The sequence below is a fragment of the Pseudomonas sp. KH_046_2 genome, assembly GCF_057838985.1.
Genome location: NZ_CM174480.1, coordinates 2412501 through 2524352 on the forward strand (window position 1 = coordinate 2412501; position 111852 = coordinate 2524352).

Annotated in this window: 106 protein-coding genes, 2 rRNA genes and 1 pseudogene (2 of these 109 running past the window's edge); 52 read left to right on the top strand and 57 right to left on the bottom strand. The window is 60.6% G+C overall.

Translation table 11 applies throughout. The annotated features are described in order from the left end of the window. Nucleotides 1-2484: ribosomal RNA gene (locus AC3IX1_RS10950) — 23S ribosomal RNA — on the top strand; it begins 408 nt to the left of the window's first position. A 144-nt stretch (nucleotides 2485-2628) separates the two neighbouring features. Next, nucleotides 2629-2744: ribosomal RNA gene (rrf, locus tag AC3IX1_RS10955) — 5S ribosomal RNA — on the top strand. Between the two features lie 64 nt (nucleotides 2745-2808). Here rrf and AC3IX1_RS10960 read toward each other — a convergent pair. The 5 genes from AC3IX1_RS10960 to AC3IX1_RS10980 form a co-directional block, all read right to left on the bottom strand. Further along, a complete protein-coding gene (locus AC3IX1_RS10960; protein WP_489388716.1) occupies nucleotides 2809-3561 on the bottom strand; it encodes a bestrophin-like domain in 753 nt (250 codons plus the stop codon). Between the two features lie 52 nt (nucleotides 3562-3613). After that, the gene (locus AC3IX1_RS10965) at nucleotides 3614-4042 is read right to left on the bottom strand and encodes a hypothetical protein (RefSeq protein WP_489388174.1); all 429 of its coding nucleotides are present in this window, start codon (nucleotides 4040-4042) and stop codon (nucleotides 3614-3616) included. 138 nt (nucleotides 4043-4180) lie between these two features. Beyond that, nucleotides 4181-4594 carry a VOC family protein gene (locus AC3IX1_RS10970; protein WP_489388175.1) on the bottom strand — a complete coding sequence of 138 codons (414 nt, stop codon included), beginning with the start codon at nucleotides 4592-4594 and terminating at the stop codon, nucleotides 4181-4183. 89 nt (nucleotides 4595-4683) lie between these two features. Next, nucleotides 4684-5343 (bottom strand): TetR/AcrR family transcriptional regulator, encoded by a 660-nt coding sequence (locus AC3IX1_RS10975; protein ID WP_489388176.1) that lies wholly within the window; start codon nucleotides 5341-5343, stop codon nucleotides 4684-4686. Then, nucleotides 5330-6181 (bottom strand): 3-hydroxybutyryl-CoA dehydrogenase, encoded by an 852-nt coding sequence (locus AC3IX1_RS10980; RefSeq protein WP_489388177.1) that lies wholly within the window; start codon nucleotides 6179-6181, stop codon nucleotides 5330-5332. Before AC3IX1_RS10980 ends, AC3IX1_RS10975 begins: the two co-directional genes overlap by 14 nt. Nucleotides 6182-6344: 163 nt before the next feature. Here AC3IX1_RS10980 and AC3IX1_RS10985 point away from each other — a divergent pair, with 163 nt between their 5' ends. Further along, complete coding sequence (locus AC3IX1_RS10985) at nucleotides 6345-7397, top strand: AraC family transcriptional regulator (protein WP_489388178.1); 1053 nt, start codon at nucleotides 6345-6347, stop codon at nucleotides 7395-7397. 74 nt (nucleotides 7398-7471) lie between these two features. On the opposite strand, the gene AC3IX1_RS10990 is transcribed toward AC3IX1_RS10985, so the two are convergent. Then, nucleotides 7472-8194, bottom strand: a complete 723-nt coding sequence (locus tag AC3IX1_RS10990) for a pirin family protein (protein WP_489388179.1) — start codon at nucleotides 8192-8194, stop codon at nucleotides 7472-7474. A gap of 344 nt (nucleotides 8195-8538) precedes the next feature. On the opposite strand from AC3IX1_RS10990, the gene AC3IX1_RS10995 reads away from it, so the two are divergent. Together AC3IX1_RS10995 and AC3IX1_RS11000 are read left to right on the top strand one after the other, a co-directional pair. Further along, nucleotides 8539-9489 carry a GlxA family transcriptional regulator gene (locus AC3IX1_RS10995; protein ID WP_489388180.1) on the top strand — a complete coding sequence of 317 codons (951 nt, stop codon included), beginning with the start codon at nucleotides 8539-8541 and terminating at the stop codon, nucleotides 9487-9489. A 151-nt stretch (nucleotides 9490-9640) separates the two neighbouring features. Beyond that, on the top strand, nucleotides 9641-11125 hold the full coding sequence (locus AC3IX1_RS11000; RefSeq protein WP_489388181.1) for an ATP-binding protein: 1485 nt from the start codon (nucleotides 9641-9643) through the stop codon (nucleotides 11123-11125). On the opposite strand, the gene AC3IX1_RS11005 is transcribed toward AC3IX1_RS11000, so the two are convergent. After that, on the bottom strand, nucleotides 11090-13894 hold the full coding sequence (locus AC3IX1_RS11005) for an ATP-binding protein (protein ID WP_489388182.1): 2805 nt from the start codon (nucleotides 13892-13894) through the stop codon (nucleotides 11090-11092). The genes AC3IX1_RS11000 and AC3IX1_RS11005 overlap by 36 nt on opposite strands. 282 nt (nucleotides 13895-14176) lie before the next feature. On the opposite strand from AC3IX1_RS11005, the gene AC3IX1_RS11010 reads away from it, so the two are divergent. Both AC3IX1_RS11010 and AC3IX1_RS11015 read left to right on the top strand, forming a co-directional pair. Beyond that, on the top strand, nucleotides 14177-14749 hold the full coding sequence (locus tag AC3IX1_RS11010) for a flavodoxin family protein (protein ID WP_489388183.1): 573 nt from the start codon (nucleotides 14177-14179) through the stop codon (nucleotides 14747-14749). A 36-nt stretch (nucleotides 14750-14785) separates the two neighbouring features. Then, nucleotides 14786-15610 (top strand): alpha/beta fold hydrolase, encoded by an 825-nt coding sequence (locus AC3IX1_RS11015; RefSeq protein ID WP_489388184.1) that lies wholly within the window; start codon nucleotides 14786-14788, stop codon nucleotides 15608-15610. A 9-nt stretch (nucleotides 15611-15619) separates the two neighbouring features. Here the strand turns inward: AC3IX1_RS11015 and AC3IX1_RS11020 are convergent, their stop codons facing one another. Then, nucleotides 15620-16057: a helix-turn-helix domain-containing protein gene (locus AC3IX1_RS11020; RefSeq protein ID WP_489388185.1), complete on the bottom strand. Its 438-nt coding sequence runs from the start codon at nucleotides 16055-16057 to the stop codon at nucleotides 15620-15622. A gap of 158 nt (nucleotides 16058-16215) precedes the next feature. Between AC3IX1_RS11020 and AC3IX1_RS11025 the strand changes: the two genes are divergently transcribed. Further along, nucleotides 16216-17133: a LysR family transcriptional regulator gene (locus tag AC3IX1_RS11025; RefSeq protein ID WP_489388186.1), complete on the top strand. Its 918-nt coding sequence runs from the start codon at nucleotides 16216-16218 to the stop codon at nucleotides 17131-17133. A 111-nt stretch (nucleotides 17134-17244) separates the two neighbouring features. Here AC3IX1_RS11025 and AC3IX1_RS11030 read toward each other — a convergent pair whose 3' ends face one another. After that, complete coding sequence (locus tag AC3IX1_RS11030) at nucleotides 17245-18549, bottom strand: IS4 family transposase (RefSeq protein WP_489385590.1); 1305 nt, start codon at nucleotides 18547-18549, stop codon at nucleotides 17245-17247. 1029 nt (nucleotides 18550-19578) lie between these two features. On the opposite strand from AC3IX1_RS11030, the gene AC3IX1_RS11035 reads away from it, so the two are divergent. From AC3IX1_RS11035 to ycaC, 5 genes are all read left to right on the top strand, one after another. Beyond that, nucleotides 19579-19845 (top strand): DUF6124 family protein, encoded by a 267-nt coding sequence (locus AC3IX1_RS11035; RefSeq protein WP_489388187.1) that lies wholly within the window; start codon nucleotides 19579-19581, stop codon nucleotides 19843-19845. Between the two features lie 196 nt (nucleotides 19846-20041). After that, nucleotides 20042-20458 (top strand): DoxX family protein, encoded by a 417-nt coding sequence (locus AC3IX1_RS11040; protein WP_489388188.1) that lies wholly within the window; start codon nucleotides 20042-20044, stop codon nucleotides 20456-20458. Continuing rightward, a complete protein-coding gene (locus AC3IX1_RS11045) occupies nucleotides 20451-21059 on the top strand; it encodes an antibiotic biosynthesis monooxygenase (protein ID WP_489388189.1) in 609 nt (202 codons plus the stop codon). Before AC3IX1_RS11040 ends, AC3IX1_RS11045 begins: the two co-directional genes overlap by 8 nt. Continuing rightward, on the top strand, nucleotides 21059-22897 hold the full coding sequence (locus tag AC3IX1_RS11050; protein WP_489388190.1) for an amidohydrolase: 1839 nt from the start codon (nucleotides 21059-21061) through the stop codon (nucleotides 22895-22897). Before AC3IX1_RS11045 ends, AC3IX1_RS11050 begins: the two co-directional genes overlap by 1 nt. Nucleotides 22898-22966: 69 nt before the next feature. Beyond that, the gene (gene ycaC / locus AC3IX1_RS11055; protein ID WP_095942850.1) at nucleotides 22967-23593 is read left to right on the top strand and encodes an isochorismate family cysteine hydrolase YcaC; all 627 of its coding nucleotides are present in this window, start codon (nucleotides 22967-22969) and stop codon (nucleotides 23591-23593) included. A gap of 117 nt (nucleotides 23594-23710) precedes the next feature. On the opposite strand, the gene AC3IX1_RS11060 is transcribed toward ycaC, so the two are convergent. Then, entirely contained in the window at nucleotides 23711-25138 is a 1428-nt protein-coding gene (locus AC3IX1_RS11060; protein ID WP_489388191.1) for a mechanosensitive ion channel domain-containing protein, read from the bottom strand. Nucleotides 25139-25283: 145 nt separating this feature from the next. Between AC3IX1_RS11060 and AC3IX1_RS11065 the strand changes: the two genes are divergently transcribed. Beyond that, nucleotides 25284-26180 carry a LysR family transcriptional regulator gene (locus AC3IX1_RS11065; protein WP_223440920.1) on the top strand — a complete coding sequence of 299 codons (897 nt, stop codon included), beginning with the start codon at nucleotides 25284-25286 and terminating at the stop codon, nucleotides 26178-26180. 81 nt (nucleotides 26181-26261) lie between these two features. On the opposite strand, the gene AC3IX1_RS11070 is transcribed toward AC3IX1_RS11065, so the two are convergent. The 3 genes from AC3IX1_RS11070 to gspG form a co-directional block, all read right to left on the bottom strand. Beyond that, nucleotides 26262-26876 (bottom strand): hypothetical protein, encoded by a 615-nt coding sequence (locus AC3IX1_RS11070; protein WP_489388192.1) that lies wholly within the window; start codon nucleotides 26874-26876, stop codon nucleotides 26262-26264. Nucleotides 26877-27048: 172 nt separating this feature from the next. Continuing rightward, nucleotides 27049-28236 (bottom strand): type II secretion system F family protein, encoded by a 1188-nt coding sequence (locus tag AC3IX1_RS11075; protein ID WP_489388193.1) that lies wholly within the window; start codon nucleotides 28234-28236, stop codon nucleotides 27049-27051. 14 nt (nucleotides 28237-28250) lie between these two features. Next, nucleotides 28251-28685 (bottom strand): type II secretion system major pseudopilin GspG, encoded by a 435-nt coding sequence (gene gspG, locus AC3IX1_RS11080; protein ID WP_489388194.1) that lies wholly within the window; start codon nucleotides 28683-28685, stop codon nucleotides 28251-28253. Nucleotides 28686-28881: 196 nt separating this feature from the next. On the opposite strand from gspG, the gene AC3IX1_RS11085 reads away from it, so the two are divergent. The 14 genes and pseudogenes from AC3IX1_RS11085 (at nucleotide 28882) to AC3IX1_RS11150 (ending at nucleotide 40399) form a co-directional block, all read left to right on the top strand. After that, nucleotides 28882-29490, top strand: coding sequence for a lytic transglycosylase domain-containing protein (locus tag AC3IX1_RS11085; RefSeq protein ID WP_489388195.1), 609 nt, complete (start codon nucleotides 28882-28884; stop codon nucleotides 29488-29490). Between the two features lie 200 nt (nucleotides 29491-29690). Beyond that, a complete protein-coding gene (locus AC3IX1_RS11090; protein WP_489388196.1) occupies nucleotides 29691-30347 on the top strand; it encodes an SCO family protein in 657 nt (218 codons plus the stop codon). Between the two features lie 8 nt (nucleotides 30348-30355). Next, a pseudogene (locus AC3IX1_RS11095) lies at nucleotides 30356-30574 on the top strand (hypothetical protein); the annotation flags it as partial. A gap of 8 nt (nucleotides 30575-30582) precedes the next feature. Continuing rightward, nucleotides 30583-32130, top strand: a complete 1548-nt coding sequence (locus AC3IX1_RS11100; RefSeq protein ID WP_489388197.1) for a cytochrome c/ABC transporter substrate-binding protein — start codon at nucleotides 30583-30585, stop codon at nucleotides 32128-32130. Between the two features lie 369 nt (nucleotides 32131-32499). Further along, the gene (locus AC3IX1_RS11105) at nucleotides 32500-33033 is read left to right on the top strand and encodes a response regulator (RefSeq protein WP_489388198.1); all 534 of its coding nucleotides are present in this window, start codon (nucleotides 32500-32502) and stop codon (nucleotides 33031-33033) included. 83 nt (nucleotides 33034-33116) lie between these two features. Next, nucleotides 33117-34823: a GspE/PulE family protein gene (locus tag AC3IX1_RS11110; RefSeq protein ID WP_489388199.1), complete on the top strand. Its 1707-nt coding sequence runs from the start codon at nucleotides 33117-33119 to the stop codon at nucleotides 34821-34823. Further along, a complete protein-coding gene (locus AC3IX1_RS11115; protein ID WP_489388200.1) occupies nucleotides 34804-35607 on the top strand; it encodes a hypothetical protein in 804 nt (267 codons plus the stop codon). Before AC3IX1_RS11110 ends, AC3IX1_RS11115 begins: the two co-directional genes overlap by 20 nt. A gap of 1 nt (nucleotide 35608) precedes the next feature. Then, nucleotides 35609-36154, top strand: coding sequence for a PilN domain-containing protein (locus AC3IX1_RS11120; RefSeq protein WP_489388201.1), 546 nt, complete (start codon nucleotides 35609-35611; stop codon nucleotides 36152-36154). Continuing rightward, nucleotides 36141-36689, top strand: a complete 549-nt coding sequence (locus AC3IX1_RS11125; RefSeq protein ID WP_223448902.1) for a type II secretion system protein M — start codon at nucleotides 36141-36143, stop codon at nucleotides 36687-36689. Before AC3IX1_RS11120 ends, AC3IX1_RS11125 begins: the two co-directional genes overlap by 14 nt. Next, nucleotides 36689-37207 carry a hypothetical protein gene (locus AC3IX1_RS11130; RefSeq protein ID WP_489388202.1) on the top strand — a complete coding sequence of 173 codons (519 nt, stop codon included), beginning with the start codon at nucleotides 36689-36691 and terminating at the stop codon, nucleotides 37205-37207. The genes AC3IX1_RS11125 and AC3IX1_RS11130 overlap by 1 nt, the downstream gene beginning before the upstream one ends. Next, nucleotides 37204-39030 carry a secretin N-terminal domain-containing protein gene (locus AC3IX1_RS11135; protein WP_489388203.1) on the top strand — a complete coding sequence of 609 codons (1827 nt, stop codon included), beginning with the start codon at nucleotides 37204-37206 and terminating at the stop codon, nucleotides 39028-39030. The genes AC3IX1_RS11130 and AC3IX1_RS11135 overlap by 4 nt, the downstream gene beginning before the upstream one ends. A 2-nt stretch (nucleotides 39031-39032) precedes the next feature. Beyond that, nucleotides 39033-39506, top strand: coding sequence for a type II secretion system protein (locus tag AC3IX1_RS11140; RefSeq protein ID WP_489388204.1), 474 nt, complete (start codon nucleotides 39033-39035; stop codon nucleotides 39504-39506). A 4-nt stretch (nucleotides 39507-39510) separates the two neighbouring features. Continuing rightward, nucleotides 39511-39885, top strand: a complete 375-nt coding sequence (locus tag AC3IX1_RS11145; protein ID WP_489388205.1) for a type II secretion system protein — start codon at nucleotides 39511-39513, stop codon at nucleotides 39883-39885. After that, nucleotides 39860-40399, top strand: a complete 540-nt coding sequence (locus AC3IX1_RS11150) for a type II secretion system protein (RefSeq protein WP_489388206.1) — start codon at nucleotides 39860-39862, stop codon at nucleotides 40397-40399. The genes AC3IX1_RS11145 and AC3IX1_RS11150 overlap by 26 nt, the downstream gene beginning before the upstream one ends. A 408-nt stretch (nucleotides 40400-40807) precedes the next feature. Here AC3IX1_RS11150 and AC3IX1_RS11155 read toward each other — a convergent pair whose 3' ends face one another. Beyond that, nucleotides 40808-42118 carry an ATP-binding protein gene (locus tag AC3IX1_RS11155; RefSeq protein WP_489388207.1) on the bottom strand — a complete coding sequence of 437 codons (1311 nt, stop codon included), beginning with the start codon at nucleotides 42116-42118 and terminating at the stop codon, nucleotides 40808-40810. Beyond that, nucleotides 42115-42855: a response regulator gene (locus AC3IX1_RS11160; RefSeq protein ID WP_095946382.1), complete on the bottom strand. Its 741-nt coding sequence runs from the start codon at nucleotides 42853-42855 to the stop codon at nucleotides 42115-42117. Before AC3IX1_RS11160 ends, AC3IX1_RS11155 begins: the two co-directional genes overlap by 4 nt. A gap of 306 nt (nucleotides 42856-43161) precedes the next feature. On the opposite strand from AC3IX1_RS11160, the gene AC3IX1_RS11165 reads away from it, so the two are divergent. The 3 genes from AC3IX1_RS11165 to AC3IX1_RS11175 all read left to right on the top strand — a co-directional run bounded on the left by AC3IX1_RS11165 (nucleotide 43162) and on the right by AC3IX1_RS11175 (nucleotide 45051). Then, on the top strand, nucleotides 43162-43425 hold the full coding sequence (locus tag AC3IX1_RS11165) for a DUF2790 domain-containing protein (RefSeq protein WP_489388208.1): 264 nt from the start codon (nucleotides 43162-43164) through the stop codon (nucleotides 43423-43425). A 49-nt stretch (nucleotides 43426-43474) separates the two neighbouring features. Further along, a complete protein-coding gene (locus tag AC3IX1_RS11170) occupies nucleotides 43475-43687 on the top strand; it encodes a hypothetical protein (protein ID WP_489388209.1) in 213 nt (70 codons plus the stop codon). A gap of 146 nt (nucleotides 43688-43833) precedes the next feature. Then, the gene (locus AC3IX1_RS11175; protein ID WP_489388210.1) at nucleotides 43834-45051 is read left to right on the top strand and encodes a cytochrome c biogenesis protein DipZ; all 1218 of its coding nucleotides are present in this window, start codon (nucleotides 43834-43836) and stop codon (nucleotides 45049-45051) included. 9 nt (nucleotides 45052-45060) lie between these two features. Here AC3IX1_RS11175 and AC3IX1_RS11180 read toward each other — a convergent pair whose 3' ends face one another. Continuing rightward, a complete protein-coding gene (locus tag AC3IX1_RS11180; RefSeq protein WP_489388211.1) occupies nucleotides 45061-46053 on the bottom strand; it encodes an AraC family transcriptional regulator in 993 nt (330 codons plus the stop codon). 177 nt (nucleotides 46054-46230) lie between these two features. On the opposite strand from AC3IX1_RS11180, the gene AC3IX1_RS11185 reads away from it, so the two are divergent. Together AC3IX1_RS11185 and AC3IX1_RS11190 are read left to right on the top strand one after the other, a co-directional pair. Continuing rightward, nucleotides 46231-46500 carry a DUF4242 domain-containing protein gene (locus AC3IX1_RS11185; RefSeq protein ID WP_046040306.1) on the top strand — a complete coding sequence of 90 codons (270 nt, stop codon included), beginning with the start codon at nucleotides 46231-46233 and terminating at the stop codon, nucleotides 46498-46500. Nucleotides 46501-46544: 44 nt separating this feature from the next. Then, complete coding sequence (locus tag AC3IX1_RS11190; RefSeq protein ID WP_489388212.1) at nucleotides 46545-47357, top strand: class I SAM-dependent methyltransferase; 813 nt, start codon at nucleotides 46545-46547, stop codon at nucleotides 47355-47357. A 130-nt stretch (nucleotides 47358-47487) separates the two neighbouring features. Here the strand turns inward: AC3IX1_RS11190 and AC3IX1_RS11195 are convergent, their stop codons facing one another. Together AC3IX1_RS11195 and pcsA are read right to left on the bottom strand one after the other, a co-directional pair. Continuing rightward, entirely contained in the window at nucleotides 47488-47874 is a 387-nt protein-coding gene (locus tag AC3IX1_RS11195; protein WP_489388213.1) for a DUF488 domain-containing protein, read from the bottom strand. A 2-nt stretch (nucleotides 47875-47876) separates the two neighbouring features. Continuing rightward, the gene (gene pcsA, locus AC3IX1_RS11200; protein WP_489388214.1) at nucleotides 47877-48599 is read right to left on the bottom strand and encodes a phosphatidylcholine synthase; all 723 of its coding nucleotides are present in this window, start codon (nucleotides 48597-48599) and stop codon (nucleotides 47877-47879) included. Nucleotides 48600-48855: 256 nt separating this feature from the next. Between pcsA and AC3IX1_RS11205 the strand changes: the two genes are divergently transcribed. Next, nucleotides 48856-49587, top strand: coding sequence for a tellurite resistance TerB family protein (locus AC3IX1_RS11205; RefSeq protein WP_489388215.1), 732 nt, complete (start codon nucleotides 48856-48858; stop codon nucleotides 49585-49587). Nucleotides 49588-49691: 104 nt separating this feature from the next. Here the strand turns inward: AC3IX1_RS11205 and AC3IX1_RS11210 are convergent, their stop codons facing one another. The 8 genes from AC3IX1_RS11210 to potE all read right to left on the bottom strand — a co-directional run bounded on the left by AC3IX1_RS11210 (nucleotide 49692) and on the right by potE (nucleotide 58870). Next, the gene (locus AC3IX1_RS11210; protein WP_489388216.1) at nucleotides 49692-50366 is read right to left on the bottom strand and encodes a DUF3313 domain-containing protein; all 675 of its coding nucleotides are present in this window, start codon (nucleotides 50364-50366) and stop codon (nucleotides 49692-49694) included. A gap of 50 nt (nucleotides 50367-50416) precedes the next feature. After that, entirely contained in the window at nucleotides 50417-51685 is a 1269-nt protein-coding gene (locus AC3IX1_RS11215; RefSeq protein WP_489388217.1) for an OmpP1/FadL family transporter, read from the bottom strand. 68 nt (nucleotides 51686-51753) lie between these two features. Next, a complete protein-coding gene (locus AC3IX1_RS11220) occupies nucleotides 51754-53367 on the bottom strand; it encodes an arylsulfatase (RefSeq protein ID WP_489388218.1) in 1614 nt (537 codons plus the stop codon). A 219-nt stretch (nucleotides 53368-53586) separates the two neighbouring features. Further along, the gene (locus AC3IX1_RS11225) at nucleotides 53587-53865 is read right to left on the bottom strand and encodes a DUF3303 domain-containing protein (RefSeq protein ID WP_057398488.1); all 279 of its coding nucleotides are present in this window, start codon (nucleotides 53863-53865) and stop codon (nucleotides 53587-53589) included. A 205-nt stretch (nucleotides 53866-54070) separates the two neighbouring features. Then, on the bottom strand, nucleotides 54071-54610 hold the full coding sequence (locus AC3IX1_RS11230) for a phosphohydrolase (protein WP_489388219.1): 540 nt from the start codon (nucleotides 54608-54610) through the stop codon (nucleotides 54071-54073). Continuing rightward, nucleotides 54610-55011 (bottom strand): hypothetical protein, encoded by a 402-nt coding sequence (locus AC3IX1_RS11235; protein ID WP_489388220.1) that lies wholly within the window; start codon nucleotides 55009-55011, stop codon nucleotides 54610-54612. The genes AC3IX1_RS11230 and AC3IX1_RS11235 overlap by 1 nt, the downstream gene beginning before the upstream one ends. 171 nt (nucleotides 55012-55182) lie before the next feature. Further along, entirely contained in the window at nucleotides 55183-57468 is a 2286-nt protein-coding gene (locus tag AC3IX1_RS11240) for an Orn/Lys/Arg family decarboxylase (protein WP_489388221.1), read from the bottom strand. 16 nt (nucleotides 57469-57484) lie between these two features. Continuing rightward, nucleotides 57485-58870, bottom strand: coding sequence for a putrescine-ornithine antiporter (potE, locus tag AC3IX1_RS11245; RefSeq protein ID WP_489388222.1), 1386 nt, complete (start codon nucleotides 58868-58870; stop codon nucleotides 57485-57487). Nucleotides 58871-59054: 184 nt separating this feature from the next. Between potE and AC3IX1_RS11250 the strand changes: the two genes are divergently transcribed. Both AC3IX1_RS11250 and AC3IX1_RS11255 read left to right on the top strand, forming a co-directional pair. Then, on the top strand, nucleotides 59055-59384 hold the full coding sequence (locus AC3IX1_RS11250) for a hypothetical protein (protein WP_489388223.1): 330 nt from the start codon (nucleotides 59055-59057) through the stop codon (nucleotides 59382-59384). 123 nt (nucleotides 59385-59507) lie between these two features. Beyond that, a complete protein-coding gene (locus AC3IX1_RS11255) occupies nucleotides 59508-59924 on the top strand; it encodes an organic hydroperoxide resistance protein (RefSeq protein ID WP_046040328.1) in 417 nt (138 codons plus the stop codon). 95 nt (nucleotides 59925-60019) lie between these two features. Here the strand turns inward: AC3IX1_RS11255 and AC3IX1_RS11260 are convergent, their stop codons facing one another. From AC3IX1_RS11260 to AC3IX1_RS11295, 8 genes are all read right to left on the bottom strand, one after another. Then, entirely contained in the window at nucleotides 60020-60529 is a 510-nt protein-coding gene (locus AC3IX1_RS11260; protein WP_489388224.1) for a copper chaperone PCu(A)C, read from the bottom strand. Between the two features lies 1 nt (nucleotide 60530). Then, a complete protein-coding gene (locus AC3IX1_RS11265) occupies nucleotides 60531-61136 on the bottom strand; it encodes an SCO family protein (RefSeq protein WP_056723114.1) in 606 nt (201 codons plus the stop codon). A 275-nt stretch (nucleotides 61137-61411) separates the two neighbouring features. Then, a complete protein-coding gene (locus AC3IX1_RS11270; protein WP_489388225.1) occupies nucleotides 61412-62299 on the bottom strand; it encodes a ChaN family lipoprotein in 888 nt (295 codons plus the stop codon). Between the two features lie 52 nt (nucleotides 62300-62351). Further along, nucleotides 62352-63119: a heme ABC transporter ATP-binding protein gene (locus AC3IX1_RS11275; protein WP_489388226.1), complete on the bottom strand. Its 768-nt coding sequence runs from the start codon at nucleotides 63117-63119 to the stop codon at nucleotides 62352-62354. Then, complete coding sequence (locus AC3IX1_RS11280) at nucleotides 63119-64102, bottom strand: FecCD family ABC transporter permease (protein ID WP_489388717.1); 984 nt, start codon at nucleotides 64100-64102, stop codon at nucleotides 63119-63121. The genes AC3IX1_RS11275 and AC3IX1_RS11280 overlap by 1 nt, the downstream gene beginning before the upstream one ends. 50 nt (nucleotides 64103-64152) lie before the next feature. Further along, complete coding sequence (locus AC3IX1_RS11285) at nucleotides 64153-65037, bottom strand: heme/hemin ABC transporter substrate-binding protein (protein WP_489388227.1); 885 nt, start codon at nucleotides 65035-65037, stop codon at nucleotides 64153-64155. Between the two features lie 12 nt (nucleotides 65038-65049). Continuing rightward, nucleotides 65050-66120, bottom strand: a complete 1071-nt coding sequence (locus AC3IX1_RS11290) for a hemin-degrading factor (protein ID WP_489388228.1) — start codon at nucleotides 66118-66120, stop codon at nucleotides 65050-65052. 17 nt (nucleotides 66121-66137) lie between these two features. After that, the gene (locus tag AC3IX1_RS11295; RefSeq protein ID WP_489388229.1) at nucleotides 66138-66905 is read right to left on the bottom strand and encodes an energy transducer TonB; all 768 of its coding nucleotides are present in this window, start codon (nucleotides 66903-66905) and stop codon (nucleotides 66138-66140) included. A gap of 244 nt (nucleotides 66906-67149) precedes the next feature. Between AC3IX1_RS11295 and AC3IX1_RS11300 the strand changes: the two genes are divergently transcribed. Further along, nucleotides 67150-69378 carry a TonB-dependent hemoglobin/transferrin/lactoferrin family receptor gene (locus AC3IX1_RS11300; protein ID WP_489388230.1) on the top strand — a complete coding sequence of 743 codons (2229 nt, stop codon included), beginning with the start codon at nucleotides 67150-67152 and terminating at the stop codon, nucleotides 69376-69378. Nucleotides 69379-69563: 185 nt separating this feature from the next. Then, a complete protein-coding gene (gene metE, locus AC3IX1_RS11305) occupies nucleotides 69564-71855 on the top strand; it encodes a 5-methyltetrahydropteroyltriglutamate--homocysteine S-methyltransferase (RefSeq protein WP_489388231.1) in 2292 nt (763 codons plus the stop codon). Between the two features lie 146 nt (nucleotides 71856-72001). Here metE and AC3IX1_RS11310 read toward each other — a convergent pair whose 3' ends face one another. From AC3IX1_RS11310 to AC3IX1_RS11335, 6 genes are all read right to left on the bottom strand, one after another. After that, nucleotides 72002-72673: a class I SAM-dependent methyltransferase gene (locus AC3IX1_RS11310; protein WP_489388232.1), complete on the bottom strand. Its 672-nt coding sequence runs from the start codon at nucleotides 72671-72673 to the stop codon at nucleotides 72002-72004. A gap of 111 nt (nucleotides 72674-72784) precedes the next feature. Continuing rightward, a complete protein-coding gene (locus AC3IX1_RS11315) occupies nucleotides 72785-73003 on the bottom strand; it encodes a DUF4287 domain-containing protein (RefSeq protein ID WP_489388233.1) in 219 nt (72 codons plus the stop codon). A gap of 113 nt (nucleotides 73004-73116) precedes the next feature. After that, nucleotides 73117-75519 carry a DUF3772 domain-containing protein gene (locus AC3IX1_RS11320; protein WP_489388234.1) on the bottom strand — a complete coding sequence of 801 codons (2403 nt, stop codon included), beginning with the start codon at nucleotides 75517-75519 and terminating at the stop codon, nucleotides 73117-73119. A 108-nt stretch (nucleotides 75520-75627) separates the two neighbouring features. Further along, entirely contained in the window at nucleotides 75628-77058 is a 1431-nt protein-coding gene (locus AC3IX1_RS11325; protein WP_489388235.1) for a heavy metal sensor histidine kinase, read from the bottom strand. A gap of 8 nt (nucleotides 77059-77066) precedes the next feature. Further along, the gene (locus AC3IX1_RS11330) at nucleotides 77067-77738 is read right to left on the bottom strand and encodes a heavy metal response regulator transcription factor (RefSeq protein ID WP_150758709.1); all 672 of its coding nucleotides are present in this window, start codon (nucleotides 77736-77738) and stop codon (nucleotides 77067-77069) included. Between the two features lie 84 nt (nucleotides 77739-77822). Next, on the bottom strand, nucleotides 77823-78080 hold the full coding sequence (locus tag AC3IX1_RS11335; protein WP_489388236.1) for a DUF2790 domain-containing protein: 258 nt from the start codon (nucleotides 78078-78080) through the stop codon (nucleotides 77823-77825). A 371-nt stretch (nucleotides 78081-78451) separates the two neighbouring features. Here AC3IX1_RS11335 and AC3IX1_RS11340 point away from each other — a divergent pair, with 371 nt between their 5' ends. From AC3IX1_RS11340 to AC3IX1_RS11350, 3 genes are read left to right on the top strand one after another with little or no spacing between them, the layout of a single operon-like run. Continuing rightward, nucleotides 78452-79417, top strand: a complete 966-nt coding sequence (locus AC3IX1_RS11340) for a Bug family tripartite tricarboxylate transporter substrate binding protein (RefSeq protein WP_489388237.1) — start codon at nucleotides 78452-78454, stop codon at nucleotides 79415-79417. A 1-nt stretch (nucleotide 79418) separates the two neighbouring features. Beyond that, a complete protein-coding gene (locus AC3IX1_RS11345; protein ID WP_489388238.1) occupies nucleotides 79419-79904 on the top strand; it encodes a tripartite tricarboxylate transporter TctB family protein in 486 nt (161 codons plus the stop codon). Nucleotides 79905-79919: 15 nt separating this feature from the next. Beyond that, the gene (locus AC3IX1_RS11350) at nucleotides 79920-81428 is read left to right on the top strand and encodes a tripartite tricarboxylate transporter permease (protein ID WP_489388239.1); all 1509 of its coding nucleotides are present in this window, start codon (nucleotides 79920-79922) and stop codon (nucleotides 81426-81428) included. A gap of 14 nt (nucleotides 81429-81442) precedes the next feature. Here the strand turns inward: AC3IX1_RS11350 and AC3IX1_RS11355 are convergent, their stop codons facing one another. Beyond that, complete coding sequence (locus AC3IX1_RS11355) at nucleotides 81443-82330, bottom strand: LysR substrate-binding domain-containing protein (RefSeq protein WP_489388240.1); 888 nt, start codon at nucleotides 82328-82330, stop codon at nucleotides 81443-81445. Between the two features lie 155 nt (nucleotides 82331-82485). On the opposite strand from AC3IX1_RS11355, the gene AC3IX1_RS11360 reads away from it, so the two are divergent. Together AC3IX1_RS11360 and AC3IX1_RS11365 are read left to right on the top strand one after the other, a co-directional pair. Further along, the gene (locus AC3IX1_RS11360) at nucleotides 82486-83787 is read left to right on the top strand and encodes an NAD(P)/FAD-dependent oxidoreductase (RefSeq protein WP_489388241.1); all 1302 of its coding nucleotides are present in this window, start codon (nucleotides 82486-82488) and stop codon (nucleotides 83785-83787) included. Nucleotides 83788-83841: 54 nt separating this feature from the next. After that, on the top strand, nucleotides 83842-84930 hold the full coding sequence (locus tag AC3IX1_RS11365; protein ID WP_489388242.1) for a polyamine ABC transporter substrate-binding protein: 1089 nt from the start codon (nucleotides 83842-83844) through the stop codon (nucleotides 84928-84930). 149 nt (nucleotides 84931-85079) lie between these two features. Here AC3IX1_RS11365 and AC3IX1_RS11370 read toward each other — a convergent pair whose 3' ends face one another. Both AC3IX1_RS11370 and ilvD read right to left on the bottom strand, forming a co-directional pair. Next, nucleotides 85080-85511 carry a nuclear transport factor 2 family protein gene (locus AC3IX1_RS11370; protein ID WP_489388243.1) on the bottom strand — a complete coding sequence of 144 codons (432 nt, stop codon included), beginning with the start codon at nucleotides 85509-85511 and terminating at the stop codon, nucleotides 85080-85082. Between the two features lie 602 nt (nucleotides 85512-86113). After that, the gene (ilvD, locus tag AC3IX1_RS11375) at nucleotides 86114-87796 is read right to left on the bottom strand and encodes a dihydroxy-acid dehydratase (RefSeq protein ID WP_489388244.1); all 1683 of its coding nucleotides are present in this window, start codon (nucleotides 87794-87796) and stop codon (nucleotides 86114-86116) included. Nucleotides 87797-88187: 391 nt separating this feature from the next. On the opposite strand from ilvD, the gene mqo reads away from it, so the two are divergent. Continuing rightward, nucleotides 88188-89831, top strand: a complete 1644-nt coding sequence (gene mqo, locus AC3IX1_RS11380; RefSeq protein WP_489388245.1) for a malate dehydrogenase (quinone) — start codon at nucleotides 88188-88190, stop codon at nucleotides 89829-89831. A 161-nt stretch (nucleotides 89832-89992) separates the two neighbouring features. Here the strand turns inward: mqo and AC3IX1_RS11385 are convergent, their stop codons facing one another. The 5 genes from AC3IX1_RS11385 to AC3IX1_RS11405 form a co-directional block, all read right to left on the bottom strand. Next, nucleotides 89993-90367, bottom strand: a complete 375-nt coding sequence (locus AC3IX1_RS11385) for a hypothetical protein (protein ID WP_489388246.1) — start codon at nucleotides 90365-90367, stop codon at nucleotides 89993-89995. Continuing rightward, nucleotides 90364-90774, bottom strand: coding sequence for a hypothetical protein (locus tag AC3IX1_RS11390; protein ID WP_489388247.1), 411 nt, complete (start codon nucleotides 90772-90774; stop codon nucleotides 90364-90366). Before AC3IX1_RS11390 ends, AC3IX1_RS11385 begins: the two co-directional genes overlap by 4 nt. Nucleotides 90775-90853: 79 nt before the next feature. Beyond that, nucleotides 90854-91243, bottom strand: coding sequence for a hypothetical protein (locus tag AC3IX1_RS11395; RefSeq protein ID WP_489388248.1), 390 nt, complete (start codon nucleotides 91241-91243; stop codon nucleotides 90854-90856). Then, on the bottom strand, nucleotides 91240-92217 hold the full coding sequence (locus AC3IX1_RS11400) for a hypothetical protein (RefSeq protein WP_489388249.1): 978 nt from the start codon (nucleotides 92215-92217) through the stop codon (nucleotides 91240-91242). The genes AC3IX1_RS11395 and AC3IX1_RS11400 overlap by 4 nt, the downstream gene beginning before the upstream one ends. Before the next feature lie 7 nt (nucleotides 92218-92224). After that, complete coding sequence (locus AC3IX1_RS11405) at nucleotides 92225-92713, bottom strand: Hcp family type VI secretion system effector (RefSeq protein ID WP_489388250.1); 489 nt, start codon at nucleotides 92711-92713, stop codon at nucleotides 92225-92227. A gap of 353 nt (nucleotides 92714-93066) precedes the next feature. Here AC3IX1_RS11405 and sorA point away from each other — a divergent pair, with 353 nt between their 5' ends. Next, the gene (gene sorA / locus AC3IX1_RS11410) at nucleotides 93067-94308 is read left to right on the top strand and encodes a SorA family sulfite dehydrogenase catalytic subunit (protein WP_489388251.1); all 1242 of its coding nucleotides are present in this window, start codon (nucleotides 93067-93069) and stop codon (nucleotides 94306-94308) included. A gap of 10 nt (nucleotides 94309-94318) precedes the next feature. Next, nucleotides 94319-94972: a SorB family sulfite dehydrogenase c-type cytochrome subunit gene (gene sorB, locus AC3IX1_RS11415; protein ID WP_489388252.1), complete on the top strand. Its 654-nt coding sequence runs from the start codon at nucleotides 94319-94321 to the stop codon at nucleotides 94970-94972. A gap of 74 nt (nucleotides 94973-95046) precedes the next feature. On the opposite strand, the gene AC3IX1_RS11420 is transcribed toward sorB, so the two are convergent. Together AC3IX1_RS11420 and AC3IX1_RS11425 are read right to left on the bottom strand one after the other, a co-directional pair. Continuing rightward, entirely contained in the window at nucleotides 95047-95844 is a 798-nt protein-coding gene (locus tag AC3IX1_RS11420; RefSeq protein WP_489388253.1) for a glycosyltransferase family 2 protein, read from the bottom strand. 96 nt (nucleotides 95845-95940) lie between these two features. Continuing rightward, on the bottom strand, nucleotides 95941-96567 hold the full coding sequence (locus AC3IX1_RS11425; protein WP_489388254.1) for a dihydrofolate reductase family protein: 627 nt from the start codon (nucleotides 96565-96567) through the stop codon (nucleotides 95941-95943). Between the two features lie 268 nt (nucleotides 96568-96835). On the opposite strand from AC3IX1_RS11425, the gene AC3IX1_RS11430 reads away from it, so the two are divergent. The 5 genes from AC3IX1_RS11430 to AC3IX1_RS11450 all read left to right on the top strand — a co-directional run bounded on the left by AC3IX1_RS11430 (nucleotide 96836) and on the right by AC3IX1_RS11450 (nucleotide 101617). Further along, nucleotides 96836-97408, top strand: a complete 573-nt coding sequence (locus AC3IX1_RS11430; RefSeq protein WP_489388718.1) for a hypothetical protein — start codon at nucleotides 96836-96838, stop codon at nucleotides 97406-97408. 306 nt (nucleotides 97409-97714) lie between these two features. After that, on the top strand, nucleotides 97715-98185 hold the full coding sequence (locus tag AC3IX1_RS11435) for a hypothetical protein (RefSeq protein ID WP_489388255.1): 471 nt from the start codon (nucleotides 97715-97717) through the stop codon (nucleotides 98183-98185). 130 nt (nucleotides 98186-98315) lie between these two features. Beyond that, nucleotides 98316-99158 (top strand): DUF6502 family protein, encoded by an 843-nt coding sequence (locus tag AC3IX1_RS11440; RefSeq protein WP_489388256.1) that lies wholly within the window; start codon nucleotides 98316-98318, stop codon nucleotides 99156-99158. Further along, a complete protein-coding gene (locus tag AC3IX1_RS11445) occupies nucleotides 99155-100765 on the top strand; it encodes a DUF5666 domain-containing protein (protein WP_489388257.1) in 1611 nt (536 codons plus the stop codon). The genes AC3IX1_RS11440 and AC3IX1_RS11445 overlap by 4 nt, the downstream gene beginning before the upstream one ends. 102 nt (nucleotides 100766-100867) lie before the next feature. Further along, on the top strand, nucleotides 100868-101617 hold the full coding sequence (locus AC3IX1_RS11450; protein ID WP_489388258.1) for a hypothetical protein: 750 nt from the start codon (nucleotides 100868-100870) through the stop codon (nucleotides 101615-101617). A 55-nt stretch (nucleotides 101618-101672) separates the two neighbouring features. Here the strand turns inward: AC3IX1_RS11450 and AC3IX1_RS11455 are convergent, their stop codons facing one another. The 3 genes from AC3IX1_RS11455 to AC3IX1_RS11465 form a co-directional block, all read right to left on the bottom strand. Then, nucleotides 101673-102476 carry a 2OG-Fe(II) oxygenase gene (locus AC3IX1_RS11455; protein WP_489388259.1) on the bottom strand — a complete coding sequence of 268 codons (804 nt, stop codon included), beginning with the start codon at nucleotides 102474-102476 and terminating at the stop codon, nucleotides 101673-101675. 83 nt (nucleotides 102477-102559) lie between these two features. After that, nucleotides 102560-103369 carry a glycosyltransferase gene (locus tag AC3IX1_RS11460; RefSeq protein ID WP_489388260.1) on the bottom strand — a complete coding sequence of 270 codons (810 nt, stop codon included), beginning with the start codon at nucleotides 103367-103369 and terminating at the stop codon, nucleotides 102560-102562. A 331-nt stretch (nucleotides 103370-103700) separates the two neighbouring features. Then, entirely contained in the window at nucleotides 103701-104186 is a 486-nt protein-coding gene (locus tag AC3IX1_RS11465; protein ID WP_489388261.1) for an adenosine-specific kinase, read from the bottom strand. Nucleotides 104187-104546: 360 nt separating this feature from the next. On the opposite strand from AC3IX1_RS11465, the gene AC3IX1_RS11470 reads away from it, so the two are divergent. After that, a complete protein-coding gene (locus tag AC3IX1_RS11470; RefSeq protein ID WP_489388805.1) occupies nucleotides 104547-105548 on the top strand; it encodes a hypothetical protein in 1002 nt (333 codons plus the stop codon). Between the two features lie 299 nt (nucleotides 105549-105847). On the opposite strand, the gene AC3IX1_RS11475 is transcribed toward AC3IX1_RS11470, so the two are convergent. The 4 genes in view from AC3IX1_RS11475 to AC3IX1_RS11490 are tightly spaced (each overlapping or abutting the next) and all read right to left on the bottom strand, a layout consistent with a single transcriptional unit that may run on beyond the window. After that, nucleotides 105848-106198 carry a copper-binding protein gene (locus tag AC3IX1_RS11475; RefSeq protein WP_489388262.1) on the bottom strand — a complete coding sequence of 117 codons (351 nt, stop codon included), beginning with the start codon at nucleotides 106196-106198 and terminating at the stop codon, nucleotides 105848-105850. Next, nucleotides 106195-109353, bottom strand: a complete 3159-nt coding sequence (locus tag AC3IX1_RS11480) for an efflux RND transporter permease subunit (RefSeq protein WP_489388263.1) — start codon at nucleotides 109351-109353, stop codon at nucleotides 106195-106197. The genes AC3IX1_RS11475 and AC3IX1_RS11480 overlap by 4 nt, the downstream gene beginning before the upstream one ends. Continuing rightward, nucleotides 109350-110834 carry an efflux RND transporter periplasmic adaptor subunit gene (locus tag AC3IX1_RS11485; protein WP_489388264.1) on the bottom strand — a complete coding sequence of 495 codons (1485 nt, stop codon included), beginning with the start codon at nucleotides 110832-110834 and terminating at the stop codon, nucleotides 109350-109352. The genes AC3IX1_RS11480 and AC3IX1_RS11485 overlap by 4 nt, the downstream gene beginning before the upstream one ends. Continuing rightward, on the bottom strand, nucleotides 110831-111852 hold the 3' portion of the coding sequence (locus AC3IX1_RS11490) for a TolC family protein (protein ID WP_489388265.1). It continues 235 nt past the right edge of the window; 1022 of the gene's 1257 nt are visible here — the last part of the coding sequence; its start codon lies beyond the right edge, outside the window — the gene reads right to left on this strand; its stop codon occupies nucleotides 110831-110833. Before AC3IX1_RS11490 ends, AC3IX1_RS11485 begins: the two co-directional genes overlap by 4 nt.

Genomic DNA, 111852 nt, shown 5'->3' on the forward strand with positions numbered 1-111852 from the left:
CTCCAAGGCTAAATACTACTGACTGACCGATAGTGAACTAGTACCGTGAGGGAAAGGCGAAAAGAACCCCGGAGAGGGGAGTGAAATAGATCCTGAAACCGTATGCGTACAAGCAGTGGGAGCCCACTTTGTTGGGTGACTGCGTACCTTTTGTATAATGGGTCAGCGACTTATTTTCAGTGGCGAGCTTAACCGAATAGGGGAGGCGTAGCGAAAGCGAGTCTTAATAGGGCGTCTAGTCGCTGGGAATAGACCCGAAACCGGGCGATCTATCCATGGGCAGGTTGAAGGTTGGGTAACACTAACTGGAGGACCGAACCGACTACCGTTGAAAAGTTAGCGGATGACCTGTGGATCGGAGTGAAAGGCTAATCAAGCTCGGAGATAGCTGGTTCTCCTCGAAAGCTATTTAGGTAGCGCCTCATGTATCACTGTAGGGGGTAGAGCACTGTTTCGGCTAGGGGGTCATCCCGACTTACCAAACCGATGCAAACTCCGAATACCTACAAGTGCCGAGCATGGGAGACACACGGCGGGTGCTAACGTCCGTCGTGAAAAGGGAAACAACCCAGACCGTCAGCTAAGGTCCCAAAGTTATGGTTAAGTGGGAAACGATGTGGGAAGGCTTAGACAGCTAGGAGGTTGGCTTAGAAGCAGCCACCCTTTAAAGAAAGCGTAATAGCTCACTAGTCGAGTCGGCCTGCGCGGAAGATGTAACGGGGCTCAAACCATACACCGAAGCTACGGGTATCACTTAGGTGATGCGGTAGAGGAGCGTTCTGTAAGCCTGTGAAGGTGAGTTGAGAAGCTTGCTGGAGGTATCAGAAGTGCGAATGCTGACATGAGTAACGACAATGGGTGTGAAAAACACCCACGCCGAAAGACCAAGGTTTCCTGCGCAACGTTAATCGACGCAGGGTTAGTCGGTCCCTAAGGCGAGGCTGAAAAGCGTAGTCGATGGAAAACAGGTTAATATTCCTGTACTTCTGGTTATTGCGATGGAGGGACGGAGAAGGCTAGGCCAGCTTGGCGTTGGTTGTCCAAGTTTAAGGTGGTAGGCTGGAATCTTAGGTAAATCCGGGATTTCAAGGCCGAGAGCTGATGACGAGTGTTCTTTTAGAACACGAAGTGGTTGATGCCATGCTTCCAAGAAAAGCTTCTAAGCTTCAGGTAACCAGGAACCGTACCCCAAACCGACACAGGTGGTTGGGTAGAGAATACCAAGGCGCTTGAGAGAACTCGGGTGAAGGAACTAGGCAAAATGGCACCGTAACTTCGGGAGAAGGTGCGCCGGTGAGGGTGAAGCACTTGCTGCGTAAGCCCACGCCGGTCGAAGATACCAGGCCGCTGCGACTGTTTATTAAAAACACAGCACTCTGCAAACACGAAAGTGGACGTATAGGGTGTGACGCCTGCCCGGTGCCGGAAGGTTAATTGATGGGGTTAGCTAACGCGAAGCTCTTGATCGAAGCCCCGGTAAACGGCGGCCGTAACTATAACGGTCCTAAGGTAGCGAAATTCCTTGTCGGGTAAGTTCCGACCTGCACGAATGGCGTAACGATGGCGGCGCTGTCTCCACCCGAGACTCAGTGAAATTGAAATCGCTGTGAAGATGCAGTGTATCCGCGGCTAGACGGAAAGACCCCGTGAACCTTTACTATAGCTTTGCACTGGACTTTGAATTTGCTTGTGTAGGATAGGTGGGAGGCTTTGAAGCGTGGACGCCAGTTCGCGTGGAGCCAACCTTGAAATACCACCCTGGCAACTTTGAGGTTCTAACTCAGGTCCGTTATCCGGATCGAGGACAGTGTATGGTGGGTAGTTTGACTGGGGCGGTCTCCTCCTAAAGAGTAACGGAGGAGTACGAAGGTGCGCTCAGACCGGTCGGAAATCGGTCGTAGAGTATAAAGGCAAAAGCGCGCTTGACTGCGAGACAGACACGTCGAGCAGGTACGAAAGTAGGTCTTAGTGATCCGGTGGTTCTGTATGGAAGGGCCATCGCTCAACGGATAAAAGGTACTCCGGGGATAACAGGCTGATACCGCCCAAGAGTTCATATCGACGGCGGTGTTTGGCACCTCGATGTCGGCTCATCACATCCTGGGGCTGAAGCCGGTCCCAAGGGTATGGCTGTTCGCCATTTAAAGTGGTACGCGAGCTGGGTTTAGAACGTCGTGAGACAGTTCGGTCCCTATCTGCCGTGGACGTTTGAGATTTGAGAGGGGCTGCTCCTAGTACGAGAGGACCGGAGTGGACGAACCTCTGGTGTTCCGGTTGTCACGCCAGTGGCATTGCCGGGTAGCTATGTTCGGAAAAGATAACCGCTGAAAGCATCTAAGCGGGAAACTTGCCTCAAGATGAGATCTCACTGGGACCTTGAGTCCCCTGAAGGGCCGTCGAAGACTACGACGTTGATAGGTTGGGTGTGTAAGCGCTGTGAGGCGTTGAGCTAACCAATACTAATTGCCCGTGAGGCTTGACCATATAACACCCAAGCAATTTGCGTCGAAAGGCCAGATTGCGGTGTGTGAAGACGCAATGAACCGAAAGTTCGAAAAACACACAAATCTATTACATACCCAATTTGCTGAAGCGAGGCCATCTGGTCACGACTCAGTACCCGAATTTCTTGACGACCATAGAGCGTTGGAACCACCTGATCCCATCCCGAACTCAGCAGTGAAACGATGCATCGCCGATGGTAGTGTGGGGTTTCCCCATGTGAGAGTAGGTCATCGTCAAGATTAAATTCCGAAACCCCAATTGCGAAAGCAGTTGGGGTTTTGTTTTTGTCCGCAGGAAATGAAATTACTGCCCCAACCGCTTCAGCGTGTGCTCCAACGGCTCCAGCGACACACAGATAAAACCATCAAGCGGTCGATTGAGCTCTTCCACCAGCAGGATTGTCGCTGCCGTCGACAGGGCGCACATCAACAACACGACGACAATGGTGCCGTTGCGTGCTGCGAAGAGGCCGAACGAGCCGAAAATGATCGCCAGCCACGACACCAGGATCACCAGCATCACCGGCGGGATCGATTGATTGGCTTGCAGCAGGGTCAGCCAGCGGGTGGCAAAAACCGTGTCCATGTCTTGCAATGCCGCGGCCTTGAATGAGCGCTGATCATCGTTGCCCGGCGACAGTGATTCGACCTGGCGTTGCAGACCTTCAGAACGGTGGATGACTTCGGGGCTATCGAGTGTTGCGATCTGACGGTGATCGCGAGAGGCGAGTACTTTCGTGACTTCGGCGTAGTTGTGCTTGAGCTCGGTGCGGATGCCCTGGGTGTCGGTGCCGTAACGGGCCAGCAAGCGATCGAATTGAACCACTTTCGCCGCCGCACCCTCCAGTTCGGCATTGGCCGTATCGAATGTGCCTTTGGCAGAGGAAACGAGCAGGCCGAGGACCAGCGCCGACATCGTTGCAATGAGGCCGGTGGCCAGCTTCACCACCGCCACGGAGTCGTCGCTCAGATGATGGCTCGGTAATCGCTCTCTCACGTATGAGCCCAGTAGTGCACTGCCGAACAGGCAGGCGAAGACGAAGAGGGCGATCACCACATCGTTCAAATTCAACCTCCGTTGTCGATGTCTTCGGAATGTTGGGGGGAGGCTATCGGTACTTGATCACGATGCCTTTGAGCTTGCGCCCCTCGATGGTCCTCACGTCGCGAGCCCACAGCGGCCCGCTGGCATAGGCACCTACCGCCTGAATGTGGTCATACACGACCACCACCGCATCGCCGCCGAGCTTGGCGGATTCCTCCCGCAGCTTCTGTTCGACTTCGGTAATCGGCGGGGCAGGGTCGACGCTGGCGTCGATCAGCACCTCACCCAGACGCACATGCGGACGCACAGGCTCGGAGCGCAGCACGACAACCTCGTCCGGCGATGTCGGAGCCGGATGTTCTACGCCGACATAGGCGGTGGTCTGTGCATCGACAGTGGCGCAGCCATTGAGGGTCAGCAGACTGGTGATCAGTCCACCTGTCAGTAGCAAGCATTTGATACGGGTGGACCAGGACAAGTCATGAGCCGGCATAGTGGTTTTCCTCCTCAGGTCCGCTGCTATCCATATGGCTAGTTGACGGTAGCAGACAGGCCGGGAGTTGCCAGAACGCCCAACCTTTTCAGGTTGGGCTTTTTTGTGCCTTCAATACTGTCGATCGACTAAGGACTTTCACTGATCCTTTTCGCAGTTGACCATCCACGACACGCCAAAACGGTCGACCAGCATGCCGAAGCGTGCTGCCCAGAATGTCCTCTCCAATGGCATCTGCACATTGCCACCCTCTGCCAGTGCCTTGAAGACCCGTTCGGCCTCGGCAATGCTGTCGACGTTGAGTGAAATCGAACAGGCACTCATTTTATCCACGGGGCGATCCGGTGTGGTGTCCGACCCCATGATTGCCTGATCACCCACGATCAGACGGGTATGGATGATCAGGTTGTGCAGATCCGTGGGGACATGCTCGGCGGCCGGCGTTTCGCCGAAGGTCATCATGGCTTCGATCTGGCCTTGCAGGCACTTCTCATAGAAGGTGAAGGCAGCTTTGCAGTCGCCGTTGAAGATAACGTAGGGATTGATTTTCATGGTCGGCTCCAGGGGCTCGAGTACATACAACGGTTTGGACGCCGGTTTTTTCGGCGAATTCCGATTGTGTCGAGCCAACAAGCAAAGCGCTAAATCTTTGTCGAAGCTTGTGTTTCTTTAGATGTTTTTTCGATAAGACGCGCGAGGCTTATCGCCTCCGGCACACGCCGTGGCGCCAGCACACGTTCGATGGCGCCGCTGACCATGCTTTCCAGCAGCTCATCACGTTCCTGTTCGTCCAGTGCATGGGGCGTCAGCCAGCTGGGAGCGCTGTTGAGCAGGGCACCGATGGCATGCCCGGCGGCCAGCAGGCCTTGCTCGCTGAAACGCGACTTCGCGCCCAGCATTTTCAGCAGCGTGCGTTCGTATTGCTCGCGCAATTGCCGGACCCGCGCCTGTTGCTCCTCGTTCAGGCAACCGCTGTCGCGCTCCACCAGGCGGAAATGCCAGGGCATCTCCCGATGCAGATTCAGATGAGCGCGGATCAGGCTGTTGAGTTTGTCGCGCTTGCCCGGGGCTTTTTGCTGGATACGTCCCAGGGTGGCCAGCAATTCCTCGTAGAACTCCTCGATCAGGTCGAGCAGCAGATGCTGTTTGCTCGGGTAATGGTGATACAGCGAGCCTGGGGACAGCCCCAGGCACGTCGCGAGCTCACGCATGCCGACCTGGCCGAACCCCTTGCAGGCAAACAGCTCCAGGACCTTGTCCCGGTACTCGGCAAAGCGCGAGCAACGCTCAGGCATAGGCATGGAAGCCGCGCCCCGTTTTGCGTCCCAGGTAACCGGCGGCGACCATTTCCTTGAGCAGCGGTGCCGGGCGATATTTGCTGTCGTTGAAGCCGTCATAGAAGGCTTCGAGGATCGACAACAGGGTGTCCAGGCCAATCAGGTCCGCCAGGGCCAACGGGCCGATAGGCTGATTGCAGCCCAGGCGCATGCCGGCGTCGATGTCTTCGGCGCTGGCCAGGCCTTCCTGGAACACCAGGATCGCTTCGTTGATCATCGGCACCAGGATCCGGTTGACCACAAAGCCCGGACGGTTACCCGCAGTGATCGCGGTTTTGCCGAGGGTGGTCGCCATGTCCAGCGCCAGTTGGTGGGTCGCGTCACTGGTTTGCAGGCCGCGGATGACTTCGATCAGGCCCATCACCGGCACCGGATTGAAGAAGTGCAGACCGATGAAGCGCTCAGGCTGGCTGACACTGGCGGCGAGTTGGGTGATCGACAGTGACGAGGTATTGGAGGCAATGACGCATCCGCTGCCGACCTGCGCGGCGATCTGTTGCAGCACACGCAGTTTCAGGTCGAGATTTTCAGTGGCCGCTTCGATGACCAGTTGCGCGTCACCCAGGACGCTGTAATCGGTGCTGGTGCGGATATTGTCGAGGGTCGCCTGTTTCTGCTCCACCGTCAGGGTTTGCTTGGCGATCTGCCGGTCCAGGTTCTTGCCGACCGTTGCGACGGCTTTTTGCAAAGCGCTTTCGGAAATGTCGAGCAAGGTCACGTTGAAACCGGCCATGGCACAGACTTGTGCGATGCCGTTGCCCATGGTGCCCGCACCGATTACCCCGATGTTTTGCAGATTCATCTTCCCATCCTTCGATCAAACCCTGCGATACCTTGGCCGCGACGGCGGCCGAAGGCGTACTATTGCCGCGAGTCTAGAGCCGGCAGGGCGGTTGTCCTATGCCAAAACTGTTCAACGGCACTGATGTTTTTTGCCATTCGGGTGATGAGAGAGAAGCGAACCAATGCGGGAAAAGGACTCGGTTGCCGCCTATTTCGTGCAGGCAATGATCCATGGGCTGAGGGATGATCCGCAGCGCGTGACGGCCGTGCTCGAACAGGCGGGCATTGATCCGGCGGTCATGCACCAACCCACGGCGCGGGTGCCGGCCAACGCGTTTGCGGCGTTGTGGCTGATCCAGATCCGCGAGCTCGACGATGAATTCTTCGGACTCGACTCCCATGGCATGCCGCCGGGCAGTTTCGCCCTGATTTGCCGTGCCCTGATTCAGGAGCCCGATCTGCACAAGGCCATGCGTCAGTGCCTGGCCAACTTCGGTTTGTTCTTGCGCGACTTTCGCGGCACGCTGGCGGTGCGTGGCAAGCGTGCGGTCATCAGCCTGGAAACCCGTTCGACGGACAACGATGCCAGCCGGTTTGGTGAAGAAACCTTCCTGGTACTGATGATCAGTCTGCTGTGCTGGCTGGCCGGGCGGCGCATTCCCATTGACCGCGCGGACTTCCGCCATTCGCGCCTGTCGCTGGGTGACGACCGCCTGCTTTGGGGCCCCAACCTGACCTTTGGTGCCGAGCGCACCGAAATCGAATTTGCCAGCCACTACTTGCGCCTGCCCGTGGCCCAGGACCTGGCGTCGTTGAAAGTGTTTCTGCGTACCGCGCCGCAATGGCTGGTGATCCGCTTCCGTAACCAGCACGGTTTGGCATCCCAGGTTCACCAGCGCTTGCGCGGCAGTCATTACAGTGAGTGGCCGACCTTGCAGGCCTTTGCCCTGGAACAGCACCTGAGCCCCAGCACCTTCCGCCGCAAACTGGAGCGTGAAGGCTGTTCCTATCAGGAGATCAAGGACGAAGTACGCCGTGGCGTGGCCTTTGAGCAATTGCGTCAGAGCGATGCGAGCATCAGCGATATCGCCGAGCAACTGGGGTTCCAGGAACCCAGCGCCTTCCATCGGGCGTTCAAGAAGTGGACCGGGGAAAGCCCCGGGCGCTATAGGGCCCGTTATCAGGGGGAGCAGGGCGCAGAGGTTGCCAACCTTGAGGAATCCTGCGAGCCCTGAGCCATCGGCAGGCAGCGTCCGGCGCTCAGCATTGGTTGAGGCACGAGCCACTCATGATGTCGAGAGATTGACGTTTATGGCATTTCCGGCAGTTCCTGAGGGCGCAGGTCGAAGACCAATACTTCAGCATCCACGCCATTGCTCAAGGTCAGCACCTGTTCATCACGAACCCGAACACCGTCGCCTTCCTGCAACAACACACCGTTGAGTTCAACGCTGCCCCGGGCCACGTGCACATAGGCGTAGCGGTTGGCGGCGAGCTCCAGGGTGGCGCTTTCCTTGCCGTCGATCAGGCCGGCATACACCCGTGCATCCTGACGCACCTTGAGTGAACCCTTGACGCCGTCCGGCGAGATGATCAGTTGCAGGCGCCCGCGTTTCTTCTGGGGGCTGAAATGCTCTTGCTGATAACGCGGTTTGGCACCGCTGACGTCGGGCACGATCCAGATCTGCAGAAAGTGCACCGGCCGGCTGTTTGAGTGGTTGAACTCACTGTGGGCCACGCCGCTGCCTGCGCTCATCAGTTGCACGTCACCGGGGCGGATCACCGAACCGGTGCCCAGGGTGTCCTTGTGTTCCAGGGCACCTTCAAGCACATAGGAGAAAATCTCCATGTCGCGGTGCGGGTGCTGGCCGAAGCCTTTGCCGGCGGCGACGCGGTCGTCGTTGATCACCAACAGGTCAGAAAAACCCTGCTCTTTCGGGTTGCGATAGTTGGCGAAGGAAAAGGTATGGAACGACTTCAACCAGCCGTGATTGGCCAGGCCACGATCCGAGGCTTTGCGAAGAGTCAGCATGATGAAATCTCCTGTGGGGACGTGAATTCGTCCGAGTGAGGAGAAGGTTAATGGTTACTGGTTGGTGCAATAAGTAGATGGAAATTGAAATACTGTCTCGATCAAGTTGACAGTTTCTGAAAGTGAATCAGCTATTTTTTCCGACGTCTGGCTTGTGTTTGGCCATAATGCACTGCATTCCCTGATGCCGGGCGCAGACCCTGTGGGAGCGAGCCTGCTCGCGAAGGCGTAGTGTCAGTCGCTATCAACGTTGGCTGATACACCGCTTTCGCGAGCAGGCTCGCTCCCACAAGGGCCCGGTGTTTGGCGGACCGACCTATCTTGATCCCAGTGAATTCCAATCCATGAAAACCGTGGCAATGGTGCTGTTTCCCGACTTTCTCCTGCTCGACATGGCTGGGCCCATGGAAGTGTTTTCCATCGCCAATCGATATCTGAAACCCGACGATCACTACGTGCTGTCGACCATCGGCACCGAGCACGGCGCACTGCGCGCGTCCAATGGCGTGAGCGTGCACGCCGACCGGCACATCGATCAGGCCTGCGAGGGTTTTGACTTGTTGCTGGTGCCCGGTGGCCCCGGTGCCTACAACGAAAGGCATCCGCCATTGCTCGACTGGCTCCGGCACAACGTCAGCCGGTCCGCCGTTTATGGCTCGATCTGCACCGGGGCGTTCGTGTTGGGCCATGCCGGTTTGCTCGACGGCTATCGCGTCACCACCCACTGGCATTACACCGAGCGGCTGATCAAGGGCTTTGCGAAGGCGACCGTCGAGACCGATCAGATCTTTGTCCAGGACCGCAACCTGATCACGTCCGGTGGCGTCACGGCCGGGATCGACCTGGCCTTGTCGGTGGTGGCCCAGGACCACGGCAAGAAAGTCGCTCAGGACGTGGCCAAGGTGTTGCTGGTGGTCATGAAACGCCAGGGCGGGCAGGCGCAGTTCAGCCCGTTGATGGCAGCGGTGGCCCCTCACGAAACGCCGATTACCCGGGTGCAGAACCATGTGCTTGAACATCTCGATGAAACCTACAGCATCGAGCGCATGGCCGGTCTGGCCACCATGAGCCCGCGCCATTTCGCCAGGGTGTTCGCCCGGGAAGTGAGCATGACGCCGATGGAATTTCTGCAAAACGCGCGCATCGATTGCGCCAGGAACCTGCTGGAAACCACCGAGTTGCCGCTCAAGACCGTTGCGTTCAAAAGCGGCTTCGGCAGCGTGCGGCACATGCGTTTTCTGTTCAGTGAAAAGCTTGGCCTGACCCCGACCCAATACCGCGAGCAGTTCAGCTAGCGCGCGTGTCCGTCATGCGCACCGCAATGGCCGTGACGCTCCCCCCGTGGCAGTTGTTCCGTCACCGAGGCCTGTCAAGATACTGCTGAACTCATTGCAAGGACGGTGCGGAGCCTGGGCTGGAAGCCAGGCTTGCAGCGAGTGACAGCCCATGAACAGCCTCAGGGACATAAACAGCGAAGCGGTGCTGCAATTCGGGCCCTACGCTTTCCACCTCAGTCAGCGACTGGTGCTGGAGGGTGATCGACCGCTGCGCCTGGGCGGCCGCGCCCTTGATGTGTTGCAGGTGCTGGTCGAGCACGCAGGTTCGGTGGTCAGCAAGGAAGAGTTGATTGCGCAGGTCTGGCCGCGCTCCGTGGTCGAAGAGATCAACCTGCGCGTACACATTGCCGCCCTGCGCCGCGCTTTGGGTGACGGCCAGAACGGCCAGTGCTACATCGTCAACATTCCCCAGCGCGGCTACAGTTTTGTCGCCCCGGTACAGCATTCGCCGCAGCCCGTAGCGTTCCCGAGCGAGACCTTGAAAAAGCCCCTGCACAACTTGCCGGCGCGGCTCACGCCGATCACCGGGCGCGATGCGATTGTCGGCAGCCTGGTGCGGCAGTTGCCGGTACGGCGATTCATGACCCTGGTCGGCCCGTGCGGGATCGGCAAGACCACCGTGGCGTTGCGCGTGGCCGAACTGTTGTTGCAGCACTATCGGCACGGCGTGTGGCTGGTGGACCTGGCGGCGATCGATGACCCGGCGCAAGTGACCGATCACCTCACACGAACCCTTGGGCTGGAGGTCGGCACCACGCTGGAGGCGCTGGCGCAACGGCATGCCTTGTTGGTTCTGGACAACTGCGAACACCTGCTCGAACGCTGCCAGACGTTGATCGAAACGCTGCTGGCTTCGCTGCCCCGCCTGTCGATCCTCGCCACCAGCCGCGAGCCCCTCAAGGCGTCGGGCGAAACCGTATTGCGTCTGCCACCGCTGGCGGTGCCGCCCGTAGCAGCGCTGCGCAGTGTCGCCGAGGTCATGGGCTATTCGGCGGTGCAGTTGTTCGTCAGCCGTGCCCGAACTCGTCAGCAAGGGTTCACCTTGCGCGAGCAAGACCTCAAGACCGTACGGGAAATCTGCCGGCGCCTCGACGGCCTGCCGCTGGCGATTGAATTGGCGGCGGCGCAAATCGATGCGCTGGCGCTGGTGGGGTTGCAAGCGCAACTCGATAACTGTTTTCAGTTGCTGTCCCAAGGCCGCCGCACGGCCGTGCCCCGGCACCAGACGCTCAAGGCTGCGCTGGACTGGAGCTACGAACGGTTGAGTCCGCTGGAACAATCCGTGTTGCAGCAGCTGGCGGTGTTCAAGATGGCCTTTACCCAGGACGCAGCGATCGGCGTGATCAGCTGCGACGCGTTGCCGGTCGCCGAGCTGATCGAGGTGCTGGACAACCTCACACTCAAGTCACTGCTGTCCCAGGAGCAGGGCGGCGGTGTGACCCGCTACCGCTTCCTCAACACCACCCGCACCTATGCCCTGGGAAAACTCGAACTCAGTGGTGATTTGCGCGCCCTCGAAATTCGCTATGCCGGTTACGTCAGTCAGACGCACCGGCCTTCAGGCGGGCAGGTGGCATTGCAACTCGTCGAGTAGCCGGCGAACGGTCATCAAGTCTGGCGTGGCGAAACCTTCTGTGTAGCGCAGGTAGATCGGGGCCAGCAATTGATGCGCCCGTTGGGGATCGCCCTGACGTTGCCACAGTTGCGCCAGCGAGGTGGCGCTGCGCAATTCCCAGGCCAGCGCACCCTGAGTCCTGGCCACGTTGAGTGCGTTGAGCAGCACGGTTTCTGCCATCGCGGCTTTGACCGGGCAATCGGTCGCCAGCAATGTCGTGGCCCTGGCCCGCAGAATCTCCGCCGTGCTCCAGTCCGAAACACCGCTTTGCGCACGTTCGAGCAAATCATCGTCGACACAGGTTGAATCCAGCGTGACCATGATGTCCTTGATCAAACCGACGCATTGTCGACCGATTGGCTGCACATCGGTGCCGCCTATCACCCGCGCGTAGTGTTGCGCCCAGTCATGGAACAGCAGCACCGAGTGCTTCTGCGCTTGTTGCAGCAGCAGGCGCAGGAGTTCGCGGGCGCTGCGAGTGTCGCCGTTGTAGTGGGCGATCAGGCAGCCGGCGAGCGCCAGGGTGTAGCAGATCGACGTGCCGTGGTTGATCTGCAACGCGATGTCCAGCGCCTGCCGGGCTGTGCGCCAGGCTTGTTCCGGTTGGCCTTGCAGCCAGAGGATGCGCGCGTGGATGGTCAGCGCCGCGACGCTCTGGTCGTATTGCACGCCAAAGCCATGGGTGAAACGGTTGAGATGACCGCTATGGGCCATGCGTTGCAGCACCTGTTCGGCATGCGCCCCAGCCTGTTGTTGGTTGCCGGAGAAGTGCAGGGCGAGCACCCGCAATCGATGCATGCTCAGGGACATCAGGGCGTCGTCATGCAGCCCCAGTCGATCGAATTGCCGACTCTGTTCCAGGGCCATCTGGTATTGGCCGCGGCTGAGATTGACCGCCAGGTGCCCGGAAATCGCCCGCAGCTGACCGGCCACATCGTTGAGTCGGCTGGCCAGGGCTCTGGCGCTGACAAAGGCTCCAACGGTTTCGGCGGTACCTCCTTGAGCGTGGTAACAGGCACTGCCCAGGGCCAGCTTGAGGGCCATCTTCAAACGCGGGCAAGGTTCGGCAGACTGCTCGAGCAAGGCCAGCGCCTTGCGCACATAACCGCCGTGTTCCTTGAGCAGTGACAGCTCCTGCCACAGGGGAGTGGATATCGCGGCCAGGCGTATCGCCAGTGCCTGCGGCCCTTGCGCGTGCAAACCCCAATCGAGGGCCGCGCGGATGTCCTCCAGGGCCCGGCCATAGCGTTCGAGCCACAAGCCGGTCGGGGTTTTCTCCCAGTCGTCCTGCGCCTGTTGCATCAGCGCCAGGCAACGCTCGGCATGCCGTTCCCGCGTGCCGGGCAGGTCGGTGGTTTGCCCGAGTTTTTCCAGGGCGTAGCTGCGGGTGGTATCGAGCAGGCGGTAGTAAACATCCTCGTCACCCACCTCCACGTTCAATAGGGACTTGGCGACCAGTTGGGTGATCGAACCGAATACCTCGCGGGGTTCGATGTGTTCGCCGACAATCACCGCCGCTGCCGACTCCAGGGTGAAGCCGCCGCGAAACACACTCAGTCGGCGCATGCAGGTCTTTTCGCACACGTTGAGCAGCTCGAAGCTCCAGTCCAGTGTCGCGCGTAGGGTCTGATGGCGTGCCAGGGGTGTCTGGCAGGGCTGGGTCAACACCCGGAAGCTGCTTTGCAACTGCGCCAGCAAGCCGGGCAATCCGAAGTTGCCCACCTGCGCCGCCGCCAGCTCGATGGCCAGTGGAATGCCGTCCAGTCGGTGGCAAATGTCTATCAGCAGCGGCAGTTCATCATTGGTCAGTTCAAAGTTGTCATGGCTGGCCATGGCCCGCTCGACAAACAGTTGCAGGGCGGAAAAGGTCATGGCCTGGGCGCGGTCGAGGACGGCGATGGGCGGCGGACAGTCGAGTGATTCCAGGCGCTGGACGAATTCCCCTTCGGCCCGCAGGCTCTCGCGGCTGGTGGCGAGAATATGCATGTGCGGCGCACTGCGCAGAATGTTTTCGCAGAGCTGGGCGATGGCGTCGACCAGGTGTTCGCAATTGTCGATGACCAACAACATTTGCCTGTCGCGCAAACAATCGGCAAGACCGCTCAGGGGCTGGTCGTCGTGCAGGGCCAGTTCGAGCAATGTCGCCAGGTGGCCGTCGATCATCAGCGGGCAATTGATCGGGGCCAGGTCCAGCAGGCGAATGCCGTCCCGGTAGCGACCGATCATTTGTTCGGCGACCCGCAAGGCCACTGTGGTCTTGCCGATGCCGCCGGGGCCGACGAGGGTGATGAAGCGCTGGCGGGGCAGTTGCTCCATCAGGTTGTCGACCAGCGTCTGCCGGCCGATCATGCGTGTGCGACGCACCGGCAGGTTATGCGGGCTTGGTGCGCACGTGGTGGGCACTGGCGCTTGCTCGGCCTGTTCCAGTGAATGCGGTGCGACGAAGCTGTACCCGCGCTGGGCCACGGTGACGATGTAGCGCTGGCCGGCCTGGCCGTCGCCGAGTGCCTTGCGCAACGCGGCCATGTGCACCCGCAGGTTGATGTCTTCGACCACGCTGTTGGGCCAGACCCGGGCGATCAGTTGCTGCTTGCTGACCACGTTGCCGGCGTGCTCAAGCAGGATCAACAGGATGTCCATGGCGCGCCGACCCAGGCGCAAAGGCTGGTCGGCCTCCATCACCAGGCGTTGGCCGGGGTAGACCCGGTAGGGGCCGAAATGCACAGCCTGTTCGGGGGAAGGGGTCAACGAGTCGCTCCTGCTGCATCCGTCTAGTACGCGGTTTCCGAGCATATTCCTCAGGTTTTTTACGCAGCGCAATGCGCCGTCCGGGTGACTGATGGGGCAGGCATTGACTCTAGCGTATCGGCCAGCGGCTGTCGGTCCCGAAAACATTGGGTGCGACAGATGGACAGGACTTGCCGGGGCTTTTTGCGCGCCAAGGAAAATTAACAACGTTTAACTCGTCCTGCTTCCGCTCTGTGTCCAAAACTCTCTTGCAAGGGGTTCACCAATCGCAAGGACAGAGCAATGAGCAACGTGGTGGTCTATCACAGTGGCTACGGGCACACCCTGGTCATGGCCGAAGCCGTGGCCGCGGGCGTGGAACGGCACCTGGGCAGCACCTGCCAGTTGATCCCGGTCGAGGAAGTGGACGAGCACTGGGCGCGGCTGCACAACGCCGACGCCATCATCTTCGGCGCGCCGACCTACATGGGCAGCGCCTCGGCGGCCTTCAAGGCTTTCATGGAGGCCACGGCGACCTTCTACCTGACCCAGCCCTGGCGCGACAAACTCGCGGCGGGCTTCACCAATTCCGGCTGCCTGTGCGGCGACAAGCTCAACACCTTGCTGCAGATGGCGGTGTTCGCCGCGCAGCACTCGATGATCTGGGTCGGCCTCGACCTGCTGCCGGCACGCTCCAGCACCGGCGCGTTCAACGGCCAACTCAATCGTTTGGGCAGCTCACTGGGCGCCATGGCCCAGTCGAATGTCGAGCAATCCCCCGACGATGCCCCTCCGCCCGAGGATCGCTGCACCGCCGCGCACCTGGGCGAGCGAGTGGCGCGCCTGGCCGATCGCATGAGCCTGATACCGGTTTGATTCACCCCCCCAACCCTCGTTAAGGAGGCATCACCCATGAGCACCTTTACTACCCGCGACGGCGTCGAGATTTACTACAAGGACTGGGGCACCGGTCAGCCGGTTGTCTTCAGTCACGGCTGGCCGCTGAACGCCGACAGCTGGGAATCGCAGATGATCTTCCTGGCCTCCAAGGGCTACCGGGTCATCGCCCACGACCGTCGCGGTCATGGGCGCTCCAGCCAGCCGTGGTCGGGCAATGACATGGACCATTACGCCGACGATCTGGCGCAGTTGATCGAACTGCTCGATCTGCAAAACGCCGTGCTGTTCGGCTTCTCCACCGGCGGTGGCGAGGTGGCGCGTTACATCGGTCGCCACGGCACCGGGCGCGTGGCCAAGGCCGGGCTGATTTCCGCGGTGCCGCCGCTGATGCTCAAGACCGAAGCCAACCCCGGCGGCCTGCCGCTGGAAGTATTCGATGGCATTCGCCAGGCCTCGCTGGCCGACCGCTCGCAGCTGTACATCGACCTCGCCAGCGGCCCGTTCTTCGGCTTCAACAAACCCGACGCGAAACCGTCCCAGGGCATGATCGACTGGTTCTGGATGCAGGGCATGATGGCCGGCCACAAGAACGCCTATGACTGCATCAAGGCATTCTCGGAAACCGACTTCACCGAAGACTTGAAGAAGTTCGACGTGCCGACCCTGGTGGTGCATGGCGACGCGGATCAGGTCGTGCCGTACGAAGCGGCGGGTATCTCCTCCGCCAGGCTGGTGAAGGGCTCGACCCTGAAGATTTACCCGGGCGCCCCGCACGGTTTGACGGACACCCACAAGGATCAGCTCAATGCTGACCTGTTGGCGTTCTTGAAAGGTTAAAAAGCCAGATCAAAAGATCGCTGGCGAAGCCTGCGATCTTTTGCTTTTAAGGCCATGCACCACCTGACAGCGCCAGGCAAACGGATTGATGCCTTCACTGCGGGTGAAGATATGGCAGAAATGCGCCTGATCGCAGAAGCCGCATTCGAGGCTGATCTGTGTGAGGCTCAGGTTGGTGTACTGAATCAATTGCTTGGCCAGGGCAATGCGCTGCTGGCGAATCCAGTCCTGTGGCGAGAGGCCGGTGCTGCACTTGAACGCCCGCGAGAAGTGACTGCGCGACAGGGCGCAGGCCTGTGCCAGCTCGGTGACTTCCAGGCTATCGCCCAGACGCTCGAGGATCAGTTGTTTGACCAGTTTTTCTCGCTGCGGGCTGAGGCCGCCGGTGCTTTTCTTTGACTCCGGCGTGAATGACGCGGGAGCGGCATTTTGCTGAACGTGAGCCATAGCGAATGTCCGTGTCGGTAGGCTTCATTCTTGGACCCGAAGGCTCTGGCTTGCGAGTTAATCGTTGTTAATTCCTCGTACATCGCGGGAAGTCTTGAGTAAAGTCAGACACAATCCTCATCCCCGCGCCTGGCCGAACACACAAGGGAACCGTGCCTATGAACCGTAACGATCTGCGTCGCGTCGACATGAACCTGCTGGTGATTTTCGAAGCCCTGATGTTCGAAAAGAACCTGACCCGCGTCGCCGAGAAACTGTTCATGGGCCAACCGGCGGTGAGTGCCGCGCTGGGGCGATTGCGCGATCTGTTCGACGATCCCTTGCTGCTGCGCAACGGTCGCGGCATGGAACCGACGGCGCGGGCGCTGGCGATTCTCAAGGAGTTGCAACCGGCGATGGACACCATTTCCGGCGCGGTCAGCCGGGCCAAGGAATTCGATCCGGCGACCAGTTGCGATGTGTTTCGTATCGGGCTGTCGGACGATGCCGAGTTCGGTTTGTTTCCGCCGTTGCTGCGTCAGTTGCAAGAGGAAGCACCGGGCATCGTCGTGGTCGTGCGGCGGGCCAATTACCTGTTGATGCCGACGCTGCTGGCGTCGGGGGAAATCTCGGTGGGCGTGAGTTACACCACGGATCTGCCGGCCAATGCCAAGCGCAAGAAGCTGCGCGATATTCCCTGCAAGGTGCTGCGTGGCGACACCCGGCCGGGGGTGCTGACCCTGGATGAGTACTGTGAGCGGCCCCATGCGATGGTGTCGTTCTCGGGGGACTTGAGCGGCAATATCGATCTGGATCTGGCGAAGGTCGGGCGTAGTCGTCGTGTGGTGCTGGGGGTGCCGCAGTTCAGTGGGTTGCGGGCGTTGCTCGCCGGGACCGAGATGATTGCCACCGTGCCGGATTATGCGGCGTGTGCGTTGGTCGAGGGGTGTGGTTTGCGGGCCGAGGATCCGCCGTTCGAGATTGAGGCGGCGCAGTTGTCGATGGCCTGGAGCGGGGTGCATGACAATGATCCGGCGGAGCGGTGGTTGCGGTCGCGGATCGGTCAGTTCATGTCTTTGGCTTTGGATGTTTCTTAGGTTTTCTTTGACCTTGGCGGCCTCTGGGCCGACCAGGTTCTTGGTTGATTGAGTACATATCCGTTTCTGCGGTAACGGCCGCTTATGGTTCCGCTCTTACAGCCAGCCCTTTCAAGGTGTTTTCCCTTTATGGGCCTTAAGCACCCGATCGGTCGACACATGAGCATGCGCAGCTTTGCCGTCCAGCCACTCCTTGGGTTTGGCGATTTTGGGACCGCGTATGCTTTTGGCCACTTGCTTGGGCTTGATATTCCTGGCCAGCGCCAACAGTCGCATTGCCAGCGTTTCCAGGGTCGTTTGAAGGGGCAGGTAATCTGAGGGTAACGCGATCTGCATGCCCTCGTAACCGCTACGCACTTGCACGGTCAGATGGAAGATCGAAGCCTCCCAACCTTCAGGCAATGTCTCGCGATGAGCCTGTTCCACGCTACGTTTGAGCACTGCCAGGACGTTGTAGGCCAAGATCGCCGAAGCAAAACCCAGCAAGGCCGCCCGGGGAGCGCCAAGGCTTTCGATTTCACTGTCCAGCACCGATTCCAGGCGTTGGAACATCCCTTCGATACTCCAGCGACGACGATATAAATCGGCGATTTGCACGGCGCTGATGGTGTCGGGCAAGTTGCTCCAGAACCACATCACGCAGTCGCCTGATTCGGTAGGTGTTTGCAGGGTCAGTTCAACTCGGCGCCAGCGATGACCACCTTTGAGTTCGATGATTTGCTCGCGCACCGTGCCGGATTCAACCGCCACAGGTTCTTGCCAGCTGCCTTCCTCCATCAACCGTGGATGTTTGCTTGGCTGGCGAATAATGAACGAAGCCTGCGTTTCCTCGCAGGCTTGCATGACGGGCAGCGTGCAATACAGCCGATCGGCCATCCACAGCTGACCCTTAGTAGCGCGGGCCAACAACGGCAGCACGCTGACGCGTTCACTCGCGTAGGCATCCTCGCAAGGTTGCAAGTCGACGATCTGATCCAGGTCCGGGTCGTAGACCACGACTGAAAACCCTGGCCGGGCCGCACCTCGTTCCCGGCGCAAAGCCCCCAAGCGTTTTTCGGTAGAAGGCAGGTGGTTACCGTCGACAATGCGCAATTGCCAGCCAGGCAAAATGGCGGGACAACCCAACTCCTCTATCGTCGGGGTCAGGCGCTCAGCGCTCCCTGTGACCAACGCCCGCAGCAATGCAGGCTCTGTGCGACTGACCTTGTCATAGAGCGCCGCCAAGGTAACCGGTAGGTCATCCATCTGGCGGGCAGCGGCATGCAAGGAAGGGCGCAAACCCAATGAAACAAGGGACATCAGTTCAACGATGGTCGAAAACAAAAGCTCACGCGGGTATTGGCGTTGACGGTGTTCTTCGAACACCTGATCAACCCATTCGGCAGGAACAGCCTGCTCCAGTATCAACTTGGTCATGACACTGGCCGGTGTCTTTTTTTCAAACCGTGCTAGAACTTCTGCCCACATCGTTTTCGTCACCCTGACTGGAGTTTTGGGGGAGTTTAAACGAAGACCTTGAAAGGGCTGGCCCTTACGGCGAGTCACTTTTTTTACAAGCGCCTAAAAAAAGTAACCCAAAAAACGCTCGCCCCGAACGTACGGCCCCTCGCTAAGGCTCGGGGTTCCTTCGCTGCGGCATTCATCCGGGGGCATTGCCCTCCGGTCGGCTTCGCTTCGACCTACATGCAATGAGTTCGACTGCGTCGAACGGCGCTGCGCGCCAATCCCCGGATGAACACCTCCGCTCAGCCTTCCGAGGGGGCGGGTGGATAAAGATCAAGAGCTGCAGGCGAGCTAACACTCGGCCTGTTGAGTGGTGAAGAGCGAAGGTGTACGCCGAACTGCCTTTGCTCTTCTGTAGGAGCGGGCTTGCCCGCGATGACGGCCTGATAGCCGACCAATTACTTGCAGATGTACTCAGCACCTGTGGGAGCGGGCTTGCCCGCGATGGCGGCCTGCCAGCCGATCAATATCTTTCGAAAGTACCCAGCCCAACTGTAGGAGCGAGCCTGCTCGCGATAGCGGTGGATCAGTCAACACCAGTGCCGAATGTAATGCCGCCATCGCGAGCAAGCTCGCTCCCACAGGAATATGCAGTGTTCTGACATGCCTGTTCAAAAGCCGTCAGCCTCTATTCCTGAAAGCCACACCGCCTTGCGTCGTTGCCTACAACTACGCCAGAATCCGCCGGCTTGTGCGTCTTGGCCCTGATCTCTAACGTTCTGCGCGTCGCTGCCCATTCAGCGATCGGGTTTAGCAGCTCGGTAAATTTCAAGGCTCGCCAGTGTCACCTCAAGATCATTTCGGTCTGCAATTTGGTGGCTGTGCGTGGGGCACTTCGGTGCGCCGGGTTCCTTGATCCCTGGTCTGCTAACCCGCGTACAGCCGCCACCCAGTTCGTTTAGCAGCGACTTGTGGCGGCTCCATTGATCAAGGAGCTTGACCATGTGCAAACCCACCCCCAATCCCCCAAAAGATCCGGCTCTACCGCGCAACCCCAGCACGATGTTTGTCATCGCCCTCGACATCAAAACCGAAACGCTATTGGCCCACGCCTGCGAATCCCTGGCCTCGGCCAGCATCATGGCCAGTGACCTAGCGGGGTTTCTGCAAAGCCCTCATCGCAATGCGCTGCTGGGGATTGCGCAGATCATCATGTTGGGTGAGCTGGCGGTGAATCGGGCGCTGGATAATCTCGACCCGCAAGGCTAACCGAGTAGCAGCCAGCAACAAGTAACCCTGTGGGAGCGAGCAAGCTCGCTCCCACAGGGTTCTATGTCGTTTGGTCGATCTCGGTCTTCCCGCAAACAGAGCACGTACATTCAATTTTTCCTCCCCCCGTCCCGGCACTATCGAATCCAGTCCCGGCGCATCGACGCCGGTGGTTTTTCATTTGTGCGGGTAGGCCATGGACGCTTCGCGACGCGATGATCGGGTGCAAGACTGGGGGCTGCTGTTCCTGCGGGTCAGCGGCGGGTTGTTCCTGTTGTGGGTGCACGGTTTACCCAAGCTGTTTCACTACAGCGCCGAGTTGCAAAACATCGAAGACCCTTTCCACCTTGGCGCGAACCTGACGCTGCTGCTGGCGATTTTCGCCGAGGTGGTGTGCCCGCTGCTGATCGTCGCCGGGTTGCTGGCGCGTCTGGCGTGTTTGCCTATTCTGTTTTTGCTGTGGGTGTCGATGTTGGTCGTGCACCCGCAGTGGACGTTCTTCGAAGGCCAGTTCGGCTGGCTGTTGTTGATCGTGTTCACCAGCCTTTTCATCGCCGGGCCGGGACGGCTGGCGCTCAATGTCCGTTTCGCCGGAGCCTTGCGTTATGTCTGATTCCAATCGCCGTGAGCCGGCAAGTCCCGGGCCTGATGAGGTGGTGACCCTGGTCGTCAAGCACCGGGTCAAGGCCGGTTTCGAAGTGCCTTATGAAGCCTGGTTGCGCAACATCGTCAAGGTGGCCGCGCAGAACGTCGGGCACCTGGGTGTGGACGTGGTGCGCGGCAAGAACGCCGGCCTCGATACTTACACCAGTGTGCTGCGCTTTTGCTCGACCGAGGCAATGCAGCGCTGGCTCGATTCGCCGCAGCGTCAGGAACTGGTCGACGAAGCCGCGCCGATGCTGGCCGATGGCGATCAGACCGAGGTCAATCCGGTCAACGAGTTCTGGTTCTCGCCCCAGGCCGAAGCCGGTACGCCACCGCCGCGCTGGAAGCAGGCCGTGGTGACGCTGCTGGTGATCCTGCCGCACACCTTGCTGGTGCCGCTGCTCTGGGGGCCGCTGCTACGGCTCAACGCATTTCTTTCCAATTACGTGGTGGCCACGTTCCTGATCACCCTGACCATCGTGCTGTCGGTGGTTTACATCTTCATGCCCATGGCGACGCGCCTGTTCGCGCCCTGGCTGTCTCCCTCAACATTGCACGAGGAACCGTGATGAACGCCGATCTGATTCTGTTCAATGGTCAATTCCATACCGTTGACCGCGAAAAACCGCTCGCCAGCGCCGTGGCGATCAGCGACGGGCGTTTTGTCGCGGTCGGCAGCGATGCTCAAGCCATGGCCCTGCGTGGCTCGAACACCCAGGTGATCGACCTCAAGGGACGCTGCGTGATCCCCGGGCTCAACGACTCGCACTTGCACCTGATCCGTGGCGGCTTGAACTACAACCTCGAATTGCGTTGGGAAGGCGTGCCGTCACTGGCCGATGCCTTGCGCATGCTCAAGGAGCAGGCCGACCGTACGCCGACGCCGCAGTGGGTGCGGGTGGTCGGTGGCTGGAACGAATTCCAGTTCGCCGAAAAGCGCATGCCGACCCTGGCGGAGCTCAATCAGGCAGCGCCGGACACGCCGGTGTTCGTGCTGCACCTGTACGACCGCGCCTTGCTCAACCGCGCCGCGTTGCGCGTCGCCGGTTACACCCGCGACACGCCGAACCCGCCGGGTGGCGAGATCGTGCGTGACGCCAATGGCGAGCCGACCGGCATGCTGGTGGCGCGGCCCAACGCGATGATTCTGTACTCGACCCTGGCCAAGGGGCCGAAGCTGCCGCTGGAGTATCAGGTCAACTCGACCCGTCAGTTCATGCGCGAACTCAATCGCCTGGGTCTGACCAGTGCCATCGATGCCGGCGGCGGTTTCCAGAATTACCCGGACGATTACCAGGTGATCGAACAGTTGGCGAAGGACGAGCAACTGACCGTGCGCATCGCCTACAACCTGTTCACCCAGAAGCCCAGGGAAGAGTTGACCGACTTCAAGAACTGGACCGGCAGCGTGAAGCTGCACCAGGGCGACGATTTCCTGCGGCACAACGGCGCCGGTGAAATGCTGGTGTTCTCGGCAGCGGATTTCGAAGACTTCCTCGAACCGCGCCCGGACCTGCCGCAAACCATGGAAGCCGAACTGGAGCCGGTGGTGCGCCACCTCGTCGAGCAACGCTGGCCGTTCCGTTTGCACGCCACCTACAACGAATCCATCAGCCGCATGCTCGACGTGTTCGAGAAGGTCAACCGCGACATTCCGTTCAACGGCTTGCCGTGGTTCTTCGACCATGCCGAAACCATCACCCCGCAGAACATCGAGCGGGTGAGGGCGCTGGGCGGCGGCATCGCGATTCAGGATCGCATGGCGTTCCAGGGTGAGTACTTCGTCGAGCGTTACGGCGCCAAAGCGGCTGAAGCCACGCCGCCGATCAAACGCATGCTGGCCGAGGGCGTACCGGTGGGCGCCGGTACCGACGCGACGCGGGTGTCGAGCTACAACCCGTGGACCTCGCTGTACTGGATGGTCAGCGGCCGCACCGTAGGCGGCATGGAGTTGCACGCCGAAGGCCTTTCACGCCTGACTGCGCTGGAGCTGTTCACCCACGGCAGCGCCTGGTTCTCGTCGGAGCAAGGCAAGAAGGGCCAGATCAAGGTCGGGCAACTGGCCGACGTCGCGGCCCTCAGCGCGGATTTCTTCAGCGTCGATGAAGAGGCGATCAAGTGGATCGAGTCGGTGTTGACCGTGGTCGGCGGCAAGGTGGTGTACGGCGCCGGTGACTTCGAGAAGCTCGGTCCGGCCAGCGTGCCGGTGCTGCCGGACTGGTCGCCGGTGGTGAAGGTGCCGGGCCACTGGCGCCCGACGTCGCCGATGCAGGCCCAGGTTCACCATTGCAGCGGCCCGTGCGCGGTGCATTCCCACAGTCATGAACGGGCGCGTCTGTCGAACGCGCCGGTCAGCGATTTCGCCGGTTTCTGGGGCGCCTTTGGCTGCTCGTGTTTTGCCTTCTGACTCTTTTAAAAAAGCGCCGGCCCAACAGGTCGGCGCTGACTGCAACAACCATCCATCTAGGAGTTTCCAATGAGCAACGTTCCGTACAAACGCCTGAACAAAGACGATGCCGTGGTATTGCTGGTCGACCACCAGACCGGCCTGATCTCGCTGGTACAGGATTTCTCGCCCAACGAGTTCAAGAACAACGTGCTGGCGCTGGGCGACATCGCCAAGTTCTTCAAGCTGCCGACCATCCTCACCACCAGTTTCGACAGCGGTCCGAACGGCCCGATCGTGCCGGAGCTCAAGGCGCAGTTCCCGGACGCGCCGTTCATTGCACGCCCGGGCCAGATCAACGCCTGGGACAACGAAGACTTCGTCAAGGCAATCAAGGCCACCGGTCGCAAGCAACTGATCATCGCCGGTGTGGTGACCGACGTGTGCGTGGCGTTCCCGACCCTGTCGGCCATTGCCGAGGGCTTTGAGGTGTTTGTGGTGACCGACGCTTCCGGCACCTTCAACACCACCGTGCAACAAGCGGCCTGGGCACGCATGTCGGCCGCCGGTGCGCACCTGCTGAACTGGTTCTCCGTGGCCTGCGAGCTGCAAGGCGACTGGCGCAACGACATGGAAGGCCTGGCCAACCTGCTGTCCGAGCGCCTGCCGAACTATCGCAACCTGATCAACAGCTACACCAAGTTCACCGCCAAGTAAGATCTGACCTTGTGGGAGCGAGCCTGCTCGCGAAGAGGGAGTATCAGTGACATTGATGTCGTCTGACACACCGCCTTCGCGAGCAGGCTCGCTCCCACAGTTTTTGCACAGTCCATTTCAGCGACTCTGCAACCAACTCAAAAACCCACCTTTCCTGACCACCACCGGCTTGGCCATCAACGCCATCCGGCTGTTCTGCTGGCGCACCGCCTGCAGCTTGTTCAACGCCCGGTCGACTTCCCGTCGTTGCGTCATGCAACTGCGGGTCAGGGATTTGTCGAGGCGGTAGATGATGCTTGAGGTCATGGCTGTGAACCGTGCCTGGGACGGGGTGTCGGCGAGGATGCTCTGTTCGCCCATGACTTCGCTCGGCCCCATGCGCCCGGCTTCGATCTGCGTGTTGCCGTCGGGGATGGTGGCGCTGACCACGCCGGTGGCGATGACGAACAGGCTGTCCGGTACTTCCTCCAGATCCAGCACCACCTCACCGGCCGCGTATTGCTGCGCCACCATGTTCTGGGCCAGGCGATCACGTTCCTCGGCGCTCAGGGAACGGAAGATTTTCACTTCATCGAGCAAGGCCCGTGCGCGTGTCGACGGCTCGATCACGCCATCGGGTTGCCGGGAAATGCCTGCCGCTTCGAGGTGCCGATGGGCCAGGTCGAACAGTTGATTGCGCACTTCACCTTTTTTGGCCAAATCGGCGATGAAGCCGCTGGCCACGTACTCGGACATGGTTTCGCCGGCTTCCTTGAGCACGGCTTTCGGCGCCGGATCGAGCAGCAGGCTGCTGCTGCCCTGAAGGGTGCGGTCCAGGGCATCGAGTACCCGACGCGGGCGGATGTGGTTGGGCACCTGAATGCTGATCGACACGCCGTGCATATTGAACGGGCGGCTGAGGTTGACGATCTTTGCCTTGGCGGCCACCGAGTTCGGCACCACCGCCGTGCTGCCGGCGCTGGTCAGCAGGTGGGTGGCACGCCAGTCGATGTCCAGCACCTTGCCTTCAATACCGTCGATGGAAACCCGGTCATCGACCTGGTACGGCTTGGTGGTGTTGAGCACGATGCCGGAGAACACGTCGCTCAAGGTGCTTTGCAATGCCAGGCCCACCACGATGGCGACGACGCCGGAGGTCGCCAGCAAACCTTTCACCGGCAACTCCAGCACGTAGCCGGCGGCGGCCACCACGGCTATCAGGAACACCAGTGCGCCGATGACATCCTGCAACAGCCGGCCGCTGTGGCCGATACGCCGCATCAGGGCCAGGCCGATCACTTCGGTGAGCACCCGCGCGGCGTACAGCCACCAGAGAATCCCCAGCGCCGTGGCCCCGAGCTGCGCCACGCGATCATCGGCAAACAACGGCGCCTGCAACGGGCTGACGCCGGCGTTGATGAGCACCGCGCTGAACAGCACAAACAGCGCCAGGCGCACACCGACCCGGCTCACCCGATGCTTGAATGGCGCGAGGTGCCAGAGCAGGGCGTCGATGGCCAGCAGCAGGGTGCTCAGGGAAAGCAAATGCTCAAGGAGCAAGGACATGGGGAAACTCCATTTAAATGCTTGCGGCAAACAGATCGCAGATCCTTCGGGGAAGGTGATTTCAGTGCGGTGAACGAAGATTAATGGTGTGCCAGGCAGGGAAAAAGCGGCTATAAAGTGTTTGACTGTCCACCGGGAAGTGACAATGAACCCCTTCGAAGATATGCGTATTTTTTGCCAGGTGATGGACTCCGGCAGCTTCACGGCCGCCGCCGATCAACTGGGGTTGTCCAAGCAGTTTGTCAGCCGCCGCTTGATGCAACTCGAAGAGCGTCTGGGTGTGCGCTTGCTCAATCGCTCGACCCGGCGCCTGGACGTCACGCCGCTGGGGCAGAGCTATTACGAGTCAGCCTTGCGCCTGCTCAGCGAAGTCGAGCAAGTGGAGCAGGGCATCGCCGGCCAGACCACCGAGCCACGGGGGACCATTCGGGTGAGTGCGCCGCTGTCGTTCGCACTGGCGCATCTGGGCTGCCTGTTGCCGGTGTTTTTGCAGCGCTATCGCGACGTGACGGTGGAGATGGATTTGAGCGATCGGCCCGTGGATTTGCTCGGTGAGGGCTACGACCTGGCGCTGCGCATCGGCACACTGGAAGACTCGACACTGATAGCCCGACGCATTGCCTCCATTGAGCGGGTGTACTGCGCAAGCCCGGCGTACCTGACCGAGCGCGGCACACCGCTCAAGCCAGAGGACTTGCACGGTCACGACTGCCTGCCATACGGCCATGGTCGACAGGTGCAATGGCGGTTTGCGGGGCAGGGCAAGCCATTGAGCGTCAATGTCAGCGGGCGGATGCGGGTCAACAACGGTGAACTGCTCAAGGATGCGGCGATCGCCGGGCTGGGGATTACGTATCTGCCGACGTTCATTGTCGGCTCGGCGTTGAAGGATGGACGGCTGGTGGAGGTGCTGGAGGATTTGCGGCCGGAGCCGCTGACGTTGTCGGCGGTCTACCCGCAACACCGGCAGAGTTCGCGGCCGGTGCAGGCGCTGGTTGAGTTTTTGCGCGAGGAACTGGATCAGTCTGAGGGTGGGTTGTAGAGCGGCGGATAGCCTGACTCACATTGGCCACTGTGGGAGCAAGCAAGCTCGCTCCCACAGGATATTTGTGTTGTATGGGAATCAGCTCCTTTTGTCATCACCGGGCTCGGCATGGACACCACGGTCATCCCCGGGCTCGCCATTGGCATGGACGCCACGGTCATCGCCAGGCTCGCCATTGGCATGGACACCTCGGTCATCGCCGGGCTCGCCATTGGCATGGACGCCATGGTCATCCCCGGGCTCATCATGGGTGCCGCTGCGTCCTGAGGACGAGGCCGTTCCGGAGTGACTCGAACCGCTGTTGGCACTGCCATGGCCACTGTTGCTGCCATGGTCGCCACTATGGCCGCTGCCGCTGTTGCCACCACTGCCGCTTCCACCGTGACTACCGCCGCCGCCGCCGCTGCCACCACCACCGCTGCCGCCGCCTCCACTGCCGCTGCCGCCGCCTCCACTGCCGCTGCCGCCGCCTCCACTGCCGCTGCCGCCGCCTCCACTGCCGCCGCCACCACCGCTACCACCGCCGCCGCCTCCACTGCCGCCGCCACCACCGCTACCACCACCACCGCCGCCACTACCCCCATCCTTGGCCTGAGCACTGGAAACTCCGGACAGGCTGTCCGGAATCAATACGGTAGACGCCGACAGAACCGCGCCAATAGCTACCGCCAGTAAAAGCTTATTGATGAGCATGTCGTTCTCCGTCTTTTTATTCAGATTGGAACGTTGATGAACATTGCAATGTGCTGCTTTTTTCCCGTGGGAACTAGATGAACAGTTCAACGAACCGATTTATTCGACTGGAACGTTGAAAAAGAATACGACGTACAGCCGGACCCGCTTCTAAAGGGGCAGCTCCAAAGGGTCAGTGAATGCTCGAGGCCAGTTCGAAAATCGGGATGTACATCAGGATCACGATCACCCCGATCAACAGGCCGATGAAGGTCATGAGCAGAGGTTCGAACAGCCGCACGAACCATTCGATCCAGCGGCTGATTTCTTCGTCGTAGAAGTCGGCGCTGCGCTCCATCATCTGCCCGAGGTTGCCGGACTGTTCGCCGGCGCGCAGCAGGCGCAGGGACACGGGGGTCACCAGGTGATTGAGCTCCAGCGCGGCAGACAGTGATTGCCCCTCGCGCACCCGGTCGCAGGCCTGGTCCAGGCGCGTGCGGGAAGCGACGGTAAGCAGGCCACGGACCATGCCCATGGCGGTGACCAGAGGGATGCCGCCTTGCAGCAGAATCCCCAGCGAACGGTAGAAGCGCGCCAGCTCATACATGAAGATGCGCTGGTGCACCGCGGGGAGTTTTTCGATCAGGCGGTCCAGCCCCCGACGAAACACCGGCTGGCGCTGGAGCAGGGTGAGGGCGACGATGATTGCCAGCAAGCCCCCGAAGAATTCACCCTGGTGGGCGTGCAGGAACATGCCGCTGCTCATCAGGATCTGCGACATCCACGGCAGGTTCGACCCCAGTCCTTCAAACACCAGGCTGAAGCGCGGTACGACATACCCCATCAGAAACAAAACCACGCCACCGCCCACCACCAGCAACAGCAAGGGGTAGATCGAAGCGCTGATGATCTTCTGGCGAACCTCGTCCATGCGCTGGCGATAGCTGACATAGCGGCCCAGGGCATCGCCCACGGCGCCAGTCTTCTCGCTGGACTGGACCAGCGCCACGTACAGCGGCGGGAAAACCGCCGACAGCTGGCTCAAGGCCTGGGAAAACGATTTGCCCTCGTAAAGCAGGCGGACCAACTCGTTCAAGGTCTTGCGGGCCTGTGGCGCGTTTTCCTTTTCCGCCAGGCTTTCCAGCGCATCGATCAACGGCAGGCCGGCGTTGAGCAGGGTGGTCAGTTCCTGGCTGAACAACACCAGGTTGAACGTCTCGCGCCTGTGCAGGCGCAACGCGCGCCAATGTCGCTCGGCGTGCAGGCTGACCACCCGCAGGCCCTGGTCTTCGGCGATGCGCCTGGCTTCGCTGTGCCCCGGTGCCTCGACGGTCATCGAGACCACACCGGACTTGCCAACGGCCTTGAGGTGAAAGCGCATGGTCGCCATTCCCGTCAGTTCCAGTTGGTGACTTCGGCGTTCTCGCCTTCGCCACCGGGCTGCCCGTCCTTGCCCATGGACAACAGGTCGTACTCGCTGTTTTCACCGGGATAGCGATAGGCGTAGTTGTGGCCCCAGGGGTCTTGCGGGAGTTTTTTCTGCAGGTACGGGCCGGTCCAGCGCGGTTCGTCGGCGGGGGGGGTGACCAGCGCCTGCAAGCCTTGTTCGGTGGACGGGTAATGGCCGACCTCCAGGCGGTAAAGGTCCAGGGCCTTGCTCAAGCCTTCTATCTGCGCCTTGGCCACTTTGACTTCGGAGCGGCCCAGTTGGGCGAAATACTTCGGCGCCACGATGCCGGCCAACAGCCCCAGTACCACCAGCACCACCAACAGTTCGAGCAAGGTGAACCCGCTTTGGGTTCGCCGGGCATAACACAGTCGCTGATTCATGATGACCTCATAACAGTCGGCAGCAGAGTTGCCATGTAATTGCATGCAATTGCCATGCTCACGATTGCTGACCCTTGCGCACCCCCCGTACTACGGGCTTTCTCGCTTACGGCACAGTGCTTGCGTATGGCTGGTGCACGACTGGCCATTGGGGCAATTCCCCCAATTTTCGGGGCCGGGAAGGGGAGGTATAACAATGAAAACACTCACCACCGGGTTGCTGGGTCTCCTTGCATTGGCCGGCGCCGCACAGGCCGATGTGTTTGTCTCCGTGGACGCCAATGGCAGCTACGTCCTGTCCAATGTCCACCGCCCCGGACGCCACTATGAACGGGTGATTCGTGAGCCCGATGCGGCGGTGGTCAGTCTCGATCAGCAACCGCAGATGATCGCCGCGCAACCCTATGCCGAGCTGGTGGCGGCGGCGGCCACGGCCAACGAACTGCCGGCGGCGTTGTTGCACGCAGTGATCAAGACCGAATCCGCCTACAACGCCCGTGCCACCTCACCCAAGGGCGCTCGCGGGCTGATGCAGTTGATGCCCGGCACCGCCCGCGAAATGGGTGTGACCAATGTCTACGACCCCAAGGCCAACATCCAGGGCGGCGCCCGCTATCTCAAGCGCCTGATGACGATGTTCGACAACGATATCCGCCTCGCCGTGGCGGCCTATAACGCCGGCCCGCAAGCGGTGCTCAGCCGGGGCAATGTGGTCCCGCCGTTCGCCGAGACCCAGCGTTATGTGCCCAGCGTGCTGAACCAGTATCGGCGTTTGCAGGGGTTGCCCGCGGATGCGCCGCTTTGATCGACAGCCCGGGGAATTTTTCCCCAAAAGTGGGGAATGATGGCCCCGGCAAAAAAGTGGGGGGATTGGGTGGGGTAAATCCCCCGACCTATCAAGTCGTAATTATAACAAACTGATTAATAACGTATTTTTTTGTGGCATGCGGATTGCTCCGGTCGATTTGTCGAGAAGTGGCGATACACCACCAAGAGGAAACTGACATGGACCGATTCGCGCATCGCGGCCTGCTGACGTTCTGCCTGTTGGCCTTCGGTATCGACCAGGTGCTGGCTCACTCGGCGGACGAGCACACCGGGCACGACATGGCGGCCAGCACCGCTAGCCCGGAGATCGCCCGGATCAGGTTTGCCGATGTGACCCTGCTGGACCAGGATGGCAAGGTCGTCAGCCTGGAAAAAGACCTGGTGAGCAACAAGATCGTGGTCATGGGCTTCATCTACACCAATTGCACCACGGTCTGCCCGGTGGTGTCCTCGATCATGGGCAGGGTGCAGAAACAGTTGGGCGCGCGGGTCGGCACCGAGGTGCAACTGGTGTCGATCAGCATCGACCCGCAGCGTGATGATCCCCAACACCTGAGCGACTACGCCCGCACCTTCCAGAAGGGGCCGGGCTGGAGCTGGCTGACCGGTTCGCCGCAGTCGGTCGATGCCACCCTCAAGGGCCTGGGTGCCTACAGCGGTGGCTTCGAGAACCACTCGCCGATGATTCTGGTGGGGGACGGCAACAACCGTTCCTGGACCCGCTACTACGGTCTCACCGAAGCGACGGAGTTGGCCCGGGCCGTCGAGAGGCTCAGAGGCGAACGCAACGCCCACGCCAAGCACACCGCCATCGCCATGGAGCATCAGCCATGAGCGCCATCGACAGGAAAACCTGCTTCCCCGACACACCCTTGCAGGACCAGAACGGCAGCACCTTTATCTCCCTTACCAGTGATCCGCTGCGCAACACCCCGGCGGTACTCAAGGCTTGCACCTTGAAACAGGGCATCAATGGGCCCCACTGGTTTTTTCTTACCGACGACAAGGTGCAAATGGACCTTGTATGGGGTCGCATTGGCCAGGTCGTGCCGGTCGCTGAGCCACGGCCATGAATACTGCCCTCGTCCTTGGCCTGCTGCTCTTCGGCAGCCTCGCGCTCACCGCCCAGGCGCTGCCGCTGAGCCTCAGCGAAAGTGCCGGTAAACGCTTGTACCACGAAGGCGTGTCGGCCAGCGGCGAACCGGTCATGGTCCGGGTCGGCGCAGCGGGCATGCTGCCGGCCACCCGCCTGCCGTGCGCCAGTTGTCATGGCGAAGATGGCCACGGGCGCCCGGAGGGTGAGGTGCGACCGCCGGACCTGCGCTGGTCGCGACTGGCCAACAGCCATGGCCAGCAGCACATCAACGGTCGCAGTTATCCGGCCTACAGCGAAATCACCCTGGCGCGGGCGGTGCAGGAGGGGCGCGACCCGGGCAACAATCGGCTCGATCCGACGATGCCACGGTTCGTGTTGTCGATGATCGATCAACGCAACCTCACGGCGTACCTCAAGCGCCTGGCCGAAGACGGCGACCCGGGCCTGGCCCCCGACAGTCTGCACCTGGGCACGTTGTTGCCGGGTTCCGGACCCTTGGGCGAGGAGGGCATCACGGTGGCGGCGGTGCTCAACGGCTGCGTGGCGCGCATCAACGCGGCGGGCGGAATTCATGGCCGGCAATTGCGCCTGACCATCCTCGACCCCGGCGTCGACCGCGCCAGTGCCGAAAAGGCGCTGGACCGGTTGATCGATGAAGAGCAGGTGTTTGCCCTGATCGCACCGATGGCGCCGGCATTGGACGTGAGCTTCGCCGTGCGTCTGGAACAGGCGGGCATTCCCCTGATCGGGCCGCTGTCCTTGCAGGGCACGCCCCACACCAGCCGGCAGATATTCGAACCGCTGCCGGGCCTTCGCGAGCAATTGATCGCCCTGGCCGACTACGCCAGGGCCAGCCTGCGGGTGCTTCAGGGGCCGACGCTGATTGCCTACCCGGACGAACCCGGCCAACGGCTGGCGGCGCAGGAACTCGGCAGGTACTTGCAGGGGCGCGCCTGGCAAAAGGTGAGCCTGCAAGCCTATGACCCGGCCGGGGATGATTTTCCCTTGGGGTCGCGCTCGGTGTTTTACCTGGGCAGCAGCAGCGGCTTCAGTCGTCTGGCCGAGCGCTTGCAAACGGCGGGGCAGGTGCCTTACCTGTTCGCCGCTTCGAACCAGGTGGCGGGCAATCTGACGCAGGTGCCCAGCGGATTTTCCCGGCGGGTGTTCCTGGCCTTTCCGTTCGTGCCCAGCGACTGGACCCTGGCCGGGCGCCTGGCCTTGACCCAGTTGCGCGAACATCAGGGCCTCGGCGGCCAGCACGCGGTGCTGCAAGTGGGCGCGTTCAGTTCGATGATGCTGCTCAGCGAAGGCATGAAGCAGGCCGGGCGCAATGCCAGTCGCGAGAAGCTGGTCAGTGCCCTGGAAGGCCTGCGTGACTTCGATACCGGGCTGACGCCGCTGATGAGCTTTGGTCCGGGCCGGCGCCTGGGCTTGAGCGGTGCCCATATCGTCACGGTGGATCTGCCGGACCAGCGTTTCTATCTGGTCGCCCCCTATAAACCCATTGCTGCCACGCCGTGACCTGAGGCCGATCATGAAACTCGATACCACCCGGTGCAGACGCTTCCACTGTCGAAACCGCAGGGCTACGCTTAACCGGGATGAGGGCGTCGGCGCCATTGCGCTCACGCAATCGAATCGAATCGAACGGATTGACGATCAATAGGGGGTTTCCCCAACAGTGGGGGGAAAAGTTCAGTGCCAATCAGGTCGCTTTCCCCGTTTTTGGGGGATGGAATTGCGGTACGAAAAGGCATTGTTTTTTAAATTCAAGGACATGAAGTCCTAAAATTACCGGCGCCCGGCCTGGCATGAAGTGTGCGTTAGTCCTGTCAGGGCGCGCACTCCGTCAGGTTCAAAACCCGGACCTGCGGTTTCAAGGAGTCCACCTTGTTAAACAAAGTACTGGTTGTTGATGACGAACAGTTGCTGGCGGAGAACCTCCAGGGTTACCTGCAGGCGCAAGCACTGGAAGTCCGGATTGCCCACGACGGCGCGCAAGGAATCGCTGAAGCTGACGATTTCGCGCCCGATGTGATGGTGTTCGATTACCGCTTGCCCGATATGGAAGGCTTTCAGCTGCTCGATACCGTCCGCCAGAACAGGAAGTGTCATTTCGTGCTGATCACAGGGCACCCCACCGCGGAAGTTTGTGAGCGGGCCCGGCAACTGGGCGTCAGCCATATCCTGTTCAAGCCGTTTCCATTGGCGGAATTGGCCCGTGCAGTGCTTGATCTTCTAGGGGTAAAGCGCGAACCCAAAGCGGGGGTGGGCACTTGCGAAGGCTTTGTCGAACGACGCCAGAGCAGGACCGAGAGTTTCCCGCTGCAGTTGTACGACGGTAGTTGGGTGTTGGCAGATCGCCGAAAAAGTACATCGGCCTCCAAGGCGCCAGACGACGAACAATTGCTCACCGGGGAGTAGTGGCGCGACAAGACGTTCCGGCCTCCGCCGAATGGCTCGCCGCGCCGACAGGGCCCAAAGCCCCGGGCGTTGGAGAGCAAGCCATGGACCGTCTATCCCTTGCCGTAGAACCGGCGCAACCGGAATGTGCACCGACTCGTTTCAGCAGTGAACAACTGGCCCAGGCCCGAGCCCTGGCCACCAGTTCCGGCGAGCGGATGCTGGACGCCCTGGGGGGACTGTGCGAACTGGCTCCGATGCCTTTCATTCAATGCCTCGGCGTAACCCTGCACTACCCGGTGCTCGACACCGACAGCCTGTTCAATTCCACCCCGGTGTTCGACCGGGTGACCCTTGCCCAATGCCTCAAGCGTGAATTCATCCTGCTGCGTCATAACGATGCGGTCATCGGTGTGTTCGCCGACCCCTTCGACAGTGCACGCCTGGCCTGGATCGATGAATGCCTGCAGGGCGCGCCGCTGTACCTGGTGCATGCCGATGACCTCAAGGCCTACCTGGCGCGTCACGAAGAAAGCTTCCATGCGGTGGAGTCGCTCAACGCCCAGAGCGACGCCGGCGCCGAAATCGATAACCTGCAAAGCCTGTCCCTGACCAGCATCAGCGAAGACTCCAGCGTCGTGGTCAAACTGGTCAACTCGACCCTGTACGACGCGCTGAAAATGCACGCCAGCGACATCCACCTCGGCACCACCGGCAACGGCCTGGTGATCAAGTACCGGATCGACGGTGTGCTCAATAACATCAGCAAGATCCAGGGCAACGAATTCGCCGAGCAAGTGATTTCCCGGGTCAAGGTCATGGCCGAACTGGACATCGGCGAAAAACGCGTGCCCCAGGATGGCCGCTTCAAGATCGGCATCAGCGGCCGGCAGATCGACTTCCGGGTGTCGATCATGCCGAGCATTTTCGGGGAAGACGCGGTGCTGCGGGTTCTCGACAAACAGGACCTCGCCGACAAAGTCTGCGGCGTGCAGTTGCAGGCCCTGGGCTTTGAAGAAGAAACCCTGCGCCAGCTGCGCCGGCTGGCCGCCGAACCCTACGGCATGGTGCTGGTGACCGGGCCGACCGGTAGCGGCAAGACCACCACCCTGTACGCGATGATCACCGAGATCAACCACGGCGTGGACAAGATCATCACCATTGAAGACCCGGTGGAGTACCAGCTGCCGGGCGTGCTGCAGATCCCTGTCAACGAGAAGAAAGGCCTGACCTTCGCCCGGGGGCTGCGCTCGATCCTGCGCCATGACCCGGACAAGATCATGGTCGGTGAAATCCGCGACCCGGACACTGCACAGATCGCCGTGCAATCGGCGCTCACCGGTCACCTGGTGTTCACCACCATCCACGCCAACAACGTGTTCGACGTGATCGGCCGATTCACCCAGATGGAAATCGATCCCTACAGCCTGGTCTCGGCACTCAATGCCGTGCTGGCCCAGCGCTTGATCCGCCTGGTCTGCACCCACTGCAGCAGCCCTTACAGCCCGACCCAAGAAGAGCTGGAGGTCTCGGGGCTGGATCCGCAAAAGGTCGCTCACTACCAGTTCGTCCACGGCAAGGGCTGCGGGCATTGCCGGGGCACCGGTTATCGCGGGCGTAGCGCGATTGCCGAATTGCTGCATCTGGACGACGAATTGCGGCAAATGATCGTCGAGCGCCAGCCCATTTCGAAAATCAAGGCGCACGCCTGCAAACGTGGCTTGCGCCTGTTGCGCGAGTCGGCGCTGGAGATGGTGGAACAAGGCCGGACGACGCTCGAGGAGATCAACCGTGTCACTTTTATCTCGTGAGCAATTTGTCGCCGTGCTCGGCGCCAGCGGTGTTGGCCTGGGGCAACGCCAAGGCGCTGCAACCCACTGGCTGGGCAGCGTCGGCTACATCGACGAAGGCTTCCAGGCCTGGACGGTGGCCCTCGATACTCTCGACCGTTTGCTCGGCGAACACAGCGTTGCCAAGGCGGAACTGACCGTAGTGATTTCCGGGCACTTCAGCCGCTATTGCCTGGTGCCCTGGAGTGAGCAGATCAGCACCCCGGCCGAATTGCAGGGCTTCGCCCAACTGTGTTTCGAAGACCTCTACGGTGCCCCGATGCAGCCCTGGAGCCTGGTGCTCTCGGCCGAGCCCGCCGGTTACGACCGCATCGCCACTGCACTGCCACAGGACTTGCTCGAACGCCTGCGCGCCCTGGTCAGCGCTCGCGGTTTGCGCCTGCGTTCGGTGCAGCCGTACCTGATGGCGGCGTTCAACCATTTCGATAAAAGCTTTGAGGCCGGGGACTTCCTGTTCGTGGTCGCCGAACCGGTACGCAGCGTGTTGCTGCTGGCCCGGGAAGGGCGCTGGACCTCGGTGCGTTCGGTGGGCAGCAGCGACAGCGATACCGCGCTGACCGCGCTGATCGGTCGTGAAAACCAGTTGCAAGCGTCCACCAGCGAACGGCCGTTGAATGTCTACCTGCATGCACCGGCGCGCATCGATTCGCCTCCCGACGTGCCCGGTGTGCATCTGCGCACCCTCGAAGAAGACCGGACAGCCGTACGCGATTGCCTGTACCTCATGTCTCGGGCGGTGGCCTGACATGCGCCCCCTGATGCTCGACTTTCAGCCGCGCCGCCGTGCAGGCCCCTTGGGCTGGAGCCTGCTGGCCGGTGGCGTGGTGCTGACATTGACTTGCCTGATGGTGCAACAGCACCTGAGCAACGAGGCCGAACAGCAGCAAGGCCACCTGCAAACCACCCAGCGGGTGCTCACCGGCGATACCGGCAGCAAGCTCAGCCTGACCCCGGCGCAAATTCGCGAGCAGGCGCAGAACCTGGCGGAAATGCGCAAGGTCTCCCAGCAGTTGCGCCGCCCCTGGGAGCGCCTGTTCGCCACCCTCGAAGCCATGCCGCGGGACAACATCGCCCTGCTTACCCTGACCCCGGACGCTCGCAAGGGCCAGGTGCGGATCAGCGCCGAGGCGCTGGACCTGGACGCCATGCTCGATTTCCACCGCCGCCTCGAAGCCAGCGACGAGCTGTCAGACGTGTCGCTGTTGAGCCACGAAATTGTCGCCAACGTGCCGGAACACCCGGTGCAGTTCAACCTGTCGGCCACCTGGGAGATCGGCGATGCAAATCCATAAATTGATCGTCCACGAATACCTGCAAGGCCTGGGCGTTCCGGGGCTGGCAGGGATGGCCATGTTGGTGCTGGCGCTGAGCTATGGCCTGGTGGGGCTGCTGCCGGACTGGGAATCGCTGCAAAGCCTCAGCCAGCAGACTCGCGAAGCCACCGAGTACCTGGCCAAGGTCGAAGACGGCAGCGTGGCCGCGCCGGTGGTGCCGCAGCGCCAGCTCGACGATTTCCGCAGCAAGTTGCCGTCCCAGCCCCAGGCCACTGTGGCCATCGACAAGATCTACGCCCTGGCCGCCCAGGAACGCATCACCTTGTCCCGGGGTGAATACTCCCTGGGCGTGGACCCCAAGACGCACCTGGCCCGTTATCAGATTCTGTTGCCGGTACGTGGCAGCTATCCGCAACTGCGACGTTTCCTGCACGCCTTGCTCGGCCAGTTGCCGGCGGTGGTGCTCGAGGATGTGGAGCTTTCGCGCAAGAATATCGCCGATACCGACCTGACCGGGCGGATCCGCATGACCCTTTACCTGTCGAGGTCATGATGAATACCAAGCGAGTGGCGGGTTGGGTGGCGTTCTTCGGTGTAGCGGCAGCGCTCGCCTGGCTCCCCGAATACTTCAAGCAGGCCGACGACAGCGACCTTGCGGTGGCCACCGTGGCTACCCCGGCCAAGGGCAAGACCCCTGGCGCATCGACGGCTGCATCGAGCGCCGCTGCACCAGCGCCGATCAAGGACCTGAGCCCGGCAGGCGACCTGTTCGCCGCCCGTAGCTGGATAGCGGCGCCGACCCCTGGTGCCGTCACTGAACAACCGGTAGTCGTTACTCCGGTGGTGCAAGTCCCCACAGCACCACCCTTGCCCTTCCAGTTTGTCGGCCGGCTGCATGACCGTTCCGATCTGCAGGTGTTCTTGCAGAGCGGCGAAAAAATATACGTCGTGCGCAAAGGGGATGTCATCGACGAAACCTGGCGGATCGAGCGGATTTCCAATAAGGAACTGAGCCTGGTCTACCTGCCTCTGCATTTGGCGCAGACTTTGTCTGTGGGGAGTACGGAATGAGCAAATCCCGTTTGCTGATGAGCCTTTGTCTTTGCGCAGGGCTGGCCGCATGCAGTTCGGCGCAGGTTGCCAGGGATGAAGCTTCCGCCCTGATCGAATCGGGCCAGTACGAAGCCGGTCTGGCCCGCATCGAAGAGGGATTGCGCGAAAACCCTCGCGATACCGAACTGCACATGGCCCTCAACAACGGACGGGCTCTCGCCGTGAAGGCGCTGCTGGCCCAGGCCGACATGGACCGCACCCAGCGTAATTTCGCCGGAGCCCGCATGACTTACAGCCGGGTCTTGAACATCGAACCGAACAACCGTCGTGCCCAGGATTCCCTGCGCCAGCTCGACTATCTGCGCAGCATGGATGAGAAACTCGAACTGGCCCGTGGCGACCTGCGTCGCGGTGATATCTACGGTGCCGACCGCCAGGTCAAACAGATTCTCGAACTGGACCCGAAGAACGACGGCGCCATGGAGCTGCAAGACAGCATCCGCCTGGTGCAGAGCCGCAACGTGGTGCAGTACCCGCAGTTACGTACGCGCCTGGACCGGCCGGTGACCCTGGAATTTCGCGATGCCAACCTCAAGACCATTTTCGAAGTACTGTCCCAGGTCGCCGGCCTGAACTTCATCTTCGACAAGGACCTGCGCCCGGACATGAAAGCCACGATCTTCGTACGTGACGTGCGTATCGAAGACGCCGTGGAGCTGCTGCTGCAACAGAACCAGCTGCATCAGAAAGTGGTGAATGAAAACACCGTGCTGATCTACCCGGACTCGCCGCAGAAGATCAAGGATTACCAGGAACTGGTGATGCGCACCTTCTACCTGACCAGCATCGATGCCAACACGGCGCTGAACATGATCAAGACCATGCTCAAGACCCGCGACGTGTTCGTCGACGAGCGCCTCAACACCCTGACCATGCGCGATACCGGTGACGCGGTGCGCATGGCGGAAAAACTCCTGCAATCGCAGGATCAGTCCAACCCGGAAGTGGTGCTGGAAGTGGAAGTGATGGAAGTCGCCCGTCAACGCATTCTCGACCTTGGCCTGCAATGGCCCAACACCTTCGGCGTGGTCAACAGCGACGGGTCGGCGGTGACCCTTCTCGATCAGCTCAAGGGCATCAACTCCGGCCGCATCACGATCTCGCCATCGCCCCAGGCCAAGATCAATGCCCAGGACAAGGACATCAATACCCTGGCCAGCCCCGTGATTCGGGTCAGCAACCGCGAACAGGCGCGCATCCACATCGGTCAGCGCGTGCCGATCATCAGCGCCACCTCGGTGCCTTCGACCCAGGGCCCGGTGATCACCGAAAGCGTGACCTACCTCGACGTCGGTCTGAAGCTCGAAGTGCAGCCCATCGTGCACCTGAACAACGAAGTGGCGATCAAGATCGCGCTGGAAGTCAGTAACGCCACGCCGCTGACGCCGACCGCTCAGGGCACCATTCCGGTCCAGGTCGATACCCGCAACGCCCAGACCACCTTGCGTCTGCATGACGGCGAAACCCAGATCCTCGCAGGGCTCGTGCGCAACGACCACGGCGCCACCGGCAACAAGATTCCCGGCCTTGGCGACATTCCCGGCCTGGGTCGCCTGTTCGGCAGCAACAGGGACGACGTCATCAAATCCGAACTGGTGCTGTCGATCACTCCGCGGATTGTGCGCAACCTGCCGTACCAGAGCCCGTCGGACATGGAGTTCCAGACCGGTACCGAAACCAGCATGCACATCCAGGCACCGGACCGCTCGATGAGCACGACGGTTCAGGCCAACCCCATGAACGCTCCGATCGCCACCACCGTTACCGTTGGGAAGCCTTGATCATGAACGCCTCGCAACGCGGTTTTACCCTGGTCGAAGTCGTGGTGACGCTCGCCCTGGTCGGCCTGCTGGCCGGCATGGCCGCACCGCTGACCGAGACCGTGGTGCGCCGGGGCAAAGAGCAGGACCTGCGGACCGCGCTGTACCAGATCCGCGATGCCATCGACGCTTACAAACAAGCCTTCGACGCCGGCTACATCGAGAAATCGCTCGACAGCAGCGGCTACCCGCCGAACCTGCAAGTACTGGTCGAGGGTGTGCGTGACACGCGCAGCCCCAAGGGCGCCAAGTTCTACTTCCTGCGGCGCATCCCCCGTGACCCGCTGGCAGTCGTCAAGCGTGACGACGAGGGCGGCTGGGGCCTGCGTTCCTATGACAGTTCGGCTGAGAACCCCCGCGAGGGCCAGGACGTCTTTGACGTTTACTCCAAGGCACGCGGCAAGGGTCTCAATGGCATCGCCTACCGAGAGTGGTGAGCATATGCGTCGGCAAAAGGGTTTTACCCTGATTGAATTGATGGTGGTCCTGGCAATCATCGCGACCCTGATGACGATCGCCTTGCCACGCTACTTCAGCAGCCTGGAGGCTTCCAAAGAGACCACCTTGCACCAGAGCCTGTCGTCCATGCGCGAGGCACTGGATCACTATTACGGGGACACCGGGCGATATCCCGATTCCATCGAACAGCTGGTCGAACTGCGCTACTTGCGTAACCAGCCGCTTGACCCGATTTCCGAGCGCAAGGACACCTGGGTCCTGGTCGCGCCACCGGATGGCGTGGCGGGCGGGGTGGCCGATATCAAGAGTGGGGCCAGCGGGAGGGCGCGAGATGGCAGCCTGTATTCCGAGTGGTAGACCTTCGAACCAGGGTGGCTTTACCTACCTGGGTGTGCTGTTTCTGGTCGTCGTGATAGGCATGGGCCTGGCCAGTGCCGGCGAGTTGTGGGCCACCGCTTCGCGCCGGGATCGCGAAAACCAATTGCTCTGGGCCGGTACGCAGTATGCCCAGGCGTTGCGCAGCTATTACCGCAGTTCGCCCGGTATGGCCCAGTACCCGAAAGAACTCACGGACCTGTTGCAGGACGAGCGTTTCCCGACGGCCAGGCACCATCTGCGGCAGTTGTACCCGGAGCCGATGACAGGTGGCGAGTGGGAGCTGATGCGCGATTTCGACGGGCGGATCAGCGGTGTGTACTGCCCGTCCGAGCAGAAGCCGCTCAAGCAAGAGAACTTCCCCAGCCAGTGGGCGGACTTCAAGGGCATGGCCAGCTACAAGGACTGGCAGTTCGTGGCCGAGAAAGTCTCCCTCGAAGATACCGGCGGGCCGCCGAAAGAACAGGCCACCGGGCCCCAGGCATTGCAGCCTTGAGCCTTGCTCGCGATGGCGGCCTTGCAACCAACGACAATCCTTTGGCTCACACCACAGGAATTTGTGGATGTCAGGGAAGGTTGTAGGACCAGGAGTGAGGCTACACCGCCTTGCGTCGTTGCCTACAACTACGCCAGAGTCCGCCGGCTTGTGGGCCTTGGACCCTGACTCTATCGTTACCGGGTCGCTGCAAATTCAGCGATCGGGTTTCGCAGCCCAGGTTAATCAAGGCGCTCAGCGCCACCGTTTCCTTGCAGTTGGCGCTTTTGTTCGCCCACTGTTTTGCGTTATGGCGGCTGTGCGCGGGAGACTTTCGGGTCTGCCGGGTTCCTTGCCAGCGATGGCGGCCTCCCAGCCAACCATGTTCTACGCCTTGTCCACCATCCTCTCCCCCAAAGCCAATCCCTCCTACCCCGGCAATCTCAGCTCCGCACACAACCCGCCACCCTCACGATTGCTCAGGATCAACGCCCCACCAATTGCGATCGCCAATTGCTGTGCAATCGCCAACCCCAACCCGGTACCGCCGGTGCTGCGATTGCGGGAGTTTTCCACGCGGTAGAACGGTTCCATCACTTGCTTGAGTTCTTCCTCGGCGATCCCCGGACCACGGTCGAGGATCCTGATCGACAGGTTGCCATCGGCCCGTTTTTCCACCTGCAATTCAGCTGCACCGGCAAACTTCAATGCGTTGTCCGTCAGGTTGACCAGCACCCGGCGCAAGGCGTGGGGGCGGGTGTCGATGACGGCTGCGCTCTTGCCAGTGAGTTGAACGTCCTTGCCCACGTCCTGATAGTCGAACACCAGGCTGTCGAGGAACGAGTCGAGGTCGGTGCGGCGGCTTTCTTCGGTGGCGCCGTGGATGCTGCGGGCGTAGGCCACGCCTTCGCGCACCAGGTGTTCCATCTCGTCCAGGTCGTTCCACAGTTTGTCTTTTTCGCTGGAGTCGTCCATGAACTCTGCGCGCAGTTTCATGCGGGTGATCGGGGTTTGCAGGTCGTGGGAGATTGCCGCGAGCAGCTGCATGCGTTCCTTCAGGTACGCCGCGATGCGTGCCTGCATCGAGTTGAAGGCCTTGGCGGCGTGGGCGACTTCGGTCGGGCCTTTTTCGTCCAGGAGTACTGGGTGCGCGTTGGGGTCCAGGGTTTCGACGGCACCGGCGAGGCGGGTGAGGGGGCGGATGGCGATTCTGACCGCCAGCCAGGAGCAGGCCAGCATCAACGCCAATTGTCCGAGCAACACGATGGGCAGCCAGGGCGACAACGGCACCATCGCCGGGCGAACGTCGATGGTCAGGGGGCTGCCATCCGCCAGGTTCAAGTGGACTTGAAAATGTTTTTTCGGCCCGGGAATGTCGGTGAAGGTCATCGGGTAATCGTGGCCGATGGCGTCCTTGATCGAGGCAATGGCAATGGGCGCATCGGGCATGTCGGTGCGGATGGGCGTGCCCGGCGAGCCCTCATTGAGCATGTAGCTGTAATTGCGCCGCTCCAGTTGTTTGAGCCAAGCGGCTCGCTCATCGGCGGGCAAGCGGTCGAGGATGGCAACGGAGGTGGAAACGTCGGTTTCCAGGTTGCCGAGCATGGTGTTTTTCGAGGACTCGTAGCGTTCGTAGTACTGCGCGCCGAAGGACAGCGCCTGGGCGAGGATCAGGCCGATCAGGAAAATCAGCGACAGCCGCGAGGCCAGGGTCCGCGGCCAATGCAGCGCCAGGGTCATGATTGATCGCCCAGGATTTCCACCGGCAGGGAAAACACATAGCCTTCGCTGCGCACGGTCTTGATGTAGGCCGGTTCACGGGCGTCGTCGAGCAAGCGCTGGCGCAGGCGACTGACCAACAGGTCGATGGAACGGTCGAACAGGTCGGCGTCGCGGCCCTGGGTCAGGTTGAGCAATTGATCGCGGTTGAGCACCCGTTGCGGATGGTCGAGAAACACCCGCAGCAATCGATATTCGGCACCGCTCAGGGCCACCATGGTGCCGTCTTCATCCAGCAGGTGACGGGCCGAGGTGTCCAGGCGCCAACGGCCGAAGGCCAACAGCCGGCTGGCTTCGGTCACCACCAGGTTTGGCGGCAGCATGCGCGTGCGTCGCAGCACCGCGTTGATCCGCGCCAGCAGCTCACGGGCGGCGAATGGCTTGACCAGGTAGTCGTCGGCGCCCATTTCCAGGCCGAGGATACGATCGGTTTCATCGTTGCGGGCGGTGAGCATCAGCACTGGCGTGGCCTTGTGCTTGCCGGCGCGCAATTCGCGGCAGAGCACCAGGCCATCGTCCCCCGGCATCATGATGTCCAGCACGATCAGGTCCACCGGAGTGGTTTCCAGAAACGCGCGCATCTGCCGTCCATCCGCCACGACCGTGGTGCGCAGGCCGTTCTTCTTCAGGTAGTTGCCAACCAGTTCGCGGATTTCGCGGTCATCGTCAACGATGAGGATGTGATCAACGTGGTCCATTGGGCCAAACCTCTGGTAAATGGGGAATGCCACACAGTCTATCGAGCCTGGGCGGGCTCGCCTGCCGCCCTTTGTATTGCAGTGTATCTGGCTTGCCTGCGGATACACACGAAGGCAAAAAAGCCGATTTCCAGCGGTTTTGTATGCCTGTGTATCCAGGCGCCGCTCTGATACGCAGCGATTGATTCACGCCGATTCCCGACACAGACGAGATACCTCCCAGGCTTTTAATAGGTTCCATCGAGGCAAGCCAGAGCGCCTCGGATCAACCAACGATCGACCTGTTGAAACCTTGAGGAACTCGCCATGAACACCAAGGCCATCTACGCCGCCTGCCTGTTTGCCGCCCTGAACATCTGCACCTTGTCGGCCCGTGCCGAAGCTGATGTCGCCCCCAAAACCTACACCTACGGCACCCAACTTGACATCAGGAAAGTGGTGTCGCTTAGCGAGGACGCTTCGCCTGCCTGTGGCGTGGTGAATGCGCAACTGACGTACCTCGACTCTCAGTCCAGGACTCAGGTGCTGGGTTACAGCAAGTTGGCTGACAACTGCAACTCGGAAAACTGAGTGTTGCGATCAGCCATTACACATCCCATTTGAAGCCAGGAAGAAAACCATGAACAACGTCAGCCGATTCTTGACCGCCATTGCCTTCTCCGTCGCCGGCGCCGCTGCCCACGCCAACGCTGCTGTGGATCGAAGCGCCTGCGCCAGCAACACCTGCTTCCAGCTCACGCCGGTGGCGGAGAAGGGCACCCAGGGCTTCCTGGCGCAGGACGGTTCCAGCCGCACACCGCAGGGGCAGTTGCTGGATGAGCAGACGGCTTGAGAACACCCCAGATCCACTGTAGGAGCGAGCCTGCTCGCGATAGCGATGGTTCAGTCAACGATGTATCGCCTGACCGGACGCCATCGCGAGCAGGCTCGCTCCTACAGTGGTGATGTGTCGCCCACTAACCTGTATTAGGTGATCCCATGTTACTCATCGCTTTCCTGGGCGGCATATTGACCGTCCTCAGCCCGTGCATCCTACCGGTCGTGCCATTCCTGTTTGCCGGAGCCGACCGCACACGCTCCTCGATCCTGCTGACCCTCGGCGGCATGGTCCTGACCTTTGCCCTGGTCGCCAGCCTGGCCGTGGTCAGCAGTGAGTGGGTGATCCAGGCCAGCAACACCGGCCGCCACATCGCGCTGGTGGTGATGGTACTGTTCGCCCTGTCGCTGATTTCCGCCCGGGTCGGTGACTGGCTGGCGCGGCCCTTCGTGCTGCTGGGCAATCGCCTCGACCCGAACTCGCGCAAGATGTCCGGGCCGCTGGCGTCGATCATGATCGGTGTCGCCACCGGGCTGCTCTGGGCACCCTGCGCCGGGCCGATCCTCGGGGTGATACTCACCAGCGCCATGCTGCAAGGCGCGAACGCGGGCACCAGTCTGTTGCTGGTGGCCTATGGCGCCGGCAGTGCGTTGTCCCTGGGCACCCTGATCTTTGCCGGTCGCGGCCTGGTCAATCGCTTGAAACCGTCGATTCCGGTCACCGGCTGGTTGCGCCGTGGCGCCGGGGTTGCGGTGCTGTCCGGTGCGGCGGTGATTGCAACGGGGGCCAATGACCTGCTGCTGGTCAACACCTCCTCGGAAGGCGTCAGCAGTGTGGAGAAAGTCGTGCTGGAAACCGTGCCGAAAGTCGTCGATTACCTGGTCAGCAAGGTCAAGGCCGACAGCACCATGGGCGATGCCCAAGGCGCCATGCCGTCGCTGTCCGGCGCGGTGGATTGGCTCAACTCGCCCGCGCTGAGCAACGAAGCCCTGAAAGGCAAAGTGGTGCTGGTGGACTTCTGGACCTTCGACTGCATCAACTGCAAGCACACCCTGCCGTACGTGAAGGACTGGGCAAAGAAATACGAAAAGGACGGACTGGTGGTGATCGGTGTGCACACACCTGAATACGGCTTTGAACGCATCATCGACAACGTCAGGGCCAAGGTGAAGGAGTACGGCATCACCTATCCCGTGGCGATCGACAACAACTACGCGATCTGGCGCAACTTCGACAACCAGTACTGGCCGGCGCACTACCTGATCGATGCCAAGGGGCAGGTGCGTTACACCCACTTCGGTGAAGGCAGCTACGACACTCAGGAGAAGATGATCCAGCAGTTGCTGGAGGAGGCCAAGGCCGGCGCGCCAGCGGCGTAATCCGCTCGATCAATGGCTCACGGGACTTGCCTCGTGGGCCATGGTTTTTTTCTCCTGACCGCGCCGCCACGCCGCCGGTGGCGCACCGTACTCGCGGCGGAAGGCGCGGCTGAAGGCGGTATCGGTCTGGTAGCCCACTTCTTCGGCGATCCGCGTCAATGAGCTGTTGCTGCTGCGTAACAGGTTGGCGGCGAGCAACATGCGCCATTGCGTCAGGTACTGCATCGGCGACACCCCCACCAGTTGCTGGAAGCGTTCGGCCAACACCGATCTTGAGGTGCTGGCGGTGCGCGCCAGTTCGTCCAGCGTCCAGGCGTGGCAGGGCTTTTTGTGCAAGGCGTTGAGGGCGGCGCCGACGATGCGGTCGCGCACACCGGCCAGCCAGCCGGTACGGCCTTCGCCCTGTTCGTTCATGTACAGGCGCAACACTTCGATGAACAGCACTTCGGCCAGTTTGGCCAATACCCCTTCGCCGCCAGGGCGGGGCGAGCGGGCTTCGGCGAGGGCATAGCGCACGGAGGATTCCAGCCAGATACCAGCATCCGAACCGTGCACATTGACCCGCACCACCGCCGGCAAGCCCTTGAGCAACATGCCCGCCAGGCGCGTGTCGCACGCCAGGTAACCGCACACCAGCCGGGTGACCGCGCCACCCCCGCCATAACTCAATTGCCGGGGCCGGCGCGCCAGCACCGCATCCAGTCGCGCACCCGTGGCCGGGGGCAATCCGGGATGTGAGCACATGCGATGGGCATCGCCCTGGGGGAAGATCACCACGTCGCCCGCACTCAGCAGCAGCGGCGGGTCATCGCCCAATTCCACGTAGCACTCGCCCTCGGTGATCAGGTGAAAGATCACCACCTGTTCCGCATCGGGCTCCAGGAACGGCGCCGCCGTATCGGCGCTGGGCGATTGGTAGCACCAGGGCGCGGTGAACCGGGCGTTGATGAAGATCGCGCCAACCAGGTGCACGACGCGCAGGGTCTGTGACAGAGCGTCCATTGGGGTTTCCCCGTGGGAGGTTCCTGATTGTGAGCGCGCCTGCGCGCTACGTGGAATCTCCGGACGATCGGGCAGGGTTGGGCGACGATCGGACAGGACGCCGGCGCCCGTCAGGACGATAGTTTGATCACAGGGTGAGTGCCGCCCTGCCATCCACAACAATAAAGAGAGGTTGCCATGCCTAAGTTCGTCATCGAACGTGAGATCCAGGGCGCCGGAGGTCTGTCGGAAAGGGATTTGAAAGCCGCTTCGCTAAAGTCCTGCCAGGCGTTGCGTGAGTTGCCAGAGGTGCAGTGGCTGCAGAGCTATGTCACCGGTGACAAACTCTACTGCGTGTACATCTCGCCGAACGAGGAGCAGATCCAGGAGCACGCCAGGATCAGTGGTTTTCCCGCCAACCGCATTTCCCAGGTCATGAACATCATCGATCCGACGACGGCGGAGTAACCGCGACCGGACCCGACTCGTGTTTCAACCCAGAGACCGTTTCCATGAGTACACCCATTGATCTGACTGCCCTGAAAAACCGCCAGATGGCCTCCTGGGCCAGCGGCGACTACGCCGTGATCGGCACCACCCTGCAGATTGTCGGCGAGCAACTGGCCGAAGCCTGCGACTTGCTGTGCGATGAACGCGTGCTCGATGTCGCCGCCGGCAACGGCAACGCGACACTCGCCGCGGCACGCCGTGGCTGCCAGGTGACGTCCACCGACTATGTCGCCGCCTTGCTCGAACGCGGCGAAGAGCGGGCCCGGGCAGAACGCTTCAACGTCTCCTTCCAGGTCGCCGATGCCGAAGCCTTGCCCTTTGCCGACGGCAGTTTTGATGCCGTGCTGTCGACCTTCGGCGTGATGTTCACGCCGGACCAGCCCAAGGCCGCCGCGGAACTGGCGCGGGTTTGTCGCCCGGGCGGGCGGATCGGCCTGGCCAACTGGACCCCGGAAGGTTTCGTCGGCCAGATGTTCAAGACCCTGGGCCAGCACCTGCCACCGCCGCCGGGGGCGAATCCGCCCTCGCGCTGGGGCACCGAAGCCTGGTTGCACGAGCATTTCGACGAGCGTGAATTCTTGCTTCAGGTGACACGCCGCACGTTCAATTTCCGCTATCGCTCGGCGGCGCATTTCATCGACACCTTCCGCGAATGGTACGGGCCGGTGCACAAGGCCTTCGCCGCGCTGCCCGCGGATGGCGCCAAGGCTCTGGAGACCGACCTGACCGAACTGATCAACCGGATGAACCGGGCGGGCGACAAGTCACTGGTGGTGCCGAGTGAATACCTGGAGGTGGTGACCACGCGGCGCTAAGCGATAACAATGCAAAACCCCCTGTAGGAGCGAGCCTGCTCGCGAAAGCGGTGTATCAGCCACAGCATCTGTGACTGAAAGACCGCCATCGCGAGCAGGCTCGCTCCCACAGGGGGAGTGGTGGTGCCGTCTAAATGACCTTCGCCCCCCGCGCCTCCAGCAACTCGCGCAACACCGACCGATGACAATGGGCTTCATCCTCGCAATAACAGCCCACGGCCAGAGACGTCTGATGGGACAACGCAGCCAGCAGATCCAGCATCTGACTGGCAGCGGGCTGGCTCATCTCGGCTTTGAACTTGCGCCGGAACACCTCCCAGGCCTTGGCATCTTGTGCAGCCTTGGCCTCGGCCACCAGCTCCGCGCTGGGCGACAGCAGCGGTTGCCAGACATCATAAAAGTCCCGACGGGCGAATTCGGTTTTCGGTACGCCACGGGGAGGGCGGCGTACCGTGCCCAGGCGCAAGCCTTCATCAGGCCGACGGGGTGATCCGAGTTGAACGATATGGACCGCCATGGCTACTTCCGCCTCGATTCGTCGAACCACTCCAGCGCCGTGCGCCACAGGCAGATGCCCAGGAAGTACGCCGACATCAGCAGCCACAGTCCCATTACCAACGGGTTGATCAGCGGATGGTTGAGCACCAGCGACAAGCTGCACAGCAACCAGATGGCCGTCACCGCAATGTTGATCGGCATGAACCGGCGCACGCGAAACGGGTGCAGAAATTTCATCCGGGTCACGGTCAGCAGCGCCAGGCCGATGACCGTAACGAAGGTGATCCATGGCGACGGGGCGATGATGTACAGGCACAGGGCGACCACGTTCCAGGCGGCGGGGAAACCCTGGAAGTAGTTGTCGGTGCTCTTCATGTTGACGTTGCAGAAGCAGAACAGCGATGACACCAGAATCAGCGACACGCTCAGCAGTAAGGTGTAGTCCGGCAACGGGATGTAGCGATAGATGAACAGTGCCGGGATAAACACGTACGTCAGGTAATCGATCACCAGGTCGAGGATCGAGCCATCGAAGCTTGGCAGCACCGACTGCACGTTGACCTTGCGTGCCAGCGCACCGTCCAGTCCGTCGACGATCAGGGCGACACCCAGCCACAGCAGGCAATGGGTCGGCTGGTTATCCAGCAGGGACAGGGTGGCGAGGAAAGCGGTGACCACGCCAGTGGCGGTAAAACCATGGGCGCCCCATGCTTTGAGCCTGGCGATGTACAGGGTTGAAATCACGGGGGCGTTCTCCAGTGAATGAAGCAAGCCAGTTGTCACCCCGCGTACGGGGCGGTGGCAAACCGGGTCGGGTTGCAGGTATCGACCGGGTATCCGGGAATAAGGTTCACCACTCATGAATCTTAGCTGCGCCGCAAGAAAATACCCCGGACGGATCCGCGATAGCGCAGGCGGGTCAGCCCAACGGTGCTGGCACATTCGTCTGCGGCGGCTATCGTTGCCTGACTGGATAAACACCCTTCAAGAGGACAACGTCATGAACACCAGCGATCTGCTCGAACAATTACTGCGCGCCGGCCAAGGCTCGATGGCGCAACGGGGTGGCGGTGGCGCGTCGGCCCAGGGCGGGCTCGGCGACCTGGGCGGATTGCTCGGCGGCTTGTTGGGCGGTGGTGCGGGTGCAGGTGGTGGCGGCAGTGGCGCAGGGTTGGGCGATTTGCTCGGTGGTTTGCTTGGCGGCGGTTCGCCGATGGGCGGTGCACCGCAAAGTCGTTCCGCTGGCGGCACTAATTATGCGGCGCTGGCGTCCCTGGGCATGATGGCGTTCCAGGCGTACCAGGCCTGGCAGCGTAGCCAGGCGTCGGCTCCGCAGGAAGCGCCACGGACCGTGGACTTGCTGGCCGGCCCGGAAGCCGAGGAACACAGCCATGGGATCCTGCGGGCATTGATCGCGGCGGCCAAGGCCGATGGCCGGATCGATGACGCAGAGAAACAGATGATCAGCACTGAAATCGGCCGTCACACCGACGATCCGCAATTGCAGCAATGGCTGGACGATGAGGTCGCCAAGCCACTGGATGCCTATGACGTCGCGCAGTCGGCCACTGACCCAGCCATGGCCTCGGAGATGTATCTGGCCAGCGTGATGCTGGTGGACGACCAGCAAGACGCCGAACGCAACTATCTGGATGAACTGGCCGCGGCGTTGCAGATCGACCCGCAGTTGCAATTGCATCTGGAGCAGCAGGCCAAGGGTGGTGCGATCTAAATTGCCTTCGGCAGCAGAAACGAGGGGGGATGAAGGAGTGACTGGAAGAGTCAGGAACGAACCCCTGGTGGCGAGGGAGCAAGCTCCCTCGCCACAAGAGCGTGTTACTTGAGGAACGCCTGGAAGTCGGTACCCAGTTTGTCGATCGCCGCCTTGAAGTCCTTGGCGGTAATCTGCTGGCTTTCGTTTTTCAGTTCGGTGCCGAACACCTTGCGCACCACTTTGGCTACGGTCTGGTTGCTCTTCGCGTCGACGAACTCGGCTTCGATGAACAGGGTGGTGTCCTGGTCGCGGTGACCGGTTGCGGCCTGCGTCGCGCCGACAACGGCTGCGATCGGTACCACTTCATACCACTTCATGCCTTCGTTCTCGGCGTTCACCCCGGTAATCGCCGCGCGCATGATCAGGGGCCGGGAACCCGCCGGAGCGGCTGAGGAGGTCGACACTACACGGTACTTCTGACCCAGCGACGCCTTGGCCTTGCTGGTCATGTAGTTCTGAATGTCGGTCAGCGTCTGCTGGTTGACCCGCTCATCGGGTTTGGGCGCCGGGTACAGCTCCAGTTTGTTGAACACCACGGTGTCATAAGCATTCGGGTTCCACGAAGGGCTGACCCAGCGCATCGCGGTTCCACCGCTCGGCGTTTCGACTTCCTGCAGGTTGTTGTAGTTGGACAGGAAGCCTGAGTATTGGTCCTTCTCAGTCACTTTCGAGGTGCAACCGCCTAGCAACAGACTTGCCAGCGTAGCGCCGACCAGCAGTTTTCGGGACAGATTCATAGTGGTGTTTACTCCTTGGATGAAATCGTCGTTCTTTCGTTTACAAGACATCAAAATCGCCAGGTCATATTCCCGGTCAGGACTTGTATCCAGGCATTGTCGAACTGACCGGAAATTCGAGTACCCGATGCGGACTTGGTCTGCTCCACCGGCTGGTCACCGAGCCAGGCCATGACCCAACTGACGTTGACATCGGTGTCCTTGTTCAGAGCATAGGTGGCTCCCGTTGCAATGCGCCAGGACTCGCCCATGGGCACGGTGACGGTGCGGTTGCTGTCCGAGACGGCGCTGCTGTCGTAGGCCACACCAGCATTCCACAGCCACTGCTCGGTGGCCTGGTATTGCGCGCCAAGGGAGAGGTGCCAGGTGTCCTTGAAACCGGCGTCGATCGTTTTCGATTGCGCACCAAAGGCCGTGGTGTCGACCTCAATGGCGACGTCGCCGAACTCGGACCAGTCCTGCCAGTTGGCCGAGGCCAGTAGCGCCCATTGCCGGTCCAGTTGCTGGAACAGGCTCAGGGTCACCGTTTGCGGCACCTTCATGTCGAGTTCGGTGTTGGTGTTGTTGACGCGCTCGAGCAGCCGACCGTCGCCTTTGACGTCGAGCTTGTCTTCGAAGTCCAGGTCGACCTGACTGGTGTAGGTCAGGCCGATGCGCGTACCGGGTTGCGGGGCGTAGATCACCCCGACATTGGCGCCATAGCCCCAGTCGTTGTCCTTGTATTTGTACTGGCCATCCGAGCGCTCGGTGAAGCCAAAAGGGGAGCGGTCGATAGCAGTGTCTGCCTGTAACATGCCGTACATGGCCTTGACGCCCAGGCCGACCGACCACTGCTCGTTGAAGCGATAAGCCACACTCGGCACCAGCGACAAACCGAGCAGGCTGGCGTTCTGCGCGAAGTAGCGGCCGGACCAGTCGTTGTCGTAATTGACCGCCAGGCCGAAGTCGCCGTACTGGCCGAAACCGACGCTCCAGTGCTCGTCCAGTTCATGGCTGATGAAGAAGCTGCCGCCGGGCATCGGATCGAGGGCATTGCCACTGCCGGTGCCCGGGGTGTTGGTGCCGGAGTCGCGGTCGAAGCTCAATTCGCCGTACAGGACCTGCAAGCCGGCGGTGATTTGCGTGCCCGGCAGATAGCTCATGCCCGCGGGGTTGCTGGCGATGGTCGAGGGGCCTTGGGCACGGGCGGCAGCACCGGCGTTGGCGAGGCCGGTGTTATCGGTGCCGATTTCGTAGAGCATGATGCCACCGGCCCAGGCTTGCTGGCAGCACAGGGCAAGTAGCGCAGAGGCGGGCAGGGTAGCTATTTTTGTCGGCATTGAAATCCCTCAGCAATTGTCCATTTCGAATACGGGTGGACTGCACCAGCCACCCGTGGATTCGGCTGTTACTTGGCCATCTCTGCCCGAGCTGCGGCGATCTTGGCTTTGACCGAGTCGAGGTTGAAACTCGCGCCTTTTTGCATTGGCGGGAACTCGATCGCTGTTTCTGCCAGTTTGGCCACCTGTTGCTGGACGAACACGAAACGCCAGAATTGGAACTTGAACCAGTCGAAGTATTGTTGCGAACCCTGTGCGGCCTGATTTTCCGGCCAGCCCATGCGCTCGAACGGGTCGAGTCGAAGATTGGTCAGGATCGGCACGTCCACAGCAACTTTAGCCCCCATCCAGCCACCCGGCTGGTCAATGAAGCGATATTTGTAGTCGTCTATGCGCACTGCACCCAGGGCGCTCTCTCCAAAGTAGAAGATTTCATGGCGGTTCGACGGACCTTTTCCGGTGATCATTGGAGTTTGATCATAGCCGTCCAGATGAACTTTGTAGGTGGTGTCGCCCAATTGTTTGCCTTTGAGCAATTCGGCGGTGATGTTCGGGTTGCCCGCCGCCGCGACCAGGGTCGGAAACCAGTCCATGCCGGACATGATGCCGTTGGCGACCTGGTTGGCCGGCACCTTGCCCGGCCAGCGAATGATCGCCGGCACCCGGAAGCCACCTTCCATGACCGTGCCTTTACCCATGGCGAACGGCGTCGTGCCGCCGTCGGGCCAGGTGAAGTTTTCCGCACCATTGTCGGTGGTGAAAATCACGATGGTGTTGTCGTCCATGCCGTCTTTCTTCAGCTTCGCCAGGACATCGCCGACGATGTCATCGAGCTGCGCCATGCCGGCTTCCTGTTCCGACCAGCCATTCTGCGAGTTGCGCATGGCCTGGTACTTGTCGGACAGGTGCGTGACGATGTGCATGCGGGTCGGGTTGAGCCAGACGAAGAACGGTTTGTTGTCCTGTTTGGCCTTGTCGATGAAAGAGAAGGCCTTGTCGCGAATTTCCTCGTCGACGGTTTTCATCCGCTCCGGATAGAGCGTGCCGGCGTCTTCGATTTTCTGCTTGCCCACCTTGCCCCAGCGCGGCATCACGGTCGTGTCATCGGTGGTGGAGGCCCAGCTGTGGACCATGTTGCGTGGGCCGACGCTGTCCAGCAGTTCCTTCGGATAATTGGGGTGCGCCGGATCTTCCATGGCATCGAGGTGATAGAGGTAGCCGAAGAATTCGTCGAAACCATGGACGGTGGGCAGGAACTGATTGAGGTCGCCCAAGTGGTTCTTGCCGAACTGGCCGGTGGCATAACCCATGGCCTTGAGTGCGGTCGCGATGGTGACGGCTTCGGCGGGAATCCCCACGGGCGAGCCGGCCTGGCCGACGGTGGTCATGCCCGTACGAATCGGCAGTTCACCGGTGATGAAATTGGCGCGTCCAGCGGTGCAACTGGCTTCGGCGTAGTAATCGGTGAAACGCATGCCTTCATTCGCCAGTTGGTCGAGGTTGGGGGTTCTGCCGGCCATCATGCCCTGGTTGTAGACGCCGATATTCGACCAGCCGATATCGTCGCCCATGATCACAAGAATGTTGGGGGCCTTGTCGGCGCCCAGGGCCTGACCGGGAAACGCCATTGCAGACAGCAAAAGGGGGACTGCAAACATCGAGGATAAGATTGTCCGGTTCATATCGAGCTCCTGCGTACTAGCGTGAGTACATCGAGACGAGCCCCCAACCGTCGTTGAAATGCGTTACCCCCCGCGAAGAGCGTAGGTTTGAATTGTGAAATATCCAGTAGTGAATAGTCAGAAAGTTAGTGTTGCAGGCACTTTTCTACGAAATGGCTTTCCGGCAAAGCAGTCGCTCAAGTCGGGCGGCGAGCGATGTTCGCCGCCCTCCCTTTGCCATTACCGGTCGGCAGTGGCTGCCAGCAATGGCGCGATTTGCTCATCGGTCAATGCGGCGTGCACGTCCATGCTCATCAGGTCGTTCCACTCCAGCACCCATTTTTGAATCGGCACCAGATCACTCGCCTCGGCAATGCCGAAGCCGGCCGAGCTCCCTACAGCATGCCAGCGCCCGTGCATGGTGACGCCTGCGGGCGGTGCGCCACCGGTCTTGAGAAAACGTGCGATTGCGGCATCACGGTTGTCCGGGCTGATTGTCCAACTGACGATGAATAACATTGGCCATCTCCTGTTGCGGATTGGCACCGGTTTTTATGCGCGCACCGGGCTGGCGCCTGGGCCGTGGCCGCGCTTGGGTTTGCAGTTCCGTCCTGGCTGCCTTGCGGCAAAATCTCCCAAGGAAGGCATAGCAGTGCCCCGCGATTCATGTATGACCGCTGATCCTGTTCCGGTGCATTTTCGAGGGGGGTAACAGTCGCCTGTTTCACCAGCGCAACATGGGCAGCGGGCGCAGTGGCGAGCGGAGCAATTGCCGGGCTGAAAGCTTCATCAGCATCGAGTGAAAACCGTGATCGGGAAAGGTCGACTGCACGGTTCTGATGAAGCTGCGGGGCAAGCCGAAACGCACCAGACCCAGGGATACGTCCACCAGATCGGCCTGGCGGAAGGGTTCGACACTGTCGGCGTAGGCGCCGCGGTACCGGCGCAACTTGTGATGCTCAAGTATCAACGCGCTGACTTCATCCTTCAGTTCCGCTCGTTGCTGGTTGTCGAGGTACTCGGTGGCCAGGGCAATGGACGGCGGCAGGTAGTCGAGGGTGTCATCGGTCCAGATACCCAGGTCATGAAACGCCGCCGCGATCTGTACGGCGTCTGGGGGCAAGACTTCGGCACCGCGCAGGGCGCAATGGAAATTCAGCACCCGGTAAATGTGGTTGCGGTAGCCCTGCAGGTCGGCACCGATGGCCAGGGCGAACGAGGTGAGAATCTCGTCGGTGAGGGGGAATTCGAGGAGAGGTTTCATCAGGCGTCACGCAACAGGTCGTTGGCATTGAGCAATTCGTAGGCGATCTGCGGGCGCTTTTCCATGGCTCGGCGAATGGCGGCGGGAATGTTGGCGCGGGTCTTGCGGCACAGCCCCGGCAGTTCACCAATCTGGATGCCGATGCCGCGCATGGTGCGCACTTCATTGAAACCGGGGGCGATGTTCACGCGGATGCCCAACTGCTCGAACATGCGCCGTTGCACGTGCTCAAGATCGCTCAGGCTCTGCAGATTCTCCAGGCGTTCGATCAGGCGTTTTTCTTCGGTGCGGGTCAGAAATAGAATGCGCAGGTCCGCCCCTGGTGTTTCCAGCAACGGGTCACGCCCGCAGTCGCAGGCGCCGGGCGGGCAGGGTGAGCGGATCGCAGCGGTGGTGGTCATGGGGATCAATCATAGAGCGCTGTGATTGAGTTTGCCCATAGGGATTTGGTGTGAAGACGATCTAAAAATGTGGGAGCGGGCTTGCTCGCGAAAGCGATCTTGCAGCCAACATTGATGTTGTCTGACACGACGCCTTCGCGAGCAAGCTCGCTCCTACAAGTCTCGCTTACCTCACTTCAAGACCAGCATCCGATAAACGCCGTCTTCGACTTCGATCCCGTGGGTGTCATGGGTGAAGCCGGGGAAGGATTTGTCGAAGGCTTCCAGTGCCTTGAGATACGCCAGCAACGGACCGTCCGCAGGTCCTGCGTTCTCACCCGGCATGAGCAGCGGGATGCCAGGCGGATACGGCACGATACCGGTCGCGGCAAGACGCCCGGCGGCTTCGTTGAGCGTCACCAGTTCGATGTCGTTGCGCACCAGTTTTTCGTAGGCCTCCACCGGACTGAACTCGGCTTTTGGCAGGGTGCCGAAGGCCTGGGACATATTGGCGGTGGTCTTGTGTTTCTTCATGGCGGCGAAGATTTCGTCGGCCAGATCCTTCAGGCCCATGCCGGCATAGCGATGCTGGTTGGCGTTGTACAGGTCGGGCAGGCACAGCTCGAGCTCGGCGTTGTCGTCGTAGTCGCGCTTGAAGTCGAGCAGGGCGTTGAGCAGCGTGCCCCACTTGCCTTTGGTGATGCCGATGGAGAACAGGAACAGGATGGTGAAGTCGGTGGTTTTCTCGACCACGATACCCTGGCGGCCCAGGTACGCGGTGACCACGCAGGCGGGGATGCCGTTGGCGAGCAGGTTGCCGTCGTCGCCCATGCCCGGGGCCAGTACCGAAACCTTGATCGGGTCGAGCATGCAGTAGCCGTCTTCGATGTCGCCGAAGCCGTGCCATACCGCGTTCGGGTGCAGGACCCAGCAGTTCGGGTCGGTTTTCAGCGTGGCCGGGTCGACCTCATGGAACGGCACAGTCGCTGCGCCAACCTGTACGGTCGGCGGCTGCCAGCAGGTAAAGAACCAGTCATCCTTGCTCAGCATCTCGTTGTGCATGCGCGAGAGAACCTGGCGGAAGCTGATGGCTTCTTCGATCGACTCGTTGGTGAGGATCTGCCCGCTCGGTGCTTCCATCATCGCCGAGCTGACGTCGCAGGACGCCATGATTGCGTAGTTCGGCGAGGTCGAGGCGTGCATCATGTACGACTCGTTGAAGCGCGCATGTTCAATCGGGTTACGCCCGTTACGCACATGGATCATCGAAGCCTGGGACAGGGCGGCCAGCAACTTGTGGGTCGATTGGGTGGCGAACACGGTCGGCTTGGACTTGTCGTGATCGGCCGGGTTGCCGTGCATGGCATGGCGTCCGCTGTACAGCGGGTTGAAGCGCGCATAACCGTACCAGGCTTCGTCGAAGTGCAGACGGTCCACGCTTTCGCCCAGCAGCTCTTCGACACGGGTGACGTTGTAGGTCAGGCCGTCGTAGGTGGAGTTGGTGACAATCGCGTGCACCGGCGTCGGGTCGATGCCTGGCTTGACCAACGGGTTGGCGGCGATGGCGGCTTTCACGCCTTCGGCGCTCAGGGTCTGCGGCAGGATCGGGCCGATGATGCCGTAGCGGTTGCGGGTCGGCACCAGGTAGGTCGGAATCGCCCCGGACAGGGTCATCGCATGCTCGGCGGACTTGTGGCAATTGCGGTCGCACAGGGCGATCTGGTTGCGCGTGACGCTGGCCATGAGGATGACGCGGTTGGACATCGACGAGCCATTGGTCACGTAGTACGTGCGGTGTGCGCCGAAGACCTTGGCAGCATAGCGTTCACCCTGGCCGATAGGGCCGCTGTGATCGAGCAGCGAACCGAGTTCGCCAACCGAGATCGACAGGTCGGAACGCAGCAGGTTCTCGCCGAAGAACTCGTAGAAGGCCCGGCCTGCGGTGCTCTTCAGGAATGCCGTACCGCCGGCATGGCCGGGGGTGTGCCAGGAGTATTCATAGTTGCGGGCAAACTTCACCAGCGCGCCGAACATCGGCGGCAGGGCGGCCTGGCGATAGCGTTCGATGGCCGCCAGGATGCGCCCGCTGAGGAAGCGGGAGGTGTCTTCGGGCAGCCAGATGAAGTCGTCGGCGTGTTGCATGACCAGCAACGGAATGCTCGACGCGGTGGTGCGGTCGCTGATCAGGAACACCGGCACTCGCGTGTTGCGCTCGCGCAGTTTGACCAGCAATTTGGTGCAGTCGGCGTGGCCTTCGCTGGTGTCCATTTCCCACCGGATGAGCACGCATTGAATGGCCGGGTCCGAGCGCAGGATCGAGGCGGCATCGGTGAGGCTTTCCGAGGCCAGTACGCTGACACCACGTCCCTCTACGTCGTGGACCAGTTGATCCAGGGCGCGGCCAAATACCGTTCGCTTGTCCGGTGGACTGCTGACCAGTAGCGCCAGCATGCCCAGCGAGTGTTTATATTCCGTCATGATTGATCCTCCAGAGTTAATTCAGGTTGTTGACCGGCACTGGCTCGGCAGTGAGGTGCTGCGCGCTGACGGTTTGCGTCGGTACGCTGTTGTTGAGAGCTTCGAGGCGGATCAGGCGGTTGTTGACGAAGCCGAACAGGGTGTAGCCGGCGATGGTGGCCACGCCGCCCAGCATTAGCGCCTGTTCACCGGAGCTGTACAGCGCCAGGTAGCTGTAGGCCGCTGCGATCAAGGCAATGATGTTGGTCGCCAGCGCCTTGCTTTCCGGCACGTTGGAGACTTTCTGCATGGTCATCAACGCAGCCATGGACAGGATGTACGGCACCAGGTTGGTCACCACCGCGAGGTTGACCAGGGTGTCGAACTGCTTGCTCAGGTCGGGACTGATGGTGAGCAGGGCCAGCGCGGTCTGCGCCGCCAGCAGCACCAGCATGCCGATAATGGGTGTTCCCGCCTTGTTGCCCTTGGCAAAGATCGGCAGGAAGTAGCCGGTGTCGGCCGAGCTCTTGTACACCTGGGCAATCGTGAACTGCCAACCCAGCAGTGAACCGATGCAGGCGAGCACCATGGCCGCCATCACGATGTCGCCGACCATCGGGGTGAACATCTTGGCGAACACCAGGCCGAACGGCGCGGTGGACGCGACCAGTTCTTCGTTGCCGACGATACCGAAGATAACGTTGGTGGAGACGATGTAGATCACCGCCGCACCCAGGGTGCCGCCCAGCACCGCGATCGGTACGTTGCGCTCAGGGTTTTCCACCGCGTCGGTGTTGGCGCAAGCCGATTCCAGACCGAGGAAGGCCCACAGAGTAATTGCCACCGAGGCGCCTGCCGCTTCGAACCAGCCTTTGTCGTGGGGGTTCCAGCCAGCGGCGTAAACGCTGCTGTCGAACCAGAACCAGCCCACCGTGGATACCAATACCACCGGTGCAATCACACCCCAGACCGTGATCGCACCGATCCGGCCGGTAATGCTGGCGCCGCCAAAGTTGGCGAAAGTGGTGATCCACAACAGGGCAATAGTGGCCAGGCCTACTTGCAGTGAATCGAGTTTTATCCCGAACAACACCTGGATATAGCCGACCGCGGTAATACTGATCGCCACGTTGGCAATCAACAGCGACAGACCGTAGGTGTAGTTGGTGATGTAGTTACCCGCTTTACCGAAGGTGTATTCGGCATAACCGCCCATGCCGCCGGTCTTGCGGCTGAGCATCCCGCATCGCGCAAAGGCATAGGCCAGAGCGAGGGAGCCGGTGGCAGTTATCAGCCAGGAGAGGATCGAAATTGCACCGACTTCCGCGAGTTTTGTCGGTAGTAGCACAATGCCTGAGCCCAACATGTTGACGGCGGTCAACATTGTCAGTTGCCCCACACTCATTTTCTTTGCGACTGACATTCCGTTGCCTCACTTAGTTGGCGATTGAGAACCTTAGCTATAGCAAAGGTTTGAAATCTCGCAAGAAATTGACGCCCCCCCATCCCTCTTTTTCATTTATTTGCAGAAAAGGCAGGATGCTGGCCCACAAGTTTCAAGGTTCTCTGCAAAATTACTTGGTTTTCAGTTGGTTAGATAGGTCGAGATGCGCAAGATATGGATCGCGTTAATCCCGCTAATAGTTGCGGGTATAGCCAGTTCGGCTCAAGCAAAAGAACTGGCCGCCAAAGATCAGTACATGTGCAGTTGGGGCGCAGGTACCGCTGCAAGGGCACAGGAACTCAAACTATCGGGTGTTTCCTTGTACGCCGCACGCCAGAAAATCCAAGCCTACAAGTTCGCCAAAAGCTGGATGCGAATGATGGCACTGGGCATTACAGAACAAACTTATGACAGTTCGTCGCGGTTCAAACCGACGGCTGTACGGCAGAGCTTTTATGAGGACTGCGTCAGGTACAAGTTGGCGCGTAAGTAAAGAAAAAGCGGGCACCGGTCGGATCGACCGCGGTGCGGGGCTGCGACGTCTATATTGATTGACCATCCCAGCGACCCGATGGGGTGTAGAACCGGTTTCTTACAACTCAATCAGGAGGTCACCATGAGCCAGATCGATAAAGTGTTGTACACCGCGCAAACCCACACCACCGGCGGGCGCGACGGCGCGTCCCGCAGCTCCGACGGGATCCTCGACGTGAAGCTTTCGTCGCCAGGCGCGGGCGGTGGCGGTACTAACCCCGAGCAACTGTTCGCTGCCGGGTGGTCAGCCTGTTTCATCGGCGCCATGCAGGTAGCGGCCAGGGAAATGAAAGTGGCGTTGCCCAAGGATGTGGCCGTCGATGCCGAGGTTGATTTGGGCACCAATGAAGGCGGTTACCTGCTGCAGGCGCGGCTCAATGTCAGCCTGCCGGGGCTGGACCGTGAAACCGCACAAAAAATCGTCGACACCGGGCACCAGTACTGCCCGTACTCGAAAGCCACGCGCAACAACATCAACGTGGTGCTCAAGCTGGTTTGAGTCGGCACGAAAAGGTCTTGGCGAATGACTTGGGTATTTCGCCAAGACCTGAAAGGCTCGCTCCCAAAGGTTCTGTGTGTTAACTGACGGAGCAATCAGTTCATCTTGCTGTGATCGTGCATCATCGAGCTGTGATCCATGGTGCCAATCGCCTTGGCAACGGCTTCAACCTGAATCGACTCTTTCTCGCCCTTGGCGTTTTCGACGGTCAAGGTCAGAGGCACCTTGTCGCCTTCCTTGATCTGGCCCGTCAGGTTCATGAGCATGATGTGGTAGCCGTTGGGATCGAAGCTCACCGCTTTACCGGATGGCAGCGCGACAGACTGAACCTGCTGCATCTTCATCACGTCGTCTTTCATGCTCATTTCATGAATCTGCACAAGCCTGGCAACCGGCGTTTGCACACTCAGCAGTTTGCTGTCGGCGCTGGCGGTGACGGTCATGAAGGCGCCGCTCGACGGCTGGCCGGCCACGGTGGCGCGGACCCAGGCGTCGTCGACCCGGGTTTGTGCCGATACCTGAAGGGCGAGACCGACCAGGGACAAGCCCAGTGCCAGTTGCTTGCAACGTTGTGCGAAACGGTTTTTAGCCTGCGGTGCATTCATTTCAGCAAACCTCCATCACGGTGAGCAGGTCTTCTGCGCACTCTTTGGCCGTCAGGGACGCGGACAGTCCCAGGCGCAGATTGCCCCGGGAGTCGAAGACATAGCTGGTCGCGGTATGGGAGAGGGTATAGGTATCGCCGCTCGGGACCTTTTCAAAGAACACGCCGAATTCCTTGGCGGTGGCGGCGGTTTCTTCAAGCGTGCCGTACAGGGCTTCGAAACTCGGGTCGAACGCCTTGACGTACTTGTCGAGCAACTCTGGCGTGTCGCGTTCAGGGTCCAGGGTGATGAAGACCACCTGCAGCCTTTCGCCATCGCGGCCCATCAGTTTCTTGGCCTGTGCGGCGCGGGCCAGGGTGGTCGGGCACACGGCCGGGCACTGGGTGAAACCGAAGAACACCATCGGCATCAGGCCGCGATAGCTGCCCAGCATCCTGGTTTCGCCCTCAGGGTTCTTGAGCTTGAAGTTACGCCCCATGATCTTGTCGCTGAGGTCCTTGCCGTAGTTGAACGACAGCTTGCTGCTGTCGTCGCAACCGGCGAGCAGGCCCAGGCTCAACAGGCCCATGCCTTGCAGGACAGTCCGGCGGGTATACAAAGTACTCATGAAAAAAGCATCCTGTTGAACAGGCTGAAATGACAGCGTGATGACTGTACAGACGAAAAAATCGCGGGGATGTTAACAAACTGTGCCGGTGCCGGAGGGGCGGATACGACCATTGGACCTTTGCTGCGGCGTGACATAGTGTCGCGCCGGAGTGGGGTTTGCTTAGGCCGAGAGTGCTCTTGTGGCGAGGGGGCTTGCCCCCGTTGGGTTGCGCAGCAGCCCTAAAAGAAGGCCTGCTACGCAGTCCAACGGGGGCAAGCCCCCTCGCCACAGGTTCAGCGACGCAGCTTCGCGCAATGATCCTGTTCCGGTTGCGCGGCTGTGTACCACACATAATCCGCACTCTCGGCGGTTACGGTCTTGCCCGCTTCGGCCAGGATCAGCACCGCATTCCCTTCACCGGCACCGAGGTCCTTCAGGTGCAGTGGCACCCCCAGATCCTTGCGCACATGGAAGGCACCGGCCAGCAGCAACGCAGGCGTCGGCGCGGCCATCAGGCGTTCGGCCATGCGCCGGTCACGCTGTTGCTGCACGGCGAGCATGGCTGGCATCTGGGCTTCGGGCAGCAGGCCGCAATGGGATTCGCGGATGTCGTCCAGCAAGGTCGCCTGCACCTGTTGGGTGGTGGACGCTTGCCCCGTGAGCACCGGGCGCTGCTTGTAGATCTGCATGATCTGTGCGCGGTCCAGGTTTGCCGCCAGCAGTGGATACGGTTGCCGCAGCGCGTAGGTGACAAGTGCGCCATAGACGCTCCAGTCCCAATTGGCCTGCCAGGCCAGCGCCTTGAACGCATCGGTCGGTGGCTGCCCGGCACGGGTCTCGGCTTGCGCGGCATCGACTTTGGCCTGTTGGTCGGGATTGAGCATTTCCATCAGCAGGCTGCCCTGGGCCCGTTGTGCCGACAGCTCGCGCAGCAACCACAATTGCAGGGCATGGTGGTCCGGGTTGTCGTGCTGCTCTCCGACCAGAACGCGCGGCGCGGCGGCCAAGCGCTCGACCAGTTCCTGGGGTGTCAACGTGCGACCGGTAGCCAATTCGCGGATGACCCCGAGGTCTGCGTGATCACGTCCTTGCGGAGCGATGGGCGCCGGGGGCGGTGTGACCTGATGGGTGGTTTGGCAGGCAGCCAACAGGCTGAATGCACAGAGCAACAGAAAGCGCATCGGTTTTCCTTATTGGATAGTTACCCCCTCGATGACAGAGGAGAGGGCGGTATCAGCGCGCGATGATCAACGGGTGGCCGCGTTCCGGGTGTTGGTGAATCAGCACTTCCAGCCCATACACTGCCGCCAGCGCCTCGGCGGTCAGCACCTCTGCCGGTGGGCCGTAGGCGTGGGGCAGCCCCTCTTGCAACAACAGCAGTTGATCGCAGTAACGTGCGGCCAGGTTGAGGTCGTGCAGGATCACCAGCACCGCCGCGCCACGCTCGGCGAAGTCGCACACGGCTTGCAAAATGGTGTGCTGGTGCAGCGGATCGAGCATCGACGTCGGTTCATCGAGCAGCAGGGTTTGCCCTTCGGCACCCGGCCAGAGCTGAGCGAGCACCCGCGCCAGATGCACGCGCTGGCGTTCGCCGCCGGACAGGGCCAGATAGCTGCGGCTGGCAAGATGAAGGGCGTCGGCGGCTTTGAGTGCCTCGGCGACGATTTCGGCATCGCGCACGCGGCCGCTGGCATGGGGCAAGCGACCCATGCCCACGACTTCATTGACCGAGAAGGCAAAGTTCAGGCTCGAACTCTGCGGCAGCACGGCCAGGCGTTTTGCCCGTTCCTGACCCGGCCAGTCGGCGAGTGGACGCTCGTCGAGGCTGACCCTGCCTTCGCTGGTCGCCAGTTCGCCGCACAAGGCCGCGAGCAGGGTGCTTTTGCCGGCGCCATTGGGCCCCAGCACACCCAGCACTTCACCGGGGCGCAACTCGATATCGATGTTCGCCAGTACCGTGCGGTTGCCACGACGTACCAGCAAGTTGTTTGCCCGCAGCATCAGGAACGCCCTCGCACCAACAGATATAGAAAGAACGGAGCGCCGATCAGTGCAGTCACGATGCCGATTGGCAATTCGGCCGGCGCCAACAACAAGCGAGCGGCCAGATCTGCCAGCAACAGTAGGCTGGCACCGGCCAGCAACGACGCGGGCAGCAACACCCGGTGATCCGGACCCACCAGCAAGCGCATCAGATGCGGCACCACCAGACCGATAAAACCGATCAGCCCGGCCGCAGCGACCGCCGCGCCGACGCCGAGCGCCGTGCACAACACCAGCTCAAGCTTGATCCGCTCGATGTCGAAGCCCAGGTGGCGGGCCTCCGACTCACCCAGCAGCATGGCATTGAGCGCCGCCGCGCGACGAGGCAACCACAGCGCCACGCCGACGGTGACGATCAGCAACGGCCACAGGCGCGGGTAACTGGCGCCGTTGAGGCTGCCCAGGTTCCAGAACGTCAGGGTGCGCAAGGTCGCGTCATCGGCCAGGTAGGTGAACAGCCCGACCCCGGCACCGGCCATGGCCGTCATCGCTACGCCCGCCAGGAGCATGGTGGCAACGTCGGTTTGCCCGTTGCGACGACCGAAGCGATACACCACCGCCGTGACGATCAAGCCACCGACGAAGGCGCTCACCGACAGCAGGTAGGGTTCGATCGCCGGCGGCAAGCCACCCAGCAGGCTGCCGCCGACGATGGCCAGGGCGGCACCGAGCGCCGCACCGCCGGACACGCCGACCAGGCCCGGATCGGCCAAGGGGTTGCGGAACAACCCCTGCATCGCCACGCCGGACAACGCCAGTACCGAACCCACGGCGATCCCGAGCAGACTGCGCGGCAGGCGAATCTGCCCGAGTATCAGCTCCGCCTGCTGCGTGTCGCCACCTTCCAGCGGCAACCCGAGCAGACGCATCCCGGCCAGCAAAGTATCGCCCAGCGGCAGGCTGACCGGCCCGAGGGCCAGGGACAGCCAGAATACCAGCACCAGCAACAACAGCAAAAAGATCAGCGTCGGACGCGGCCGAAAAATGGCCGTCATTGGCTGATCCCGGCGGTCTGCGCTGTGGCGTCCGGGTAGAACGCCGTGGAAAGGCGCGCCAATGCGTCCGGTACACGCGGGCCAAGGCCACCGACCAGCAGCGTCGGGTCGATCACCACCACCCGGCCGTTACGACCGGCCTGGGTTTGCGCCAGGATCGGGTTCTGTTCCAGCAGGGCTTTACGTGCGGCATCACCCTCCAGGCGACCACCGGCAAAGATGATCACCTGCGGATCCAGGCTCAACATGGCTTCAATGGAGACCGGTTTGTAGCCGTTGTGCTCACCCAGGCTTTTGCCGCCGGCCTGCTCAATCATCCAGGCCGCCAAGGTGTCCTTGCCTGCCACTTGCAGGTTGCCACCGGAGTGGCTGAGCAGCATCAGCACCCGGGGAGCCGGCTGCTGATGCTGCGCCAGCTTGACCCAGTCAGCCTGGGATTGCAGGCGCTTGAGGTAATCGCTCATCAACGATTGCGCCTCGGCTTCTTTACCCAGCAGTTGTCCCAGCTCGGTCAGGTTGTGTTGCAGGGCCGGCACGTCGGCCTTGGCCGAGAGCAATTCAATACGCACGCCGGCGGCCTTGAGTTGCTCCAGCACCGGTGGCGGGCCCATTTCGTTGCTGCCCACCAGAATGTCCGGCTTCAGGGCCAGAATCCCTTCGGCCGCCAGCGCACGCTGGTAGCCGACGCCCGGCAGGCTGTGCAGCGACTGCGGGTACTGGCTGGTGCTGTCGACACCCACCAGTCTGCTTTCGCCGCCCAGGGCCACCACCCATTCGCTGAATGCACCGCCGGCACTGACCCAGCGCAGGGGCAGGGCATCGGCGACGGCCATCTGGCTGACGAGCACGCTGGCACAGGCCAGCAGTGTTTTCATACGCATCGGGACTATTCCTTAGCCGATCAGAGGGGTGGCGGTTTCAGCCAGGGCACGCCAGTCGTCACGCTCAGGGATGCCCGGCTTGCGCACGCCGAACAACTGGATGACCAGCTCGCCTTCGGCATCGAAACCTTCATAGCTGGTGATGATGCCATCGACGCTCGGCTTGCGCACACGCCACAGTTCGGTCACGCCCGTGGTTTTCAGGTGCAGGTTGAACATCGGGTCGAGTACGTTGAACCAGGTGTCCATCCAGCGCAGGTTGCTGACGGGGCCGGAGTGGATCTGGATGCAGTGCTTGTTGCCCACGAACACCATGATCGGCACTTCACGCTTGCCCGCTTCTTCGATGACGCGGGTCAGCTCGACGGTGGCCAGAGGTTCGGCCCACTCGTGACCGGCCAGGCGCAGGGCCTGGGTGCGCGCCACGTCATTGCGCTTGAGCAGCATGAAGAAGTCGTGGGTGTCCTTGAGCTGCGACCATTCACTGCGCAGGGTGTCCACATCGACTTCGCCATCGGCACGCGGGGCCTTGGCTTGCGGCAGCGGTTGCAGGTCCAGCTCGGCTGTTTGTTCTTCAGCACGGAAACGCTCGACCAGCGGCGCCCAGGCGGCATCGAAGCTGGTGGCGGTCAGGTAGACCTTGTGCACGGCCAGGCCCTGGCGGTCGAACACCTGGATGCTGCGCTGTGGGCCGCGCGGGGTGGTTTCATCGACGGCGAACACGCTGGCCCAACCGCTGAGGAACAGACGCAGGTCGATGTCCGGCGACAGCACCATGCCCATCTGGCCGCTGCCCATCACGGTCACTTCGCTGTACACGCCTTTGCGCTCGTGCACGCAATGTTCGTTGCGGGTCAGCGCCATGATGGTGCCCAGTTCACCCAGTGCCGGCAGCAGTTCTTTCCATTCCGGGCGCAGGCGCACGGTGTCGGTGCTCAGGCGGCTGGCGGTCAGTTCAGCTTCGCTGACACCCAGTCTGGCGGCGGCGTCGCGGGCGCGCAGGCCGGGTTGTTCGGCGCGCAGTTGTTGCCAGGTCTGGTACAGGGCCGGGGCGACGGCCAGGGCGGAAGTATGTGCGGTCATGTGAGGCTCCTTCAGGATCAACGGTTCGCCGTGAGGGCGAATTCTATTGGTATCTCTACGCGGCTGGGCACGGCCCGGCCTTCGACAATTTCGGGGCGAAAACGCCAGGTGGTGACGGCTTCGAGTGCAGCCTGGTCGAGGCTTTCCACCCCGGAAGAACGCACCAGCGTCAGCTTGAGTTGCTGGCCGCGTTCATCCAGGCGCACCTCGACCCGCACCACACCCTGCTGGTTTCGGCGACGGGCCGTGTTGGGGTAGCGAGGTGCCGGGGGAGGGGTGACGAAGGTCGGGCGCAGGCTGACCACCGGGGTGAGCATGGAGGCCGGGGCAGCAGCGACCGGTGTGGCCGGGTGGGTGTTTTGTGCGGGTACGGCGGCGGAGGGCGCTGCTGGTGCCGCTGGGTTTTTCGCTACGGTGGCCGGCAACTCCAGCGGCTCGGCGCGCTGGGGTTCGGCCTGGGGTTTGGGGGCCGGTTGCGGTTTGCTTGCAGCCTTGACGATGGACGGCTGGGTGGAGACAGGCAGTGGCTTGACCGGTGTCGGCGCGGGCGGCGCGGGTTCAGCCTTCGCTGTTGCAGGCGATGGTGCTGACGCTGAGGCGGGCGCACGGACAGGCTGCGGTGGGGCAGGGGCGGGTACCGCAATCGGCGCCAGGGTGACCAGTTGAATGGCCATCGGCGGCTGAAAGGCCAACGGTTCAGGCGCGGCCTGAATCTCGCAAACGAGCCATCCGGCGCTCAAATGCAGCGCAATCGATAACCCCAGACAACCCCGGAAGTGCTTCATGCACGCTCGTGCCTGTTTTGAAAATGAACGCACATGATAATAATTTGCATTTACAAGTCAAGCTGGTTATCTTCGCCGCCGCTGCCGAAAAGCGTTTTTGTATACATCCCTTCATCAGAAAGGGCTAAGCGCTTTGTTCACAAAAAAATCAAACACACGCCGGACAGTGGCCGTCACCCATGCAGACCCCTTCAGCGCCCTGCATGCACGTGACCGCTGTCAGACTCCCAGGAGTAAAAGTTAGATGCCGATCCGCCCGCCATTCGCCAAGCGTCCCTGGCTCGCCTTGCTGCTGCTCTCGCCTTCGCCGGCTTTTGCCGCCGAACCCGTTACCCAGTTCGATACCGTCAGCGTGACCGCCACCCGCACCGAGCAGACCCTGCTGCAAGTGCCGAGTACCGTGTCGGTGCACAGCGAGCGTGAAATCGACCGGCAGAACGACAAGGACCTCAAGGATGTGGTGCGTTACGAGCCGGGCGTTTCGGTGAGCGGCACCGGCAGCCGCTTCGGCCTGTCCGGGGCGAACATCCGCGGCATCGACGGCAACCGCGTACTGACCCAGGTCGACGGCGTGCGCGTACCGCAAAGCAACTCGTTCAGTCCGTTCCAGGACGTGCGCAGCAACTACGTCGACCTCGACACCATCAAGCAGGTGGAAATCATCCGCGGCCCGGCGTCTTCGCTGTACGGCAGCGACGCCATTGGTGGTGCGGTCAGCTACCTGACCAAGGACGCCGGTGACTACCTCGAAGATGGCGACGACACCTACGCACGCTTTAAGACCGGTTATGACGGCAGCGATGACAGTTGGCAGCGCAGCGCCACGTTCGCCGGGCGTACCGGTGCCGTTGACGGCCTGCTGCACCTGGGCCGTCGCGACGGTCAGTCCACCGACACCGCAGGCAACGTTGGCGGCGCAGGCTCATCTCGCACAGAAGCTAACCCGCTTAACTACACCACCGAAAACGTGCTGGGCAAAATCGGCTGGGATTACGCAGAAGGCGATCGCCTGCAGTTCACTTACGAGCGCTACCAGGACGACGCCAACAGCGATCTGCTGAGCGACATCGTCACCCGCGCCACCGTCATGAGCCCGGCGATTCTCGGCTCCACTTCCAAAGACAGCATCGACCGCACCCGCTACAGCCTGGCGCACACCTTGAGCCTGGACAGCGCGATGGCCGACAAACTGCAATGGCAGTTGAACTACCAGGAAAGCAGCAACGACCAGGATACCTTCCAGCAACGTCAGACCGCCTCGCGGGTCAACCGCGTGCGCACTCGCCAGTCGACTTACGACGAGCGCCTGTGGAGCCTGAACACCCAGCTCGACAAGGAATTCGCCATTGCGGACACCCGGCACCATCTGATCTACGGTGCCGAGGTCAAGCGCATCGAGTCGAGCAACAAGCGTACGGGCAAGGAAGTGCGCCTGGACACCGGTGCCACCGTGCCGGCCTCGGAGAACTTCCCGGTCAGCGACTTCCCGGATCCGACCAGCGAATCCCTGGGCCTGTTCGTCCAGGACAACATCGAGATCGGCCGCTGGACCCTGTTGCCGGGCGTGCGCTACGACTACTACCGTCAGACCCCGCATGTTACTCAGGAGTACCTCAATGGCCTGCCATTGGAAACCGATCCGTCGCGCATTTCCGACGATCACATTTCGCCAAAATTTGCCGTGACCTATCAGCTGACCGAACACGAAAGCGTCTACGGCCAGTACGCCGCCGGTTTCCGTGCACCTAACCCGGCCAACATGTACGGGGAGTTCAGCAACCCGCAGGTCGGCTACAAGCAAATCGGCAACCCGAACCTCAAGCCGGAAACCAGCAACAGCTTCGAGACCGGCCTGCGGGGGCGCTACGACCTGGGCAGCTTTGGTATTGCGCTGTTCTACAACAAGTACAAGGACTTCATCGACACTGTTAGTTTTGTTGATCCGACCAGCGACATCCCGCTGACCTTCCAGTCGCGCAACCTGAGCAAGGTCACCATTCGTGGTGCCGAAGCCAAGGGTGACATCAAGCTGGATGCCTTCATGCCAGCGGGTACCCGTGCCCTGGGCTCGATTGCCTATGCACGCGGCAAGGATGAAGAAACCGGCGAGGCGCTCAACAGTGTCGACCCGCTCAAGGCGGTCATGGGCCTGGCCTACGATGCACCGAGCGGCGTGTACGGCGGCCAGGTCATGTGGACCGTGGTTCAGTCCAAGGACCGCGTCGACCACAGCGGCGATGCCGAACTGGGGATCACCCGTCAGTTCGAAACCCCGGGCTACGGCACCCTCGACCTGACGGCCTGGTGGCAGGTGACCCAGGAAGTCTCGATCAACGGCGGCCTGTTCAACGTGACCGACAAGAAATACTGGAACTGGGGTGATGTGCAGGGACGCGACGAGAACGCGGCAGGTCTTGATCGTCTGACTCAGCCAGGGCGTTATGCGGCGGTCAACCTGATCTGGGAAATCTGATGGGCGTGAGTTGATCCCAGCAGGCGCAGCCAGCGTCGGAACGCCATCGTTCCGACGCATTCGATGGAAAAGCTTACGTCCATTTCCATGAATTAAACTCGTGATCATCACGATTAAAATGAGTTTGTCTCACTAAGCCTCAATTACCGACAATGGCTCCATTAACCACATGGAGTTTTATTGTCATGGCCTTGGCCCATTCCCTTGGATTTCCGCGCATTGGTCGCGACCGCGAATTGAAAAAGGCTCAAGAGGCGTTCTGGAAGGGCGAGCTCGACGAAGCCGGTCTGCGCGCCGTGGGCCGCGACCTGCGCAAGACCCACTGGGATTTGCAGAAAAAGGCCGGCATCGAGCTGCTGCCGGTCGGTGACTTCGCCTGGTATGACCAGGTCCTGACCCACTCGTTGATGTTCGGTGTGATCCCTGAGCGTTTCCGCCCGCACGACGGCAAGGCCAGCCTGCAAACCCTGTTCGGCATGGCTCGCGGTGTCAGCGACAGCTGCGGCGGCGGCGGCGCGCATGCCCAGGAAATGACCAAGTGGTTCGACACCAACTATCACTACCTCGTGCCTGAATTCAGCGCCGACCAGCAGTTCCAGCTCGGTTGGGATCAGTTGTTCGAAGAAGTCGAAGAAGCCCGCGCACTGGGACACAACGTCAAGCCGGTGATCATCGGCCCGTTGACTTATCTGTGGCTGGGCAAGGCCAAGGGCGCCGGGTTCGACAAGCTCGAACTGCTCGATCGCCTGTTGCCGCTGTACGGTCAGATTTTCCAGCGCCTGGCAGCACAGGGCGTCGAGTGGGTACAAATCGACGAGCCGATCCTGGTCCTCGACCTGCCACAGGACTGGAAAAACGCCTTTGAGCGTGCCTACAACCTGATTCAGCGTGACCCGCTGAAAAAGCTTGTCGCCACTTACTTTGGTGGTCTGGAAGAAAACCTGGGTCTGGCCGCCAACCTGCCGGTGGATGGCCTGCACATCGATCTGGTACGCGCACCTGAGCAGTACCCGACCATTCTCGATCGCCTGCCAGCCTATAAAGTGCTGTCGCTGGGTCTGGTCAACGGGCGTAATGTCTGGCGCTGCGATATGGAAAACGCCCTGGCATTGTTGCAACACGCTCACGAGCGTCTGGGGGATCGCCTGTGGGTCGCGCCATCCTGCTCGCTGCTGCACAGTCCGGTCGACCTGGGGCGTGAAGACCAGCTCGATGCCGAACTGAAAAGCTGGCTGGCGTTTGCCGTGCAGAAGTGTGAAGAAGTCGCGGTGCTGGCCCAGGCGGTCAACGAGCCGGAGGCGCCAAAGGTGCTTGAAGCGCTGACTCAAAGCCGGGCCGTGCAGGCTAGCCGTGCTGCGTCGCCACGCATTCACAAGCCAGCCGTGCAGGCGCGGGTTGCCGCCATCACCGCCAGGGACAGCCAGCGTCACTCGCCGTTTGCCCAGCGCATCGCCAAACAGCGCGCCGGTCTGAACCTGCCGCTGTTCCCGACCACTACCATCGGTTCGTTCCCGCAAACTGCGTCGATTCGCCTGGCCAGGCAGTCGTTCAAGCAAGGCAAGCTGACCGAGGCCGAATACACCGAAGCGATGCACAGCGAGATCCGTCACGCCGTGCAAGTCCAGGAAAGCCTGGGCCTGGACGTGCTGGTGCACGGTGAAGCCGAACGTAACGACATGGTCGAATACTTCGCCGAGCAACTCGACGGCTACGTGTTCACCCGTTTCGGTTGGGTCCAGAGCTACGGTTCGCGCTGCGTAAAACCAGCGGTGATCTTCGGCGACCTGAGCCGTCCGAAAGCCATGACCGTGGAGTGGATCCGCTACGCTCAAGGCCTCACCGATAAAGTGATGAAGGGCATGCTGACCGGTCCCGTGACCATGCTGATGTGGTCGTTCCCGCGCGAAGACGTGACCCGCGAAGTGCAGGCCCGTCAATTGGCGCTGGCGATTCGCGACGAAGTGGTGGACCTGGAAGCCGCCGGGATCAGGATCGTGCAGATCGACGAGGCCGCCTTCCGCGAGGGCCTGCCATTGCGCCGGGCGCAGTGGCAGCACTACCTGGACTGGGCGACCGAAGTGTTCCGCCTGTGCGCCTGCGGTGTGCGTGACGAAACCCAGATCCACACCCACATGTGCTACAGCGAATTCAATGATGTGATCGAGTCCATCGCCGCCATGGATGCCGACGTGATCACCATCGAAACCTCGCGCTCGGACATGGAACTGCTGGACGCGTTCGAAGCCTTCGCCTACCCCAACGAAATCGGCCCGGGGGTGTATGACATCCACTCGCCACGGGTGCCGGATTCCTCGGAAATGGCCAACCTGTTGCGCAAAGCGGCCAAGCGCATTCCCGCCGACCGCCTGTGGGTCAACCCGGACTGCGGCCTGAAGACCCGCGGCTGGCCGGAAACCGAAGCGGCGTTGGTGCACATGGTCAATGCGGCGCGTCAGCTGCGCAAAGAACTGGCCTGACTTCTTACTGACATGCTCCTTGTGGGAGCGAGCCTGCTCGCGAAAGCGTTGTGTCAGTCAACGAACATGCTGAGTGTGCCGGCCTCTTCGCGAGCAGGCTCGCTCCCACAGGATTGCATGGCAGCCAGCACCGGTGTGAAAACCACTCAGCGTCGTGGCTCGGCCACCAGCAGCAATGACTGTGGCACGGGGCTTTGCGGGTGCTGTGGCTCCTGCAGGCCGGCCAGCGCAAAACCGGCCATGTCCAATGCATTCAGCCAACTGGACAAGGTGCGGAAATACCACGGCATGGGCTGCCACTGGCCCTTGAAACCGGAGAAGGTTTCTTCTCGCCAGCCATCCTGATAGTCGCCCGCCGCAGCTGCCCACGGGTGCAGCGTCTGGATCACCAGCGCGCCACCTGGAGCGAGCAGGGTGTTCATCGCGGCGAGCAGGGGGATGATGTCCTGGTGCAGCAGGGCGAAGTTGGCGCAGATCAGGTCGTAGTCGCGGCCGATGTCGATTTTCGCTTCTGCCAGTTGTTCATAGCTCGCCAAATGCACCGGTGCAGCGCCCGCCGCCTGCGCCGCCTCCACCAGTGTCCCATCGCCATCCACGCCGACCGCCTCTAAACCCCGGTCCGCCAGCGCCCGCAACAACCAGCCTTCGCCGCAACCCAGGTCGAGCACACGCTCGGGCTGGCGACCCAGCACCGCCAGCAGGATGGCCTGGTCGGTTACCTTTTGGCGGCTTTCGATGGTGCCGCCGCGGATGGCGTCGATCCAGGCCTGGGCGTTGTGGTGCCAACTGTCGAGGAGGGTGGATTCGGGGGCTGACATGGTCGATGTCCGGCGTGATGGGTTGGACGAAAGGATAGGGCAACTGAAGATTTACGGTGGAGCCGGTTTTACCCGGCACCACCGATAGCGCAGAGAAGGATGTACCCGTGGCTAGGCGCTTTTGGTCGCTGCCAGATGATAGGCAACCAGCGCATTGGCGTGACCATGACCCATTCCGTGTTCGGTTTTGAGCCAGGCCACCATTTCCATGTGTTTCTTGTCGCTGACGGTCTTGAGCAGGTCCAGCCAATGGCTGATGGGCTGCCCGTACTTTTTTTCAATGGACGGGAAGTACGAAGCCGGTCCTTTGGTTTTTGTCTCTTCGGTCACGATGCAAACTCCCTTTTCGCTTTAGTGGGTTTGAAAGCAGCGCCGGTTACGTTACTTACTTGCCGTCAGTGAGTCCATCATGATCCAGCGACCACCTGCCGTGTGATCGAGCATCACGCGGCGGGCGGTTTCGCCAGTTCAATCCCGGCGGCCCCCAGCCGCTTGAGAATTTCAAACAGCAGCTCGCTTTTGATCGCGCCGACCGTGCGTGGGCTGCCGACATATCCGGTGATGGTCAATGTGATGCCTTCGGGTTTCAGCTGACTGAAGCGCAAAAACGGCGCCGGTTTATCCAGAATGGATTCATGCTCGGTGTAGGTGTTCATCAGCAGGTTTTGCACCAGCTCCGGATCGATATCCAGCGGGAACATCAGTTCGAGTATCACCACGCCCTGGGCGCTGCCGCCGAGGGTGACGTTGCGCAGGTTCTGGGAAATCAGGTGGGAGTTGGGCACGATCATGATCGAGCGGTCGGCCAGTTGTATTTCCGTGGCCCGCACGTTGATCCGTCGTATATCGCCTTCGACGCCGCTGATGCTGATCAGGTCGCCGACCTTCACCGGACGCTCGGTGAGCAGGATCAGGCCGGAGATGAAATTCTTCACGATCTCCTGAAGACCAAAGCCGATACCCACTGACAGGGCACTGACGATCCACGCCAGGTTGGTCCACTTGATCCCCAGCGACGCCAGTGTGAGCAGGACGACGGACACGTAGCCGATGTTGGCAAACAGGGTGCTGAGCGAGGCGCACATGCCCGGGGCCATCTCGGTTTTGGGCAGGAACTCGTTGTCCAGCCAGCGGCGCAGCGTGCGTATCAGATAGACACCGATCATCAGTGTCAGGAGAGCATGCATCAAATTGTCCGGGACGATGTTCAGCTTGCGCAGCCCTTCACCTCCGAGAATGGCCACGGTGCCGGTGACCAGTTGCCCGAGCGTCGTCCCCACGCCGCCGACAAACAGGGCAATGACGCCGATCAGCATCAGGATGGCGCGGCCAGCCCCGGACATGACGGTGCAGATCTGCTCCAGGCGTGGATTGCCGATGCCCAACAGCTGCTTGATCGCCTTGCCGGCGGGTTGCCTGGGTGAAAAAACGTAGTCGCAGGTGTCCTGGTAGACCTGTGTCAGCAGGTAGAAACCGGCGCAGATGATGAATATCCAGACCATTTCATAGGTGATGAACCGGGCCATCGTCACGTAGCCGATCAACAGGGCGAACAGGGACACCACCACGGCAACGCCGGTGAAGGTGTAAATCAGACCGGCGAAGGTGGTGACGCCTTCGGGGGCTTCGCCGGCAACGATCAGGTCTCTGCGCGTCTTGCTGACGCGCAACAGCAGCGTGCCGATCACCAGCGCAACGACCAACGCCACGATCCCCCGACCGAACAACACCACTTCGGCGCTCATGCCGGTGACATTGCTCATCTGTACCAGGGTTACCAGCACCAGCAACAGGCTGGCCAGCAACCGCGGATAGGGCTCCATCGCCAGCGCCACCCGATCGGCAATATCGGGCAGGCGCCATGAAGGATGCTTGGTCGACAGCAGCGCGCGGCTCAACCCGGTGATCAGAACGCAGGTATAGGCCAGCTTTTCCAGATATTGCGCCAGGTCGTCCAGCAGGGGGGTGTAGGGCAGTTGCCGGGTCCCGGCAAAATGCAGCAATTGCAGGGCGATGCCGGCGGTCAGCAGCGTCGCCATCACCGATGCCAGCGCAAGGTAGCTGCGTCGCAGCCGGCCTGCCGGCATTCGATGAAAGCACAGCCACGCCAGGACCCGTCCGGCGAGGTTTCGCCCCACGGTCCAGATGGCCAGGGCCAGCAACAGCAGGGCGGCCGTGATTCCGCGTTGTCCGGGTTGCCAGGCCGCCCGGTGCGTGGCCTCGAGTTGCTCGATGAGGGCGCTGAAACGTTGGCGGTCCTCGATCGGAAGATCGAACAATGGCGACCAGAAGCTCGGGCTCAGGATGCTGCTGGTCTGCTGGGTCACTTCCGCTTCCAGCAGGCTGCGCCGAATGCTGCCAATCTGGGTGATCAGTTCGGCGGCACTTATTTTCAGCGCGGCCAGGGTTTTGAGTTGGCTGTCGATCTTGTCTTTTTGCTCGCCGAGGGCATCTCGTTGGGAGGTAATGGCAGTCGTCACCTGTGCGTTCTCGTCAAGCGGCACTGGCCCCAGCACTTTCAGTTGCGCCTGCAATTGCGCCTGTCCAGGCAGCAGCGATGTGGACAGGCGTTCAATCTCCTGAATCAGTACTTGCACCTGGTCCTGTGAGCTTTCCAGCTGAGTGTAATTAGTGGCCTGGGAAACCTGCTGCTTGAGGCTGTTTAGCTGGTTTTGCACCTCCAGCAATTCGCCGTCGGAGATGCTGATGATCGGGGCTGCGGGAGCGGGAGCGGGGGCAAGAGCAGGAGCCGGGGCGTCGACCATGTCCCCCGCCAACAGCCATCCCGGGCTTGCCGCCAGAACCGCGAAGGCGACGTGAATCATTGACTTCAAGACATTGCGCATCGGCGAGCTCGACGGGTTGTTAGTCACTTAGCCAATGAGGTTAGGTCAAGACACGCACCCTAGAGCATTGTTTTGTCGCAAGTGCCCCGGCTGGTTTTCGCCCGGGCGCTACTCATGCTGTTGCCGCGCCGGGAAAAACAGTTCGAAGCAGGTGATGCCGTCGCTACTGCTGACGTGGCAGGCACCGTTGTGCAACTGCATGATCGTCGCCACGATCGACAGGCCCAGGCCATTGGATTGGGCCGAGCGTTCGCGGGACTCGTCGACCCGGTAGAAGCGTTCGAACAGCCGTGGCAGATGCCGGGCCGGGATGGTCGGGCCGTGGTTGCGCACTTGCACCTGGATGCCGTTGGCGGTCGGGGTGGCGTGGATCAGCAGCTCGGAATGCGGGGCGCCGTACTTGATCGCGTTGGCGCAGAGGTTGGCCAATGCACGACGCAGCAACATGGGCTCGGCCCAGATCAAGCCGCTGCCCCGGGCATCGATGCAGATGCCAACGTCGGTCGCCGGGCCTTCGAAATAATCGGCCATGCGTTGCATTTCGTCGGCGGCATCCAGCTCCTGACGCTGGCGCAAGGCACTGCGCGGATCGGTGCGGGCCAGGAACAGCATGTTGTCGAGCATGCGCGCCAGGCGTTCCAGCTCTTCGACATTCGAAGCCAACAGCTGTTGATAGGCGTCGGTGCTGCGGTTCTGCTGCAGGGCCACCTGGGTTTCCCCCAGCAGGTTGTTGATCGGCGTGCGCAGTTCGTGGGCCATGTCGGTCGACACCTGGCCCAGCTGGATGAAGCCTTTGTCCAGGCGGTCGAGCATGGCGTTGAAGGCGTCGATCATGGGCAACAGTTCCAGCGGCGCGCCCTGGCTGTCGAGGCGTTCGTTGAGGTTGCCGACGTCGATGCTCTGGGTGTGGCGGGCCAGGCGCCGCACGGGCAACAAGCCGCGATGCACCAGCACATAACCGGACAGCGCCAGTAGAATCGCCGCGACGCTGGCGAACAGGTACACATTGAGCCGGTAGTCGGCGAGCACGGCGGTGCGCTCGGTCATCAGGCGCCCGGTCACCACTTGCAGGCTGCCCAGGTCACCGGAATCGATGGTCGCCGCCAGGGCGGAAAACGGCACGCCGTTGACGTTGGGCAAATGCTGCACGTCGTTCAAGGTCAGCCGATGATCCATGGCCACCGGGGTCAGCACCGGCATTGTCAGGTTGCCCGGGTTGACCACCAGCAACGGCGGCTGGCCAGGGGTGCCGATGGTCAGCAGGGCCTCGCGGTTGCCCATCATGTTCTGGAACAGCGCCGGCTTGGCCTTGATCAGGTCCAGGGTGTTGCTGTCGTTGAGGAAGGTGCGCAACTGGTCGATGCGGGTGATCAGGGCAATGTCGTCGCGATGGATCAGCTCGCGCTCCAGGTCGCGGTACAGCGCCACGCCCAGCAGCGCCAGCGAGACAAACGCCAGCAGGGCAAACACCAGCGCCAGGCGCAGGGTCAGGGAGTGGCTGAGGCGGGAGGCGGATTGCAGCGGCGTCATCACATTCATGGGGGCGTTCAGGGTTGGGTGTCGAAGCGGTAGCCGATGCCGCGCACGCTGTGGATCAACTTGAGCGGGAACGGATCATCGATTTTCAGGCGCAGGCGGCGTACCGCGACATCGACGACATTGGTGTCGCTGTCGAAATTCATGTCCCAGACCCGCGAGGCGATCATCGAGCGTGACAGCACCTCGCCCTGATGCGTGGCGAACAGGTGCAGCAGGGCGAACTCCTTGTTGGTCAGGGTGATGCGGTTGCCGGCGCGGCTGACGCGACGCTTGAGCACGTCTATCTGCAGGTCGTCGACGTGCAGGTGTTCTTCTTCCCGGGTAGGGCCGCGGCGGGTCAGGGTGCGCAGGCGTGCCACCAGTTCGGCGAAGGAAAACGGCTTGATCAGGTAATCATCGGCGCCCAGTTCGAGGCCTTTGATGCGGTCGGCGATGTCATCCCGGGCGGTGAGGAACAGCACCGGTGTGTCGGCTTCCTTGCGCAAGCGGCGCAGGACTTCCCAGCCATCCATCTTCGGCATCATGACGTCCAGCACGATCACGTCGAAATCGTGTTCCAGGGCCAGGTGCAGGCCATCGACTCCGTCCCGCGCCAGGTTCACGGTGTATCCGAGTTCCTGCAGGCCGTTGAGCAGGTAATTGCCGGCCTTGGGTTCGTCTTCGACAACGAGGATGTTCATGGAAACCTGCCTGATCCGGTCGGGCTACAGGGGCGAGCCAATGGCGAAAGTGTAGCCCGGTCGGCGCTGAATACAGGCATCCGCTCAGTTCTCACCAAGGCAACCTATGCCCTGGACCTGATAGTCCAGTTGGTGCTCGCGACCCTGGTGGTCGAGGTAGTTGAACTGCGCCGGAACGATGCCGCACTGGCCGTTGAGGTCGGTCATCGACAGCACTTTGGCCACGTCCATGTGCACATAAAAACCGGTTTTGTCGTGGATGACCGGCGAGGAGGGCTGGGTGGCGGCAAACGCCGAACCGGTGGCGAGCAGGGCGGCAAAACCCGCGATCAACATTTTCATGACGAATCTCTCTCTACAAGGGCAGGGTGGCTGCCGGTGGTTGGCCTGACAGTGAGTTCAGGCTAACGAAGTGATCCGGACAGCCGACCAACAGCTTGATGACAAAGTTGTAATGAAACGCTGGTTGGAACACCGCAAACCCTGTAGGAGCGAGCCTGCTCGCGATGGTCGCTAACGATTACGCGTGTTACCTGAATAAACGCGGTGCATTTACGTCCATCGCGAGCAGGCTCGCTCCTACAGGGTGTTGCAGCGCTTTAAAACAGATCAACCCACGGATCCATGGCCTAAGCTTGTTTGCAGACCCCTGTTCATCGCGCACCTCGATGGGCAAGCGGCACCCATAAAAACAATGCAATCAGGAGATGCCCATGTCCGCTTTGATCCGTCGTTTCAGTCGCTGCATGGCCGCCGGTTTGACCGCTGCCGTGCTGGTCGCACCAGCCTTCGCGCTGGATACCGTGAAATTCATGGCCCCCGGTTCCGTGGGCGGTGGTTACGACCAGACCGCCCGGGTGCTGGGCAAGGCCATGGTCGAGGCCAATACGGCCAAGTCCGTGACCTTCGAGAACAAGGGCGGGGCGGGCGGGACCCTGGGGCTGGCGCAATTTGCCAACAGCACCAAGGGTGACCCGAACGCATTGCTGGTGGTCGGCGCGATCATGGTCGCGGGCATCGAACAGAACAAACCGCAGATCAGCCTGAAGGATGTGACACCGATTGCCCGGCTGTTCACCGAATACAACGTGATCGCCGTGCGCAAGGAGTCTGAATTCAAGACCCTCGATGACCTGATCAAGGCCTTCAAGGCCAAGCCAACGAGCATCACCTGGGGCGGCGGCTCCAAGGGCTCGGTGGATCACATCGGCATCGCCGAGCTGGCGGGCAAGCTGGACGTGCCGGTCAACAAGGTCAACTACGTGGCCTTTGGTGGCGGTGGCGAGGTGGTCGCCCAGGCGCTGGGCGGCCAGCTCAAGGTGATCACCGGCGGTTACGCCGAGCTGGGCCAATACATCAAGACCGGTCAGTTCCGGGTCCTGGCCATCGGCGCGCCGGAGCGCGTTCCCGGCATTGATGCGCCGACCCTCAAGGAGAGCGGCTATGACTTGACGATCGGCAACTGGCGCGGCGTTTATGGTGCGTCGGGCCTCACCCCGCAGCAACGTAAAGAGGTGATCGACGCGGTCGTGGCCGCCACCAACAGCAAGGTCTGGCAGGACAATATCCAGGCCAATGCCTGGACGCCCAGCGTGCTGACCGGCGATGACTTCGGCAAATTCGTCGAGGAAGAACACGTGCGGTTGCGCGCCATGCTGGTCAAGGTCGGGCTGCTTTGAGATGGCCACACAGCGCGCAGTGGTGCCGACGCAATTGGCGGTCGGCATCGGCCTGATCGCCATCAGCGTCGTGCTGGCGATTGGCGCCTACCGGTTTCCGCCCGAAATGGGTTTCGTCATCCTGCCAGCCTACGTTTATCCCTATGTTGTGGCAGCGTTTCTCGGCGCTGTGGGCCTGTTGCTGAGTTATCAGGCGCTCAGCGGCGGTTTTCGCGAACTGGGTAACGACGATACGGGCACGGTGCCCGGTGGAAAAACCGGTGCAGCCTGGGTCACCGCGGGCCTGATCGGTGTTGCCGTGTTGATCAATCTCGTCGGTTTCGTGCTCGCGGCTGGTTTGCTGTTTGTCTGTTCGGCGCGGGGTTTCGGCAGCCGTCATCCCGTGCGGGACCTGGCCATCGGCATAGCCTTGACCCTGCCGATCTACTGGCTGTTCAACGCCGGGCTGGGGGTTTCCCTGCCGTCGCTGATCAACATTTGGCTTTGAAAGGAGATCGACACTGTGGACATTCTTTCAAGCCTGGCGATGGGGTTTTCCTCGGCGCTGACGCCGATCAATCTGATGTGGGGGTTCATCGGCTGCCTGCTCGGCACCGCCATCGGCGTGCTGCCGGGGATCGGTCCGGCGCTGACGGTGGCCCTGCTGTTGCCGATCACCGCCAAGGTCGACCCCACTGGCGCGCTGATCATGTTCGCCGGTATCTATTACGGCGCGCAGTTCGGCGGCTCCACCACTTCGATCCTGCTCAACACGCCCGGTGAGTCGTCCTCCATGGTCACGGCCCTGGAAGGCAACCTGATGGCGCGCAACGGCCGGGCGGGACCTGCGCTGGCGACGGCGGCGATAGGTTCGTTCGTCGCCGGCACCTTCGCCACGATTTTGCTGACGCTGTTTGCGCCCATCGTGGCCAGGCTGGCCCTGAATTTCGGCCCCACCGAATACTTCGCGATCCTGGTGCTGTCGTTCACCACCGTGTCGGCGGTGCTCGGCGCTTCGATGCTGCGCGGGTTTGCCTCGCTGGGCGTTGGGCTGACGATCGGTTTGATCGGCCTGGACTCGACCTCGGGCATTGCCCGCTACACCCTCGGCGTGCCGGAACTGGTGGACGGTATCGAGGTGGTACTGGTGGCGGTCGGTTTGTTCGCGGTGGGCGAGGCCTTGTATAGCCTGCTCTATCAAAAGGAATCAAACGAAGGACGGCATCGCCTGACCTCGTTGTGGATGACCCGCGCCGACTGGAAACGCTCGGTACCCGCGTGGCTTCGGGGCACGCTGATCGGTTTTCCGTTTGGTTCGATTCCGGCCGGTGGCGCCGAGATTCCGACCTTTCTGTCCTATTCCACCGAACGCAAACTCAGCAAGTACCCCAAGGAGTTTTCCGCCAACAAGGGCGAGGGCGCCATCGAAGGCGTGGCCGGCCCGGAAGCGGCCAACAATGCCAGCGCGACCGGGTCTTTGGTGCCGTTGCTGACCCTGGGCATTCCGACGTCCGCCACGGCGGCGATCCTGTTGGCGGCGTTCCAGAACTACAACCTGCAACCGGGACCGATGCTGTTCGAAACCTCTGCGGAGCTTGTCTGGACGCTGGTGGCCTCGCTGTACATCGGCAATGCGATCCTGCTGGTGTTGAACCTGCCGCTGGTGGGGCTGTGGGTCAAACTGCTGCAAATCCCCCGGCCGTACCTGAACGCCGGCATCCTGGTCTTCGCCACCATCGGCGTGTATGGCATGCGCCATTCATCCTTCGACCTGATCCTGATGTTGGCCATTGGCTGGGGTGGGGTGCTGATGCGGCGGTTCGACTTCCCCGTCGCCCCGGTGATTGTCGGCATGCTGCTGGGGCCGATGGCGGAGAAACAACTGCGCAACGCCTTGTCCATCAGCGAGGGCGACTGGACGGTGTTCCTCACGCAACCGATCTCGGCGTTCTTCCTCGCCCTGACGCTGCTGGTGCTGGTGGTGCCCCATGTGTTGCATAAACGCGGCATCAAGTTGCATGAGGATGATTGAGCAATCCCACAGGGTCAGGCAGTGGTTTGCGCGGTGAACCATTGCATGACCGGTGCGCAGGCCGGATGCGCCGCCGCCGAAGGTTGCAGGCACAGCGAGTAAATCCCCCGGGTCTTCAACGGCTCACCAAACGGAATCACCAGTTCTCCCCGTTGAATCGACTCTCCCGCCAGGGTCATGTCGGTCATCGCCACGCCCAAGCCCCGGGCGGCGGCATCGAGCGCCAGTTCGTCGAGGTTGAAGGGGATGTGTCGATAGTCATGCAGCGTCTTGCCGCCATGGGCTGACAGCCAGACCTGCCAGTCATGTTGATCGGAGGAGCGGTGCAGCAAGGCGAACCCCGACAGATCTTCCAGCGAAGCCAATGGCCGATCGGTAGTACTCAGCCCTGGCGCACACACGGGCACCAACGCTTCTTCGAACAGGGTCAGGCAATCGGGTGCTGTGGACGGCTCGGGCAAATAGAGAATGTAGGCGTCGCTGTCACTGGCCGGCTCCACGACTTCGGTGGCCACGGTTTCAATTGCCAGGGATACGTCCGGGTGATGCCGGTAGAACTCGCTCAACCTGGGCAGCAGCCAGCGCACCGCCAGTGACACGTGCATGCGAATGCGGAACGGGCGTTTTTGCGGCGCGAGCCGGTCTTCGAGGCTGCGCAGCTGTTCGAGGATGCTGCGGGCGCTGGCCAGGACCTGTTCGCCCTCGGCGGTCAGTTGAAGGCTGCGGCTGCTCCTGACAAACAGCGCCACGCCAAAGTGGCTTTCCAGTTGCTGGATCTGTCGACTCACGGCGCTTTGGGTCAGGCACAGCTTTTGCGCCGCCTGGGTGAAGCTGCCCGACCCGGCAACCTCGACCAGGGCCTGCAAGCCCTGCAGCGAGGGCATGTGGCGAATCTTGTCCATGCGTTTTCAGAATGCCTCGATGATTTAATAACGTTGGTTGCCCGCGTTTTGAGCCTTTAGATTCTAGTCATCGCCACCGTCCTCGAAAACCATTTATGCAAATTCTGCATGCAGTGGATCGAGACGGAACACAGAACAAGAACCTGAGGTGACACATGGAAAATATCTGTGGCTGGATTGCGCAAGCGGGGAGTTCACCCCTACGTGAGCCGCTCAAAGGCACGCAGCAGGCCGACTGGCTGGTGATCGGTGCCGGCATCACCGGCCTCAGTGCGGCGCACGCCCTGGCGCAAATGCACCCCGAGGCACGCATCGTGGTCGTTGACCGGCAGCGGGCTGCGCAAGGCGCTTCGGCGCGCAATTCCGGTTTCGTGGTGGCCCATGAGCATCCCGCCTCTGGCGAGTTGGTGGGCAGTGACGGGTTCGCGGGATATCAAGTGGATACGTCCATCGGCCGCGCAGCCGCCGACGAAGTCCGCAAGCAGATTGCCCGCCATGGCATCGAATGCGACTTCAGGGAGTCGGGTTATTTCTTTGCCGTCAGCGATCCGCGCAAGCTGACCCAGGTCGAGGCCAAGCTGCAGACCCTGCGTGCCGTGGGGGCCAGCGCACAGTTCCTGCAAGGTGAGCAACTGACCGAGAAACTTGGCACCCGTCACTACCGTGCCGGGATCTGGTGCGGCAATGGCAATGCACTGCTGCAACCGGCCAAGTATGTGAGGGGCTTGCTCGATGCCTTGCCAGAAAAGGTCACGCTCTACGAGAACACCGATATCAGCGGACTTGAGCGCCTGGGCAACGGCCACATTCGCGCTCGCGGCGCCAATGGATGCGTTGAGGCCAGGCAGGTATTGGTGTGCCTGAATGCTTTCATTCCCCGTTTGGGGATCGACGACAGCTGCACGTTTGCGATGGAACTCAGCGCCAGCCTTACGCGACCGCTCAGCGATGCAGAATTTCAAGCCATCGGTGCGCCAGCGCCGTGGGGCGTGTTGTCCACCCGGCCGCTGGGCGCCACGGTGCGCCTGACTTCGGATCGCCGGGTGATGATCCGCAACACCGCCGAATACCGCTCAAGGGATTTGTCATTGAGCGAACTGTCGACCCGCCGCCAGCACCATGTGCTGGGGTTGCAAAGGCGTTTCCCGATGCTCGGGGAGCAGGACATCGAATACACCTGGACCGGTCATCTCAGCGCTTCGCGCTCCGGGCAACCGTATTTCGGCAAAGTCGAGGAGGGCGTTTTCGCCGTGGCCGGGTGCAATGGATCCGGCGTGGCGCGGGGCACGCTGTGGGGCCGCTTGCTGGCGGAGCTGGCCTCGGGTCGTGAGTCGCCGCTGATGCAGTCGGTCATGCAACGGGCACAGCCCGGCTGGCTGCCGCCCAAGCCCTTGCTCGACATCGGTGCCATGCTGCGTATGCGCGTGGAAACGGTCCGGGCCAGAAGCGAAATCTGAAAACACCCAGTTCACAACACGAACAAAAGCACTTCTCATCGAAGGTGATTCAACATGCGCGTCAATACGCTTTCCCTTGTGGCCCTGATCTCGACCTTTTCCGCCGCCACGTATGCCGACGAAACCGTCAACATTTCCAACTGGAACGGCTACATCGCCGACGACACCTTGCCCAGCTTCACCAAGGCAACCGGGATCAAGGCGACCTACGACATCCACGACAGCAACGAAGTGCTGGAATCGAAGCTGATGACCGGCAACACCGGGTATGACGTGGTCAGCCCGTCGAACCACTTCCTGTCGCGCCTGATCAAGGCCGGCGCGATCCAGAAACTCGACAGGAGCCAGTTGCCCAACTGGAAAAACCTCGATCCGGCGCTGATGAAAAAACTGGAGGTCAATGATCCGGGCAACCAGTACGGCTACCCCTACATGTGGGGCACGGCGGGCATCGGCTACAACGTCGAGAAGATCAAGGCGATCTTCGGCAATACCGATGTCACACGTTCCTGGAGCCTGTTCTTCGACGAGAACAACATCAAGAAGCTCAGCGAGTGTGGCGTGGCGATCATCGACAACCCGACGCAGATCCTGCCGATCACGCTTAACTATCTGGGCCTGCCGCCCCACAGCCATGAACCAGCGGATTACAAGAAAGCCGAGCAGGCGCTGCTGAAGATCAGGCCTTACGTCCAGTATTTCCATGCGTCCAAGTACATCAGCGACCTGGCTAATGGCAACGTCTGCGCGGTGATCGGTTTCAACGGCGACATCGTGCAGGCCGCCGCCAGCGCCAGGGAGGCGAAAAACGGGATCGACATTGCCTACTCGATCCCGGACGAAGGCTCCACCTTGTGGCTGGACATGGTGGTCATGCCCAAGAACGCGCCGCATGAGAAGAACGGCTACGCCTACATGAACTACCTGCTGGAGCCGAAGGTGATTGCCAACATCAGCAACAGCATCCATTACGCCAACCCCAACAGTGCGGCGGATGCCTTCGTCGACCCGGCGGTGACGCAGGACTTGGCGATCTATCCGCCCAAGAGCGTGATGGACAAGCTGTTTACCGTAGAGGACTTGCCCGCGGCCATAGCACGGTTGAGCACGCGGCTGTGGACCAAGCTGAAAACCAATACCTGACAGTGACGTCATGCGCACATCTGTCACTTGAGCAAAATCACTGTAGGAGCGAGCCTGCTCGCGATGACGGCGTGTCAGTCGACATCATCGGTGTCTGACACAACGCTATCGCGAGCAGGCTCGCTCCTACAGGTGGCTTCAGATGTGCTTCAGAACTTGAACGCCTGCCGTCCCACCAACAGCCATTTACCGTCCTGCTTTTGCCAGATCTGGAAGTTCTCGATTTCCGTCGGCACCACTTCAGTGCCTTTGAGCGCTTGCGCCGAGAAGTGGTGACGGACCAGCGCGACATCGCCGGAGACGGTTATGGTCTGGTTTTGCATCTCAAGGGTCTTGAAGGCGCTTTTGCCGGTTTCGATGTCGGCGATGAAGGCCTGCCTGTCCTGGATCTTGCCGCTGGAATGCCCGTAGGTCAGGTTCTCGGCGGTCAAGGCATGCAGCTCCGGGATGTCTTTGTGCAGCATGGCCTGGGTCAGGTGGTCGACCGCCTGGGCCACGTCCTTGTCCGCGGCAGCCGGGGTGGCGGCGACGTAGCCGCTGAACAGGCACAGAAAACCGATCAGCACTTTTGCTTTTTTCATGGGTGTTTCCTTGTTGTTGTAGGGATAGCGCGATGACTGGGTGATTATTCATCAGTCATCGTACAACCTATCATGAGGCGGAGGAAAAAAGCGAACTTGCCTGGTGCCCTTGCCTCGAAGTTAAAAGGGCGATGCCCTGACTTCGAGGTATTGCGCCCTGCAGCCTGACCCGCGTTTACGGTTCGACCTGACGTTGCTCTTGGTGTTTCTGGTGATTGTCGGGGTGTCGGGTTTTTCTCCCCGCAGCCGGGTGGACTGGGCGCGCAAAACGATCCGTGGGATTCGCAAATGGACATGGCCATCGCGGTTGCCGGGGCGTTTGTCAGCCTGTTGCTGGTGTCCTTGCGTGGCATGGCGCAAAAGCAAGCGATGACGACTGCAAGGTGATCGGGCAGATGGCTTCGACCACGGATGAGTTGTTGAGCCTGGCGGGGGAGTTATCGCGGTCGTTGGATCGTTTTCGACTGTGAGGTAGAGGTTGCCTGACAGGACGCCTTCGCGAGCAGGCTCGCTCCCACAGTTGATCTCCATTTGCCGAAGATCCATTGTGGGAGCGAGCCTGCTCGCGATGGCATTAGACCAAACAGCGCCAGACTCAAACCTTACAGGTACTTGTCCGTCACAGCCCCCTCCGAAGCACTGGACACCGTCTTCGCATACTTGGCCAACACCCCGCGCGTGTACTTGGATGGCGGCCGCACCCAACGCGACTTGCGCTCGGCCAGCACGGCATCGGAGACATCCACCGTGATCTGCCGGGTTTCTGCATCGATGATGATTCTGTCGCCATTCTCGACCAGCGCAATCGGCCCGCCTTCAAAGGCTTCCGGCGTGATGTGACCGACCACGAAACCGTGGGAGCCACCGGAAAAACGCCCGTCGGTGATCAGCGCCACCTCCTTGCCCAGGCCCTTGCCCATGACCGCCGACGTCGGCGACAGCATTTCGCGCATGCCCGGGCCGCCCTTGGGCCCTTCGTAGCGGATCACGATCACCTCGCCGGGCTGCACCTCACCGTTGAGAATGCCGGCCAGCGCACCTTCCTCGCCGTGATAGACCCGGGCCGTGCCTTCGAAGCGCAGGCCTTCCTTGCCGGTGATCTTGGCCACGGCGCCGGTGGGCGAGAGGTTGCCGCGCAGAATGACCAGGTGCGAGTCCTTCTTGATCGGCTGGTCGAAAGGCCGGATCACGTCCTGGCCGGCCGGGTAGTCGGGCACGCTGGCCAGGTTTTCCGCCAGGGTCTGGCCGGTGACGGTCAGCACATCGCCGTGCAGCATGCCCGCATCGAGCATGCGCTTCATCAGTGGTTGAATGCCGCCGATGGCCACCAGTTCGCTCATCATGTATTTGCCGCTGGGGCGCAGGTCGGCGACCACCGGGGAAACCTTGCCCAGCTCGACGAAGTCATCCAGGGTCAGCTCGACATCCACCGCATTGGCCATGGCCAGCAGGTGCAGCACGGCGTTGGTCGAGCCGGCGAGGGCGATCACCACGCGTATGGCGTTCTCGAAGGCTTTGCGGGTCATGATGTCGCGAGGCTTGAGGTCGAGCTTGAGCAGCTCCATCACCTGGTGGCCGGCGCGGAAGCTGTCCGAGGCCTTGTCGCCGCCAATGGCCTCCTGAGAGCTGGAGCCGGGCAGGCTCATGCCCAACGCTTCGATGGCCGAGGCCATGGTGTTGGCTGTATACATGCCGCCACAGGAACCGGGGCCGGGAATCGCCACTTCCTCGATCTGCTTGACCTGGATCTCGCTGATATCGCCCCGCGCGTGTTGGCCCACGGCCTCGAACACGGAAATGATGTCGGTATGGCCGGCACCCGGCTGGATGGTGCCGCCATAGACAAAGATCGACGGTCGATTCAGCCGGGCCATGCCGATCAGGCAGCCCGGCATGTTCTTGTCGCAGCCGCCGATGGTCACCAGGCCGTCGAAACCTTCGCAACCGGCCACCACTTCAATGGAGTCGGCGATCACCTCGCGGGACACCAGCGAATACTTCATGCCTTCGGTGCCGTTGGCGATGCCGTCGGAAATGGTGATGGTGTTGAAGATCACGCCCTTGGCGCCGGCGGCATTCGCGCCTTTTTCGGCTTCGAGCGCCAGCTTGTCGATGTGCATGTTGCATGGGGTGACCATGGCCCAGGTCGAGGCGATGCCGATCTGCGGCTTCGTGAAGTCTGCATCGGTAAAGCCCACGGCCCGCAACATGGCGCGCGCCGGTGCGGCCTCTACGCCGTCGACCACTTGAGAGGAGTACTTGCGTAGATCGTCTTTATCGCTCATGACTGCTCCTATCGCACATGGCTGTTGCTCACACACGCGTTGAGAAAAACAGGATGAGTATAGAAGGCCGAGCGCCCGGGCCCGGACTAACCGGTCGGGAACAGACGCGCGGGTAAGCCTTGTCGTGATATTCTTCGCGACAACTTGGTTTGATCTATTCAGTTTGCGTGTCCTTGAGACGTGCCGACGGAATCACTGTCGCTCAAGTAGCTGAAGCCAATAAAGATAAAAAGTCAGTTCAGAAGGGACATTAAAGTGGGGTCGATGCGGTTCATCGGCCTTGTGTGCCCACCCTGCAATCCTTGAGTGCCGCACCCGTGACTGCCGTGAAACATGGGGTTGTGCGCGTGAGGATGGAAGGGCGGATGGCGTTTTATCATAGGTGCTACAGATGTTTAAGAAAGTGAACACGGCCCTGCTGGGGCTGGCTTTGTCCATGGGGATGTCTGCCGTCCACGCGGAAGAGGCCAAGAAAGTCGATGTGCTACTGATTGGTGGCGGCATCATGAGCGCGACCCTGGGTGTGTGGCTAAACGAGCTGGAACCAGGCACCTCGATGCAAATGATCGAGCGCCTCGACGGCGTCGCCCAGGAAAGCTCCAACGGCTGGAACAACGCCGGTACCGGTCACTCCGCCCTGGCCGAGCTGAACTACACCCCGGAAGACGAGAACGGCAAGGTTTCGATCCCGAAGGCCGTTGAAATCAACGAGGCCTTCCAGATCTCCCGTCAGTTCTGGGCCTGGCAGGTTCAGCAAGGCGTGCTGAAGAACCCGCGTTCGTTCATCAACTCCACGCCGCACATGAGCTTTGTGTGGGGCGATGACAACATCAAGTTCCTGAAAAAACGCTACGAAGCCCTGCAAGCGAGCCCGCTGTTCGCCGGCATGCAGTACTCCGAAGACCCGGCTGTGATCAAGCAGTGGGTGCCGCTGATGATGGAAGGGCGTGACCCGAACCAGAAAATCGCGGCCACCTGGAGCCCGCTGGGTACTGACGTGAACTTCGGCGAAATCACCCGTCAGTTCGTTGCGCACCTGCAAACCACGCCGAAATTCGATTTGAAGCTGTCCAGCGAAGTGCAGGACATCACCAGGAACGAAGACGGCAGCTGGCGCGTCAGCTACAAGAACCTGAAAGACGGTAGCAAGACCGAAACCGACGCCAAGTTCGTGTTCATCGGCGCCGGCGGCGGTGCCCTGCACCTGCTGCAGAAGTCCGGCATTCCTGAAGCCAAGGAATACGCGGGCTTCCCGGTAGGCGGCTCGTTCCTGGTGACCGAGAACCCGACCATTGCCGAGCAACACCTGGCCAAGGCCTACGGCAAAGCCTCCGTTGGCGCTCCGCCGATGTCGGTTCCGCACCTGGACACCCGCGTGCTGGACGGCAAGCGCGTGATCCTGTTTGGCCCGTTCGCGACCTTCAGCACCAAGTTCCTGAAAGAAGGTTCGTACCTGGACCTGCTGACCACCACGACCACCCACAACGTGTGGCCAATGACCAAGGTCGGCATCAAGGAATACCCGCTGGTCGAGTACCTGGCAGGCCAGCTGATGCTGTCTGACGAAGACCGCCTCAACGCCCTGAAGGAATACTTCCCTAACGCCAAGGCTGAAGACTGGCGCCTGTGGCAAGCCGGCCAGCGCGTGCAGATCATCAAGCGTGACGAAGCCGCCGGTGGCGTGCTGAAACTGGGCACCGAAATCGTCGCTTCGCAAGACGGCAGCATCGCCGGCCTGCTGGGCGCCTCCCCAGGCGCATCGACCGCCGCACCGATCATGCTGACCGTGCTGCAGAAAGTGTTCAAGGACAAGGTTGCGACCCCAGACTGGCAGGCAAAACTGCACCAGATCGTACCGAGCTACGGCACTCAACTGAACGCCAGCCCTGAGAAGGTTGCGCAAGAGTGGGCCTACACCGCCAAGGTGCTGGAGCTGACTCCACCACCGGTGATTGCGCCGGCTGTGAAGCCAGTGACTGTTGATACGGATGCTAAGGCACCGAAGGCTAATGCTGCGAGTGATATGGCTCTGTAAAAAGGATGCCTCACCCGTCATGGAGAGGCGTTTGAGTCACTTGGAGCTGTAATGAAAAACCCGCTGAACCAGTAATGGTTGGCGGGTTTTTTATGGTTTTTTGGGAGGGACGAAACCCACCAGGTGACATATGGGTTTTCGAAATCAGTTCAATTAGCAATTTACTCAATATATTTAAGATATGTTCCAAATATCATTAGAGCAATGCTTAGTAGCCAGCCTAAACCCCATGAAGTAACCAGCATTCGCTTCAAGTCGTTTGGGAATTTTTCGACATCCGTAGCATCCACAATTCCTCTCTTTACGGAAAGTGCTGGCATTATTAGAACCATGGTAAGAACGCCGCAACGCACAACTTTTCCCATAATTCCCATGTGAAAAAATGCAGACTTGTTAACTTTTACGAAATGACTGTTTGGCAGCAATGCTTCCGCTTTTTCGGTGTAGGCTTGCACGATGTAAACTAGCCATATCGCTACAAGCGCTAATGGACCCAGTATAAATAGTGCTATCAGGCCGAGAGGGATATTACTCATTTTTCTATCGTTTCATACAGGAATTCACCAACGCTTTCACCCGCCATTTCTCCGAGTAAACCACCTCCTATTCCTCCTACTGCGCCGCCAACTACACCACATGCGATTGCGCCAGACCCGCCACTTGCGATCCCTAACACTAACATGCACCCCACGATTGCCGCTTGTCCTCCAAAACCTCCTATTACGCCTCCACCAACAAGGCTTCCCGCCAAAGAAGAACCCTCAACATACTTGGCCTTCGTACATTCATCCTCCCGCCCCAACGCACATGCTTGCCGGATACTCAACCCGGCTGAAGCAACGTCCAGCGCGACGCCAATATAGACCCCTCGCTTGATCAGCTTCGCCGCCCTGGCCACGCCGCTGACCTTTTGTGCATAACCGCCAATCTCACCGGTGCTCATGTAGCTCTTGGTCGAAATCCCCAGCATCCGTTTAATCTCGCCTTATAATTAAGCTTGGAGCAGCAGGAGGTTTCACTGGCTATAGGGCACGAATTTTATCGATGTACTCAATATAAATTCCAAGTATTATGAGCGCAGTGGTAAATAAAAAACATAAAGTCCAGGATGCAATCAACAATCGTTTTAAGTCTCTCGGAAATTTTTTGACTTCCATCAAGTCTATAAGGCCTCTTTTGGTCAATAAATTTGGACTTAGTAGAGCTAGAGTAAGGAATCCATTACGCATGGCCTTTCCCATTAGACCTGCTTGTGAAAAAGTTTTATTGTTTAGTTCGACAAAACTACTGTTTGGTAGCAGTGTTTCCGCTTTTTCCGTATAGACATGAACCATGTAAATCAACCATATCATGATAATCGTCAGCGGAGCTCCTATGATGAGTCCAATCAGACCGAGCGGTATTGGGTTCATTGCGCCATTTCGCTGTATAAATATTCGCCTACTTTTTCACCGGTGGTTTCCCCAAACGACCCGCCTGCCCAGCCTCCCACAGCACCTCCTATCACGCTGCAAACCAGGGCGCCGGGGCCCCCAGTAGCGAGACCTAACACTGCAATACACCCGTATGATGCCGCGAATCCGCCTAGTAAACCCCCACCGGCTCCACCACCCAAGCTTAGAACCAGCGATGAGCCCTCAACATACTTCGCCTTCGTACACTCATCCTCCCGCCCCAACGCACACGCCTGCCGGATACTCAGCCCGGCAGAAGCAACGTCCAGCGCGACGCCAATATAGACCCCTCGTTTGATCAGCTTCGCCGCCCTGGCCACGCCGCCGACCTTTTGCGCATAGCCGGCAATCTCACCGGTGCTCATGTAGCGCTTGGTCGAAATCCCCAGCATCCGTTTTATCGAGCCTTGATAGCGTAGCCCGGAGCCGTAGGACGCTACATTGCCCAGTTGTGTTTCCAGCTTGCCGAACAGTCTGGCGCGTTCGGTGTAAAACCTGTCCCGGGCCACTATTGATCCGCTGCGCAGATAGTCTTTATGGGCGTGTTCGATTTCCTCCAGGGTGGTCTTGATCGCGGCCATGTGTTTGCTCCAGCCATCACTGACGACACCGGCACCGATAGCACCGTTGGCGAGCATTTCCTGGAGCAGTTCGAAGTTATCGAGCAGGAAGTCGTCGGCGTCGACCTGATTGGTCAGCAGGGCGATGTGGATTTCGCTTGCCCTGGCCATCAGGTACGCCTCTTCATTGGTACTCGATGGCGTCGACACATCGCCGATGATCACAAGCTCGCCCGCCAGCACCACCGTGTTGGCGATATGGCTGTTGAGTGCATCGAACTTGCTGTTGGCGATGCCGGTCAGGCCCAGGTGGGCCTTGAGGGACGCGTAAGTCTGGGATTGCGAATTGATGAACGCCAGAGGCTGTGCCATGTCAGCCTCACGAATAACGTTTGTTGCCGATGCGATCCCAGCCGCCGGCTACATTGCCGCCGCCGGCCCCATCGCTGCGTTTTTGCTGGGTATAGACAGTTTTGATGCGGCCATAGTCCAGTTGCACGACTTCTACTGGAAGGCCGGCGCTGGCGTTTTGCATGTAGTCGGCAATGATGACCTCCTCGAGTACGATCTCGAAGTATTTGAGTTTGTCAGTGCCCGCACGGCTGAGCACCAGCGTGACTTGATTCAGATGTTCGCCGGCACAACTGGCCTCCATCAACTTGCAGCTGGATTTGTCCAGAACCTTGGTAAAGGTGAAGGTGCTCAGCGTGGTACGGCCGGCCGTCGCGCCACCGGCAGAACTGGCGGTGGCTGAAGTGCTTTGGCGAGTGCCAAAGCTGTAGCCGTCGACCTCGATCCAGTCGCGGTACTTCTCGTCCAGGGCTTCGCCTGGAATGCCTTCGATTTTGATGTATGCGTCAAACGCCATGCGATCTCTCCTTGGCAATCAAAATTTGCGGGAGGGAATGTACGTTCTTCCATACAGGCATGGCTCATCCAGAGGCCGCTATTGAGTGAAATCAGATTTTTCCCACTTGGTGCTGGTTGGTGGGGCTGTAGGACGTAGCGGGCAGCCATGAATTTCTCCTTCGCTACCGCTGTCATCAATTGCCAAGTCCCTGACGCCCAATGTGAAGCAGCCCGCTTGCACGGGACGATACTGGTTGGTTTACCGACCTCGAACAGTAAAGCGAAATCGCATTGGCACATGAAGTCCTGCCTCACTACTCTGATGGGGGACTGTCAGTTGCATCTCAATAAAACAATCAGAGAGAGCGCAGAATGAAGTTCAGTTTTTTAGACCGCAGCCAGCCGAGCCGTCGGCGGGTTTTACGCGATGCTTTCACTTTGGCTTTGGCGGCTTCGCCATTGGCAAGCCTCGCCAAGGCTGCCGAGGAAAATGTCGAAGAAGTGACCTTTGCCGCTGGCCCACGCCCGCTGGTGCAATACCCGCAAAAACGCCCGTTGACCCTGGTGACCACGCGGCCGCCGCATCTGGAGACGCCGTTCCCCGTCTTCAACGAGGGGCCGATCACGCCCAATGACGCCTTTTTCGTGCGTTATCACTTGGCCAATTTCCCGACCAGCATCGATCCCGACAGCTACCGCCTGACGATCAAGGGCTCGGTCGACACGCCGCTGTCGCTTTCCCTTGCCGAGCTCAAAGCGCTTGCCGAACCGGTGGAAGTGGTGGCGGTCAATCAGTGTTCGGGTAACAGCCGTGGCTTCTCGATGCCCCGCGTGTTCGGTGCTCAGTTGGGCAATGGCTCCATGGGCAATGCACGTTGGGTAGGAGTACCGCTCAAGGCCGTGCTGGAAAAGGCCGGCGTGAAAGCCGGTGCCGCGCAAGTGACCTTCCGAGGGCAGGATAAACCCGTGCTGCCGAGCACGCCGGAGTTCATCAAGGCGCTGGACATCAGCCATGCCATGGACGGCGAGCCGATGATCGCCTGGTCGATGAATGGCACCGACCTGCCATTTCTCAACGGTTACCCGATTCGCCTGGTGGTGCCAGGCTATTTCGGCACGTATTGGGTCAAGCACCTGAGTGAGATCGAGGTCCTCGACCACACCTACGACGGTTTCTTCATGGCCAAGGGGTACCGGGTGCCGGATAACGATTGCTTGTGCATTGCCCCCGGCACCACGGCGGCGAAAACCCTGCCGATTTCCAAATTGCCGGTACGCAGCTTCATCACCAGCGTTAAACACGGCGATGTATTGCCGCTGAACAAAAGCGTGGTGCTCAAGGGCATCGCGTTCGACGGTGGCGTTGGGGTCAACAAGGTGGAGGTGTCGATCGACGGCGGAAATACCTGGCGCGAAACCACGCTCGGGCAGGACCTTGGCCGTTTCTCCTTTCGTCAGTGGACGCTGCCGATCACCTTTACCAGCAAGGGCGCGACCCAGTTGATGGTGCGCGCCAGCAACAGTGCGGGCGAGACGCAGCCGCTGCAAGCAGACTGGAACCCCGGTGGCTACCGCCGCCACGTCGTTGAAACCAGCCACGTGACCGTCGCCTGAGGAGGGCCGCATGAAACTTGTGAAATGCATGACCGCCTTGCTCTGCGCGGCTCAGGTTTGTCTGGCGACCGTGGCTGGCGCCGCGCCGCTATCGATCACGCTGCCGCCTGAAACGGCTGTGTTCAAGCCCAGTACGATGCCTGGTTACGCTTTGGCGCAGCAGAAGTGTTCCGTCTGCCATTCGGCCGATTACATCAACTTCCAGCCGCCGGGCATGAGCCTGGCACAGTGGACCGCCGAAGCGGGAAAGATGCAGCACGTGTACGGCGCTCCGATCAGCGACCAGGATGTGAGTGTTATCGGCGCTTACCTGGCGGTGACTTACGGCAGTGCGAAGGCCAATGATGCCGATGTTCAGGCTGCCTCGAACGCCACGGCGACCCAGCCCCCGGCGGTGGCTGTGGCTGTGGCAAAAGTCGACGCCAAGGCCTTGCTGCAGAACAACGCCTGTCTGTCCTGCCACGCGATCGATCACAAAGTGGTGGGCCCGGCCTACCGCGATGTGGCCGCCAAATATGCCAAGGACCCGCAGGCCATGGACCGGCTTATGTCCAGCATCCAGCACGGCGGTAGCGGAAAGTGGGGGGAGGTGCCCATGCCACCGTTCGCGCAGCTGAGCGCGGACGACCTGAAAAGCCTGGCGACCTTTGTCCTGCAACAGTAAGCCAGTATCAGCCTGATGCGAAAAAGCCCACTGAACCGGCAATGGTCAGTGGGCTTTTTTCGGGGCGCAGGTTTCTAGGTGTTGGTTGCACCGAAGCGCTTGAGAATGTCCTGGTACATTTTCGTCCGTCGATGACCTTGGCCATAGCCGCCCGCGGCGGCGACGGTGCCGGACTGGACGTGGTCCAGGTACTTGAAGATTTTGCCGGGCGAAAGAAACACGACGTTGTAGCCAAGCCCGATCGCACGGTCTTGCAGCTCATAACCGGGCACACGGTCATCGATCTGAAAATGCAAACCCTGCTGCTTCATCAGCCTGCAATTCCACAGGGTGCAAAAGCTTTTCAAGTGGGTTTCCTTGTAAGGCTTCGGGTCTTTCGAACGCAGGCCGAGCGATTGCTTCAGGCGTCGGTAGTGGTGCTTGATCAGGCGTGAAGTGAAGCGCCACGCAGTCCTTGGCAGTCCGCGGTCGAGTTGCTCCGTGCAACCGACCGCGATGACGTTTTGATCCTTGGTGCAGTGCTCCATCATCATTGCAAAGACGTTTGCATCGAAGACGAACGTGTCGGTGTGCATCAGGAACAGATAGTCGGTGTTGACCCTGGCCAGCGCCATGTCCAGTGCCTTGCCATGGGCGATATGGCCCGGCTCTTTGGTGGGGGCATCCCGTTCGATCAGGTTGATCCAGTCGAGCGAGCGCAAATACTCGACGCTGGCGTCCGCCGAACCGTTATCGACCACCCAGACCGGGATTCCGGCTTTTCGTACCGGTTCGCGCAAAAGGTCCAGGCAGATCCTGGTCAAATCATGGGTTTTGTAATTAACCAGAACGATGCTGAACGGTGGTTTGGCGGTTGTATCGACACTACCCATCTTCGAAATGCTCGACTACTCGAAAGTGTCGAAGACTAAAGAGGCAACCTTAGCCCAAGCTTAATTTCACCCGGACTGCAGAGACGCGGGCTAGCGCTACCTGACGCCTTCGAACGAACCTGTGCGCACCTCGCCGCTGCGGGTGTAGCGGGCGATCAGCACACCTCCGGGTGAGCTGATCGAACTCACCAGGGTGAAGGCCGACGCTTGTGCGTTGTCGTCGAACAGGCGCTTGCCGCGTCCCAGCAGGATGGGATGAATCATCAGCCGCAACTCGTCCACCAGGCCGGCGGCTAGCAGTTGCCGCACCAGATCGCCGCTGCCTTGGGTCAGTAGCTGAGGCCCGTCCTGGCGTTTAAGCGCGTTGATCGCGTCGACCAGGTTGCCCTCCAGCGCATGGCTGTTGTGCCAGGCCAGCGAGTCGGCGCGATGGGTGGCCACATGCTTGGGGACGGCGTTGAACAAGTCAGCGATGGTGCGGTGGGTTGAGTCGGCCTGAATGTTCGGCCAATAGGCGGCGAAGATGTCGTAGGTACGACGCCCCAGCAGCAACTCGAATGGCTGTGAGAACAGGTCCATTACGGCCTGGCCGGTGGTTTTGTCGGCGTAGGGCACGATCCAGCCACCGAAGCGGAATCCGCCACTGCAATCCTCTTCAGGCCCGCCGGGCGCTTGCATGACGCCGTCCAGACTTACGAACGCGGCAACGGTCAGAGTGCGCATGGTCTTCTCCTGATATTGGTTCTGGTTTAAGGGTTCAGGCAGGGAAGTCTGCGACACCTTGAGACAGCTCCCTGAAAGATAGTCGAACCAGACGCTGTGAAATCGACAACAAAATGCGCGGTCCATATACGACGAAAGTCGTATGGTGGTCTGTGTTAGCGAATGTTATTTGGCGTTTGTCTTGAAAGTGCAATTGCTAATTTGTATCATTCGTTTTCAATTCAGCGAAGCAGGGACCGCAGCGCCAAACAATAATAAGGTCAAGGCAATGCTCAAAATGCTTCTCGTATACGGTCATCTGCTCGCTACGTGTATTGCCCTGGGGAGGGTGTTGCAGGCGGATCACAAGCTTTGGAGTTGGCGCAAGGAAATACTGGACCAGGCGAGGCTTGAATACCTCGATGAAACCCAGAAGATTGTCAGCCTCGCGCTGCTGGCCCTTTGGGTAAGCGGTCTGTTGCTGGTGCTTCAGGGTTACCTCAATGAAGGCGACGCGTATCTGCTCAATCAGAAGCTCTGGGCCAAGGTGACGGTCGTCGCGCTGCTGAGCCTCAACGGTGCGCTATTGCATCGAATCGGCTTCCCGCTGCTGCAAAAGGCTCCCTTCGTCGCACTGCGCAGTGCAGGTCGCTCGCGGCTCGCCTTGTTGGGTGCGCTTTCCATGAGCGGTTGGCTGTTCGCCGCTTTCCTGGGGGTGGCTCGAGCCTGGAATCACGTGTTGCCTTACCTGCATGTGATGGGCGCATTCGCCGCATTCTCGTTACTGGCCTGTTGCGTGGCACTGGCAGTCGCCGGCAGGGCGGGCAGTGTCGGTGTGCAAAAAAACTCGGTACCGGGGTAGCGATCGACATACCGTGTTTCGTACCTGTAAACCTCCGGTTTAAAACGTAAAGTACCACCGCCCATGCCACTCCCGCATGGGCAACCCCCTCCCATCCCCATCTGTGTCCCCTTGTCCGTCGGTCGGCTTTCTCGTGCGCGGGTTGACCCTGAACCAGAAAGGGCTAACTTCTGTGCGTGGGAAAAAATCCCACGTATAAGAATTCAGAAGAAGCTGTAGGTTTGACGGTTTGCTCCCATGCCGCTCCCGGATTGCAACGCGTATGGCGTTGACACTGCTCGCGGTAAATCACCAGGAGAATGCACGATGAACAATTACCTGCTTTTCAAGAGAGGATTGCTGGCGCTGGCAATTGGCGGTGTCCTTTCGGCTTCCATCGTTCTGGTACCAGATTCCATTTCCCATGACTCCAGTGCCTATGCCAAGGATGGTGGTGGTGGTGGTGGTGGTGGTGGTGGTGGTGGTGGTGGAAACGGCGGCGGAAGCGGCGGTGGCGGCAGCGGTGGTCATGGCGGTAACAGCGGGAATGGCGGCAACAGTGGCCACGGTGGTAACAGTGGTCACAGCGGCAGCGACCATGGGAATTCAGGCCATGCTGGTTCTGGAGGCACGAACTCCGGTCGTGGTGGTACCCATGCTGAAGCGGGGGATGATCACGGCAACCACGTCGGTGGCGAGCCTGGTGATGACCACGGCGTCCACGTTGGCGGTGAGCCTGGTGATGACCACGGCGTCCATGTCGGCGGCGAGCCCGGCGACGACAACAGCCGGATCTGATGCGTTTTGTGACTCATGTAAAACCCTGGGGACCGGTTTTGCATGAGTCGCGGCAAAAAATACGCGGGTGGTTTCATGGGATTATTTCCCACATGGCTATACTGGGGTTATCTATCCAGGAATCCGCTGAATGCAATCGTCCACGCTGCCCACCTCGCTCCTCAAAGCCTTGCGGCATGTCATGCAGCCGCTGGTGCGCCTGATGCTGCGCAAAGGCGTCACCTACCTGGTGTTTGCCGACCTGCTCAAGGAGGTTTTCGTCGAAGTGGCGGACCGTGAGTTCCGCCTGGGCGAGAAGGCACCGACCGACAGCCGCATCAGCCTGCTCACCGGCGTGCACCGCAAGGATGTACGGCGCTTGCGCAATACCGGCGACCCGGCTGCTTCCACGCTTCCGGAAAGCATCACATTCGGTGCGCAACTGGTCAACGCCTGGGCCAAGGCGCCCTTTTGCAACGACGCCGGCCAGCCACTGCCGTTGCCTCGATTGGCCAGTGTCGGCGGCGATCGCTCATTCGACGCCCTGGTGGCGAAGGTCAGTACCGATATCAGGGCGCGGGTGGTGTTGGACGAGTGGCTGCGCCTGGGGGTCGTGCGCCTTGGCGAACAAGATCGCGTGCATCTCGAAGCCCAGGCCTTCGTGCCACAAAAGGGCTTCGATGAGAAAGCGGCTTACCTGGGGCATAATCTGCATGATCATGCCTGCGCTGCAGTTCACAACCTGAGCAGCGACGGCCCGGCCTTTTTTGAACGCAGTGTCCACTATGACGCACTGGCCCCGATGAGCGTCGAGGCGTTGCGCGAGGCCGTGGCCAGCGAGGGAATGCAGGCCCTGTTGAGCTTCAATCGACTCGCCGCCGAACTGGAGTTCCGGGACCTGCCCAGCCTTGAGCCGCGTCAGCGCATCACGGTCGGTCTGTACTTCTACACTGAAGTTTCCGATCCCAATTCGCCAAAAGCGCCTGAATCATGACCGTCAAATTGCGCCTGGTTCGTGCAGTCGCCCTCGTTCTGGGCCTCGGGCTTGCGATTATGTTGCAAGCCGCGCCGGCCTGTGTCAGCCAGAATGACGCGGGCACCGGCGAAGTGCCGGTCATCCAGGCACCGGGAGGCACCGGCGAAGTGCCGGTCATCCAGGCACCGGGAGGCACCGGCGGCACGGGCGCAGCGCCTGGCGGCATGGGCGGTACCGGGATCGACACCGACAACGGTGGAGTCGGTGGTACCGGTGCACCACTGAATAAGCGCCCTGGCGGCATTGGCGGCACCGGGGCCGTTGCAGGCGGTGTGGGTGGTACGGGCATCAGCAACGATAACGGGGGAATCGGTGGTACCGGCATTGTCGGCACCATCACCGGGTTCGCCTCGATCTGCGTCAATGGTGTGGAAGTGCACTTCAACAAAAACGTTCCTGTCAGCGAGAACGGTATTGCCACCTCCAGCACTCGCCTGGCGATAGGCCAAGTGGTTGCCGTGGAAGCGTTCAACTCCCGGCGAGGCCTGGAGGCCGGACGCATTTCTATCCTGCACGCCTACGAAGGTCCTTTGACAGCCCTGCCGCGCGACTCCATGCCCATGCGCGTCATGGGGCAACCGGTACGCCTGGCCAAAGGTGCCCAGGTCGCTGCCGACCTGCGCCCGGGTGATCCCGTTCGGGTCAGCGGGTTGCGCGATGCTCGTGGTGAAGTGGTGGCCAGCCGCATCGACCGGGCGCCCGGCCTCAAGGAGGCCAGTGCCATCGGCCCGGTGGATCGCAGCGGTTATCTCCAGGGGCTCAAACTCAGCAACCACTCCGGCCCGGCGCAGGAATTGCTGGTGCGCGGCCACTGGTCCGGTCGCGAGCTGGACGTGAGCCAAAGCCGCCCCGACCCGAGCCTGCCTTTCATCGGCCGGGCATACAACGCGGTGATCGAGGGCCTGGTACAGAGCCGACAGGACCGCCATCTGGTGGTGGGCGGCTTTAATGTGACGCTGGCGCGCGACACCGTGTTTGTCGGTGTGCAGGCTTCGCAGCTGACGCTGGATCGACGCGTGCGGATCAACGGCGTGTTCACCGGCGCGCGGGAGGTGCAGGCAACGCGTATCGAATTGCCCCGCGAGCGCTCCGATTCGCCAGCCAGCCACCGGCACGGACGACTCGATTCCAGCGAGCAAGACACCGACGACTCAAGTGGCTCGGGCAACTCGAGCGGCTCCGATAGCTCCGGCAACTCTGGCAGCTCGGGGGATTCGGGGAACTCGGGCAGTGACAGGAGCGGCCGCTCCGAGAGCGCAGGCAGTGTCATCGACGATACTCGCCACGGGGGCAGTGACAGTCATGACGGTGGCGAAAAGATTGAGCGCGTGGACGTGAACGTGGACAAGTCTGGCAAGTCAGAGCGAGTCGAAAAGGTCGAGCAATCCGGTAAAGTCGAGAAAGTGGAGAGGGTAGAGCGGGTAGAGAAGGTCGAACGTGCGGAGAAAGTCGAGAAAGTTGATCGGCCAGAAAAGGTTGAGAAGGTAGACAAAGTTGATCGGCCAGAAAAAGTCGAGAAGGTTGAGCCGGTTGAAAAAATCGATCACTCCGGCAGGTCGGGTTAAACAGTGCTGCCATGATGCACTTTCGTCATAAGTAACTAGGCTGGGTAAGTCACGCAACAAAACATGCGTGTGAACTTCGATGACGCCAGACACGAGGTGAACATGGACCCCAAGCGCATCCTGCTCGTCGGTTGGCTTGCCAGCCTGGCCTTGCCGGCCTTGGCCGATACCTTCACGACCTCGATCGGAACCGACTACTCTCGGGGCGACTATGGCACCGGTACTACGTCCGAAACCTGGTACGTCCCGCTGGTGGGCAGATACGAAACCGGTCCCATGACCTACAAGCTCACCGTGCCCTGGCTACGCATCACCAATCCTTCGGTCGGCCCTGACGGCGAGCCGCTGCCCGGCGGTTGCGGCAAGGTGGAAAGCGGTCTGGGCGACACCGTTGCCGGTGCCGACTATGCCGTGCTGGACGGCAGCGTAGGCGGGCTGTTCGTGGACCTGATCGGCAAGGTCAAGTTGCCCACCGCCGACGAAGACGAGTGCCTGGGCACCGGCAAAACCGACTATTCCGCCCAGGTCGATGTCGCCAAGGCCTTCGGTCCCGTGACCGGGTTCGCTACCCTGGGCTGGAAAAAGTACGGCGACCCGTCGGGCTCCGACTTCGACAATCCGATATTCGCCGGCCTGGGCTTTGCCATGCCCGTGTTCGCGCGCACCACGGCGGGCATGTCCTACGACTGGCGGCAGAAGGTTGTTTCCACGGGCGACGAGATCAAGGAAGTCACGCTCTTCCTCACGCACAAGCTCAATCAGCAATGGAAGTTTCAGTTGTATGCCGTCAAGGGTTTTTCCGACGCCAGCCCGGACGGCGAGGCCGGACTGTTGCTCAGCCACGCTTACTGATTCCTGGCCCTTGGCCGCTTTCGGACATCCTGTCCGCTCCAGGGCGCTTTGCGGTTCAGTTTTTCTTCTTGATCAGTTTATTGATGTAATACTTCAGGCTTAAACGATCTTTGGGCCGAGGTTTGTAATGGGTTTTGTTTCTTTGTGCCGGATCGATCGCCATGGTTCCCGCTGTGTAGTAATAAAGCGCGATAGACCTGCGGGTGATGTGCTCCGGAGTTGTTAAAGGCTCCGGGTGCCCATGATTGCTGTCCTTGTCTGTGTTGAAAATGACACAGCGATTATAAATGGGCAGGACTTTCTTAAGGCAGGTCTTCATGCCGACATCCCAAAGTTCCAGGTTGCCGCCGTATTCCTCTTGCCAGTTTTCATTCAGATAAATGATGATATTCAGTCTGCGCTCGACATTAAGTTTTTTGTTGAGCCGGAAGTCCGAGTGCACCCCCAGGAAACCACCGCTTTTCGTTTCATGCAGGCCGCCGCCGGTAAAGTAGGGGTCGGGTATCAAACCTTCGATGCCTGTGAGCTTTTCAAGAAACTGCAACATGGGGGCCGAGTTAAAGGCGTTGAAAACAGTCTTCAAATAGGGGTCGCATTCGTTGGGACTGATTTGACGTTTGCGTTGACCTTTATAGCCGCGCTCGTAGAGCATTTCATTGTCGGTGGGCTCGACCGGGAAGTGCGAGCAGATGCTCGCAATCAGGTCTTCGTGCAAGAAGTTGTCGATGACTATGTGCGGAAATGGCGTAGCCTGAACATAGCTGCCGGTCAACGAGGCACCAAAGGCGCTGGCGGCATTTTGGTCGAAATCAAGTTCCGGGGACAGGGTGATAGGTAGTGCTTGAGTGATGGGTGCCATTACCGCTCCAATGACCTGATATAAAAACGTATGGGTGACTTCACGCAGGGTTGAATGCACTGCTCGTTGCGTCTATTCGCAACTCAATTTGCCCGGTCGTCCTTGTTCAGACGCTTAAGGATGTTGTTGTACATTTTGGTTCGCCTATGAGTTTCACCATAGCCGCCAACCGCTGCAACAGTGCCGGACTGAATGTGATCCAGATAGCTGAAGATTTTACGCGGTGATAGCATTTCAACGACATAACCAAGCTCGGTCATGCGGTCCTGGAGGGTATAGCCTGGCACGCGATCATCCATCGAAAAGTGCAGGTTGTGCTGTTTGACAAGTTTGCAGTTCCACAGCGTGCAGAAACTTTTCAAGTAGACTTCTTTGTACGGCTTTGGCTCTCTGGAACGCAATCCCATGGAGATTTTCAGGCGTCTGAAGTGGTGCTTGAACAGTCGTGAGCTAAAGCGCCAGACAGTTCTCGTGGTGCCGCGGTTTATTTGCTCGACACAACCGACGGCCGCGACTTTCGGGTTGTTCAAACATTTATTCAGCATCATCGGAAAAACATTTTTGTCGAAAACAAATGTATCGGTGTGCATCAGGAATAAATAATCGGTGTCAATTCGCTCTAGAACCATATCAAGTGCCTTGCCATGCGCAATATGGCCGGCTTCTGGTTCGGAAACAGAGCGCTCGATCAAATTGATCCAGTCAAGCGTTCGTAAATACTCAGTGCTCTCATCGGCGGAATAGTTGTCAACCACCCATACCGGGACGTTGTTGCTGCCAAAATGCTGGTGCAATAAGTCCAGGCATATCTTGGTAATTTCTGGTGTTTTGTAATTTACTATAACTATGCTGAAGGCTTTGGCGCTTTCAGTCAGTAAATCAGGGTTGTTCATCGTTCAGGTGCTCAATGTTATTTTATTTAATTGTATGAATGAACTTGTATACAATTTTTGCTTGTTCGCCGCGCAGAATCTTGCATGGCCATAGAGCACAATTTGTTAAGTCGCTTTGTCATGCATAATAACCACGGATTGCTCAGGTCCGATGGAGAGCAGTAGAAGCGGACTTCATCGTATAAGGATCTGCCCTGCAGGTAAACATTTTGACTTGATTCGTTACATCAGGAGGCTGATCAGGTCAGCACCTGCCGTACCGTCCAAAACAGGGCGTCACGCGTCGAGTACCATGCTCCGGTTGAGCGTGGGTGGTTGCACGCTCTGCACTTCACAGCTTGTAGCCAATCTGCCGCAGCAAGTTCTTGCGCCACAGAATGTCTTCATCGCCTTCGATGTCATGGGCACAAAAGCCATCCACGACGCCCAGGATCGCTCGCCCTTGCTGCGTCTCAGCGAGAATCACTTCGGTTGGATTGGCTGTCGCACAAAAAATACGACATACCTCTGGAACCATTTTGATGGTGTTCAACACGTTCAGCGGATAGAAGCCGTCGCCCAGGAAAATGATGAAGCTATGGCCGGCGGCGATGGCTTTCGCATTTTTCTGTGCAAGTTCAATCATTGAGCTGTCGGTACCGGACCATCGCACCAGGCATTGGCCAGAGGCCTCACAAAAGGCCACGCCAAACTGGATCCCTGGCACGGTATTGACCAGCGCTTCGTGGATGTCCTCGACGGACTTGATGAAATGCGTCTGACCCAGAATGAAGTTCGTCACTTCCGGCTTTTCGATTTTCAACGTGATGAGTTGCATCTCAAACGCCTCCTTTCACGATGTTGCCAGGAGAGCCAGGCAACAAACCAAGCATAGCTACTCATTGGTTATTGCTGCGCCCTCTGTCTGCTTTTTGGCCGATTGCTCAACGCGTGCCCTGGACCTGATATCTGGTCGTTGACACTTGGGCTGACAGGACTAATCTAAGTTGTGTGGGAATATTTCCCACGTTTCGATGCCGGCTGGCTCTGAGGGATCGTACGGATACCGCAGTGGCTCGTTAATGCTGCATATTTATGGCCGCGCCGGTTGGCTGGCCGCTCCAATGGGCGGCCGGGAACTCACTGGACATTGCGTTCGATACGGAGGTGAGAACGCAACTCCAAGCGGAGGTGCATCATGCTGCTCAAGAAATGTTTGTTGGCTCTGGCAATAGGCGGGGTCCTGTCGGCATCGACTGTCCTGGTGCCTGATTACATCAGTAGTTTCTCCAGCGTGTATGCCAAAGATGGTGGCAGCGGCGGTGGTGGTGGTAGCGGCGGAGGCGGCGGCGGTCACGGCGGTGGCGGCGGTTCCGGAGGCGGCGGTCACGGCGGTGGCGGCGGCTCGGGAGGTGGTGGTCACGGCGGTGGCGGCGGCTCCGGAGGCGGCGGTCACGGTGGCGACGGCGGAGGCGGCCACGGTGGCGGTGGCTCCGGTAGCGGAGGCTCTGGAGGCGGTGGTCACGGTGGTGACGGTGGTGGCGGCCATGGAGGAGAGGGTGGCGGTCATGGTGCTGGTGGCCATGACGGTGATGGTCGTGGTGGCCAAGGGCGCGGCGACGCTGACCATGGTGGTATTGCCGGGAACAAAGGCCCGGGCAATGCGCGAGACAACGACAACGCCAAAGACAACGACAACGACAACGACAACGACAACGACAACGACAATGCCGCAGATGCTGCCAGGGACGCGGCCAGAGCTGATGCCAATGCAGCCCGGGACGCCGCCAAGGCTGATGCAGATGCAGCCCGGGATGCGGCAAAAGCGACTGCCAATGCAACCAGGGACGCCGCCAGAGCTGAGGCGGATGCAGCCCGGGATGCCGCAAGAGCTGCTGGCGTATCGCGCGCAGAGGCAGATGCAGCCCGGGACGCTGCCCGGGCCGCTGCGGATGCAGCCAGGGACGCGGCCAAGGCCGACGCAGATGCCGCCAGGGATGCTGCACGGGCTGCTGCGGATGCAACCAGGGACGCAGCCAAAGCCGAGGCGAACGCAGCCAGAGAGGCTGCCAAAGCTGAGGCGAGGGCGGCCAGAGAGGATGTGGCGGACGCCCCGGATGCACCGGATGCGCCAGACGCCCCGGATGCTCCAGACGCACCAGACGCGCCGGATTTCGACACGGTTGAGGTGCAGAACTAGGCCCGCACGTTCGGCAATGAACACGGCAGGCATACCCGTCGATGACGTCCAGGGAGTTTGAAGGACGTATCGGCAATGAGTCGCAAGCCTTGAGGAATCGCGGGGCTTGCGACTTTTTTTTGAAGTCTGTCGCAGGTCTGAAACACTGACGAGGATGACGGAAGAGGAAGCGGAAGTGGACGGGTAAGCAATTGCCAGCCGTTCACAAAACCCGGAACCCTCAGTTTTTCCCGAGCCAGCGGATTTAATGGGTTATGTCCGGCACGACAAAACGTGCCGGACACTTCCACCACCGGAATTTATTTTTTAATGGACACAATCGAGGCGCTGTTACCCTCTAGCCGGAAGGAAAACGATACCCGGTCTCCAGGCATCAACCCCGACAACTGATCTTTCGCCGCGGAAAAGGCCATCGTCATCGGCGGCCATTGCAGGGCGGGAACGGCGCCGTGGGAGATCGTCACCGTAAGCTTCGTAGTATCGATAGCCTTGATCGTACCTTCGGCATTGGATACCGGAGCCTGTTTTGTTTCCTGATTCATCTGCATGCCTTCCATGCCGTCCATTTTCATACCCGGCATGTCCTGTGCGTGGGTAGAAAGTGATAGCGCGAGTACGGTGCTTGCGACTGCAGTCAGGGTCAGTTTCATACGACTTTTCCTTGAGGTGTGGTGGGTACAAGCAGGAGGTGCCGGCGGCGCATCAATCGATAGGCTGCCGGAATGACAAACAGGGACAGCAAGGGTGCCGTGACCATGCCGCCCACCATGGGCGCGGCAATGCGGCTCATCACCTCACTACCGGTTCCGCTGCCCAACAGAATGGGCAGCAGACCGGCAATGATGACGGCAACGGTCATGGCCTTGGGTCGAACGCGCTGCACAGCGCCTTCACGAATCGCCGCCACCAGCCCGCGTTCAGTGCTGTCACCGAGGTCTTCACGTTCGGCCCAGGCGTTTTTCAGGTAGAGCAACATAATCACGCCGAACTCGGCAGAAACACCGGCCAAGGCGATGAAGCCGACCCCCGTGGCGACCGACAGGTTGAAGCCCAACAGATAGAGAAACCATGCCCCCCCAGTCAGTGCGAATGGCAGAGTGGCCATGATCAGCAGGGCCTCATCAAACCGGGCAAAAGTCAGGTAGAGCAACACGAAGATGATCAACAGCGTGGCCGGTACCACCAGTTTGAGCCGTGCGTTGGCCCTTTCGAGAAACTCGAACTGTCCTGAGTAGCTGAGGCTCATGCCTGGCTGCAACCGGACCTGTTCATTGACGACCCGACGTAGATCGGCGACCACAGAAGCTATATCCCTGCCTCGAACATCGATGTACACCCAGCCTGAAGGCCGTGCGTTCTCGCTCTTGAGCATCGGTGGGCCGTCACTGACCTTGACCTTCGCTACCGTGCCAAGGGTGATCTGGCTACCCAGCGGGGTGTAGATCGGCAGTTGTTCCAGGGCACCGAGCGAGTCGCGCCACTCCCGTGGGTAGCGTACGTTGATCGGGAAACGCGCGAGACCTTCAATGGTCTCCCCGACATTTTCACCACCGATGGCACCGGCCACGATGGACTGCACATCGGCGATGTTCAGCCCATAGCGGGCGGCGGCCTTGCGGTCGATATCGACATCGATATAGCGGCCGCCAGTCAGCCGCTCGGCCAGGGCCGAACTGACACCGGGTACATCCTTGGCCACTCGCTCGACCGCCTGGGTGACCGCCTCGATTTCCGCCAGATTGGTGCCGGCAACCTTCACACCGATCGGGCTCTTTATACCCGTCGCCAGCATGTCGATACGGTTGCGAATCGGCGGTATCCAGATGTTTGTCAAACCGGGAACGCGCACCACGCGATCCAGTTCCTCCACCAGTTTTTCCTGAGTCATGCCTGCACGCCATTGCTCGTGTGGCTTGAACTGGATGGTGGTTTCGAACATTTCCAGCGGTGCCGGGTCGGTGGCGGTTTCGGCGCGACCGGCTTTACCGAAGACGTGTTCGACCTCTGGAACGGTCTTGATCAAGCGGTCGGTCTGTTGCAGCAGTTGCGCCGCTTTCTGCGCCGACAATCCCGGCAGGGCAGAAGGCATATAGAGCAGGTCGCCCTCGTCCAGCGGGGGGAGAAACTCGCCACCTAAACGCGACATTGGCCATAGCGCACTGACAAAAACCAACAGCGCCACCAGCAGCGTGATCTTCGGTCGACGCAAGACTGCGTCCAAGGCCGGCTGATAGATTCGAATCAACCACCGGTTCAACGGATTCTGTTGTTCACTGGGAATTCGCCCGCGTATCCAGTAGCCCATCAGCACCGGCACCAAGGTCACTGACAATCCCGCCGCTGCGGCCATGGCGTAGGTCTTGGTGAAAGCCAAAGGGCCGAACAGCCGTCCTTCCTGAGCTTGCAGTGTGAACACCGGAATGAACGACAGGGTGATGATCATCAGACAGAAGAACAGCGCTGGTCCCACTTCAGTCGCGGCTTCGGTCATCACATGCCAATGATGTTCACCCTTGAGTTCCTCTCCAGGATTGGCCGCGTGCCACGCTTCAATCTTCTTGTGGGCATTCTCGATCATCACCACGGCAGCGTCGACCATGGCGCCGATGGCGATGGCGATTCCGCCCAAGGACATGATGTTGGCGTTGATGCCTTGGTAGCGCATGACGATGAAGGCAATCAGCACCCCCACCGGCAGCGAAATGATCGCCACCAACGATGAGCGCAAGTGCCAGAGAAAGATCCCGCAGACCAACGCGACGACGATGAACTCTTCGAGCAGCTTGTGGCTGAGGTTTTCCACCGCGCGATCGATCAGCTTGCTGCGATCGTAGGTGGTGACGATTTCCACCCCGGCCGGCAGACTGCTTTTCAGTTCGTCGAGTTTGGTCTTGACCGCTGCGATGGTCTCGCGAGCGTTCTTGCCGCTGCGCAAAATCACCACGCCACCGACGGTCTCGCCTTCGCCGTCGAGTTCGGTGATGCCACGGCGCATTTCCGGTCCCGACTGAATCGTGGCGACATCGCCAAGGGTCACCGGCACACCACCCGCACCCAACTTGAGCGGGATCGCCCGAAAGTCATTGAGCGTCTTCAAGTAACCGGAAGCCCGCACGATGAACTCGGTCTCTGCCATCTCCAGCACCGCGCCACCGGTTTCCTGGTTAGCCTTGCCGATAGCCTCAGTCACCTCGGCCTGAGTGATACCGAGGCTGGCTAGTTTCAGCGGATCAAGCTGTACCTGGTACTGCTTGACCATCCCGCCGATCGTCGCCACCTCTGCGACGTTGGGCAGCGTCTTGAGTTCGAACTTGAGAAACCAGTCCTGAAGCGCGCGCAGTTGCGCCAGGTCGTGTCCACCGCTGCGATCCACCAGTGCGTACTGGTAGATCCAGCCCACCCCCGTCGCATCGGGCCCCAACGCTGGTTTGGCGCTGGCCGGCAACCGACTCTGTACTTGGCTCAGGTACTCCAACACCCGCGAGCGAGCCCAATACAAGTCAGTGCCGTCTTCAAACAGCACGTAGACAAAGCTGTCACCGAAGAAGGAATAACCACGCACGGTCCTGGCGCCGGGCACCGAGAGCATGGTGGTGGCCAACGGATAGGTCACCTGGTTCTCGACAATCTGCGGTGCTTGTCCTGCATAAGGGGTGCGGATGATCACCTGCACATCGGAAAGGTCTGGCAGCGCATCGATGGGCGTGCTCTGCACCGACCAGATACCCCAAGCCGTGACGAACAACGTCGCCAGTAGCACCAGGAACCGGTTGGCCACTGACCAACGAATGAGGGCAGCGATCATGGCTGGCTCCCCGATTTGGCCAGGCGCTCGACACGCAAGCCATCGTCGGTCTGGCTCAGCGCGACCCGAACCTTGTCACCCGCCTTGAGACCCTGCATCAGCGCCGGACTGGCAAGAGGGAACGTCATTGTCATGCCAGGCATGCCCAGCGTCTTGAAAGGGCCGTGGGCGAGCGTAACTTCTTTGTCGTTGATCTCAACGATCTGTCCATCCGCCTCATGCAAACTGGCGGCTGCTCCACTGGGTGGTGACTCTTGCTCCGAGGTAGCAACAATGCCCTTGAGACTGGCCTCGGAATCGAGGAGGAACTGGCCGGACGTAACCACCTTCTGGCCTTCCTCCAGACCTTTCAAAATCGCCGTCTTGCCATCGCTTTCCTGCCCGGGTTGCACCTCCACCGGGCGGTAGCGGCCGGCGTCTTCGGCGAGCATTACCAGGGCACGTCGGCCAGTGCGAATCACCGCTTCGCTCGGCACCCACAATACACTTTGCTCAGATGTACGATTCAGGCGGACCTGCGCCGTCAAACCTGGCCTCAGGTGCCCATCCGGATTGGGTAGTTCCACCCGCACGCGAAGGGTGCGGCTGTCCTGATTGGTCTCGGGCAAAATCGCGCTGACCTTGCCACTGAGCGTTGCCCCTGGAAAGGCTGGCAAGCGCGCTTCGACTGCCTGGCCCACGGTGATGACTCCGGCATCCGATTCCGGAACGGCCACGGCCAGCCAGACACTGCTCAAGCCATTGACGCGTGCCAGAGTCTCGCCAGCCGCTACGGTCATGCCCGCACGTACGTTCAACTCTTGCAGCACGCCGCTGATGGGGCTGGTGAGGGTCAGGTTCGGCTGGACTTTGCCACTGCGCTCTATCTGGGTGATCAGAGCAGCCGGCATCCCGGTGAGCCGCAGTCGCTGGCGTGCCGCAGCCAGCAGGTCGGCATCACCGTTGCGCTTGAGGGCAAGGAACTCTGTCTGGGCGGCCGCCCAGTCCGGCACCAGGATATCTGCCAGTGCCGCATTGGCTTTGAGCAGATCACCGGGTGCATGGGCATAGACCCTCTCCACAAAGCCCTCTGTACGAGCCTGAATCACCGCGACATCCCGTTCGTTGAACGCCAGGACACCTGTCACGTCGAGGCTGGACTCAAAGTTTCCACGAGTGACAGTCGCAAAACGCAGACCGAGATTTTGGGTCAGACCCGGATCGATACTGACGGTCGCACGATCCTCGACGCCGTTGGCGTACTGGGGGACCAGTTGCATGTCCATGAAAGGCGACTTGCCCGGCTTATCGAACTTTTGCTGCGGGTACATGGGGTCGTACCAATACATTGCCTTGCGTTCGTCCGGCGAATTGAGTTTCTGCTCCTGGGTCGCAACAGGTGCCGCGCTCATGCGCTGGTGAGCGAACCAGTAGCCACCGGAAACACCCAATGCCAGCGAGATGCCAACCAGCAATGCCCCGTTCCATTTTTCAAGGATCATTGGCCGGACTCCCCATAAGCAAAAAACAGACGCGCACTGGTCAGTGCCCGCTGTTCTTCCACGTCGATTTGTTTGAGTCGGGCTTCGATGAGTTCACGTCGGGCGGCAACAACGGCGTTCAAATCGCCTTTACCGGCACGGTAACTGGCCATGCTGAGTTCGACCTTTTCCCTGGCCAGCGGCAACAGGCTTTCCTGGTTGCGGCTTACCGCACGATTCAGGCGCTCATAGTCAGCCAGTTCGTTTTCCAGTTGCTGAGTGTGCTCGCGTGACAGGGCTTCGCGCTCGGCCTCAAGCTGGCTGAGTTCAGCCTGTTTGGCTGCGATTTTGGGGTTTTGCCGGGAGTCAGGAAACAGCGGCAAGTCCCAGGACAATTGCACGCTGACCATGTCGCCGAACTGGCGATCGCGATGTTGATAGTCAAGCTCCCAACTCCAGTCTGACTTTTTCTCCGACTCGGCTTCACGGACCTTGGCTTGCGCTTCGCGGGTCATCGGTGCAAACGCTGCCAACTCGGGGTGGTGTTGCAGTTTATGGGCGTAGCTAGAGGAATCGACAGGCCACTGCGGCAAGCTGCCCACAGGCTTGTCGTTGGCGGCGGAGCCAATCCAGCGTTTGAGGGCCGCTCGGGCCTGCGCTCTCTGGAGAACCAGATCGTCCTGTTGCTCCGCCAGTCGAGCCGCTTCTTGCTTGGGCGTCACCGCATCGGCGGGTTGAGCGCGGCCACCGGCAATCTGGGCCCGGATGGTATCGGTCAGCAAACGGTTTTCTTTGTAGAAGTCCTGGAACAGCGCATCTTTGCGCTCGATCGAGTAGCTGCTGATCCAGGCCAATGCCGTGGATTGGCGTACGTTCAGTCGTGCAACCCGACGCTCGGCGGCAGCGCGATCAACGGCGGCGTTGGCGACTTCGATTCGAGCTTTGCGTTTGTCACCGTTAGGCATCTCTTGTCTGACCCCGACCATTTGCATGGTCATGAAGTCGTCGTTGATGCTCCAGCGATCCGGGCCGCCGATGG

Bases quoted from the DNA above. Each gene is read 5' to 3' on its own strand.
- AC3IX1_RS11295 (WP_489388229.1), bottom strand. From the start codon at position 66,905: ATGAAGCACTTCCGGGGTTGTCTGGGGTTATCGATTGCGCTGCATTTG.
- AC3IX1_RS11370 (WP_489388243.1), bottom strand. From the start codon at position 85,511: ATGAAAAAAGCAAAAGTGCTGATCGGTTTTCTGTGCCTGTTCAGCGGC.
- AC3IX1_RS11125 (WP_223448902.1), top strand. From the start codon at position 36,141: ATGCAAATCCATAAATTGATCGTCCACGAATACCTGCAAGGCCTGGGC.
- AC3IX1_RS11215 (WP_489388217.1), bottom strand. From the start codon at position 51,685: ATGCCGACAAAAATAGCTACCCTGCCCGCCTCTGCGCTACTTGCCCTG.
- AC3IX1_RS11440 (WP_489388256.1), top strand. From the start codon at position 98,316: ATGCAATCGTCCACGCTGCCCACCTCGCTCCTCAAAGCCTTGCGGCAT.
- AC3IX1_RS11060 (WP_489388191.1), bottom strand. From the start codon at position 25,138: ATGTCCTTGCTCCTTGAGCATTTGCTTTCCCTGAGCACCCTGCTGCTG.
- AC3IX1_RS11455 (WP_489388259.1), bottom strand. From the start codon at position 102,476: ATGGCACCCATCACTCAAGCACTACCTATCACCCTGTCCCCGGAACTT.
- AC3IX1_RS11085 (WP_489388195.1), top strand. From the start codon at position 28,882: ATGAAAACACTCACCACCGGGTTGCTGGGTCTCCTTGCATTGGCCGGC.
- AC3IX1_RS11000 (WP_489388181.1), top strand. From the start codon at position 9,641: ATGAACAGCCTCAGGGACATAAACAGCGAAGCGGTGCTGCAATTCGGG.
- AC3IX1_RS11165 (WP_489388208.1), top strand. From the start codon at position 43,162: ATGAACACCAAGGCCATCTACGCCGCCTGCCTGTTTGCCGCCCTGAAC.
- AC3IX1_RS11340 (WP_489388237.1), top strand. From the start codon at position 78,452: ATGTCCGCTTTGATCCGTCGTTTCAGTCGCTGCATGGCCGCCGGTTTG.
- gspG (WP_489388194.1), bottom strand. From the start codon at position 28,685: ATGAATCAGCGACTGTGTTATGCCCGGCGAACCCAAAGCGGGTTCACC.
- AC3IX1_RS11325 (WP_489388235.1), bottom strand. From the start codon at position 77,058: ATGAATGTGATGACGCCGCTGCAATCCGCCTCCCGCCTCAGCCACTCC.
- AC3IX1_RS11390 (WP_489388247.1), bottom strand. From the start codon at position 90,774: ATGAGCACCGGTGAGATTGGCGGTTATGCACAAAAGGTCAGCGGCGTG.
- AC3IX1_RS11465 (WP_489388261.1), bottom strand. From the start codon at position 104,186: ATGCAACTCATCACGTTGAAAATCGAAAAGCCGGAAGTGACGAACTTC.
- AC3IX1_RS11405 (WP_489388250.1), bottom strand. From the start codon at position 92,713: ATGGCGTTTGACGCATACATCAAAATCGAAGGCATTCCAGGCGAAGCC.
- AC3IX1_RS11145 (WP_489388205.1), top strand. From the start codon at position 39,511: ATGCGTCGGCAAAAGGGTTTTACCCTGATTGAATTGATGGTGGTCCTG.
- AC3IX1_RS11155 (WP_489388207.1), bottom strand. From the start codon at position 42,118: ATGACCCTGGCGCTGCATTGGCCGCGGACCCTGGCCTCGCGGCTGTCG.
- AC3IX1_RS11190 (WP_489388212.1), top strand. From the start codon at position 46,545: ATGAGTACACCCATTGATCTGACTGCCCTGAAAAACCGCCAGATGGCC.
- AC3IX1_RS11185 (WP_046040306.1), top strand. From the start codon at position 46,231: ATGCCTAAGTTCGTCATCGAACGTGAGATCCAGGGCGCCGGAGGTCTG.
- AC3IX1_RS11100 (WP_489388197.1), top strand. From the start codon at position 30,583: ATGAATACTGCCCTCGTCCTTGGCCTGCTGCTCTTCGGCAGCCTCGCG.
- AC3IX1_RS11120 (WP_489388201.1), top strand. From the start codon at position 35,609: ATGCGCCCCCTGATGCTCGACTTTCAGCCGCGCCGCCGTGCAGGCCCC.
- AC3IX1_RS10970 (WP_489388175.1), bottom strand. From the start codon at position 4,594: ATGAAAATCAATCCCTACGTTATCTTCAACGGCGACTGCAAAGCTGCC.
- AC3IX1_RS11460 (WP_489388260.1), bottom strand. From the start codon at position 103,369: ATGAACAACCCTGATTTACTGACTGAAAGCGCCAAAGCCTTCAGCATA.
- AC3IX1_RS11135 (WP_489388203.1), top strand. From the start codon at position 37,204: ATGAGCAAATCCCGTTTGCTGATGAGCCTTTGTCTTTGCGCAGGGCTG.
- AC3IX1_RS11335 (WP_489388236.1), bottom strand. From the start codon at position 78,080: ATGAAAATGTTGATCGCGGGTTTTGCCGCCCTGCTCGCCACCGGTTCG.
- AC3IX1_RS11300 (WP_489388230.1), top strand. From the start codon at position 67,150: ATGCCGATCCGCCCGCCATTCGCCAAGCGTCCCTGGCTCGCCTTGCTG.
- AC3IX1_RS11360 (WP_489388241.1), top strand. From the start codon at position 82,486: ATGGAAAATATCTGTGGCTGGATTGCGCAAGCGGGGAGTTCACCCCTA.
- AC3IX1_RS11180 (WP_489388211.1), bottom strand. From the start codon at position 46,053: ATGGACGCTCTGTCACAGACCCTGCGCGTCGTGCACCTGGTTGGCGCG.
- AC3IX1_RS11090 (WP_489388196.1), top strand. From the start codon at position 29,691: ATGGACCGATTCGCGCATCGCGGCCTGCTGACGTTCTGCCTGTTGGCC.
- AC3IX1_RS11045 (WP_489388189.1), top strand. From the start codon at position 20,451: ATGTCTGATTCCAATCGCCGTGAGCCGGCAAGTCCCGGGCCTGATGAG.
- AC3IX1_RS11365 (WP_489388242.1), top strand. From the start codon at position 83,842: ATGCGCGTCAATACGCTTTCCCTTGTGGCCCTGATCTCGACCTTTTCC.
- AC3IX1_RS11275 (WP_489388226.1), bottom strand. From the start codon at position 63,119: ATGCTGCGGGCAAACAACTTGCTGGTACGTCGTGGCAACCGCACGGTA.
- AC3IX1_RS11470 (WP_489388805.1), top strand. From the start codon at position 104,547: ATGCTGCTCAAGAAATGTTTGTTGGCTCTGGCAATAGGCGGGGTCCTG.
- AC3IX1_RS11170 (WP_489388209.1), top strand. From the start codon at position 43,475: ATGAACAACGTCAGCCGATTCTTGACCGCCATTGCCTTCTCCGTCGCC.
- metE (WP_489388231.1), top strand. From the start codon at position 69,564: ATGGCCTTGGCCCATTCCCTTGGATTTCCGCGCATTGGTCGCGACCGC.
- AC3IX1_RS11050 (WP_489388190.1), top strand. From the start codon at position 21,059: ATGAACGCCGATCTGATTCTGTTCAATGGTCAATTCCATACCGTTGAC.
- AC3IX1_RS11065 (WP_223440920.1), top strand. From the start codon at position 25,284: ATGAACCCCTTCGAAGATATGCGTATTTTTTGCCAGGTGATGGACTCC.
- AC3IX1_RS10980 (WP_489388177.1), bottom strand. From the start codon at position 6,181: ATGAATCTGCAAAACATCGGGGTAATCGGTGCGGGCACCATGGGCAAC.
- AC3IX1_RS11395 (WP_489388248.1), bottom strand. From the start codon at position 91,243: ATGAACCCAATACCGCTCGGTCTGATTGGACTCATCATAGGAGCTCCG.
- ilvD (WP_489388244.1), bottom strand. From the start codon at position 87,796: ATGAGCGATAAAGACGATCTACGCAAGTACTCCTCTCAAGTGGTCGAC.
- AC3IX1_RS11310 (WP_489388232.1), bottom strand. From the start codon at position 72,673: ATGTCAGCCCCCGAATCCACCCTCCTCGACAGTTGGCACCACAACGCC.
- AC3IX1_RS11030 (WP_489385590.1), bottom strand. From the start codon at position 18,549: ATGACCAAGTTGATACTGGAGCAGGCTGTTCCTGCCGAATGGGTTGAT.
- AC3IX1_RS10965 (WP_489388174.1), bottom strand. From the start codon at position 4,042: ATGCCGGCTCATGACTTGTCCTGGTCCACCCGTATCAAATGCTTGCTA.
- AC3IX1_RS11420 (WP_489388253.1), bottom strand. From the start codon at position 95,844: ATGGGTAGTGTCGATACAACCGCCAAACCACCGTTCAGCATCGTTCTG.
- AC3IX1_RS11160 (WP_095946382.1), bottom strand. From the start codon at position 42,855: ATGGACCACGTTGATCACATCCTCATCGTTGACGATGACCGCGAAATC.
- AC3IX1_RS11175 (WP_489388210.1), top strand. From the start codon at position 43,834: ATGTTACTCATCGCTTTCCTGGGCGGCATATTGACCGTCCTCAGCCCG.
- sorA (WP_489388251.1), top strand. From the start codon at position 93,067: ATGAAGTTCAGTTTTTTAGACCGCAGCCAGCCGAGCCGTCGGCGGGTT.
- AC3IX1_RS11210 (WP_489388216.1), bottom strand. From the start codon at position 50,366: ATGAATCTGTCCCGAAAACTGCTGGTCGGCGCTACGCTGGCAAGTCTG.
- AC3IX1_RS11345 (WP_489388238.1), top strand. From the start codon at position 79,419: ATGGCCACACAGCGCGCAGTGGTGCCGACGCAATTGGCGGTCGGCATC.
- AC3IX1_RS11475 (WP_489388262.1), bottom strand. From the start codon at position 106,198: ATGAAACTGACCCTGACTGCAGTCGCAAGCACCGTACTCGCGCTATCA.
- AC3IX1_RS11330 (WP_150758709.1), bottom strand. From the start codon at position 77,738: ATGAACATCCTCGTTGTCGAAGACGAACCCAAGGCCGGCAATTACCTG.
- AC3IX1_RS11205 (WP_489388215.1), top strand. From the start codon at position 48,856: ATGAACACCAGCGATCTGCTCGAACAATTACTGCGCGCCGGCCAAGGC.
- AC3IX1_RS11070 (WP_489388192.1), bottom strand. From the start codon at position 26,876: ATGCTCATCAATAAGCTTTTACTGGCGGTAGCTATTGGCGCGGTTCTG.
- AC3IX1_RS10975 (WP_489388176.1), bottom strand. From the start codon at position 5,343: ATGCCTATGCCTGAGCGTTGCTCGCGCTTTGCCGAGTACCGGGACAAG.
- AC3IX1_RS11435 (WP_489388255.1), top strand. From the start codon at position 97,715: ATGAACAATTACCTGCTTTTCAAGAGAGGATTGCTGGCGCTGGCAATT.
- AC3IX1_RS11015 (WP_489388184.1), top strand. From the start codon at position 14,786: ATGAGCACCTTTACTACCCGCGACGGCGTCGAGATTTACTACAAGGAC.
- AC3IX1_RS11235 (WP_489388220.1), bottom strand. From the start codon at position 55,011: ATGACCACCACCGCTGCGATCCGCTCACCCTGCCCGCCCGGCGCCTGC.
- AC3IX1_RS11400 (WP_489388249.1), bottom strand. From the start codon at position 92,217: ATGGCACAGCCTCTGGCGTTCATCAATTCGCAATCCCAGACTTACGCG.
- AC3IX1_RS11285 (WP_489388227.1), bottom strand. From the start codon at position 65,037: ATGCGTATGAAAACACTGCTGGCCTGTGCCAGCGTGCTCGTCAGCCAG.
- AC3IX1_RS11225 (WP_057398488.1), bottom strand. From the start codon at position 53,865: ATGTTATTCATCGTCAGTTGGACAATCAGCCCGGACAACCGTGATGCC.
- potE (WP_489388222.1), bottom strand. From the start codon at position 58,870: ATGTCAGTCGCAAAGAAAATGAGTGTGGGGCAACTGACAATGTTGACC.
- mqo (WP_489388245.1), top strand. From the start codon at position 88,188: ATGTTTAAGAAAGTGAACACGGCCCTGCTGGGGCTGGCTTTGTCCATG.
- AC3IX1_RS11075 (WP_489388193.1), bottom strand. From the start codon at position 28,236: ATGCGCTTTCACCTCAAGGCCGTTGGCAAGTCCGGTGTGGTCTCGATG.
- AC3IX1_RS11140 (WP_489388204.1), top strand. From the start codon at position 39,033: ATGAACGCCTCGCAACGCGGTTTTACCCTGGTCGAAGTCGTGGTGACG.
- AC3IX1_RS11230 (WP_489388219.1), bottom strand. From the start codon at position 54,610: ATGAAACCTCTCCTCGAATTCCCCCTCACCGACGAGATTCTCACCTCG.
- AC3IX1_RS10995 (WP_489388180.1), top strand. From the start codon at position 8,539: ATGAAAACCGTGGCAATGGTGCTGTTTCCCGACTTTCTCCTGCTCGAC.
- AC3IX1_RS11035 (WP_489388187.1), top strand. From the start codon at position 19,579: ATGTGCAAACCCACCCCCAATCCCCCAAAAGATCCGGCTCTACCGCGC.
- AC3IX1_RS11265 (WP_056723114.1), bottom strand. From the start codon at position 61,136: ATGAGTACTTTGTATACCCGCCGGACTGTCCTGCAAGGCATGGGCCTG.
- AC3IX1_RS11355 (WP_489388240.1), bottom strand. From the start codon at position 82,330: ATGGACAAGATTCGCCACATGCCCTCGCTGCAGGGCTTGCAGGCCCTG.
- AC3IX1_RS11445 (WP_489388257.1), top strand. From the start codon at position 99,155: ATGACCGTCAAATTGCGCCTGGTTCGTGCAGTCGCCCTCGTTCTGGGC.
- AC3IX1_RS11240 (WP_489388221.1), bottom strand. From the start codon at position 57,468: ATGACGGAATATAAACACTCGCTGGGCATGCTGGCGCTACTGGTCAGC.
- AC3IX1_RS11425 (WP_489388254.1), bottom strand. From the start codon at position 96,567: ATGCGCACTCTGACCGTTGCCGCGTTCGTAAGTCTGGACGGCGTCATG.
- AC3IX1_RS11150 (WP_489388206.1), top strand. From the start codon at position 39,860: ATGGCAGCCTGTATTCCGAGTGGTAGACCTTCGAACCAGGGTGGCTTT.
- AC3IX1_RS10990 (WP_489388179.1), bottom strand. From the start codon at position 8,194: ATGCTGACTCTTCGCAAAGCCTCGGATCGTGGCCTGGCCAATCACGGC.
- AC3IX1_RS11250 (WP_489388223.1), top strand. From the start codon at position 59,055: ATGCGCAAGATATGGATCGCGTTAATCCCGCTAATAGTTGCGGGTATA.
- AC3IX1_RS11290 (WP_489388228.1), bottom strand. From the start codon at position 66,120: ATGACCGCACATACTTCCGCCCTGGCCGTCGCCCCGGCCCTGTACCAG.
- AC3IX1_RS11010 (WP_489388183.1), top strand. From the start codon at position 14,177: ATGAGCAACGTGGTGGTCTATCACAGTGGCTACGGGCACACCCTGGTC.
- sorB (WP_489388252.1), top strand. From the start codon at position 94,319: ATGAAACTTGTGAAATGCATGACCGCCTTGCTCTGCGCGGCTCAGGTT.
- AC3IX1_RS11195 (WP_489388213.1), bottom strand. From the start codon at position 47,874: ATGGCGGTCCATATCGTTCAACTCGGATCACCCCGTCGGCCTGATGAA.
- ycaC (WP_095942850.1), top strand. From the start codon at position 22,967: ATGAGCAACGTTCCGTACAAACGCCTGAACAAAGACGATGCCGTGGTA.
- AC3IX1_RS11450 (WP_489388258.1), top strand. From the start codon at position 100,868: ATGGACCCCAAGCGCATCCTGCTCGTCGGTTGGCTTGCCAGCCTGGCC.
- AC3IX1_RS11025 (WP_489388186.1), top strand. From the start codon at position 16,216: ATGAACCGTAACGATCTGCGTCGCGTCGACATGAACCTGCTGGTGATT.
- AC3IX1_RS11255 (WP_046040328.1), top strand. From the start codon at position 59,508: ATGAGCCAGATCGATAAAGTGTTGTACACCGCGCAAACCCACACCACC.
- AC3IX1_RS11110 (WP_489388199.1), top strand. From the start codon at position 33,117: ATGGACCGTCTATCCCTTGCCGTAGAACCGGCGCAACCGGAATGTGCA.
- AC3IX1_RS11020 (WP_489388185.1), bottom strand. From the start codon at position 16,057: ATGGCTCACGTTCAGCAAAATGCCGCTCCCGCGTCATTCACGCCGGAG.
- AC3IX1_RS11270 (WP_489388225.1), bottom strand. From the start codon at position 62,299: ATGCGCTTTCTGTTGCTCTGTGCATTCAGCCTGTTGGCTGCCTGCCAA.
- AC3IX1_RS11430 (WP_489388718.1), top strand. From the start codon at position 96,836: ATGCTCAAAATGCTTCTCGTATACGGTCATCTGCTCGCTACGTGTATT.
- AC3IX1_RS11485 (WP_489388264.1), bottom strand. From the start codon at position 110,834: ATGATCCTTGAAAAATGGAACGGGGCATTGCTGGTTGGCATCTCGCTG.
- AC3IX1_RS11220 (WP_489388218.1), bottom strand. From the start codon at position 53,367: ATGAACCGGACAATCTTATCCTCGATGTTTGCAGTCCCCCTTTTGCTG.
- AC3IX1_RS11320 (WP_489388234.1), bottom strand. From the start codon at position 75,519: ATGCGCAATGTCTTGAAGTCAATGATTCACGTCGCCTTCGCGGTTCTG.
- AC3IX1_RS10985 (WP_489388178.1), top strand. From the start codon at position 6,345: ATGCGGGAAAAGGACTCGGTTGCCGCCTATTTCGTGCAGGCAATGATC.
- AC3IX1_RS11260 (WP_489388224.1), bottom strand. From the start codon at position 60,529: ATGAATGCACCGCAGGCTAAAAACCGTTTCGCACAACGTTGCAAGCAA.
- AC3IX1_RS11385 (WP_489388246.1), bottom strand. From the start codon at position 90,367: ATGAGTAATATCCCTCTCGGCCTGATAGCACTATTTATACTGGGTCCA.
- AC3IX1_RS11130 (WP_489388202.1), top strand. From the start codon at position 36,689: ATGAATACCAAGCGAGTGGCGGGTTGGGTGGCGTTCTTCGGTGTAGCG.
- AC3IX1_RS11480 (WP_489388263.1), bottom strand. From the start codon at position 109,353: ATGATCGCTGCCCTCATTCGTTGGTCAGTGGCCAACCGGTTCCTGGTG.
- AC3IX1_RS11040 (WP_489388188.1), top strand. From the start codon at position 20,042: ATGGACGCTTCGCGACGCGATGATCGGGTGCAAGACTGGGGGCTGCTG.